Origin of the sequence: Streptomyces humicola, from assembly GCF_024436035.1 — a bacterium.
Taxonomy (GTDB): Bacteria; Actinomycetota; Actinomycetes; order Streptomycetales; family Streptomycetaceae; genus Streptantibioticus_B; species Streptantibioticus_B humicola.
This window is the reverse complement of the sequence record NZ_JANFNG010000004.1, coordinates 57,672-173,014: the sequence shown is the minus strand read 5'-3', so window position 1 is coordinate 173,014 and position 115,343 is coordinate 57,672. Positions and strand designations below refer to the sequence as shown.

Sequence of the window (115,343 nt, the reverse complement as noted above, 5' to 3'; positions counted from 1 at the left end):
GGCTCACTCCCGTCCGGCCCGTGCTGCGCCGGCACGCCGGTGATGCGCACGCCGTCCAGGTCGTACGACTCCCAGTTGGGCAGTGCCCGTACCGGACCGCGCAGCCGTTCCGCGGCGGAGCGCGTGGAGAGCACAAGCGGTGCCTCGGCCGCATACGTACGGCCCGCATGGTCCAAGTTGTCCGGGTGCTGGTCGTGCGACAGCAGCACCGCGTCGACTGCGCCCACGGCATCCGGGCCGATCGCCGGGCCGGCCGTCTTGACCAGCTTGCGCTGCCCGATGGGGTAGTCGCCGGGTGCGTCGAAGGTCGGGTCGGTCAGCAGACGCCGCCCGCCGAGCTCGATGAGCGCAGTGGGGCCGCCGAGGTAGCGAACAGTCAGCATGCCCGTATCCAAGCCGCCGGCCTCCCCGGTTATTCCGCGTTTCCCGCTGACGCCGCAACCACGGACGGCGATGTCAGCCGCGTTCGTGTATCGCGAGACCGGTGTCGGCGCTGCCTGGATCGGTCAGTCCGGCCTCGTAGGTGACGACGACGGCTTGGGCTCGGCGCGGAGGGTGAGTTTGGACAGGATCCGGGTGACGTGGGTCTTGATGGTCGCCTCACTCTGCTCACAGGTGCTCCGCATCGCCTGATCCAGCCTGATGAAGGCGGCGTGATCCCAATGCAGATCTGTGCCCAGCCTCAGCAGAAAGCTGCCCTCCTCGGCGCAGAACTCCCGCCCGGAGAACGGCTGTGGCCTCGTTCATGCCGCGATCATGCCAGCTCGGGTTCGCCGCTGTACGACGGGCTCGGCACTCCGCCTCGACGGCCGGGACGTGATCACGGCTATCGGCCGGATGAGGTCGTAGTCGCCGCCGTCGCGATGCGGGAGAGGAGGGCCCCGCCACGATCAGTCCGCGATCACGACAATCGGGTGCCCGGGCCTTCTCGGGCGCCTCGGCGGATCAAGCTACCGCGCTGACGCTGACGGGCGTGAGCTCGCGGCCATCGGTGAGTGGCAGACACCCTTGCTGACCAGACGCGTGTGCCGCTCGACCACCGGACGCGCACTCTTGGCCAACGCCTTGACCTGTGGGTTGGTGCCGGCGGCGATCTCCTTGTCGATCAGCGACAAGGTCTGCACATGTGCCGTGTACTGGGCCTTGAGCCACGCAGCGTCGTACGAACGCGTCCTGGCTGCGGCCTTGAGTGCGACAGCCTGTCGTTGTTGGCCGGCCGTCTGCCCGGAGGGCAGGGCCACGCCCAGCTTGGACGCGGTCTTGACGAGGCCCGCATCGAGGGCACGGTGGTCCCGGATGAAGACCGCGCCAACCTGCTTCACGCAAGCGCTGGTGGCGTCCGTCTGGGCTGCCTGCCCGGTCGCGATCTCCCAGAGGTTGCCCTGGTGCCCTGCGGTGAGCAGCTGGGTGTCCAGCGACGAGACCGTTGCAGATGGCCGGGGCGGCGAAGCGAGGGCCGGGGCGGTCGTTGCGCCCGTGAGGCACAGAAGCGTGGCGCACACTGCACCTGTTCCGGCGCTGGATCGGGTTGCGGACATGGGTCCTCCACAGTTCACACGTTGGTGAGCAGCGGCAAATCCCTCACCTTTTGCCTCGATAGGGACAGAACCGTACACGTCTAATCATTCACTCCTCCGATGCCGTCAAGCAACACGAGCGTTACGGGCACCGTTCAGCCAGCAAGGACCTATCGCCGTCGCGGCTGAAGCCAGGACTTCGCCACGCCGCGACCGCTTTGCCGGCCGCCGGTCAGGAAGGCTGCTGCCGAACGGGAGTTCGTCCTCGTTGATGTTGATGTCGAGCGTGGATGTCACCTGTTGATATCGGCGGCTGTTTCACCTTCCTCGGGTGAACGCCACATGAGGCAATCCGCGTGTGGACGAGATGATCTTCCGATACGCGGAAGTCGGCGGTGCAGCTGCCGTAGGTCCAGAGTGGTTCAGTTTGGCGACGAGGGGCGTCGGCCACGTGATCAAGCAGCGACCCCTGATGTCAGTGGCCCGGGCTTCGGATTGCGGCGACCCACTGCCGCAGAGATGATCGTATTGTGTCTAAGGGTCTGCCGTCCGGGGCAGGTGAGCGACCACTGGTAGAGCTGCTCAGGGCTGCCCAGCAGGCCTCACCTGCAGAACTCTCGAGGGTGCTGAACCGGTATGCCGAGGACATGGGCGTGGGCCAGGCCGTCGTCTACCTGGTCGATCTCCAGCAGAGGCGGCTGCTGCCGCTGATCGAGGGCGAGCCGGACCTGGAGGTCGACGCGTCCATAGCCGGGTGGGCGTACCGCACCGACTCGTTGCGGGTGGAGGGACAGGAGTCCGGCGGGCTGACCCTTTGGCTGCCGCTGATCGACGGCGCGGAGCGGCTTGGCGTCTTGGAAATCCAGACCGAGACCCTCGACGGGCTCAAGCTGTGGCGCTGCCAGACGATGGCGTCAGTCCTCGCCCTGGTGATCACGTCCAAACGCGCTTACAGCGACACCATCGCGCAGCGCATGCGGTCCCGTCCGATGCAACTGCACACTGAGATGGTGAGGGCTTTTCTCCCTCCGCGCTCGATCGGTACCGGCCGGGTGGTGTCAACCGCTGTTCTGGAGCCCGCGTACAACCTGGGCGGCGACGCCTTCGACCATTCCTTCACCAAGGATCTCTTGCATGCCACGATCCTCGATGGCATGGGTCACGACCTGGCGTCCGGCATCGCCACCTCGGTGGCCATGGCGGGCTGCCGCAACGCGCGGCGCAAGGGCGCAGATCTGACCGAACTCGTGGGCACCGTCGACCAGGCACTGGCGAAGTGGCTTCCGGAGCAGTTCTGCACGGGCATCTTCACCCAGCTGCACATGCCCTCCGGTGTGCTGCGCTGGTGCAACTGCGGCCACCCGCCGCCTCTGCTCATCCGTCGCGACCGCCTGCTGCACAAAGCCCTGGAGCGAGATGCCGAGCCCCCGCTGGGTTGTCTGCCCGCCGGCCTGACCGCCGCACCGCCTCAGGTGCACGAGACACACCTCGAACCGGGTGACCGGATCCTGCTCTACACCGACGGGGTCGTGGAGTCGCGCAACGAGGGCGGCGAGGAATTCGGGCTGGAACGCTTCACCGACTACATCATCCGTTCAACCGCGGCCGGGCAGACCGCCGCGGAGGTGCTCCGCCTGCTCATCCACGCCATCCTCGATCACCGGCACAGCCGACTCAGTGACGATGCCACGATCCTGATGGTTGAGTGGCAGCCGCCCGATCCCTGAGGCTCGGTGACGACTATCTGCCGGAGCCCTCCCGTTGCAGTTCGCCGCCGGCCTGATCGGCAAGGCGCTGGACCTGTTCCCGGTCCCGGCTGGCTACCGCTGGGCGGGCTGTCGCCCGCGAGCATCGCGGGTCAACCCATCGCCACGCGGCCGCAGTCCCGATGCGGACGCGTTCCTGCGATGCCCCACGCGAACTGTGTAGCTCGCCGGAAGGACAGGTGACAACGCACGGCTCGTCTCCCAACGCGTATGGGCCGATGTGCTCCCAGGGGATTCCGCGATCTCCGAGGTCTCTGGGACTTCGGGCTCCGGCCGTCGGCCATGTCCGAACGGGCTGGTTCGCCAGGAGTGGTTGGCCCCGAGAACGGGGGCACCTCTCATCCGGTGGGGAGGGCTGCAGAACGCGACGTGTCCTCTCCGGGGGTATGGACGTGTCCGGGGCTGTTGCACGCGTTCGATCATCACGGGCGGGAGTCGCGGTCCCGGCGTCGTCCTCACCTCCTCCCGAGCGCCGGTCGCCGCGCCCTGCAGAGGCGATCCCTCACGTACCTGGATAAAAATCAGGAGGACTGTTGTCAATATGCCCGATGCCGAGGTATATGCACTGATAGAGGCAGCACATTGCAAGGGCCTCGCAGCGGCCCTGTCACTGTCCGAAAGGAGTGTGACCGCGATGCTGATGCGTACAGACCCCTTCCGTGAACTCGACCGGCTGACCCAGCAGATGGTCGGCACGATGGCCCAGCCGTCGGCCATGCCCATGGACGCCTACGAGGCGGACGGCTGCTTCCTGGTCCATTTCGACCTGCCCGGCATCGACCCCGAGAGCATCGACCTGCACGTTGAGCAGAACGTGCTGACGGTGCGGGCCGAACGCCCGGCCCCGCAGGCCGCGGACCGGGAGATCCTGGTGGCCGAAAGGCCGTATGGCACCTTCAGCCGGCAGCTGTTCCTCAGCGAGACCCTCGACCTGGACAAGATCGAGGCAGGCTACGACGCCGGCGTGCTGACGGTGCGAATCCCCGTGGCCGAGGCGGCCAAGCCGCGCAAGATCGAGATCAGCAGCAACGGGCACAAGCAGCTGACCGGCTGACGGCGCCGCCGAAGGGCCCCGGGCCGCGGTCCCGTTCGTCCGGCCCGGGGCCTGTGGCTCGACGCGCACCGGCAAAGACGCGGCCGTAGCCGGTACGACAGCCGGCGACCCGGCGAAGAGACGCGCCGCCGGTCACGCACCCCGTGGATCTTCGGGTGCACGAGCTCACCTCCAGGGCCTGTACCGGCTGCGGCTCGAGCGGCCGAGGGAAGCAGAAGGGGAGTGGAGACGATGATCACCGAACATGCCATGGAGCGTGCCGAGTTCACCTGTGGCCACTGCTGGCACCGATGGACCATCGACTACGACGTTCAGCTCTCCAAGGATGACCATGGACGGGACCGGGAGTCCTTCACCCACAACGGCATCCCTACGCCCTCCCCCTACACCCCCGTGGGCGCCTGGCCCTGTCCGCAGTGCGGCCGGCGCTCGGTGGGCCGACTCGTCGAGCGCCGTCCTCTTCCGCACCCGTCAATCCAACCCGCCGCGGCCGTACCCGCCCCGTCCGACTGACGAGCACGCACTGCCCCGGGGCATCGGCACGGGCGCCACGACCCGGCACCCGTATCCGGTCGCGATCTCCGCAGGGACGTAGGCAGGAGGAAGGAGGTGGAAGCCATGGCTCGGCTGAAGCTCGATGGCCAAGATCTGCTGGTTCAGCTGTCGTGGTGGGAGAGGATCGCCGCCCAGCGGCGCGAAGTGCGGGTGCCGCTGATCGCGGTGGGAAAGGTGGCCATCCAGCCGGACTGGTGGCGCGTCCTGCGTGGTGTCCCGGAACGGGGCCTGTTCATCCCCGGCACGCTGTACCTGGGCGTGTGGCGGCACCGCGACGGGCAGGACTTCTTCGCCATGCGCCCACGCCACGGCACGGTCGCCTTCGCCGACCTGCACGAGCCATCACCGTATGCCCGCATTGCCGCCTCGCTTCCGGATGCCCAGGCGACGACGGCCGCGCTGCGAACGGCGATGAGCCGCGCCGCCGCCGCCACCGCGGCCGCATCTGCCGCCACAACTGCGGAAACGAGCGCGAGCCGGCCGCCGGACCAGACCGCGGACCACCAAGGCGGCGAGCGCCGCGCGCCCACCGCGCGGACGGTGTGGAGCCGCTTTGGGCTGGAGCTGCCGTGGCGCGAGAGATCGGGGCCCGTACGCTGGCCGCGATTCGGGCTGGCTACTTGCCTGCCCACAACCGATCACCAAGCGCAAGCACGGCCGGTACCAGGCCGCCGTTCACGTCCTTCAGCCGGACGGCACGCGGGCCCGCAAGTTCGCGTGCGGGAAGACGTGGGCGGAGTGCGACGCCAAGTGGCGTGAACTGCTCGAAAACGCGGCGAACGGCATTCCGGTCCCGACTCGTTCGGCGAAGCGCCGAGTGGCTGCCGTACTGGCTGGAGCATGTCGTTCAGCCGCGCCGGAAGTTGAGCACGTTGGGCAAGTACGAGTCGCACGCCGCGGCTCGGTTGGACGACCGGTCGGGGTAGTGAAGGCGTAAGTCGAATCTCTACCGGGCGTTCACCCGCGTGGCCAAGAGCGCGGGCTCCGGGTGACCCGTCTGCACGACGCCCGCCACGGCTGCGCCACCCTGCTGACTACCGCTGGGGTCGCTCCGCGCGTCGTGATGGAGATCCTCGGACACAGCCAGATCAGCATCACCGCGGACGTGTACACCCACGTCGTCCAGTACACCCAGCATGAGCCGATCAGCCACATGGACCGGTTGCTCAGGCGCCGCCCGCCTGCTGGTGACCGGCCCTCGTCGATGTGAGTGCAGATGTCATCTGGCACGGACAAGCCCCGGACCGATCACGGTCCGGGGCTTTTCCCTGGTCAGAGGCTGTGCCCCAGGCAGGATTCGAACCTGCGACACCCGCTTTAGGAGAGCGGTGCTCTATCCCCTGAGCTACTGAGGCGGGGCTTGGTGGAATCCTTGATGAAAATGCGCGGAACGCCTCTCGCCAAGGACCTGGCAAGCCTTGCGAGCAGCACTCTCAGGCAGCGCGGGCGCGCTGGGGTGCCCGGTGCTTGCGAGGTGCTCGCCCGACAGGTTAGCGGATGTGAGGCGGGTGAGTGAGCGGACTACGGTGAGTGATCGTCTGGTTTCTGTGTGAGAGTCCGGGTATCTCGCTACCGCTGTTCGTGGATGCGGGCGCTCGTGGCGTTCTGGGAGAGGGCGAAGCCGAGCATGACCAGCCTTTGGGCTTCGGCGCCGAAGGCGATCATGCGACGGTTCCAGAGGGAGGCGTCGAGCTGTGTGTTCGTTGATTCGGCGTCGTTGCGCCCTTGGTAGATGTCTTCCTGGATGGCGGTGCCGTCGGGGATCTGCTGGAGGTGTTCGGCGCGGTTGAAGCCGCGTTCCTCGTCGCTTTCGCCGGTGCGTCGTTCACCCGCGGCGGTGGTGGTGCCCACGAGGACGTGGTGCTGGTGATCGCCGTGACGGCAGAGGGTCTCGCCAGGTGGTACCAGCGGAAGGAGCAAGTGCCTCGCCGTTCGCATGACGAGGTCGCCCGACGACGCCGTTCAGTGACCCGACGGGATCCGGCGCTCGGTTAGGGCCCTTGGGCCCTGTGTGGAGTTCCGGCTGTCCCTATGCGCGCTGTCGCATGCGGTCCACGGTGGAGGTGAGTGGTGCGACGACGGAGGAGTGGGGCATGCGAGCACTGGTCTACCACGGTCCCGGGGAGTCCTCATGGGACACGGCGCCGGATCCCGGGATCGAGGATGCCGCCGATGCGATCGTGCGTGTTGACACGACCACGATCTGTGGCACGGACCTGCACATTCTCGAAGGGGACGTGCCCGAGGTCAGGCCGGGTACGGTGCTGGGGCATGAGGCCGTCGGCGAGGTGGTCGAGGTCGGGGGTGGCGTACGGGCGATCCGGCCCGGGGATCGCGTATTGGTCTCCTGCATCTCGGCCTGTGGCCGCTGCCGCTTCTGCCGCCAGGCGATGTACGGCCAGTGCCGCGGCGGCGGAGGGTGGGTACTCGGGCATCTGATCAACGGGACGCAGGCGGAGTACGTGCGGGTGCCGTTTGCGGAGATGTCCACGTACCCGCTGATGGGAGGGATGGGGGATGAGGCCGCGGTCCTGCTGGCCGACATCCTGCCCACCGCCTACGAGGTGGGCGTCCTCAAGGGCGGCGTACGGCCGGGTGACACGGTCGTCGTGGTCGGTGCCGGTCCCATCGGTCTCGCCGCGATCCTGACGGCGCAGCTGTACTCGCCGGGCAGGATTGTCGCGGTTGATCTGGCTCCCGCCCGGATGGAGGCGGCCAAACAGCTCGGTGCCGATGTCGTGGCGGACGCGGCCCAGGGACCGGAGCAGCTGGTCGATGATCTGACGGACGGTCTCGGGGCGGATGTGGCGATCGAGGCCGTCGGGGTGCCGGAGAGCTTCGAGCTGTGCACGCGCGTGGTGCGGCCCGGCGGGCGGGTCGCCAACATTGGTGTGCACGGCAGGTCCGCGACGCTGCACCTGGAAGATCTGTGGATCAAGGACGTGACGATCAGCACCGGTCTCGTCGACACCTACTCCACGCCGGACCTGTTGCGCATGGTGGCCGCGGGGCGCCTGCAGGTCTCCTCGCTCGTCACCCACGCCTTCGGGTTCGACCGGATCAAGGACGCCTACGACGTCTTCTCGCACCCGGCCGACACAGCGGCGCTCAAAGTCGCTCTCCACCGGGAGCCAAGCCATGAATCACTGCTGCCGCAGCCGTGAAAGGACCAGCTCATGCGTCACCGGACAGTCGCAGACCTCATGACGCACATGGTGGTGCGCGTGCACCGCACCACCCCTTTCAAGGAGATCGCCAAACTGCTCGACGAGCACGACATCACCGCGGTCCCTGTCGTGGACGCCGGCGATCAGCCGGTGGGCATCGTCTCCGAGGCCGATCTGCTGCGAAAGGAAACCGGCAGGCCCGACCCCTCCGGCCGCATCAGCCCGACGCCCCAACAGCCCCATGAGCGCGCCGCGTCCGAGGCGACGACGGCCGAGGGCCTGATGTCGAGCCCGGTGGTGTGCGCGCGGCCGGAGTGGAACGTGGTCGAGGCCGCCCGCGAGATGCAGGACCGTGGCGTCAAACGGCTGCCCGTGGTCGATGAGATGGGCAGGCTGGTGGGCATCGTCAGCCGCAGCGACCTGCTACGCGTCTTCCTGCGCCGGGACAGCGCGATCCGCGACGAGATCACCGAGGACGTCGTTGTGCGGACGCTGAGGGAGTCGCCCCTCGCGGTCCACGTCGAGGTGAAGAACGGCCAGGTCACCCTCGGCGGCAGCGTGGCCCGCCGCAGCCTGGTCCCGGTCCTGCTGCGGCTGTGCCAGAGCGTGGACGGCGTCGTATGCGTCGAGGAGCATCTGCAGTACGAGCGCGACGACCTCGACGAGAGCGGCGCACGCTCGTCCGCCGGCACTGGCGCCAGCAGGAAGTGAACTGTGATGGCTGAGAAGGCGGCGCCGGGCGGGGCGAGGGGCGTATCGCGCCTCAATCCAGGAGACATCGGCCGGCGAGTCGCCGAGCGGCGCAGGAAACTCGGTCTTAGCCGCGGGGAGACAGCCGAGCGGGCCGGGATGGCGGCCAACTACCTGCGCTATGTGGAAGAACAGCCGGCCGACTCGGACATGGGCGCACTCCTGCGACTGGCCGGGGCGTTGGATACCACCGTCTCCGAACTCCTCGGTGGCGGAGTCGATCTGCCGCCCGGCACCGGCCGGGCGGGGTATCACCCGCAGCTAGTCGAGATGGATCGCGAGGAGTGCCGCGCCAGGCTGACCACGCACGGGGTCGGGAGGGTGGCGGTGACCACCGCTGCCGGCCCTGCGATCCTGCCCGTCAACTATTCGGTCATCGACGGCGCCATCGTCTTCAGGACAGCCCCCGACGCCGCGCCCGCAGTGGCGGCAACGCGGGAAGTCGCGTTCGAGGTGGACCACGTCGACGAGGCACTCAGCCAGGGGTGGAGTGTGCTCGTCATAGGCGAGGCGGAGCAGGTCAGCGATCCCGAGTCGGTGCGGCGTCTGCACGAACAGGCCTATTCGAAGCCTTGGGCGGGCGGCGAACGCGACGTATGGATCCGTATCAACCCGTTGAAGGTCACGGGGCGGCGGATCCGCGTCGGTACCTGACCCGCGGCGTGCGAGGGGCAAGAGGGCAAAAGGGCTGGGCGATGGAAGGAGGGCTGGTGGCGATGGTGAGGCATCGGACGGTGGAGGAGGTCATGACGCGCACGCCGGTCACCGTCGCCCCCGATGTGCCGTTCAAGGTGGTTGTGGCTGTGCTCGCAGAGCACGGCGTCACCGCCGTGCCGGTGGTCGATGCGGAGCGCCGCCTGCTGGGGATCGTCTCGGAGGCCGATCTGATGGTGAAGGAGTCGCTGCGTCCTGGCCCGGACACCGCGCCCGGTGGGCTGTACTTGCGGCCGGGGGAGCGGTGGAAGGGGCGCGGCGAGACGGCGGCGGCGGTGATGTCGTCTCCAGTGTTCACGGCCCGCCCCGAAATGGCGGTACCGGAGGCGGCCCGGGTGATGGAACGCCATCACGTGAAACGGCTGCCCGTGTTGGATGACGACGGACGCCTCGTCGGCATCGTGAGCCGTGCGGACCTGCTGAGGGTCTTCCTGCGGGACGACGAGGCCATCGCGGCGGAGATTCTGCAGGGTGTCTTCATCGACGCGCTGTGGGCCGATCCGGCCATGGTGCACGTGGACGTACGCGACGGCGTGGTGACCCTCGGCGGGAGGCTGCAGCGCCGGAGCATCATCGCGGTCGCGGTGCGTCTGTGCGAAGCCGTAGACGGGGTCGTGGCCGTGCATGCGCACCTTGAGTGGGCGCACGACGACACAGGCCTGGGTGCCGGCGTGTCGGAGGGCCCCGGCTCAGCGCACGCCACGGGATCGCGCGCGACGCGGCGGCGATGACGGGGCCGTGCGGCAGTTCCGCCACTCCGTGGCCCGCCCGTCGCCGGGCGGGCTGCCGGGATGCGGCCGGTGTGCAGCGTGCTGAGGATGGTGCCATGGACGCGGGTGGTCGCTTCGACGCCTTCCGTGCCCTTGCCGGGCGGCGAGGGCGGGCCGCGGGACGGTTGCTGGGGCAGCTGGGCAGCGCCCGTGAGGGGACGACGGCCGGTCCTGAGGCATGGGCGCCCTCGATCGCCCGCGGGGTGGGGCTTCCGGCTGCGGCCGGGCTCGGTCCGGCCAGTTACTACGCGGACCTGGCCGCCCCGCACGGCCGCCGCCATGTGCGGGTCTGCGCGGGCACGGCGTGCTTCGCCGCGCGAGGCGGAAGGCACATCTCCGAGGTCGAGCAGGAGCTGGGCACGGCCTGTGGTCATGTCAGCGCCGACGGTGCGGTCTCGGTGCAGGCCGTGCGCTGTCTCGGGTACTGCTACGCCGGTCCAGCGGTGCTCGACGGCGATACGCCCTGCGTGGGCCGGGGTCTGGCCGGCCAGCTCGCGGGGCGCGAACGGCCGCAGGCTCCGCGCATTCCGGCGGCGGATGCCACCGGCGACCCGGTGCTGCTGGCGGGGATCATCGCCGACCAGGGCTGCTGGCAGGTGTGGCCGCGGGCGGTGGCGGCGATGACCGCCGACGGCGTCCAGGCGGAGGTGGCCGCATCGGGGCTGCGCGGCCGGGGCGGCGCGGGCTTCCCGGTGGCTGCGAAGTGGGCCGCGGTGCGCCGGAGTGAGGACACCGTGGTGGTCGCCAATGGCGACGAGGGTGATCCGGGTTCGTTCGCCGACCGGCTGCTGATGGAGACCGATCCGGAACGTGTGCTGGAGGGGCTGGCCCTCGCATGCTTCGCTTGCGGCGCACGTCAGGGTGTGGTGCTGGTGCGCTCGGAGTATCCACAGGCGCTTGCACGGATGCGAGACGCCGTGCGGGAGGCGTACGACCACGGGCACCTCGGCATCGGCGTCCACGACAGCCAGGTCGCGGTGGAGATCGAGGTGGTCGCGGGGGCGGGCTCCTATGTCGCGGGCGAGGAGACGGCATTGATCGCGAGCCTGGAGGGGGCCAGGGGGTGCTCCCGGCCGCGTCCGCCCTACCCCACCGACCACGGGGTGTGGGACGCGCCGACCGTCGTCAACAACGTCGAGACGCTGGCGGCGCTCCCGTGGATCATCGAGCACGGCGGCGCCGCCTACGCCCGGCGCGGGACGCCGGAGCAGACCGGAACCAAGCTCGTCTGCCTGTCCGAGCGGTTCGCCCGGCCGGGCTGTTACGAGGTCGAGTTCGGCACCTCGTTGCGGCGGATCGTCACCTACCTCGGCGGCGGTCTGCGCGACGGGGCGGATCTTGCGGTCCTGCAGGTCGGCGGTCCGCTGGGGGGTTTCCTGCCGGGGGGTGCACTCGAAGTCGCCCTGACCGACCGGGATGTGGCGGCCCGAGGCGCCGCTCTCGGCCACGCCGGGCTCGTCGCCTTCGACGAGCGGGTGGATCCGCGTGACGTCATGCGGCACGTCTGGGAGTTCGCGGCGGCGGAGAGCTGCGGCGCATGTTCGCCGTGCCGTGTGGGCTCGCGGCGCGGGCTGGAGTTCGCGACTGCAGGCGCCCCTCCCGCGGCCGGGTACGAGCGGATGCTACAGGTGTTGTCGGAGGCCAGTTTGTGTGCGTTCGGGAGGCGCATCCCGCCCGCGGTGCGCAGCCTCGCCCGCGCCTACGGAGACCGGCTCGCGGGGTGGGAGCCGTGATCAGGGTCGAGGTCGACGGCCGGGACGTCGAAGTGCCCGACGGCGCCTCCCTGCTGGACGCGGTCCGCGCAGCCGAGATCGAGTTGCCGACGCTCTGCCATGACGACCGGCTGACCCCGGCGGGCTCCTGCCGGACCTGCCTGGTCCGCACGGGCGGCACGAGCGGCGCGGTCACCGCCGCCTGCGTCACCCCTGCCACCTTCGGCGACCGGATCGAGACGGCCGGCGAAGAGCTGGAGGCGTTGCGGCGCGATGCCGTGGAGCTGATCGCCTCTGCCTTGCCGCCGCGGGCCCTCGATACGGGATCGGGCAGTGAACTCGCGGCTCTGTGCCGAAGGTTGGACATCGGCCCCGAGGTGGCGCAGGGCATCGGCGGCCGTGGCGGAGACGACTCCCATCCCTATGTGCATCTCGACCGTGACCTGTGCATCGCCTGCGGGCGGTGCGTGCGGATGTGCGCCGAGGTGCAGGGCACCTTCGCGCTCACCCTGGTGGGCCGGGGTTCCGACACCGTCGTCGCGCCCGGTACCGGCGGCCTGTGGGCCGATTCCGATTGCGTCGCCTGCGGCGGCTGCGTGACGACCTGCCCGACGGGCGCGATCAGCCAACCCGGCCTGGCACCTGGAGCAGCCGCCGCCCCTGCGCCCGGCACCTGTACGCGCACTACCTGCGGCTACTGCGGTGTCGGCTGCTCTCTTGAGGTCGTCACGCGTGACGGCGACGTCAGCGCCGTGCTGCCGGACTTGGACGGCCCGGTCAACCGTGGGCACGCGTGCGTCAAAGGCCGTTTCGCGCACGGCTTCCTCCGCTCGCCCGAGCGCCTCACTCGGCCGCTGCTGCGGCGGGGCGGACGTCTGGAGCCGGTCGGTTGGGACGAGGCGCTCGACCGTATCGCCCGCGGCCTGCGTGAGGCCATCACCGTCGGCGGACCTGACGCGGTCGGCGCCATCTCGTCGGCCCGCGCGACCAATGAGGAGAACTACCTGATCCAGAAGTTCATGCGGGTGGCCATCGGCACCAACAACATCGACAACTGCTCACGGCTGTGCCACTCGCCGTCCGCCACCGGATTGACGGCCTCCTTCGGCCTGCCCGGCGGCACCGACAGCTTCGACGACGTCGAACGTGCCGACTGCCTGCTGGTGGTCGGCGCCAACCCCGTCGAGGCGCACCCGGTGATCGGCGCACGGCTTCTCCAACGCGCGCTGCATAGCACGAAGTTGATCGTCGCCGATCCGAGGGCGGTCGGGCTCGCGCTGCACGCCGACGTCCACCTGCGGCCCCGGCCGGGCACCAACGTCGCCCTCTGCCACGGCATCGCGCATGTCCTGCTCGCCGAGCATCTGGTGGATGAGGACTTCCTGCGGCAGCGGGCAACCGGCCTGCCGGAGCTGACGGCGCTCGTCGCCGACTACTCTCCCGGCCGGGTTGCCGACCTGACCGGTGTGCCCCCCGAGGACCTGGTCGCCGCGGCGCGGCTGTACGGGCGTGCCCAGCGGCCCGCGATCGTCTACGGCCTGGGCGTGACCGAGCACCTGCACGGCACCGATGGCGTGCGCGCGCTGTCCAATCTGGCGATCCTGCGCGGCGCGGTGGGCACCGACCGCGGCTACGGGGTCAATCCGCTGCGCGGTCAGAACAACGTCCAAGGCGCCTCCGACATGGGCGCGTTGCCGGATGTGCTGCCTGGCTACGGCAAGGTGACCGATCCGGTGGCGCGGGCTCGGGCCGAGGCGGTGTGGGGCGCTCCGGTGCCGCCGCGGCCCGGGATGCGCATTCCCCAGATGTTCGCGGCAGCCCGGTCCGGCACACTGCGTGCGCTGTGGATCGTGGGAGAGGACGTCTGTGCGACAGATCCCGACGCCAACCGTGTCGCCGAGGCCATAGCGGCATGCCCGATGGTCGTCTGCCACGAGCTCTTCTTGTCGGAGACCGCACGCAGGGCCGATGTCGTCCTGCCCGTCGCCTCCTGGTTGGAGAAGGACGGGAGCTTCGTCAACTTCGACCGCCGGTTCCAGCGGGTGCGGCCCGCCGTCGACCCACCAGGCCAGGCACGCAGCGACTTCGCCGCGGTGCACGCGCTGGCCGCCGCCTTCGGCGTCGACCTCGGATGCCCGACCCCGGCCGCCGCACTGGCCGAATGCGCCCTGATCGCACCACACTTCGCCGGGCTCTCCCACCGACGCCTCGACCGCCAAGGCGCCATCCCATGGCCGTGCCCCGACCCCGACCACCCCGGCCAGGCCAAGCTCTACCGGCAACGCTTCGCCACCCCCGACGGACGCGCGCACCTCGCCGCAGCCCCTTACCTCCCGCCCGGTGAACAGCCCGACGACGACTATCCGCTGCTTCTCGTCACCGGGCGCCGCTGGGCCCACTACAACTCCGGCAGCATGACCCGGCGCACCGACAACCTCCGGCTCGACGCCACCGATCACCTCGATGTGCACCCCGACGACGCCGCCCGCCACGGCCTGCACGACGGCGACCCGGTGACCGTGGAAAGCCGCCACGGCCGCGCTCACCTCGTCACCAGGACGGGCCACGAGACAGCCCCCGGCCAGCTCTTCTGCTCCTTCCACTTCCCGGCGAGCGGAGTGAACACCCTGACCTCGGACCACGCCGATACGGCGACATCCTGCCCCGAGTACAAGGTCACGGCCGTACGGCTGATCCCCGCTTCCGCCGACACCCCTCCGAGTGCGCCAGCGCTGCGGCGTGGTCGGGCACGTAGGTCTGAACATCACGCGGCGGACGCTGGTAGCCGGAGGACGGCGGACGCGCCGGAATCCGGAGCGGGGGACGATCGATCTCGTGGTACGGAACGCTCGCCAGCAGATGGGCGATCATATTGATGCGGGCGCTGCGCTTGTCGTCGCTCTCGACGACATACCAGGGCGCCTCAGATGTGTCGGTGTGGGCGAACATCTCGTCCTTGGCCCGCGAATACGCTTCCCACCGCGTGATCGACTCCAGGTCCATGGCCGAGAGCTTCCAACGCCGGGTGGGGTCGATGAGCCTGCTGCGGAAGCGTTGCTCCTGGACGGCGTCGCTCACCGAGAACCAGTACTTGCGCAGCATGATCCCGTCGTCGATGAGCATCTGCTCGAAGATTGGGCATTGGCGCAGGAACAGGCGGTGCTCCTGCTCGGTACAAAAGCCCATGACGCGCTCGACGCCCGCCCGGTTGTACCAGCTGCGGTCGAACAGCACGATCTCTCCGGCCGCGGGTAGATGCTCGACGTACCGCTGGAAGTACCACTGCGTGCGCTCACGTTCGGTCGGAACGGGCAGTGCCACGATCCGCGCCCAGCGGGGGTTGAGCCGCTCGGCGACCCTCTTGATGGCACCGCCCTTGCCGGCCGCGTCGCGCCCCTCGAAGACCACGACGAGCCGGGCGTCCTCAGCTCGCAACCAGTCCTGCAACGTGACCAGTTGCGTCTGCAGCCGGAGCAGTTCGCGCGCGTACACCGGCCGCGACAGCGCCGACGAGCCGCCCGACATGACAGGCTCACCCGCGCGGCGGGCCGCTGCCGTACGGCGCGTACAGGTCCAGCAGCCGGGTGCGGGCGGCCATCAGGCGGTGGCCGATGACGGCCCCGACAGCGAGCGTCACCGCCTGTCCGAGCTCCGGATCCTTCGCGCACAGGGCACGCACCGCCTCGGCGTCGAATTCGTCGGCGGCCACCTCGGTCAGCGCCCGCGCACCCAGGTGCCACACGTACGGCGGGAACAGCCAGGACCAGCCAAGCAGGTCCCCCGCCTCGAGCACCTCGACGTCGGCGGCGCGGCGCCCTGGTACGTGCAGGTCGAGCGCGGCCCGGCCGGAACGCAGGACCCAGAAGCGGTCCGCCCTGGCGCCCTCTTCGAAAATGCGGACGCCGCGGGCAAAGCCCACCTCACGGCTCAGCCCCATGAGCGCCTTGTGCTTGTCGGCCGGAATGGCGCGGAACAGACCGCTGCCAAGGGTGGTGCCGGACCCGGTCATCGCTGTTGCGCCTCCTCGGTGTCTCTACCTCTGCTCCTCATGATTTCTCATGATTTCTTCGAGCGCACGGGACGGCCAAGGGTCCAATGGGGCAGGGCGGGGCCTACCCGGGCCATGGTGGCGGGTGGGGCCGGTCGGCCCGGTGCGGGGACGTATGGCCCCTGCTCCGCGCGGCACCGGACACGCCAGCCTTAACGGAATGGGTGCTCACGCTGTATGACCTGGAGGTGGGTACTGATGGTCCGTCCCGTCACCGCCGGCCTGAACGGCTCTCCCGAGAGCGTCGCCGCCGCCCACTGGGCGGCCGGTGAGGCACAGATGCGGGGTCTGCCGCTGAAGCTGGTCTACGCCTGGGAGTGGCTGCCCAAGCACCTGCCGCCGACACCGTCCGAGCCGGCAGGGGAACAACACTGGCCCGACCGCATGATGGACCAGACAGCGAAGGACATCGCATCCCGCCAACCGGACCTGCAGATCACGGTGGAGACCATCGAGAACCTGCCGGACCCGGCGCTACTCGACGTCGCGAAGGAGTCCGAGCTTCTCGCGCTCGGATCCCGAGGCCTTGGCACCGTCGCCGGATTCTTCGCAGGTTCCGTGGGACTGGCCGTCGTCGCGAAGGCGGAACGGCCCGTCGTCCTCGTCCGCGCCGTGGACGAGCCTGGGACAGGGGAGGCGTCCGGCACACCGCGTGAGGTGCTCGTCGGAGCTGATCTCGGCCACCCCTGTGAGGCCGTGATCGAATTCGCGTTCGACTTCGCCGCCGTGCACAAGGCGCCGCTGCGCGCCGTCTACGCCTGGCACTCCCCGCCGAGCTACGGCTACATACCGGATGGCATCGACTTCAGGGTCGAGGAACGGGAAGCGCTCGCGACAGTGCTGCGGCCGTTGCACAAGAAACATCCCGATGTCACCGTGCACGACCAGGTTGTCTTCGAACGTCCGGCGCAGCACCTCGTGCAGGCCGCTTCAGACGCCAGACTGCTGGTCGTCGGGCGCCGCACGCAGCGACCGATGGGCACCCGTTTGGGCCCCGTCGCACACGCGGTGATACACCACGCACCGTGCCCGGTCGCCGTCGTCCCACACGACTGACCGCCCGGGGAGCGGGCTCAGATCCGCTCAGAACCGAGGCCCGGCGACCAGCCTGGCTGGTCGGCCCGCAGCTGATGGCCGCGTTCACCGATTCGTACAGATCACCGGAACGGGCTCGCCGCTGACACGGCGGGTGTCCGCCGCATCCCGATCGGCGCTTGGGGCATATATCCCCGTTACGGGATCAACAGGCCCGAACCCGGCACTATCTCTTGGCGGTCGGCAGGCGCAGCAGATCGCCCGGCGGGACCGTCCATTCGCGGCCGCGGAACACCACCCGGATGGGCTCCTCTGCCGAGGATGGGACGCCGATGCGCAGCTGCCCGTGGCTGAGCCGGACGGTAATTCCCCAGTGCCCGCGGTAGTGAAGGGTGAACCCGAATTCGGAGAGCTCGGGAAGGGGAGCCGGGTCGAACCACAGTGCGTCCTCGCGGGTCTCCAGACCGGTCAGGCCACGCTGGACCAGGTCGACGGTGCCGGCCATGGCCCCGAGGTGGATGCCCTCTTCGGTCGTGCCGCCCTGCACGTCCGCGACGTCACCTACGAGCGCGTCCTGGCAGTACGTCCAGGCGTCCGCGCGCCGCGCCCGGGCCAGTACCCAGCCGTGGACCAGCTCGCTGAGCGTCGAGCCGTGGCTGGTGCGGCGCAGGTAGTAGTCGACGGTGTCCCGCCACTGCTCGTCGTCGAGGTCGTAGCCGAGCTGTCGGAAGAGCCCTCGGAGTTCGGCGGGCGAGAAGAGGTAACCGAGCATCAGCACATCGGCCTGTTTGGAGGCCTGGTAGCGGTTGACGGAGTCGCCTTCGGCCTCCAGGATCCGGTCGAGTCGCCGGATGTCCCCGTAGCGGGCGCGGTAGGCGTGCCAGTCCAGCTCGGCGAGGTCGCCGTAGCCGTCGAACTGGCTGATGACGCCCCGGTGGAAGGGGACGTGCAGGCGGCGGGAGACCTCCTCCCAGCGGGCGAGTTCGCCGGAGTGCAGCTCGATGCGTTCGCAGAGCTGGGCGGCGCGCGCCGGGGGCAGCATGCGGACCACGTCGAGTGCGCGGGCGAGGACCCAGGCAGCGGCCACGTTGGTGTAGGCGTTGTCGTCGATGCCCGGTTCCTCGGTGTCGGGGTAGGCGTCGTGGTACTCGTCCGGGCCGAGCACGCCGCGGATGCGGTACCGGTCAGTGCCGGGATCGTGGACGGTGGCGCCCGCCCAGAAGCGGGCGATTTGGAGCAGCATCTCTGCACCCTTGGTGTGCAGGAACTCGGTGTCCCCGCTGGCCTGGTGGTACTGCCACACGTTGTATGCGATGGCCGAGCCGACGTGGTGCTGCAACCGGGTGTGGTCCGGAAGCCAGCGGCCCGAGCGGGGGTTGAGGTGGAGCTCCTGGGTCTCCTCGCGACCGTCCGAGCCGCTCTGCCACGGGTACATCGCACCGACGTGCCCCGCGTCCTCGGCGGCGGCAAGCGCGCGGGTCAGCCTGTGGTGACGGTAGGTCAGCAGCGCTCGGGACACCTCGGGGAAGTGCAGGTTCAGGTAGGGCAGGACGAACAGCTCGTCCCAGAAGACGTGACCGCGGTAGGCCTCACCGTGCAGTCCGCGCGCCGGGACGCCGACATCGAGCTCGGCAGTGTGCGGGGAGAGCGTCTGCAGCAGGTGGAACAGGTGGAGCCGCAGGATGCGGCCGGCCTCGTCGGGGACATCGAGCGAGGCGCGCCGCCACAGGTGGTCCCAGGCGGCGACATGGCCGGCGAGCAGCGCCTCGAAGGTCGGCGCGCGGGCTACCCGCTCGAGCGCCGCCCCCAGCGGATCGCTGATCGCGGAGTCGCGGGAGGTGTGCAGCGCGACCGTCTTGTCGACGACGGCGGGGCGGCCCGGGGCGACCTCCACGGCGAGGTGGTGAGCGGCCATGGGGCCGGTCAGATGCGAGGCCACGGCGACCGGCGGCTCGGCGGCGGTACGGGCGGCCATGGCGATGCGGATGTCGGAGGCGATGGTGGCGCACCGCAGCCAGACGGTGGTGTCGTCGCGCAGGGTCCCGGTGCGGACCGGGCCCAGGTGGTGGCCGTTCAGGTCGCGGTACCGCTCGACTCCACTGTTGGTGATTCGGCCGTCGAGCGCGGATTCGACCTCCAGCGCGCCCGACCAGTCCTCGGCGGTGAAGGTCGTCCGCATCGCGGCCAGGTGCGGATCGCCCATGTGCACCAGGCGCACCTGCTCGACGCCGAGGTGACGGCCGTGCCGGTCGCGGAAGCGCAGCCGGCGGGTGAGGACGCCGCGGCGCAGGTCGAGGAGGCGGCGGTGGCTCACCAGAGCGCTGTGGTCGGGGGAGAACCAGATGGAGGCGGGCAGGGCGTCGGTGGCGGCGATGCGCAGAGGAAGCCAGGTTGGGCAGGTTGACCAGGTCCTCGTTCTCCACCGTCCGTCCGGCGACCTCGGAGGTGAGGCGGTCGTAGCAGCCCGCCACGTAGGTGCCGGGGTAGTGGGCGGGTCCGGTGACAGACTCGGGCGCGGCACCCCGGGTGGCGAAGTAGCCGTTGCCGAGGGTGCACAGGGATTCACGCAGTCGCTCCTGGCGGGGGTCGTACCCCTCGTACACCCAGGTCCAGTCGGGCGGGCCGATCGGGGGCGTGGTCTCCATCGCTCAGCGCCCCCGTCCCGCGAGCGGCTCGACGAGGTCGGCGCCGACCGTGCACAGTGCCCGGGCGAGGGCCTTGCGGGCTGCCTGCGAGGGAGCGATGACCGACGCCGGATGAGGCGCGCGGCGGGCCTCATGAGCTCCATGGCATCGTGGGTCCGCGCTTCCGGCAATGCGACGACAAGCAGTTGTGGCACCCGACGGCTACGGCGGGCCGGCGCCGATCGGCGGAGCACCGGTGGAGGCGGCCGCTCGGGGACCAGGCTCAGGATCGCGGCCCGGCGACCGGGGGCTCGAAGCGTTGTCGCCGTGTGGCGGTGAGCCGGCATTCGACGTCGACGACGCCTTCCACGGCGCGGGTGAGCCGGGCGGCGATGGGGATGAGCGAGGCGTCCGGGATAAGGCCGCGCAGGGTGACCGCACCCTCGTCCACCGTCACCTCCACGGGTGGCGAGGCGTTCGGGAAGAGCAGCCCGATCACGTCGCGGCGCACCTCGTCCCCGATGTCCTGGTCGGTGCGGAGGAAGACCTTCAGCAGGTCGCTGCGGCTGACGACGCCCGCCAGGTGCCCCTCGGCGTCGATCACCGGCAGCCGCTTGACGCGGCCGTGGGCCATGATGCGCGCGGCCTGGGCGAGGGTGGCGTCCGCGTGCACGGTGAGCGCAGGGGTGGACATCAGCTCCTCGGCGGTGGTCGCCCCGGCCTTGGCGAGGTCGGCGAGGCGGCTCAGCTGTTCGATGCGGGAGGGGTCGCTGTCGCGGAACTCCTCCTTCGGCAGCAGGTCGGCCTCGGAGACGACGCCGATGACACGGCCCTCGCCTGCGAGCACGGGCAGGGCGCTGACCTTCCACTGCTCCATCGTCCGGACGATCTCCTTGAACGAGGCGCTGCGGCCCACGGCGACGACGGTGTGCGTCATGACGTCGGAGACGATGTGCGGGCTGTGCGGCATGACGTGCCTCATCTCAGTGAATCCGGCGAAAACGGTTGTGCGCGACCGCGGGACAGACGCGGTCACATGACCAGAGTCCGTCTCTCATACTTGATCGCCCATGGGCCGTTCGGCCTCCCGTGGGTCCGAACCGGCCCTCGGCTGCTGTGTCAGTGGACTGCTGTGCGGCGGCGCAGCCAGCGGTGAAGTTCGTCGGCGCCCCACACGGTGACCGGGTACGGCAGGAGGAGCGCCAGATCGTGGGCGGGCAGAGCGGATGTTCCGAGGAGCGCTTGCATGGGCGGGGCGTAGACGAAGAAGGCGGCGAGAACGAGTTCGGCGGCGATGGCGGCCAGCAGATACGGGTTGCTGAAGACGCCGATCGAGCGGAGGGAGGCGCGCTGGGTGCGCACGGCGAAGGCGGTGCCGATCTGGCCGGCGATCATGCCGAGGAAGCTCATGGTGGTGGCCTGCAGGTAGGCGTGGTGCAGAGGGGCGCCGGGGCCCGTGGGAGCGCCGGGGTGCCAGCCGGCCCGGGTCAGGACGTAGAAGAAGCCGCCCATCTGCAGCGCCGCGACGATCAGCCCGAGGAACAGCCATGCGCGCACCAGCATGGGCGCGCGGATGACGGGTTCGTTGTGCGGACGTGGCGACTGCTCCATGGTGCCGGATTCGGTCGGCTCCCGGCCGAGAGCCAGTGAGGGCAGCGTCTCGGTGCCGACGTCGAAGGCGAGCAGTTGCAGCACGGTCAGCGGCAGCGGGACCGCGCCTCCGGCGAGCGCGAAGACCAGGAACGGCACGACCTCGGGGGTGGCGTGGGCGAAGATGTAGATGATGAACTTGCGGACGTTGTCGTAGACCTGACGGCCCGCCTCGATCGCGGCGACGATGGTGGCGAAGCTGTCGTCGGTGAGCACCATGGTCGCCGCCTCCCGCGCGACATCGGTGCCCGAGCGGCCCATCGCGATCCCGATGTCGGCGCTGCGCAGAGCGGGGGCATCGTTGACACCGTCCCCGGTCATGGCGACGACGTGCCCCTCGGCGCGCAGTGCCTCGGCGATGTGCAGCTTCGCCTCGGGGGAGGAGCGGGCGAAGACGATCTCGCGGCCGTCGGCCAGGAATGCGTCGAGCTGTTTCTCGTGCAGGTGGCCGAGGGCTTGTGCGTTGATCACCGTGGGGTCCTCGCCGCCGACGCCGACCTGGCGGGCGATGGCCGCCGAGGTGAGGGGGTGGTCGCCGGTGATGACGATGATGCGGATGCCTGCAGAGTGGCAGCGGGCGACGGCCTCGGCTGCGTCCGGGCGCGGCGGGTCGAGCAGGGTGACCAGGCCGAGGAAGCACAGTTCGCGCTCGGCGTCGTCGCGGGCGGGCGGCTCCTGGCCTGGTGGCAGGGCGCGGCGGGCAAGTGCGAGCACCCGCAGTCCATGGCCGGCGAACTGCTCGACCTGCGAAGTGATGCGGGCCCGCTCAGCCTCGCTGAGCGCGATCCGTTCGCCGTCCGGCGTCAGGACGCCGTCGCAGCGTGGCAGGACAGATTCCGGGGCGCCCTTGGTGTGCAGCCAGTCGCAGGCCGTGTCGGCGTCCAGGGTGGACATCAGCTTTCGCGTGGGATCGAACTCGTACTGGTGGCGCCGCCGTCGCTCCCGGGCGGTCGGGTCGACGTCCGCGCCGAGCAGACGGGCGGCGAAGAGTAGCGCGATCTCGGTGGGATCACCGACGGCTCGCTCCGCAGGACCGCCGTCCCCCGGTTCGCCGGATTCAAGGAACGCGTTGGTACAGGCCACCGCACACTCCGTCAGAGCGGTAATCGAGGCGTCCGGCTCCCGAACGTGCGCATTCGGGCCGAGGTCGACCACCGCGCTGCTGGTCCAGGCGGTCATGGGGCGCATGCGGTTCTCGGTGAGCGTCCCCGTCTTGTCGGTGCAGATGACGTCGGTCGATCCCAACGTTTCCACGGCGCTGAGGCGTTTGACCAGCGCTCCCCTGCGGGCCAGTGCGCTCACTGCTACCGCCAGAGCGAGGGTGATGACAGGTAGCAGTCCCTCGGGGACATTGCCGGCGAGCAGGCCGACGGCGAAGACGACGCTGTTTCTGATCGACAGGCCGGCGCCGAACATGGCCACGGGGACGAAGGCGATCGCCATGCCGATGGCGATGCAGGCGATCAGCCACGCGACGCGACGGACCTGCGCCTCCAGTGGGCTCGGCCGTTCTTTCACGCGTTCGGACAGGGCGGCGATCCGTCCCAGCTGGGTGTGCATGCCCGTGGCGAACACAACGCCTTGGGCTTCGCCGCCGGTGCAGTTGCTGCCGCTGAAGACGAGATCCGGAGCATCCAGGCGGTGGGCCGCGAGGTCGGTCAGCTCCGCTGAGCGCAGCACCGGCACCGACTCACCGGTGAGCGTCGACATGTCCACGTCGACGGCACCGGACAGCAGCCGGATGTCGGCCGCGATGCGGTCTCCCTCTTCGAGCACGACGATGTCACCCGGGACGAGCGCGGTGGCCTCGATGAGGGCAGGTTCGCCGTCGCGCAGCACTGTGGCGTGTTGGGGCAGATACTGAGCCAGCGTCTCGACGGCTCGTTCGGCCTCCATTTCCTGTACGAAGGCGAACAGCGCGTTGAGCAGGATCACCAGCAGTACGGCGATGGCGACCGTTTGGCTGCCAACGGCGAAGGACAGCGCTGCCGCGACCCACAGCAGCATGGCGAGGGGATGCGTCACCTGCCGCGCCAGTTCCTGGGGCCATTGGCGCCCACCGCGCCTTCGCAGTTCATTCGGCCCGTACTGGACGAGCCGCCGTGCGGCCTCCCGTGTCGACAGTCCGTGGCGTGAGGCGTGCAGATGACGCAGCAGCAGATCCGGTGGCTCCTCCGGGGTCGGCTCCATGAAGGTCTGGACCCGCGTCGCCGTCTCCTTGCTCCCCTCGGACATCGCTCACCCCATCGTGATCTACGGATCCACGCTAAGCCCACGCAGACGAGGACGCCGCGACGCGCGGTCCAAAGGGGTGGTGAGGCCTGCACCGCGCACAAGCGACGGGGAGGACAATCCGGGTGCGGTTGTCTCGTACGGCGTTGATGGCGCCCTCGTTGAGGACTGGACCGCATTCCCCCGAGCGGGGACCTTCGGCCCCTCCACCGCTGAGCCGCCCGCGCGTGAGCGTGGAGATGACAGGGCCTGAGGACGCACACAGCGGCGGGGATCGCGCAGTGCCGGAGATGTGGGAGGACGGCATGAACCGCTCGGCCACCAAGCAGGTTCCTCAGGTCCAGGTGAGGGTTCAAGGCGACGTCCCGCCGGAGTTGGTGGAGGCCGTGCGGACCAAGGTGCTGGACGTTGTCGCCGGGCCGATGGGCTCGTGCTGTTCGCAAGGACGAGACTGGCCCAGGGGCGGGACCCGGCAGTGCGGCGGTCGGCGATGGCTCAGGCCGCTGTGGATGTCAACGGCCGCTCGGCGCGGGCGCGCGTGGCTGCAGGGTCGGTGCCGGAGGCAGTCAACCTGCTGTGTGACCGACTGGAGCACCGGCTTGCGCGGCTGAGCCGGGGCTGGGCGGCCCGGCGAGCGGCATGCCGCAGGCGGCCGCGCACGAGTGGTGCCGTGGCAGTGAACCCGCGCACCGCCCCGACTTCCACCGCTACGACGGGCACTACGGCCTGATCACACCGCCGACTAGTGCCGAAGGAAGGAGAGGGAAGATGGTCGTCGCCGGCGACTGGTACAACGAGCTCGGCTCCCACATGCGGCTCACCACGGACCCGTTCGGGGGCGTCACCGGGACCTACGTCTCGGCCACGGGGCACTCGGCCGGCCCGTACGCCCTGGTGGGGCGCTACGAAACGACCACACGACCCGGCTACGGCACCGTCCTGGGCTGGACGGTGGCCTGGCACAACGACCGCAGCGACGCCGAGTCCGTCACCAGTTGGAACGGCCTGTACCTCGACGACGGGAGCAACGAGCGGATCTACGCCACCTGGCTGCTCACCATGGTGGCAGCCGAGACCAACGCCTGGGAATGCACCACTGTCGGACAGGACACCTTCACACGCCAGGTGCCCGAGCTCGATCAGGCCAGCCTCCACATGCGGCTGGGCAAGCTGGCCGAACCCGCCTCCCACCCCACGGGCGTCACCATCACCCATGCCCGCTGACCACACCCGGCGCCCAAAGAGCGCAACACCGGCAACGATCAAACAACCACAACCACTTGGAGGCCTCCGGTGACCGTCATGGAGATCTTCGGCGACGTCCTGACCCGAACACTGGGTGTGGCCCCGGCAACGGTGACCGCCAGGTCACCGTTGGGCATGTCACGCTCAGCGGCACCGTGGAGCGTAAGAGCCTCGTTCCGCTCGCGATACGCCCGTGCGAGACCGTGGACGGCACCGTCGACGTCACCAACCGCATGGAGTACGAGATCGACGACACGGTGCGCCAAGCGGCGATACGGCGATGAGAGCAGCGAGGCCCCTGGCCCGGGGTACCGACCTCCCCGGGCCAGGGGACTCGAACAAAGACGGCGGGGAGGACAACCCGCTTGTTGGGGTATTAGCTTGCGCGGTGCGCGGATTGCTGCTCCGCTGCTCCGCGTCTGCGCTCCGTCCTCCTCGTCACTTTCAGTAGGCCCCACCGCCCGGCAGCCGTACAGGGCCTAATGGGTACGTCGATGGGCCATCCGACCCTCTTGGGGTATGCAGCCAGAGCATGCGCCACGTGGCCGTGGGCTCCGGTCAGGTCATGCCTGTACAGACCTGTGCGGTACGACGACGACCGGGCATTGGGCGTGGTGCATGACGCCTTGGCTGACCGAGCCGAGCAGCAGTCCGGGGAACCCTCCCATCCCGCGGGTGCCCACCACCAGGGCGATCGCATCGGCGCCCGCCTCGCTGAGCACGTGCACGGGATGCCCGCGTACCAGCTCATGCCGCACGTGCACCTCGGGGTACTTCTCCTGCCAGCCCGCGGTGGCCTCCGCCAGCACTCGCCGCCACTCCTGCTCGGTGTCGGCATCGGGTTCCGTGTCTCGGTAGGCCGGTCGCCACGCCGCCAGGGCCAGCAGGTGGGCGTCGCGGAAGGCGGCTTCCTCGAAGGCGAACTCCACTGCCGGCCTCGAGACCTCGGAGCCATCGACCCCCACCACGACCAGATGGGACGGTCCGCGCGCGGCGCGCTCGCTTCCCCTGACCACGACCACCGGGCACGAGGCCTGCGCCATCAGGGGCATCCCCACCGCGCCGCGGGTGAACACATCCCGCGCCGTGCCCAGCTGCCGGGAGCCGACGACCACCATCGTGGCGCCGTGTGCCCGCTTGGCCAGCACCTCGGCCGGCCGTCCATCGGCGCGCTCAGCCACCACCACAAGATCTGGGTGTCGGCGCAGCACCGAGTGACGCAGGGCCTCGAGTTCCCGGACACAGGCGGTGCGCACCGCCGCGTGCCACGGCGACCAGAGTCTGTCCAGCTCGGCTGTGCGGTACCCGTGAGGGGGTTCCTCGATGGCGTGGACCATGTGGAGCGGCAGATGCCGGAGCGCGGCCTCATCCGCGGCCCAGGCCAGCGCCCCGAGAGCCCCTTCTGCGGTCGGCGTGAAGTCCACGCCGACGACCACAGCCGCGTGCTCGGCTGACGTTTCCATGCGCTTTTCACCTCCTGCTCAGGGCGCTGCTCGAGCGCCGCCCCACCTGGCTGACGGATAGGTGGGGTGCCACGCAGCTAGGGCGCCTGCAGCGGACTGCACACAGCGTCGTCGCGGGCCAGCCGTTCCATCGCCTCCCGGTACTCCCGCCGGTCGCAACGCCCGCCATAAGCCTGCCGACGAGCAACTGCTCGGCCTGCTCGGATCGCCGCTCCCATCGCGCACCGCCCTCGGGCGACCTGGCAGATTTGTCCTCGGGCCGACGCACGGCACCGCGACGAGACGCGGGCTGTGCGGGATGCATGTTCAACAGTCCCCGCGTGCACATCTGCAGCACGACAACCAAGATGATCAGGAAAGCCATGGCGACCGCCTCCCGCCGGAAACGGGTATGACAGCAGCTTCCCCCTTGTCGGCCTCCTGGGTACACGGGCCACAGGTCCCTACGTCGAAGACGGGTGTCCTGCGCGTGTGCGGCCCTGCGAAGGCGATGCCGCTATGACAGGAACGATGACTTCCCAGGGCCAGGGGATGCCGTGGCGTGAACTCACTGCTGCCACCGGCCTTCCTGGGGTCAACGTGTGTCGTGGAGCTGGTCGAGGCCGACCATAATTACCTCTCCTCGTGCTTCGGCGGCGCGAAGTTCAGGGGTGAATCCGGCGCCGCTGTAGACGGGCAGGGCGTGGCTTAAGTCCTCACCTCTGGCGGCGAGGAGGGTCAGGACGCGGCGGAGCCGCTTCAGGTACTCGACGCCCATCACCTCGTCCCAGCGTGCCTGAACGACAACCCACGCCCCCTTCGCCTGGATGAAGACCGCCGCCGAGATCCTCGAACGCCTCGCCTCGTCTCGTGAACGGATTCCCGGCGCAGGACATTAGATGGCGGTGACGTGGTCGACCACGCCGACGACATCGCCGATCTCCCCTATCTCCTCGAGCAGTTGGGGAATCAGGCTCCGGTCCAGCCGCCCCTCGACGTCGACCACTCCGTTGGTGACGTGTACGCCGACGGCACCGCGGTCGAGCCGGAACTCGTGCTCGATGATGCGGGATTCGATCTCCTCGCGGATCTTCGCATCGTCGCGTATGAGGGCTTGCAGCAATGCGATCCGGCGTACGACACCGACCAGCCGGCCCTTGTGGTCGGTCACCGGCAGCCGCTTGAGGCGGGAACGGGCGGCCAGCCAGGCGGCATCGGCGACCGGCGTACCGGGGTGGACGCTGATCGCGGGTGCAGTCATCAGGGTGGACGCCGTCTCGCCCTGGGCCTTGTCGTAGAGCCGGTGTTCGCGGAGCCTGCCGATCGGGCCCGAATGCTGCTCGGTGGCCTCCACAGCGGCCTTCGCCAGCAGGTCGGACTCCGATACGACACCGAGGACGTGGTCGTCGGCGTCGACGACCGGGGCGGAGCTGAGGTGGAGACGCGAGAGGGTCCGGGCGATGTCGAGGAACGGCATCGTGTCCGGGACCGAGACCGCCGGTACATCCATCACCTCCCGAACCGGCTGCTGCGCGGCCGACGGGCCCTCCGGCCTCGGATGCTCCAGTGGCGCCGACTGGGGCTCGGGCTCGCCGAAGGTCTGCGGCCTTTCTGCGGCCCGCGCCGCCGACGTCGCGGCGACTGCGCCGAGGTAGCGCATCAGCATGTCCTGGCGCTGCTGTTCGTCCGGCCGCCACGTGCGGCCCGGCAGGGTACGGCGCGCTTCTGATCCGGCGGCGTGGTGCTCGCGCTCGCTCACGGTGCCTCCTCGTTAGCTTCTCCGCCCGTTCACGTGCGTCGCTGGCGGTGACCGCAGTCGGTCATTGCCAGTGATGCCAGTCTTCCGCCGCTGCGCACGGGGACGGCAAGGTGCGCAATGGCCCAGGTATGGGACGGATGGCCCATACCCCGGCGGGCGGCGCAGACAGCGCAATAGCAGGCGACAGGCTCAGGCCCGTGTGGACACTGGAAGAGGGGCCGAGCAGGAGGAGGGCTCTCATGGCGGGGTTCCGGGATTTCCTGATGCGGTTCCGCCCGGCCGGCACCCCCGGGGCGGCCACCGGTGTGCCCGCGGACCGCTCGGCCGAGATCGCCGCCGAACTCCAGCCGTCCCTGTCGCTGCTGGACGACGCCGAGTCGCAGGCCCGGTCGATACGGGACGCGGCAGCACAGGACGCCGAACGCATCCGGCATACCGCGGACCGGCAGGCCGCGCAGATCCTGGCACAGGCAAGGGAGCGTGCCGCGCAGGTCAGGGGGGATGCCGTGGCCCGGGTGCGCGACGCTGCCGAGGCCGAGGCAGCCGAGCTCCTCGCCTTCGGGGAACGCGAAGCCGACCAGCTGTGCCGCCGGGCCAGGGAACGGATGCCCGAACTCGTCGAGCGGGTGGTGGCGGACATAGTCCAAGGACTCGGCGAGGGGGGAGCTTGAGTGGGCGCGGGATGGGTGGCCGGCGTGACGCGGGCGCGGGCCATGCACTCCTCCCGGTGCGTGGGCGCTTCCGGCGCCCGGGAGGTGGCGGCGGCCGTGACGCTCGGCGAGGCGGTGCGCTACCTGGCCGCGGGTCCTTACCGGCGCCACCTGGCGACGGAGGCCACCCTTGCCGAGGCGCAGCGGGTGGTCGCGGCGGCCCTGCTGTGGCATCTGCGGGTGCTCGCGGGCTGGCAGCCGCGAGCCGGCGTGAGCGCGGTGCGGCTCCTTGCCGCCGGGTTCGAGATTGCCAACGTCGAAAGCCATCTGCGGTCGCTGGAAGATCCGGCGGGGGCAGCGCCGGAGCCCTACCGGCTCGGAGCTTTGGCGACGGCCTGGCCTCGGCTGGCCAGGACGGGAACACCGGCCGACGTGCGAGCCGTGCTGGCTGCCTCGGCCTGGGGCGACCCGGGAGGCGACTCCCCCGCCGCGGTGGCCACCGGGATGCGGATCGCGGCTGCCGAGCGCACTGCCGCCGCTGTGCCGTGGGCGGAGGGCTGGGCCTCGGGCCGTGCCGCTTTGCTCGTCGCCCGCGAGAGGTATCTGGCTGACCGCCCCATGACATCGCCGACCGCTCGGCGCGCCGCCCGCATCCTCGGCGCTGGGGCCGTCGGCGCCCCGTCCTTCGCGGAGTTCCGCCAGCGCCTGCCGCGCGTGGCGCGATGGGTGATGGACGGTGTCGACGACGCGCGCAACCTGTGGCGGGCCGAAACACGTTGGTGGACGCGGCTCGAGCAGGATGGCTTCGACCTGCTGAGGGGCTCCCGCTTCGATGCCTCCGCGGTCATCGGGGCCATCGCGGTGATGTCGGCCGACGCGTGGCGGGTGCGGGCCGCTCTGGAGCTGGCCGCACGCGGCGGGCAGCCGCTGGAGGCGTTTGATGCCCTGGTCTGAGTTCTGGCCCCATTCCTGGTCGGCGGTGACGCCAGTGCCCATGCAGCGGATCGCGATCGTCGCACCTTGCGCGGCGCTGCGCGAGACGCTGGTCCGCGTCGCCGATGCGGGCTGTGTGGAGATCGACTGGATCGACGAGGCCGGGCACCGTACGCGGGGAGCGGCGGTGCAGCGGCTCCAGCGCCTCCAACGGCGGCGCACGGCGCCGGTCGACGCCGTGCTGTGCGTCGGTGCGCCCGACCTCGACGCGCTGGAGCGTGACGGCCGCGCCGATCTGCTCACCGGCGAGGCACAGTTGGAGGAGTGCCTAGCGGGCGCGGTGCGGCGAGGGGCGGCTGCCGCGCTCGCGGGATGGTGCCCCGCCGCCGAGCTTGCGCGGCTGGTCGGGAGCCTTTCCGACTGCGGTGGCGTGGTCGTGCCGTTGCGCAAGCCCCGCGGCGTCGATCCACCGACCCTGCTGCGTAACAGGGGAACGATGCGGCGCTCGCTGACGCCGCTGGTGACCACGTACGGGACCGTGCCGTACGCGGACGTCGACCCCACGTGGCCTGCCGGGCTCGTCTACGTGGTGATGTTCGGTGTGATGTTCGGCGACGTCGGGCATGGTGCGCTGCTGCTCTGTGCCGCGCTCCTGCTCTACCTGCGCCGTCCCCGGCGGCTGGCGCCGCTGCACACGATCTGGCCCTTCATTGCAGGTGCGGGGGTGGCGAGCACTGTGGCGGGTGTGGCGTACGGCGAGTTTTTCGGCCCGACCGGTGTGGTGCCGGTGCTGTGGCTCAATCCGCTGGAGCAGCCGGAGCGGCTGCTGGCGTACGCCGTGGCGTTCGGGGGCGTGCTGCTCGCGTTCGCCTACGGGGCGGGGATCGTCAACCGGTGGCGGGAAGGCGGTCCGTCGAATGCTCTGTACGCCTCCTCCGGGCTGGCCGGCTCCGCACTCCTGCTCGGACTCGCGGTCGTCGGCGGCGGGGTGTATCTGCATCATCTCTGGTTCGCCGTTGCGGGCGCCGTGGTCGTGGCCGTGGGTCTGGTTCTTGCCGGTACCGGAATCTTCGCCGCCTCGACCGGCGGGTTCGGCGGGGCGGTCCAGACGGGGATCCAACTCTTCGACGCGGTGGTGCGTATCGGTTCGAACGTCGTCTCCTTCGCACGGCTCGCGGCCTTCGGGCTCACACACGCCGCACTCGGCGCGATCGTGTGGCGCGGTACGGAGGCGCTCGTCCACCGGGGGCCGGGCGCGCTGGTCGCGGGCCTGCTCGTCTTCGCGGTCGGCAATCTACTCGCCTTCGCGCTGGAGGCGCTGGTGGCTGGGGTTCAGGCGCTGCGCCTTGAGTTCTACGAGTTGTTCTCCCGGCTCTTCGAGGCCCAAGGCCGTCCGTTCCGCCCCTGGCACGTGCCCGTTCAACGCACGCCCGTTCAACGCACGGAGGTGGCGCCTTGATCACCTGGCTCATCGCACTTCCCGCCGTCGCCGCCGCCCACTTCGCGCTCCGACCGCTGCTGCGGCGTCTGGTCCGGCGGCGTGACCGGGCGGCGCTGAGGTGGCTCCTCGGAGGCAACGTGCTGCTGCTCGGCGGTGCGCTGGCGCTGCTCGTCGTGGCGCTCAGCGGCGGCGCCGCCCGGGCGGCTCCCGAGGCGGCGGCTCACCCTGCCGGCTATGGCTCGGCCGCCTTGATCGGCGCCGCCGTCGCGGTGGCCGGATCGACGATCGGGGCGGGAATCGCCGTGGCCTACACCGGAGCGGCCGCGCTCGCCATGATGAGCGAGCGGCCCGAGCTCTTCGGCCGGGCCATGGTGATCGTCGGACTCGCCGAAGGCATCGCCATCTACGGTCTTGTGGTCGCGGTCCTCCTCATCGGGAAGTCCTGACCATGGGTTCGGCGGCGGCGATCGGGGAGCAGGTCAGGGTGACCGGTCTCGCCCTGGCCGGGGTGACCGTGCTGGTGGCCGAGGACCCGCACGCCGTACGCGAAGCATGGCGCGCCTTGTCCGACGAGGTCACCTTGGTCATCGTCACCCCTGCCGCGGCCGACGCCCTCGGCCCTGGCATCGTCGAGTCCACCCGCCCGCTCACGGCGGTGATGCCGCCATGACCACGCCGCAGGCCGGACAGGCCGACGCACTCGCGCCGGTTCGCACCGCACTGCTGCGCGCCGCGCGGACGGACGCCGATGCGCTGTTGGCGCAAGCCCGCGCCGACGCAGCCCAGACCCTCGACGCCGTCCGCGCCGAGGCACAGGCAATCCTCGACGAGGCCCGCCGCCAGGGCGAGGCCGACGGCGCGGCTGCGGCGAGGCAGCTGCGCATGCACGCCCACCGTGCTGCCAGGGCTCGCCAACTCGCCGCGCGCAGCGAGGTCTACGCCGAGCTGCGCCGCCAGGTCACCGAAGGTGTGAGGGAGTTGCGGCACGCTGAGGAGTATCCCGCCATCCGCGACCGGCTCGCCGCGCGCGCCCGACGGCTCCTCGGCCCGGACGCGTCCGTCGAGGAGCACCCCGGCGGGGGAGTGGTAGCCGTAGCTCCCGGCCGTCGCGTCGATCTCACCCTGGACGCCCTGGCCACCCGTGGACTGGAACGATGCGACGCGGAGGCGCTGTGGGCACTGTGAACCCCGTGAAGGGTGAGCCCTGCCGCATCCTGCGGGTTGCCGGACCGCTGATCGAGATGGAGTACACCGGCGGTACCGCCATGTACGACCTGGTCTCGCTCGGCGACGCCGCGCTGCCCGGGGAGGTGGTGGCGATCAGCGGCGACGTGGTCACCGTCCAGGCGTACGAGTACACCGGCGGCCTGGCCCCCGGGCACCGCGCCCGTCCGCGGGGCGCCCCGCTGTCGGCCCGGCTCGGGCCCGGACTGCTCGGCGGGATCTTCGACGGCCTACTGCGTCCGCTCTCCGCCGCCGGAGAGTGGCTGGTCCCGGGCGCGAACCGCCCACAGGACCGTGGTCGCACATGGACGTTCACGCCCCGCGTCACCGAAGGGCAGCAGGTGACGCAAGGCGCCGTACTCGGCGAGGTGCGTACGGCAGGCCCGGTGCCGGTACGGATCCTCGTACCGCCGGGCCGCTCCGGGCCGGTGGAGCGGATCGCGCCCGAAGGGAGCTACCCAAGCGGCGCCGTGGTGGCCGTCGTGGCGGACGCCGAGGTGAGGATGGTGTGCGACTGGCCGATCCGCACGCCCCGCCCGGTCCTGGAGCGCGTCGAGGCGCGCGAGGCCCTGAACACCGGCCAGCGCGCGATCGATCTGCTCTTCCCCGTCGCCCGGGGCAGCACCGTCGCCGTTCCCGGCGGCTTCGGCACCGGCAAGACCGTACTGCTGCAACAGATCGCCAAGTGGTGCGACGCCGACGTCATCGTCTACATCGGCTGCGGCGAACGCGGCAACGAAATGGCCGACGTCATCGCGGAGTTGTCCGCGCTGGAGGACCCGAGGACCGGGGGCCGGCTCGCCGACCGTACGGTCACCATCGCCAACACCTCCAACATGCCGATGATGGCCCGGGAGGCGAGCATCTACACCGGCGCCACGGTGGCCGAGTACTTCCGCGACATGGGACTCGACGTCGTGGCCATCGCCGACTCCACCTCCCGGTGGGCCGAGGCGCTGCGCGAATTCGCCTCCCGTACCGGTGAGTTGCCCGCCGAGGAGGGCTATCCGGCGGGCCTCGCGTCGGCGATCGCCGCTTTCTACGAGCGGGCGGCGGCGGTGACGACGCTCGGCGGCGCCCGGGGCTCGGTGACCGTGATCGGCGCGGTCTCCCCGCCGGGCGGGGACATGACCGAGCCCGTCACCGCGCACACCGAACGCTTCGTGCGCTGTCTGTGGACGCTCGACCGGGACCTCGCCTACGCCCGTCACTACCCCGCGATCTCGTGGTCAGGCTCCTTCTCACGCGACACCGATGCAGTCGGCGCGGGCCACGCGCAGGCCGGCGACCCGGACTGGGTCCGGCGGCGCACCAGGACGGCGGCGCTGCTGGCGGAGGCGGACCGGCTCGCCGACCTTGTGGACCTGGTCGGCATCACCGCACTCCCCGACCGCGAACGGATCGGCGTTCTCGGCGGCCGGCTGATCCGCGAGGGCCTGCTGCAGCAGAGCGCATTGTCGGAGCGGGACGCCTTCTGCGGTCCTGAGAAGACCACGGCGCTCGCCGAGGCCGTACTGGACGTGGTGGACCGCTGCCGCCGTCTGGTCGACTCCGGTGTGCCCGCAGCCACCGTCGAGGAGGCCGATTTCACGCCGCTGCTGCGCGCCCGCGAGGAGAGCGGTCCGCACGACGCCGCGGGCGTTGCGGCGCGGCGGGACGCGGTGCTCGCCCGGCTGGGGGAGCTGTCGTGACGACGGGGACGACATGGACGTCCGGGATGGCGTGGAGTGAGGTCGAGTACACGGCGGTACGCGAACTGCGCGGCCCGCTCGCCGTCGTCGAGGGCGTGACCGGGGTCGGCTGGGACGAGTTCGTACGCATCACCCTCCACTCCGGTGAACAGCGGCACGGCCTGGTCCTCGAAGTCAATCGCGACCTCGCTGTCGTGCAGGTGCTGGAGGACACCGCGGGCATGGACCCGGCAGGCGTGCGGATGGCCTTCGCGGGTACACCGTTGCGCATCCCCGTCGGGACGGGCTGGCTGGGCCGGGTCTGCAACGGGCGCGGCGAGCCGGTCGACGGCGGGCCTCCCGTCTTCGGGGCCACGAGTGCGGCTGTCGGCGGTGTGCCGATCAACCCCGCGCGCAGACAGCCGCCCGCCGATCCGGTCCTCACCGGAGTCGGCGCCGTCGACGCGCTCACCACGCTGGTGCGCGGCCAGAAGCTGCCGGTCTTCTCCGTCGCGGGGCTGCCCCACCTGGAGCTCGCCACCCAGATCGCGGCCCAGTCCACCGCCGCGGGTCAGGCGTTCAGCGTTGTCTTCGCCGGCATGGGCCTCACCCACGCCGATGCCTCCTTCGTCCGCGACGCCCTGGAGGAACGGTCCGCTGCCAGCGAACTGGTTCTGCTGCTCAACACCGCCGACGACCCCGTGATCGAACGGATCCTGACACCACGTCTGGCGCTCACCGTCGCCGAACACCTCGCCTTTGACGCCGGCAGGCACGTCCTCGTCGTCATGACCGACATGACCACCTACGCCGAGGCGCTGCGCGAAGTCTCCGCGGCCCGTGGCGAGATCCCGGCCCGTCGCGCCTACCCCGGCTACCTCTACAGCGACCTGGCCTCCCTCTACGAGCGGTGCGGACGCATCGATGGGCGGCCGGGCTCGGTCACCGTGGTGCCGGTGCTCACCATGCCCGCGGGCGACATCACCCACCCCGTCCCCGACCTGACCGGCTACATCACCGAAGGCCAGATCGTACTCTCCCGCGACGTGCACGCACGCGGTGTCTACCCGCCCGTGGACGCCCTGGCCTCGCTCTCCCGGCTGATGCGTTTCGGCGCCGGTCCGGGGCGCACCCGCGATGACCATCTCGACGTGGCCGCACAGCTGCTCGCCGCCCTCGCCCGGGCACGGCAGGTGCGTGAGCTCGCCGAGCTGGTCGGCCAGGCGGCACTGAGCCGGGCTGACCGCCGCTATCTGGAGCTCGGTGACGCCTTCCTGTACCGCTTCATGGACCAACGACCCGAAGAGACACGGACGTTGGACGACACCCTGGAACGCGGGTGGCAGGTGCTGCTCACCCTGGAGCGCAGTGAGCTCACCATGCTCCCGGACGCGCTGATCGACGCCCACGAGAAGGGGGCGGGCGGATGAGCATCCCTCCCGGGCGCGCCGGGCGCCTGCGTCTGCGCCACAGCATCGACGTCGCGACACGCGGCGCCGATCTGCTCGACCAGAAGCTACGCATCCTGCGTACTGAGCACGAACGCCGCCTGCGTGCCGAGGAGGCAGCAGGCCGCGACTGGCAGACACGCCTCGGGGACGCCGAAACCTGGCTTCTGCGAGGGGTGCTGTTGGGAGGCGAGCAGGCCCTGGAGGCCGCGAGCGTGGTGGAGCCCGCGGACGTCACCGTCGAATGGGCGACGTCCATGGGCGTGCGGCACCCCTCTGGCGCCACCTGCACACCGGCGGTGCGCGCCCCCACCGAACCGGCTCCCGGCAACACCGCCCTGCTCCACGCCGAGGCCGCCTACCGCGACGCGCTGCTCGCCGCCGCCGACTACGCCGCCGCCCGCGCCGCCACCCGCATCATCGGCGCCGAAGTCCTCGCCACCCGCCGACGGGTCCGCGCACTGCGCCGCCACTGGATCCCCCGCCTCACCGAACAGCTCGCCGCCACGGAACTCGCCCTGGAGCAGACCGAGCACGAGGACGCGGTCCGCCGCCGCTGGGCCGCCGAAGCGCACACCCGTGAGCGCCTTCCGCCTGACCGGTGACGTGCCCGTGATCGTGGGCGATGCCAAGCAGGGCCAGGTGCCGCGTCTGCTCGAACGCGGTGGCACCGCGGTCAGCCACTGGCCCTCTGCCGGCGAAGTCTCGGACCGGGGCCTTGCCTCCCCGCTTGCGCGGCCGAAGGCGTACTCGGGGATGCTGTCAGTAGCGGTGATCGCGCCGATGCGGGTCCGGTGGGCCACATCCTCCCTGGCGCCGGGGTCCGTGGCATCGCGGCCCTCGGCATCATGGACGAGCTCGAGCAGCAACTGCACGTGCCACGCGAAGGGGACGCCAGATGTGCTCTTTCACCGCGGGCGGCGTCGCTGAAAGCATCTTGCACGGCGTCGGGTATGCCCTTCTCCGCGATGGGGTAGCGCCTGGTGGGCCGACGGTGGACTGCGGGGTACAGCTCGGCGAGGTTGTCCTCGGGGCGTGCGGGGCCGGCCCGTTGCACCGTCGCGAGCGGCTCCGGGTCCGCGGGGTCGAGCAGCAGCGAGGCGGCCAGCTCCCAGCCGCGCGCCCGGCGGCGACGGGCAAGCGGCGCGCAAGTTGAACAGGGCCGCGCCGTAGCCGAGGCCGAGGTGGAGGGCACGGGTTGGCGGGGTCGGAGTGCCGCACGGCGCGCTGAAGGTCCGCGCGCAGCTGAGCGGGAAGCGGCGCAGCTGGTGCTTGCCGTGGCGGGCGTCGTGAAGGCCGACACAGGGCTCACCGGTCGTGCCCGGCAGCCCCTGGGCGGTGCGGCATGCGCACTCGTGTGATCACGAGGAGCCGTCTCCTTGGCGGGTGCCCGAGATGTGTTCGATGTGCTGGACGTGGGCATCCGGACCTGGGTAGACGAGGGTGACGCGCCCCGTGTCGGCCCAGCGCACGTCATAGGGCGGTGTCCCGTCCGCGTGGTGAAGCCCCACGATCTCGCCCTCGCGCCGCAGTGTGCCGGTGGTGGGGCTCTCGACGATCACCAGGTCTCCGACTTCAGCTTTCATGGTGGCCCCTTCCGCCGCTTTCGGTCTCTTTTGAGCAAACGCCCATCACGATTGCTGCGCCAGGGCCGAAGGACCCCTGCCAGGAGGTTTGCGCCCAACAGAGTGAAGTGGAGCGCGCCGGTGCGAGCAAACGGCCGCTGCGGTGGTACATCACATCCGCACACACCGTGATCGCCTGAGTGACAAGTTGAAGCCCCTGCCCCGTACCCTTCGGAAGCGGCCCGATTCGAAATGCATGCGATGACGCTTGCGCAGCTACCCGTCACGCTCCCGGTGTCGACGTTTCCGCCGCTGGCGGTCGGGTTCTTCGGCTTGGGCACCGGCTACCTCATCTGGGGGCCGGAGGAGCTGTTCGGCTATCCGCGCCGTTCGCCGGGCGTGGACAAAACCACCGGTCTATGGGGCATCTGGATGCCCGGATTCATGCAGTTCCTTACCGGGGTCTACCTGTTCATCGGGCTGGCCTGGTTCCACACCTTCCGCGAACCGCCTCTCTACATGGCGGCGCTGGCGTTCACCGCCTACGGCGTGCACTGGTTCGCCATCGGCGGTGGCCGCTACCTCGGCAGCGACCCCCGACCCAACGGATTCATGGCGATCGCCTTCGTCCTGATCTCCATCCTCGGCATCGTGGTCTTCTTCCGCGCTGGTGACTGGCCGGTCGGCACCCTCTTTTGCGGGCTGACTGCGATCTACGTCAGCGACGTCTTCGCCAGCTTCCGGCTCGGCGTGCGCACCCACACCCGCTCCGACGGCACCGAGATGGAGGTGAGCCTCGGCGAGCGAGCTCTGGGCCTGTTCCACCTCCTCACCGGCCTGTGGCTGATGTACCTCACCTGGGCCGCCGCCCTGAAGCTCGCCTCCCACGTCAACCTGCCCCTCTGACCGACGGCGTCGGTTCCTCACCGGCTAGCGTCGATCGGCCCTGGCCGGGGACGTTCGGCCCCTGCCCCGCGGGCGATCGTCGTCGGACGCTTGGTGGCGAGGACGTGGGTCCTATGCGCAGGGGAGGAGGCTCGCCATGGCGGAGCAGACGATCATCCGCAAGGCATCGCACCCGCGCGTGGCGCCGAATCTCGGCGACTACGAGCGCGAATGCGCGCGGTTCGACTGGGCCCGGGCCCGTGAGCAGCTGTCCGGCCTGCCGGGCGGCAAGGGGCTGAACATCGCTTACGAGGCGGTCGACCGGCACGTGGCGCACGGTCGGGGCGGCCATGTGGCGCTGCGCTGTATCGGGCGTGACGATAGGGTCCGCTCCGTCACCTTCGCCGAGCTGGCCCGTCGTACCAACCGGTTCGCGAGCGTGCTGCGGCGGCTCGGAGTCGGGGCGGAGGAGCGGGTGTTCACCTTGCTCGGCCGCTGTCCCGAGCTGTACACCACCGTCCTGGGCACGCTGAAGAACACCGGCGTGGTCTGCCCGCTCTTCTCGGCCTTCGGGCCCGGACCCGTCGAGCAGCGGCTGCGGCTCGGTGACGCGCGCGTGCTGGTGACCACGGAGGCGCTGTATCGGCGGAAGGTCGCCGCGAGCCGCGACCGGCTGCCGTGCCTGGAGCACGTACTGATCGTCGGCCGCCGCGACGCTGACCTCCCGGGCACTCTCGGCTATGAGGAGGCGATGGAGGCGGCGCCCGACGAGTTCACCATTGCGCCCACCGGTCCGGAGCAGATGGCGCTGCTGCACTTCACCAGCGGCACGACAGGCACGCCCAAGGGCGCGGTGCACGTCCACGAGGCCGTCGTCGCCCACCACGCCACCGCCGGCTACGCGCTCGACCTGCACCCGGATGACGTGTACTGGTGCACGGCCGACCCCGGCTGGGTCACCGGCACCTCGTACGGCATCATCGCGCCGCTCACCCACGGGATCACCGTGATCGTTGACGAAGGTGACTTCGATGCCCGCCGCTGGTACCGGATCCTCGCGGACGAGCATGTCACCGTCTGGTACACCGCCCCGACGGCGGTACGGATGCTGATGCGCGCAACTCCGCGTGAAGGCCCGTACGACCTGCCTCGCTCCTACGATCTGTCGGCACTGCGGTTCATCGCCTCGGTCGGCGAACCGCTCAACCCGGAGGCTGTGCTGTGGGGGGAGGAGGTGCTGGGACTGCCGATCCATGACAACTGGTGGCAGACCGAGACAGGCAGCATCATGATCGCGAACTTCGCCGCATGCGACATTCGGCCGGGCTCGATGGGCCGGCCGCTGCCCGGCGTCGAGGCGGCCGTACTGGAACGCGGCGAGAACGGTCGCGCCGCGGTCACCGACGGCCGCGTCACGGTCATCGAACGGCCGGACACCGAGGGAGAGTTGGCGCTGCGCCCTGGATGGCCGTCGATGTTCCGTGGTTATCTGCATGACAAGGTGCGCTACGACGCGTGCTTCGCCGGCCGTTGGTATCTCACCGGTGACCTGGTGCGCCGCGACGCCGACGGCTGGTTCTGGTTCGTCGGGCGCGCCGATGACGTCATCAAGTCGGCCGGGCACCTGATCGGTCCGTTCGAGGTCGAGAGCGCCCTGATGGAGCATCCTGCGGTGGCGGAAGCCGGTGTGATCGGCAAGCCTGACGAGGTGGCGGGTGCGATCGTCAAGGCCTTCGTCTCGCTCAAGCCCGGCCACGAGCCGAGCGACGCGCTGGGACGTGAGCTGCTGGCCTTCGCCCGGCGCAGGCTCGGCCCTGCCGTCGCACCCCGGGAGATCGCCTTCGACCAGAACCTGCCCAGGACCCGCAGCGGAAAGGTGATGCGTCGGCTGCTGCGGGCCCGCGAGCTCGGCCTGCCGGAAGGGGACATCTCCGCGCTGGAGACCGTCGAGAGCGCAGAAAGCGGGGGAGTGCCGTGAGCCCGCACCGTACGCGCACCGACGGGCATGCCCCGGCGCTCCGGCACCGTGGCGAACTGCTCTACGGCATGCTGCGCATCCGGCGGTTCGAGGAGCGTTGCGTGGAGCTGTACAGCGCGTCCGTGATCCGCGGCTTCGTGCACCTGTACATCGGCGAGGAAGCGGTCGCCGTGGGCGTCAACCAGGCGCTCACCGAGGACGACGCAGTGGTGGCCACCTACCGCGAGCACGGACACGCGCTGGCCCGCGGCATCCCGGCCGAGGCGGTGATGGCCGAGATGTACGGCAAGGCCAGCGGCTGCAGCCGCGGCCGCGGCGGCTCCATGCACATGTTCGACGCCTCCCGCCGCTTCTACGGCGGCAGCGCCATCGTCGGCGGTGGCCTGCCGCTCGCCGCCGGCCTCGCGCTCGCCGACCGCATGCGCGGACAGCCCCGCGTGACCTGCTGCTTCTTCGGCGACGGCGCCTTCGCCGAAGGCGAGTTCCACGAGACGGCCAACCTCGCGGCGCTGTGGCGACTGCCGCTGCTGCTGGTCTGCGAGAACAACCTCTACGCGATGGGCACCGCGCTGAAGCGGGAGCACGCCCAGACCGACCTCGCCCTACGCGCCGCCTCCTACGGCATGGCCTCCTGGCCCGTGGACGGCATGGACGTACTCGCCGTCGAACATGCGGCCCGGCAGGCCGCCGAGAGCATCCGGGCCGGTGCCGGCCCGCACTTCCTGGAGCTGCGCACCTACCGCTACCGCGCCCACTCGATGTACGACCCGGACCGCTACCGCACCAAGGAGGAGATCGCGGAATGGAAGGCCCGCGACCCCATCGACGCCCTGGCCCGGCAGCTGCGCGACGACGGGGAAGTCGACGACGAGGCGCTCGCCGCACTGGAGCGGCGGGCCGCGAACGAGGTGGCAGGCGCCGTCCGGGCTGCCGAGCGCGCGCCCGAGGAGCCGGCGGACGAGCTGCTGCGCTTCGTCACCAGCCCGGTCACCCCGACGAGGGCGGCGAGATGACCACGACAGCGACGACCGCGAAAAAACCGCGTGCCTCCTCCGCCACTGCCACGACGACGTACCGCGAGGCGATGCGGCAGGCGATGAGCGAGGCGATGCGCGCCGACGAGCGGGTCTTCCTCATGGGCGAGGACGTCGGCCGGTACGGGGGAGCCTTCGGCGTCAGCCTGGGCATGCTGGAGGAGTTCGGCCCGGAGCGGATCCGTGACACGCCGTTGTCGGAGTCGGCGTTCACCGGCGCGGGGATCGGCGCCGCGCTCGCTGGCATGCGCCCGATCGTCGAGATCATGACGGTCAACTTCAGCCTGCTCGCGCTCGACCAGATCCTCAATAACGCCGCCACGCTGTTGCACATGTCCGGCGGCCAGCTCCCAGTCCCTCTAGTGATCCGGATGACCACGGGCGCGGGCCGCCAGCTCGCCGCCCAGCACTCACACAGCCTGGAGGGCTGGTACGCCCATATCCCGGGCATCCGCGTCCTCGCCCCTGCCACGATCGAGGACGCCCGCCACATGCTGGCGCCCGCGCTGGCCGACCCCGATCCGGTCATCATCTTCGAGCACGGCTCGCTCTACAACCTCTCGGGACCGTCCGCCGAGGACGCGGGCCCGGCAGACCTGACCTCGGCCGCGGTACGACGCGAGGGCCGCGACATCTCGCTGATCACATACGGAGGCTGCCTGCCCAAGGCACTCGACGCGGCAGAGCAGTTGGCGGAGGCCGGGATCTCCGCCGAGGTGCTCGACCTGCGCACGCTGCGCCCCCTCCACCAGGATGCGATCACCGCGACCGTGGCACGTACCCACCGTGCGGTCGTCGTCGACGAGGCCTGGCGCACCGGCAGCCTCGCTGCCGAGATCTCGGCCCGCATCATGGAGAACGCCTTCTACGAACTCGACGCGCCGGTGGAACGAGTGTGCAGCGCCGAAGTGCCCATCCCGTATGCCCATCACATGGAGCAAGCGGCGCTGCCGCAGGTCGAGGACATCGTCGCCGCAGTGCACCGGGCGGTGGACTGACGTGCCCGAATTCACGATGCCGTCGCTCGGCGCCGACATGGAGGAGGGCACCCTCCTGGAATGGCTGGTGCACCCCGGCGACACCGTGCACAAGGGCGATGTCGTCGCCGTCGTCGAGACCGCGAAGTCCACCATCGAGGTCGAGTGCTTCGGCTCCGGCACCGTGGAACGGCTGCTCGTCGAAGCCGGTACGACGGTTGCCGTCGGTACGCCGCTCGCACAGATCGGCGCTGCAGCCCCCCCGCAGGCCGCCCCGGTCGCACCGCCTGTCGCCGGCGCGGTCGACGAGGTGCACTCGCCCCTGGTACGACGGCTGGCCGCGGCGGAGGGCGTGGACCTGACCACCGTCCACGGCACAGGACCCGGCGGAACGATCACCCGCGCCGATGTGGACCACGCCGCGGCGGACAAGGCCCGGACCCGGCCGCGCGCCACCCCCCTCGCCCGTCGGCTCGCCGACGTGCTCGGCGTCGACCTGCGCCGGGTGACGGGCAGTGGCGCGGGCGGCACCGTACGCGCCGACGACATCCGCAAGGTGGCAGGGCACGCCGAACCCAAGGCCGGCCCCAAAGCCGAGCCCAGGAAGGCCGAAGCGAGGAAGGCCGCGGCCGCCCGCACCGCCGCCGACCGGTCCGCGGCCATGCGCAGGGCCATCGGCGATCTGATGAGCCGCTCCAAACGGGAGATCCCGCACTACTACCTCTCCACCACCATCGACCTCGCAGCGGCCGACACGTGGATGCGCGACCACAACCGCCGCGCCCCGGTAGCCGAACGCCTTGTCCCCGCTGCTCTGTTGCTGAAGGCGGCCGCTCTCGCCCTCCACGACGTACCGCAGCTCAACGGCTTCTGGACCGACGACCACTTCGTCCCCGCCACCGCCGTCCACCTCGGCGTCGCCGTCGCCCTCCGCGGCGTAGGCCTCGTCGCACCCGCCCTCCACGACGCCGACACGCTCGAACTACCCGACCTCATGCGGCGTTTGAAGGACGTGACGATTCGGGCCCGCAGTGGACGGCTGCGCGGTTCCGAGACCGCCGACCCGACCATTACCGTGACCAGCCTCGGGGACCAGGGTGTGGAAGCGGTGTTCGGCGTCATCTACCCACCCCAGGTGGCGCTCGTCGGCTTCGGCAAGGTCGTGATGCGTCCCACCGCCGTCGACGGGCTCCTCGGCGTGCGGCCCACCGTAACGGCCACCTTGTCGGCCGATCATCGGGCGAGCGACGGCGCCGTCGGAGCCCGCTACCTCGCCACCGTCGACCGCCTCCTGCAGCAACCGGAGCAGCTATGACCCGCGAAGAAGCACTCGGCATCGTCAAGGAGGCCATCACAAGCATCGTCCCCGACGCGGACTTCGACTCCCTCGCCCCCGACGAGAGGTTCCGCGATACCCTGGAACTCGACTCCCTCGACTTCCTGGGCTTTGTCGAAACGCTGAGCGACCGCACCGGCTGCCGCATCGACGAGGACGACTACCCGTCCCTGACCACACTGGCGGACGTCGCCGACTTCCTCACAGATCGTTGCTGGCGTACGAGAGATTGAATCAACGACGCATTGCGTGGCGGATTGTGCTTTTGAACCGCGGAAAACGCGGCCTCAAGGCGCTCCATGAGACGACCTGGCAGCTGGTGGCGATCCAGGCCCAGTCGTCGTAGCACGGGCCCCGCGTGCCCCACTCGGCCGAGCGGCGGCTCCAGCCTTCCGGCTCGACCAGTTCGAGGGCCTGGTTGGCGCGCAGCCGCTTGTGCCCGGACGTGGTGAGCTGGAAGTCGCATTCCACGGCGAAGACGTAGCCGATCCCACGCGCCTCAGCATCGACGTCGCTACGTGGTGCGTGCTTCATTCGTAAGCGTGGTCTTGCGGAACGCGTCGATCCCCCGGTTCATCCGGGCGTCGGCAAGGCACCCTCGCGATGGCCGCCTACGCCCTGCCGACAGGTAACTACTCCGCGGACGATGCCGCGCACCCCGCCCAGCACCGCCCGACGACGTCACACGCAACCTCGTTGGCGGCCACGGGCGCGAATCTGATGGACCCGCTGCACCGGCTGACGGTCCTGGAGACGTCGTTGCGGACCACCGCCGAAGCGCTTCGCAAACCCTCGCCATACGGCGCAGCCGCGGCACCCACGCCGGGCGCGCCAGGTGTGGGCAGCCGACCCGCCTCCGTGTGACAGACCTTGCAAACCGAGATCCAGCTCGCCTGCCCGGACATCACCCGCACTTTTGCCGACCCCATCAGCCGTCAACGCGGATTAGTCCTCCTGGAGTGGATCCGCCAGGCCGAGCAGGACGCCCCGAAGCCGACGCGGGTTCGCGGGGCTCCATCATCAGAATCTCGACACCCTTGTGGATATTGGGTCAGCGTCTGCCGGCCGGCTCACGGGTGAAATATGCTGAATATCCCAATGGTGGGTCACAGACCTTCGGTCACAAACCTTCAGGCGGGGCTGCGGACCTCGGGCTACCCTTCGTTGCGCGCGATCGATGGCGCGGGCTGCGCCGCGGTGGGCATTGACAAAATGTTGAAGTGGGGGGTTCGCTGCTGGTCGGCACATGACGTCCATGAAGGAGGAGCACCGTGCGGATACGCATCCTGTGGCCGGCCGGGCACGCCACCGCCACGCTGACCGAGACCCCGACGTCCAAGGCCCTGTGGGAGGCGCTCCCCATCGCCTCCTCGGCCAACACCTGGGGTGAGGAGGTCTACTTCTCCACCCCCATCAGCCCCGACCGCGAGCCCGACGCCCAGCAAGTGGTCGCGCCGGGGACGGTCGCGTTCTGGACGGACGGCGACAGCCTGGCCCTGCCCTACGGGCCCACGCCGATCTCCCGCGGTGACGAGTGCCGTCTGGCGAGCCCCTGCAACATCCTCGGCGCGCTCGATGGCGACCCCGAGGTGCTGCGGACCGTGCGCGGCGGCGACCCCGTCACCGTCGATCGCATCGACGAGGGCTGACCCGGCGTCCGCTGCGGGCGGGCCGGACCACGTGGCCGAACCCCCGGGGCGCGATGGGCGGGCCGGGGCGCAGCGGTGCGGAGTCTGATCGGGAGATCGGGAGATCAGCCCTGCCTGCCGGTCCTGCGGCGACGACGCATGGCCGCGAATCCGGTGCCGGGTACGATCGTCGCAAGTTTGCCGCCCGCGACGATCTCGGGCCACGCCAACTGCTCGGCGTGGCCGCTGAGTCCGCCGACTCGGCGGCGCCGCCGCGCGCAGACCGTCCCCGCTCGCCGGCGAAGTGACACATCACCCGGATGGCGGCTCGCGGAGGCTGCACCGCCGCCGCGGGCCGCCGCCCGGTCACCCGCGCCCGTCACCCCTACTCCGTCACTCGTACTCCGTCACCCGTGCTCCGGCATCCGCGCGATGACGGATGCGGTGTGTTCTCGCACCTGCTGCGGGGTCAGATAGCCGTCCCCGTCGACGTAGTCGAGCTCGCCCAGCGGCGGCGGCCGCCCCTTCAGGAAGCCGATGCGGACGAAGTCGTCGCCGGCCGTGGCGTTGAGCGCCCAGGCGGCGAGCACCCGTGACTTGGCGACATTGGTGCGCATCGCCGAGACGTGGTAGCCGCGTGCCACGGCCTGGGCGGAGATGCCGTGCAGCTCCACGCCGAGCGGTTTGGAGACCGCGTCGCGGCCGCCGAGATCCACCACGAGGCCGAGATCCTTGTGCATGTAGGGGGAGAGCGGTTCGCCCCGCATCGAGGCGATGATGTTGTCGGCGGCCTTCTTGCCCTGGCGGTGCGCATGCTGCGCGGTGGGCGGGCAGACGGCGCCGTCCCCTTTTTCCAGGTCCGGCACGGCCGCGGCGTCGCCGAGCGCGAAGACACCGTCGAAGCCCGGCAGCGTCAGCTGAGCGGTGACGGCGAGCCGCCCGCGTACCGTTTCCGCGCCGAGCGTCCCGACCAGCGGGCTCGCGGCGACGCCCGCGGTCCAGATCAGGGTGCGGGAGGGGATCACCCGGCCGTCGGTGAAGGTGACCTTGTCGGGGCCCGCCTCGGCGACCGAGACGCCGAGGGAGATCTCGATGCCGCGCCGCTGCAGGCACTCCATCGCGCTGCGCCCGAGTTTGTCGCCGAGCTCCGGCATCAGCTTGGGCGCGATGTCGATCAGATGCCACTTGATCAGCGTGGGGTCGAGGCTCGTGTAGCGCTTGACCGCATTGGTGGTGAGCCGCTGCAGGCAGGCGGCGGTCTCGGTACCTGCGTATCCGCCACCGACCACGACGAACTGCAGCCGCGAGGCCCGCTCGCTCTCGTCCTGGCTCGCATCGGCCAGGTCGAGCTGTGCGATGACGTGATCCCGTATGTATGCGGCCTCGGCGAGGGTCTTCATCCCGCACCCGTGTTCCTTCAGACCGGGGATGTCGAAGGTGCGGGTGACACTCCCGGGTGCCAGGACGATGTAGTCGTAGGGTTCGTCGACGATCTCGCCGGTGATGCTGCGGACGACGCAGATCTTGGCCTTGGCGTCCACGCCGATCGCGCCACCGGGGATGACCTTGGTGCGGTGCTTGCCGCGGCGCAGCGAGATGGCCACCGACTGCGGGGTGAGCACCCCGGCCGCGACGTGGGGGAGCAGGGGGAGATAGAGCTGGTAGGCGTACGGCGTGACCAGCGCGATGTCTGCTTCACCCGGTGGGAGCCTGCGCTCCAGACGGCGTACGCATGCGACACCGGCGAAACCGGCGCCGACAACGAGAATCCTGGGTCGTGCCACGGTGTCCGTCCCTTCTCGGGTGCCCTGCCCCTACCCCAATCGTCGGGGGACGTCACGTGGTACGCACGACGAGCTCGCGTCCGGGTGGTGCCGTCGCGCCGCTTGCTGCGTGACGTACGTCACGCCGCGCCGTGAAATTCCGGGGAAGCGTTCCCCGTTTAACCGTACGATGAGCGATACGGGGAATCTCTCCCCGCATTCATACAGGCCTCGCACAAACTCGCACGGAAGGGAGCCCGCAGCCATGACCGCGACCATGGTCACGCACCGCAAGCACCGGCTGCGGGCGGACGCGTCCCGCAACCGCGAGCGCATCGTCGCCGCCGCGCGTGAAGCGCTCGTCGAGCACGGTCCCGACATCCCGCTCGACGAGATCGCCCGGCGTGCGGGCGTCGGCAACGCGACGCTCTACCGGAACTTCGCCGACCGCCGCGATCTGCTCCGCACCATCGTCCTGTCGGTGATGGAGCGCACCACGCAACAGGCGCAGGCGGCGCTCGCCGAGGAGCCGGACGGCTTCGCGGCGCTGCAACGCTTCGTGCACCGTGCCGCGGACGAGCGCATCGGCGCGCTCTGCCCGCTGCTCTCCGGGGCGTTCGAGGCCGACGACCCCGAACTCCTCGCCGTACGCGACCACTTGACGCGGGCGGCCGGGGCCGTCGTGGCGGCGGCGCATCGCTCCGGGCGGCTGCGGGCCGACGTGGCGCTCGGCGACGTGATGGTGATGATCTCCCAGCTCACCCGGCCACTGCCCGGCACGGGATGTTTCGACATCGACCAGTTCGTCCACCGTCATCTGCAGCTATTCCTCGACGGGCTGCGGGCGCCGGGGCGGTCCGCACTGCCGGGGACCCCCACCACGCTCGAGGACCTGCAACGGAAGTCCTGATCAGTCCCAACCTTCACTTCGGTCCCGGCCTTCACTTGGCCTCAGCCTTCACTTCGGCCCCGACCTTCACTTCAGACCCTGATCCTGACCTACTTCAGACCTGACCCGCACTTCACTCCTGCTCCCTCACCCCTCTCGCCCCCTCCTGAGTTGCTCCTGAACCCCCTTCGGCCCGGTCTTGTCTCCTTCCCGGCCCTTGATTCCGGCGGAATTTCCGCTTGTTTCCGCATAACCCTGCATATCCACGTATCGACTTCTCGCACACCTAGGTGGTCACTCCCATGCCTGCGACCGACAATCCGCAGCTCGACCCGAAGCGCTGGAAGGCGCTTGCTTTCATCGCCATAGCCCAGTTGATGGTCGTGCTCGACGCGACCATCGTGAACATCGCCCTGCCGTCGGCCCAAAGAGACCTCGGCATATCCGACGGCAACCGGCAGTGGGTGATCACCGCCTACACGCTGGCCTTCGGCGGACTGCTGCTCTTCGGCGGCCGCATCGCCGACATGGTGGGCCGCAAGCGCACCTTCATTACCGGCCTGCTGGGCTTCGCCGGTGCCTCCGCGCTCGGCGGTGCCGCCGTCAACACCGGGATGCTGCTCGGCGCGCGGGCGCTGCAGGGCGCGTTCGGCGCCCTGCTCGCACCGGCCGCGCTCTCCCTCCTGGCCGTGACCTTCACCGAGGCCAGGGAACGCGCCAAGGCGTTCGGCATCTACGGTGCGATCGCGGGCGGTGGCGGTGCCATCGGCCTCATCCTCGGCGGCGTGCTCACCGAGTACCTCAACTGGCGCTGGGCCCTGTACGTCAACGTCATCTTCGCCGTCGTCGCGGTGGCCGGTGCCATCACCGTCATCCGTGAGCCCGCGGAAGGCCGTAACCGCGGCCGCCTCGACATCCCCGGCGTGGTGCTCGCCACCGCCGGACTCGTCTCCCTTGTCTACGGCTTCACCCGGGCCGAGTCCGACGGCTGGGGCGCGCAGGTGACCATCGGCCTGTTCGTGGCCGCTGCCGTACTGCTCGCGGCCTTCGCGCTCGTCGAGTCCAAGGTCAAGGCGCCCCTGCTGCCGCTGCGCGTCGTGACCGAGCGGAACCGCGGCGGCGTCTACGCCTCGCTCGGCCTCGCCGTCATCGGCATGTTCGGGCTCTTCCTCTTCCTCACCTACTACCTGCAGGTGGTCAAGGGCTACAGCCCGGTCGTCAGCGGTGTGGCGTTCCTGCCGATGGTCGCGGGCATGATCACCGGCTCGACGCAGATCGGTGCCCGGCTCATGACGCGGGTGCGGCCGCGGCTGCTGATGGGCCCTGGCTTCGTCGTGGCGGCGCTTGGCATGCTGATGCTCACGCAGCTCAAGGTCGACAGCAGCTACGTCGCGCTGATCCTGCCCGCCCAGATCCTGCTGGGCCTCGGCATGGGTACGGCGTTCATGCCGGCGATGAGCCTGTCGACCCACGGCGTCCAGCCGCGTGACGCCGGTGTGGCCTCCGCGATGGTCAACACCTCGCAGCAGGTGGGCGGTTCGATCGGCACCGCGCTGCTGAACACCATCGCCGCTAGCGCCACTACCGGGTGGGCCGCTGCGCGCCTGGCGGGGGCACGGTCCGCCGCCGAGCTGCAGCAGCTCAAGCTGCAGGCGATGGTGCACGGCTACTCCGTCGCCATCTGGTGGGCGGTCGGCATCCTCGCGGTCGCCGCGGTGATCGCGACGGTGTTCATCAACACCGGGCACCAGGGCGGCACGACCGTCGCCTCCGGCTCCGGCCAGGACGAGATCGAGGAGATCGCCGTCCCGGTGATCGCGCACTGAGCCACGCACTCAGCCACACGCCGAGCGTCACCGTCCCGGCTCGTCGGGTCCCGCCTCGTCACGGGGGAGGCGGGACCCGACGTCATTTTTGAAGCTTCAAGCGGCCTACTCTGGAGATATGAGGGAACCGCGGTGGCTCGATGCGGAGCAGCAGCAGACCTGGCGTGCCTACATGGCCGCCAGCCAGCTGCTCTCCGACCACATCGACCGCCAGCTGCAACGCGACGCCGGCATGCCGCACGTCTACTACATGCTGCTCGTCTGGCTGTCGGAGTCGCCGAACCGCCGGATGCGGATGACCGACCTCGCCGAACGCTCCAAGATCACCCGCAGCCGGCTCTCGCACGCGATCTCCCGGCTGGAGAAGGACGGCTGGCTGCGCCGTGAGGAGTGCCCCACGGACCGTCGCGGCCAGGTTGCGGTCCTCACCGACGAGGGCTTCGCCGCATTGGAGAAGGCTGCGCCCGGACACGTGGAGGCGGTGCGCAGCGCGGTCTTCGACCGGCTCGACGATGATCAGGTGCGGGCGCTCGGCGAGATCATGCGTACGGTCGCCGAGGGGCTCGCCCCCAGGACGGGCGCCGGAGCCGACGTACCGTGGCTGCGGTGAGGCCGTACCGGCTGCCGTAGAACGCGGCGTACGCACGCGAGTTGAGCGCACGAGAGCCGGCGGCACGGTGATCGCCGGACGCACCGCTGGGTGATCGCCGCGTGATCGCCGGGTGATTGCCGGCCGGCGAGGCAACCGTTTCCCGCGAAGCCTGCGTCTTCGCTGCACAGAGAGGCAGACAGGCGGCAGAGCGAACCGGCCCGCCAGCATACTGCAAGATCATAAAAATCCGCGGTCGACTTGGGAATTCTGTCCGGATTCCAGTCGTTGTTTCTTCCAGAGTGGGCACGCTGAGTCCACCGACCGATTACCGATACATGATGACGCGACCGAACCACGCAGAGGGAGCACGCATGGCAACCCGTGCCGTAGCCCGCCGTCAGACCGACGGGCCCAGCAGTGTTCGCGGCAACGGCGCCGAGGTGACCGACCGCGATCTGGTCGGCATGTACCTTGACGAGATCGCGCGCACACCGCTCCTCGACGCGGCGCAGGAGGTCGAGCTTTCCAGGGACATCGAGGCCGGGGTCTTCGCCGAGCATCTGCTCGAAGAGGGAGAGACGGCCGCTGGGGCGAGCGAGACCGAGCTGCGGGCCATCGTCGAGCGCGGCGCCCGCGCGAAGGACGTCTTCATCCGCTCGAACCTGCGCCTCGTCGTCGCGGTCGCTCGCCGTTACCCGCGCAGTGGCCTGCCGCTTCTGGACCTGATCCAGGAGGGCAACGCCGGCCTGGTCAGGGCGGTGGAGAAGTTCGACTATGCCAAGGGCTTCAAGTTCTCCACCTACGCGACCTGGTGGATCCGCCAGGCCATCACCCGTTCCATAGCCGACCAGTCGCGCACCATCCGGCTGCCCGTCCACCTCGTCGAGGAGCTCGGACGGATCCGCCGGGTGCAGCGCGAGTTCAACCGTGAGCACGGGCGCGATCCGGAGCCCGCGGAGATCGCGGCCGAGCTCGATGCCTCGCCCGAGCGCATCGCCGACGTCCTTGACTGGGCTCGTGACCCGGTGAGCCTCAACATGTCGGTGGACGACGAGGGCGAGACCCAGTTCGGCGATCTCGTCGAGGACACCTCGGCGGCGTCGCCCGAGGACTCGGTGCTGGTCATGCTGCGGCGCGAGGAACTGGAGGAGCTGATCGGCCGCCTCGACGGGCGCACCGCCTCCATCATCCGCGCCCGTTACGGGATGGAGGACGGACGGGAGCGCACGCTGACCGAGGTCGGCAAGCAGCATGGTCTCACCCGGGAGCGCATCCGCCAGATCGAGAAGCACGCGCTGGCGGACCTGAAGAAGATGGCCCGTGACACGGGTCTGGCGTACGAGGCCGCTTAGCAGGCAATTGCAGGACCGACAGACCGACAGACCGAGAGGGAGAGCCCCGGCGCATCGCTCGCGCCGGGGCTTGTTTCATGCCCGTTTCTCTTTGTTTTCTTCCGCTCTCACCGTAGTATAGCGACGGAACAACAAACTCGGGCATGAACGGACTCGCTCAGACATCATGTACGCCCCGGAGCGCCAGCAAGAGATCCTGCGACGGGCCCGCGACCGCGGGCGTGTCGACGTCCCCTCGCTCGCCGAGGAGTTCGACGTCACGGCCGAGACCGTCCGCCGCGACCTCAAGGCGCTCGACCGGGCCGGGCTGATCCGCAGGGTCCACGGCGGGGCCATCCCCGCCGGCCGCCTCGACTTCGAGCCGGACCTGGAGACCCGCGACACGGTGGCGGCCGCCGAGAAGGACCGCATCGCACGCGCCGCCCTCTCCGAGCTCCCCACCGAGGGCTCGGTGATCATCGATGCGGGCACCACCTCCGCCCGGCTCGCCGCAGCGCTCCCGCTCGACACCCGGCTCACCGTCGTCACCCACGCCCTGCCGATCGCGGCCCGCCTCGCCGAATACCCAGACCTCACCCTCCACCTCGTCGGCGGCAGGCTGCGCCACCGCACGCGTGCCGCCGTCGATGCGTGGGCGCTGCGTGCATACGGCGAGATCAGCGCGGACGTCCTTTTCCTCGCCGCCAACGGCTTCTCACCCGAGCACGGCCTGACCACCCCCGACCTCGCTGAGGCAGCGGTGAAGCGGGCCATGATCTCCGCCGCGCGCCGGGTGGTCCTCCTCGCGGACTCCGCCAAGTACGGACAGCAGCACTTCGCCCGCTTCGGTGAGCTGTCCGGCGTCGATCTGCTCATCACGGACGGGGGGCTCGCGCCCGAGTGCGTCCGCGCCATCGAGGCGCACGGCACGGAGGTGGTGTGCGCGTGATCGTCACCGTCACCCCCAACCCCAGCCTGGACCGCACTTACGAGATCCCGGCACTGGAGCGCGGCGCGGTTGTACGGGCCGCCGGTGACCGTGTGGACCCCGGAGGCAAGGGCGTCAACGTCTCGCGCGCGGTCGCCGCCGCGGGGCACCGCACCGTCGCCGTGCTCCCGCTCGGGGGCCCGGTCGGCGCGCTGCTCGCCGAGCTCCTCGCCGCGCACGGCATCGAGGTCGAGGGGGTGCCGGTGGCCGGTCCGACCCGCGCCAACATGTCCCTCGTCGAACCCGACGGCACCCTCACCAAGGTGAATGCGCCGGGCCCCGAGCTGACCCCGGCCGAATCGGAGGCGCTGCTCGAAGCGGTGCGGGCGCGCTCGGTCGGCGCCGACTGGATCGCGTGCTGCGGCAGCCTCCCTCGCGGACTGCCCCCCGAGTGGTACGCCGAGCTCGTCGCCCGTACGCACCGGGCCGGCGCCCGGATAGCGCTCGACACCTCGGGGCCTTCGCTGCTCGCCGCACTGCGTGAGGGCCCCGACGTCGTCAAGCCCAACGCCGAGGAGCTCGCGGAGGCCGTCGGACGCCCGCTCGCCACCGTCGGCGATGCCGTCAAGGCGGCCGAGGAGCTGCGCACCATGGGTGCCGGGGCGGTCCTCGCCAGCCTCGGCGCCGACGGGCAACTGCTCGTCGACGCCACCGGCACCTATTACGCCAGCGCCGAGGTCGCCACCGTCCGCAGCAATGTGGGTGCCGGCGACGCGTCGCTCGCCGGTTTCCTCACCGCAGGCGGCACGGGCGAGGCGGCGCTCGCCTCGGCGGTGGCGCACGGCGCGGCCACCGTCCAGCTACCCGGCAGCGTGATGCCGACCCCCGCGGACCTCGACCCGGCCGCGGTGATCACGACCCTCGATGTACCGAACGACCGTCCCCTCAAAGAGCCGGTTTGGACCGGCGCTTCGCCCGCCAGCAAGGGAGCCGCGTGATGAGCGAGTTCACCACCTTGATCACCGCGGACCTGGTCGACCTAGACCTGGCCGCCGACACCAAGGAAGCGGCGGCGCGGTCGCTTGCCGAGCGCATGGTCGAGGCGGGCCGGGTCACCGACCTCGACGGCTTCCTCGCCGACGTCGCCGCCCGGGAGGCGCAGATGCCCACCGGCCTCGACGGCGGCATAGGCATACCCCACTGCCGCAGCGCGCACGTCACCGCGCCGACTCTGGCCTTCGGGCGCAGCGCGCAGGGCATCGACTTCGGCGCCGCCGACGGCCCGGCCGACCTGGTCTTCCTGATCGCCGCTCCGGCGGGCGCGGACGACGACCACCTGTCGATCCTGTCGACCCTCGCGCGGCATCTGATGGACCCGGAGTTCACCGGCGCGCTGCGGGCGGCGCAGGACGCGGCCGGCGCGGCCGCCCTCATCCGCGGCGACGCGCCGCAGGCGGAGGAGGGCGCGCAGGCCGCGGCGGAGGCGGAGGCAGGGCCGGAGGCAGAGGCGGAGGCGGAGGCCACGGCCGAGCCCGGACCCGGACCGGGACCCGAGCCGGCGCCGGCCTTCCGTGTCGTGGCGGTCACCTCCTGCCCGACGGGCATCGCCCACACCTACATGGCCGCCGAATCCCTGCAGCGGGCCGCCGCCGCGCAGGGTGTCGAACTGGTCGTGGAGACCCAGGGCTCGGCCGGCTACGACAAGCTTCCGCGCGCCGCCATCGCCGCTGCCGACGCGGTGATCCTCGCGCACGACGTCGAGGTGCGTGACAAGGAGCGCTTCGCGGGCAAGCCCGTGGTCGACGTCGGTGTGAAGGCGGCCATCAACCGCCCGCAGGAGCTGATCGACGAGGCCCGCGGCAAGGCGGAGCGCGGTGAGGTCGCCGACAAGGCCGCTGCCCCGTCGTCCCCCATGGACCGTGCGGCCGACGAGCCGACCGACCACTTCGGCACCAAACTGCGCAAGTGGCTGATGACCGGCGTCAGTTACATGGTCCCGTTCGTCGCCGCGGGTGGTCTGCTCATCGCCATCGCCTTTGCCCTCGGCGGCTACGAGGTCAAGTCGGCGCCGTCGGTCATGCAGCACTTCATATGGACCGAGACCGGCAGCTGGGCGGCGCTGCTCTTCCAGATCGGTGGCGTCGCCTTCGGATTCCTGGTGCCGGTCCTCGCCGGATACATCGCCTACGGGATGGCCGACAGGCCGGGGCTGGTCCCCGGTTTCGTCGGCGGTGCGATCGCACTCACCATCAACGCGGGCTTCCTCGGCGGCCTCGTCGCCGGTCTCATCGCGGGCGCGGTGGTGATGGGGATCCAACGGTTCCGTATCCCGGCCGTGCTGCGCGGCATCATGCCGGTGGTGGTGATCCCGCTGATCTCCTCGGCGATCGTCGGATTCCTCATGTTTGTGGTCATCGGCAAGCCCATCGCATCCGCGCAGAAGGGCATGACCGACTGGCTGAACGGCCTCACCGGGACCAACGCCATCATCCTCGGGATCATCCTCGGCTTGATGATGTGCTTCGACCTGGGCGGACCGGTCAACAAGGTTGCGTACGCCTTCGCGACGGGCGGTATCGCCGTCGCCGACCCGACCCCGGGCAGCCTGAAGATCATGGCCGCGGTGATGGCCGCCGGCATGGTCCCGCCGATCGGGATGGCTTTGGCCACGACGGTGCGCGGCAGGCTGTTCACCAAGGCGGAACGGGAGAACGGCAAGGCAGCCTGGGTGCTCGGCGCCTCGTTCATCACCGAGGGCGCGATTCCCTTCGCTGCGGCCGATCCGCTGCGGGTGATCCCGTCCGCGATGGCCGGCGGTGCGGTCACCGGCGCGCTGTCGATGGCCTTCGAGTGCACCCTGCGCGCCCCGCACGGCGGCATCTTCGTCGTCCCGCTCATCGGGAATCCGCTGCTCTACCTGATCGCCATCGTGGCAGGTGCGGCGGTGACCTGCGCGCTGGTCGTGGTGCTCAAGAGCGCGCGCAAGGCGCCGCAGCCCGAGCCATCCGCCGCGGAAGCGGCCGACCCGGAGCCGAAGGTCGCCGTGGCCGCGTGAGGCGTGACGCCTGACGCCTGACGCACGAGGCGTGAGGCGTGAGGCGTGACGCGTGACCGGGCGGCCGGGGGCGTTGCCTACCCTTGGAGGTATGAGCAGCGCCCCCGACTCCGTTCCCGGTGAACCACGGCCGAAGCCGCGCCCGAAGCCTTCGGCCGGATTGATCTTCGACGACCCGTTCGACCGCCCGTCGTCCGACGACACGGACGAGGCCTGGGGCGATCGGCCGCCCGCTCAGAGCAGCGTTGCTGACCTGGCACGTTTCCTCGATGAAAAGCCTCCGCACCACATCTGAGCCGCACAGTCCCGGCTGAAAGAACGATCCGGCTTATGGCCATCCGGCGCCGCCCGGTTCCTTGGTGTCTCCGTAGCTTCGTGGATCTCGCCGCACATCACCGGCTTCCACAGACGGACCAGTCACCTGCTACAGAGGTGCCGATCGCCGCAGGCAGCGCCGCAGCGGCAGCCGTCCTCGGCGGCGCCGGCTACGTCGTGGTGCGCCGCAAGGCGGGCACCAGCTCTGACACCGGCCCTGAACGAGCAGAGGGCGGGCCTCCCGACAGCAGGCCCGCCGTGGCTCGTCAACGGGCAGATCCGGGCAGGGCTCAGTGCCCGTCGCTGGGGCCGCGCTGGTCGACCAGGGTGGTGCCGGGGCCGCGCTGGTGGACCAGTGCGTCGCGGATCTCGCGGAGCAGCGCGATCTCCTCGGCCTCCGCCTCGGCCGCGGCCTGCTGCCCGGCCTCCTGATTCTGCTTTGCGGCGCGCCGCGCCAGGAAGCGGGCCATCGGCGCGACCATGAGGAAGTAGACGACGGCCGCGGTGATCAGGAAGTTGAGCGCGGAGCTCAGCACCGACCCCCACAAGATGTACACGCCGTGGGTGACCTTGCCGCCGGAGATCGTGCAGGGGCCCTTGAGGCAGGACGTGTAGTTGACCAGGTTCTGGGTGCCGAACGCACCGACCACCGGACTGATCACGCCGTTGACCACGGAGTTCACGATGCTGGTGAACGCCGCACCGACGACGACCGCAACGGCCAGGTCGACGACGTTGCCACGCATCAGGAACTGCCTGAAGCCGCTCAACAGGCTCCCGTTCTCCGGCTTCTTCTCACTTACCGCATCGCTCACCGGTGGTTCCTCTCGTTCCGCACGGCTTCGCAACCTACGGCACAGCGGGGCAGGGCTTCCAGTCGATCGCTGGGCGTGGCGTGCGTGCCGCAGAACGGTCAGGTGCGCATGGATACGAGATGCGGAACGGCTGTGGCCAGCGCAGCGGCCGTACCCGCCAAGCCGGCCGTCAACCATCGTCGCCTGCGCCGCAGCATCCGACGGAGACGGCCGCCTGTGCCGTCTGCCCGGATCGGCGGGAAGAGCGGGACTCCGCAGCCGGCGGCGGGCGGTGCGAGCGGTGCCGGCTGCGCGGGGCTGGCCTGCTGGGACATGACGATCTCCACTCCGGGTTCGGTCCGGGGACTGACCGCTCCACCATCCCGCGTCCCGCGCCACCGCGCGTGAGCCTGTGGACAACGCACGCGTTGTGGAAAACCACGTCACCCCAGCGGGTGACCCCGCGCCCGCCGCAGGCGCCTCACCCCAGGTCGAGCCCGGTGTCCAGACCGCCGAGCGCACGCGTGCACAGGCAGTCGCGCTCGTCCGTCTCGGGCAGCCGCCCGACGACGTCGAAGAGCACCGTCCGCAGCCGGTCGACGTTGGCCGCGAAGACCGTCAGTACCTCCTCGTGCGAGACGCCCTCACCTGCGACCACGCCCGCGTCGAGATCGGTGACCAGGGTCAGCGACGTGTAGCAGAGCTCCAGCTCACGGGCGAGCACCGCCTCCGGATGCCCCGTCATACCGACGACCGACCAGCCCTGCGCCTCGTGCCAGCGGGACTCCGCGCGGGTCGAGAAACGCGGACCTTCGATGACCACGAGCGTCCCGTGGTCCACCGGCTCCCAACCGCTCGCCCGTGCCGTCTCCACGGCCACGCGCCGACCGACCGAGCAGTACGGGTCGGCGAACGCGACGTGCACGACGTTCGGCACCTGGCCGTCCGCCCGCGCCTCGCCGTCGTAGTACGTCTGCTCACGCGCCTTCGTACGGTCGACGATCTGATCGGGGATGAGCAGCGTGCCAGGCCCGTACTCGGGCCGCAGCCCGCCCACCGCGCAGGGGCCGAGGACCTGCCGGACGCCGACGGAGCGCAGCGCCCACAGATTGGCGCGGTAGTTGATGCGATGCGGCGGCAGGTGGTGTTTGCGGCCGTGCCGCGGGAGGAAGGCGACGCGACGCCCGGCCACCTCGCCGATGAACAGAGAGTCGCTCGGCGGTCCGTAGGGCGTCTCGACTGTGATTTCCGTCACGTCGTCGAGAAACGAATACAAACCGGACCCGCCGATGACCCCTATGTCGGCCTGGTGGCCGCCGCTGTGAACCATGCGGCCACCCTACCGACGTACGCCGCGCCGGTTCAGGCAGCGGGCGTGCTGGCGGTGGAGGAGCCGCTGGTCGAGGAGGAGCCCGCACCGGATCCGGCGGTCGAGGTGGAGCTCGATCCGTTGCCCGACGCCTTGCTCTCCGAACCGCTGCCGCCGCTATCGCCGCCGTTGCTGCTGCTCTTCGCCGCCGTGCTGCTGCCCGACGACCCGTTGCGGCTGTCGGTCCGGTAGAAGCCGGAGCCCTTGAAGACGACGCCGACCGCAGAGAAGACCTTGCGCAGGCGGCCGTTGCAGCTCGGGCACACGGTGAGCGCCTCGTCGGTGAACTTCTGCACCGCTTCGAGGCCCTCGCCGCACTCGGTGCACTGGTACTGGTAGGTCGGCACTTGCTCCTCCTGGCACTCTCACTCAATGAGTGCTAACGACGCTCAATAGTGCAGCATTCCGCCGCTTCAGTCCACTGAGACCAGCATCCGGTCAGGGTGGGCATCACCACGTACCGCGACCACGCTCGCCCGCCGTGGCGCCAGATACCCGCGCAGCGCCACCATGGCCACCAGTGCCAGGGACGTCCCCGCCAGCGGCACCAGGAAGCCGGCGCTCGGGCCGACGGCGTCGGCCAGCTGCCCCGACACCGTCGCCGCGCCCGCCTGGCCCAGCGCCACCGCGCCGGTCATCCATGTGAACGCCTCGGTGCGCGCCGAGGCCGGGACGAGCGTTTCGACCAGCGTGTAGCCAGTGATCAGGCAGGGTGCGATGCACAGCCCCACCACCAGCCCGAGCGCGCCGAGCAGCGGCACGTCGTGCACCGCCCACAGCGTGGAGCAGGCCATCGTGAGCAGCGGATACGCCACGAGCAGCCGCCGCCGTGGCGCCGCTCGCCAGGCGATCGCGCCGCAGACCACGCCCGCGAGCATGTTTCCGGCCGCGAACACCCCGTACAGCGCCCCGTTGATGCCGGGCTGGCCGATCGCGTTGGTGAAGGCGGTCAGCGAGACCTGCATGCCGCCGAAGACCGAGCCGATGCCGAGGAAGGCAGCCGCCAGCACGCGCACGCCCGGGACGGTCAGGGCCGAGGCGTGCGGCTCGCGGTGTGCGGCCGCCGCGTGGCGGCTCGGCACCGGCGCGGTGCTGCGCTGCGCCGCGAAGAACAGGCCGCCCAGCAGCGTCAGCGCGGACTCGGCGAGCAGCCCGGCGGACGGGTGGACGGAGGTGCACAGCGCGGTGGCGAGCACCGGGCCGATGACGAAGGTGAGCTCGTCCGTCACGGATTCGAACGCCGCGGCGGTCGCCATCAGCGGCGACTTCTCGAGGCGGGCCGCCCAGCGGGCCCGCACCATCGGGCCGACCTGCGGCAGCGACGCGCCGACGGGCACCGCGGCGGCGAAGAGCGCCCACAGCGGGGCGTGAGCCAGCGCGAGGGCGGTCAGCAGTGCGCCGGAAGCGGCGTGCACCAGGACGCCGGGTACCAGGACGGCGCCCTGTCCGAAACGGTCCGCCAGCTTGCCGCTCTGCGGGCCGAACAGCGCCACCGAGACCCCGGTGACGGCGGCGACGGCGCCCGCGGTGCCGTACGAGCCCGTGGTGTGCTCGACGAGCAGCACGATGCCGATCGTGAGCATGGCGAACGGCTGGCGCGCCGCGAAACCGGGAAGCAGGAACGTCCATGCGCCGGGCGTGCGCAGCAGCTGCCGGTAGCCGACGGATTGCGTGTGCGTGGTGGTGCTCGTGACCGTGGATCCCACGGCCGGGCCTTTCTGCCGCCTGGTAGCGCGCCATCGACCCGTGCCCGGTGTGACGCGCCGAGAGCTGTCCTCTCGCGCCGAACCGCGGTAGATACCGAGGTCCGCACCAAGGGGTGGCAGGGGGACCGCGGCCGCCGTGCGGTCGCGCCAGCTCTGCATCAGGCAGAGTTGGGGGTGTACAACGCCCCATATGTTACCGGTACGTGCTTCCAGCTTTTACACAGGTACGAACCAGTACACGGCCAGTACACAGGTACGGACCGGTACACAGGTAAGGGCCGGACGGACCGGGCCCGGTCGGCTGCCTTGCCATTCGGGTGTTTTCGGGTGTTATCGGTGCGTATGGTCGTCGTGCTCGCCCAGCCAGCCGGCGAGCTTGCCGCCGCTGCCCACCGCCCGCAGCCGCCGCTCGGTCGCATCCCGCACCGGATCCGTCGCCACCACCAGCAACTCGTCGCCGCGCATCAGCACCGTTGCCGGACCGGGCACGAAGCTCTTCCCTTCCCGTACGACCAGGGTGACCGCAGCGCCCTTCGGCAGCCGCAGCTCGCCGATCTCGACGCCGTGCATCCGCGACCGCGGAGGTATCGACACCGACAGCAGATGCCCGCTCAGCCTTTCCAGCGGCGCCGATTCGATCCCCAGGTCTGCCGCGCCCTCCGGGTCGCCGAGGGAGAGCCGCCTGGCCAGCCACGGCAGTGTGGGCCCCTGGAGCAGGGTGAAGACGATCACCAGCACGAAGACGATGTTGAACACCCGGCGGCTCTCGGTGACTTGGGCGACCATCGGAATCGTCGCCAGCACGATGGGCACCGCACCGCGCAGCCCCGCCCAGGACAGCAGGACCTGCTCCCGCCATGGCGTGCGGAACGGCGTCATCGTCGCCACCACCGACATTGGCCTGGCCACCACCGTCAGCGCCGCCCCGATGATCAGCGCGGGTATGAGGTCGTCCCCCAGCTCACGCGGGTTCACCAGCAGCCCGAGCAGGACGAACATGCCGATCTGCGCCAGCCATGCCAGCCCTTCCGCGAAGCCTCGGGTGGCCGGCCGGTGCGGCAGCGCCGCGTTCCCCAGGACCACCGCCGCGAGGTAGACGGCGAGGAAGCCGCTGCCGTGGGCGATCGCCCCGCCGGCGTACGCCAGCACGGCGAGCGCCATCACCGCTATCGGGTACAGGCCCGAGGCGGGCAGCGCCACCTGCTTGAGCGCGAGGGCACCGAGTTTGCCGACCGCGATCCCGACCGCCGCGCCGATCGCCAGCTCCAGGATGATCTTCCCGATCAGGACGTACCAGTGCTCCACGGGCCCGGCGGCGCTGAAGGCGACGACGAGGATGACGACGGGCGCGTCGTTGAAACCCGACTCCGCCTCCAGCACCCCCGTGAGCCGGGCGGGCAGCGGAACCTTCCGCAGTACGGAGAAGACGGCTGCGGCGTCGGTCGAGGAGACGACGGCGCCGATGATCAGAGCCTGCCGCCACTCCAGGCCGACGAGATAGTGTGCCGCGGCGGCGGTGATGCCGACGCTGAGGGCGACCCCCGCGGTCGCCAGCACGGCCGCCGCCGGCACGGCCGGCTTGACCTGGTTCCACTTGGTGCCGATGCCGCCCTCGGCGAGGATCACCACCAGCGCCGCGTACCCCAACACCTGCGTCAACTGCGCGTCGTTGAAGTGGACGCCTATGCCGTCCTGTCCGATCGCGACGCCTATGCCCAGATAGAGCAGCAGGCTGGGAAGCCCGCTGCGTGACGACATGCGTACTGCCGCCACGGCGACGAGCAGCACGAGGGCCGAGACGAGCAGGACTTCGTTCAGGTGTGCGACAGACAGGGCCGGACCTTCCGTAGCTGGGCCGGTGGACGGCCCACATGTGAACTGATCTGAACTGACGTACGGCGCGAACAGCGTGACCAGGCGGTGCAGTTGCTTCGGCCGACTCCGTCGTCGGGTCACCGCGAGTTGGTTGCCTTGCCTAACATTTTACCGGTACTTGGCATTCCGGGGGACCGGGTGCGGAGCGCAAGGGGAAGCCCCATAAGGTTGCTGCCAGCACTCCGGTCCACCCTGCCCCGCGAAGGACAGCGATGCCCGCCAGTACCCCCGCCACGCCGGCGAAGAAGAAGGGCCGTCGTACGCGCCTCGTCGTGATCACGGTCGTGTTCCTGCTCGTGGCGAGCATCGGCTACGGGTCGTACTGGGGCGTAAGTACGGTCCGCGGTTCCTTCCCGCAGACCACCGGCACGCTGAAGCTGCCCGGCCTCGGCGGCCAGGCCGAGGTCGACCGCGACAACCAGGGCATCCCGCAGATCTACGCCGACAACACGGCGGACCTCTTCCGCGCCCAGGGCTATGTCCAGGCGCAGGACCGCTTCTACCAGATGGACATCAGCCGCCACTTCACGGCCGGCACGCTCTCCGAGATGTTCGGGTCGGGGCAGGTGGAGAACGACGCGTTCCTGCGCACCCTCGGGCTGCGCCGCGTCGCCCAGCAGGAGTGGGACAGCAAGCTGTCGGAGTCGACCAAGGCGGTCCTGCAGGCGTACTCCGACGGTGTGAACGCCTATCTGCAGACCCACCACGGGGCCGCGCTCTCCGTCGAGTACACCTCGCTCGGCCTGGACAACGACTACACCCCCCAGCCGTGGACACCGGTGGACTCGCTCTCCTGGCTGAAGTCGTTCGCCTGGACCGAGCGCAGCAACATGCAGGACGAGCTGGACCGCGCCCTGATGACCGCCAGGCTCACGCCGGACCAGATCGCGCAGCTCTATCCGCCCTACCCGTACTCAAGCAGCCAGCCGGTCGTCTCCGGCGGCACGGTCTCGGCGGACGGACAGACCTACACCCCGCCCTCCGGGTCCGCCTCCGCCTCGGCCACCGCGACGCAGCCGTCGACCGCCCTGAACTACGCGAGCAGTCAGCTGGCCGCCGTAGCCAAGACCATCAGCGGCATGCCCGGCCCGCTCGGTCCGGCCGGCAGCGGAGTCGGCTCCAACGCATGGGTGGTCTCGGGCTCGTACACCACCACGGGGAAGCCGCTGCTGGCCAACGATCCCCACCTGGGCCCGCAGATGCCCTCCGTCTGGTATCAGATGGGGCTGCACTGCCGCACGGTGAGCGCCTCCTGCCCGTACGACGTCACCGGCTTCACCGCCCCCGGCATGCCCGGTGTCCTCATCGGCCACAACCAGTCCGTCTCCTGGGGAATGACCGAGATGGGCGCGGACACCAGCGACCTGTATCTGGAGAAGGTCACCGACGGCACCTACCTCTACGACGGCAAGCAACTTCCGCTCACCACCCGCCAGGAGACCATCGACGTCGCGGGCGGCCGGTCCCGCACGATCACCGTACGGACGACGAACAACGGCCCGCTCGTCTCCGACGTCAGCGACCAGTACACCAAGGTCGGCCAGGAGGCGCCGGTGAGCGATCCGGCGCCTGACCGGAGGAACGGCTACGCGGTCGCCCTTCGCTGGACCGCGCTCACCCCCGGCAGGACGATGGACGCCGTGCTCGGGATCGACCGGGCCACCGACGTCACCCAACTTCAAGACGCCGCACGCGACTTCGCCGCCCCCGCGCAGAACCTCGTGTACGCCGACACCAGCGGCAACATCGGCTACCAGGCGCTCGGCCAGATCCCCGTCCGCAAGGGCGACGGGATGTATCCCGCTCCCGGGTGGGACGCGGCGTACCGCTGGACCGGCGACATCCCGTTCTCCGCCCTGCCGTGGGAGAAGAACCCCAAGCAGGGCTACATCGTCACCGCCAACCAGGCCGTCACCGACAAGAACTACCCGTACCAGCTGAGCTCCGACTGGGGATACGGCGCGCGCAGCCAGCGCATCACCGACCTCATCCAATCGAAGATCGCAGGCGGCGGCAAGATCTCCATGGACGACATGCAGTCCATGCAGATGGACAACAGCAGTGAGATCGCCGAGCTGCTCGTGCCCTATCTGCTCAAGATCAACGTCACGGATCCCTACGTCCGCCAGGCTCAGCAGCTGCTGGAGGGCTGGGACTTCACACAGAGCGACGACTCGGCGTCCGCCGCGTACTTCAACGCGGTCTGGCGCAACCTGCTGCAGCTCGCGTTCGGCAACAAGCTGCCCAAGGAGCTGCGGCCGCGCGGCCAGTGCCTGCGCGTCCAGCCGGTGGATTCCACCGGCCCGGTCGACAACCTCAACGGCGGGTCGAACCTCGTCACCGAGTGCGGCGAGGCCAACCCGACCGACGCCCAGCCCGACGGCAGCGACCGCTGGTTCGAGGTGGTGCGCAACCTCCTCCCCGACGCCAACAGCCCCTGGTGGAACACCTCGACGCTGCCCACCTCCAAGCCCACCGACCGCGACCAGCTGCTGCTCAAGGCGCTCACCGACGCCCGCTTCGAGCTCACCGCCAAGCTCGGCAAGGACATCAGCACCTGGACCTGGGGCCGGCTGCACGAGCTGGAGCTGCGCAACTCCGCCCTCGGTGACACCGGCTCGTCGCTCACCAAGGTGCTGCTCAACCGCGGGCCGTACCAGATGAGCGGCGGCGCGGCGGCGGTCGACGCCACCGGCTGGAGCGCGGCCGCCGGATACGACACCGTCTGGGTGCCTTCGTTCCGGATGGTGGTCAACCTCGCCGACTTCGACAAGTCGCGGTGGATCAACCTCACCGGTGCGTCCGGCCACGCGTACAGCGCGCACTACTCGGACCAGACCAGCATGTGGGCCGCCGGGCAGATGCTGCCGTGGGCCTACAGCCGGGGTGATGTGAGCGGGGCGACGAAGGACAAGCTGACGCTCACGCCGTGATCGTCACCGGGACGTCACGGGGCGGCGAACCGCCGCACGCCCGCCGGGGTGATCACCGCACGCACGGGGTGGTCGTGGGGCTCCACCGGGACCCGCGCGACCACCTCGTTCGCGTAGAGCAGCACCACGAGCGCCGGCCGCGCCCCGGCCTTCGCGAGGCGTTCGAGTACACGGTCGTACGAGCCGCCGCCGCGTCCCAGCCGCATCCCGCGCGCGTCCACCGCGAGGCCGGGGAGCAGGACGACGTCCGCCGCCACCACCGCCTCGGGGCCGAGGCGCGGACCGTCCGGCTCCAGCAGACCGCGCCCGGCGGGCGCGAGCGAGTCCGGCCCTTCGTAGACCGCCCAGTCCAGATCGTTGTCGGGCAGGAGGACGGGCAGCAGGACGCGTGTGCCGCGTGTGTGCAGCACGTCGAGCAGATCCCGGGTCCCGGGCTCCGCGCCGACCGACACATAGGCGGCGACCGCCGAGGCCGAGGCCAGCTCCGGCAGCTCGAGCGCGTGCCGGGCCAGCGCCCGCGCCGCCGCCGAGCGCTCATCTGCCGGCAACCCGCGCCTCACCCGCAGGAGTTCCGCTCGCAACGTGCCCTTGGTGTCCTGGTCGTCCACGCTGTCTGCCCTTCCCGCCCCGTCGGCACCTCCCGGCACCTCCCGGCACCTCCCAGCACCTCATAAGTCGTACATACTGATATACGGCTGTACGGGATGATTTCACCTTCCGCACACGCACAGCGGCTATCGTGCCGAGCATGACTCATGTACGCCGTCGGATCAGCAAGGCCGTCATCCCCGCCGCGGGCCTGGGAACCCGGTTCCTGCCCGCCACCAAGGCCACGCCCAAGGAGATGCTGCCGGTCGTCGACAAGCCGGCGATCCAGTATGTGGTCGAGGAGGCCGTCGCGGCAGGCCTCACCGACGTGCTCATGGTCACCGGACGCAACAAGCGCCCGCTGGAGGATCACTTCGACCGCAACTACGAGCTCGAAGAGGCTCTCACCCGCCGGGGCGACGAATCCCGGCTTGCCCGCGTGCAGGAGTCCAGCGACCTCGCCACCATGCACTACGTCCGCCAGCGGGATCCTCGCGGCCTCGGCCACGCCGTGCTCTGCGCGCAGCCGCACGTCGGGGAGGAACCGTTCGCGGTCCTCCTCGGCGACGATCTGATCGACCCGCGCGATCCGCTGCTGACCCGCATGATCGAGGTCCAGGAACGTTTCGGCGGCAGCGTGATCGCCCTCATGGAGGTCGACCCGGACCACATCCACCTCTACGGCTGCGCCGCCGTCCAGCCCATAGCGAGCCCGATGGCGGACGGCGGCGACGACGTCGTGCGCGTCACCGACCTCGTCGAGAAGCCGGCCGCCGCGGACGCGCCCTCCTCCTACGCCGTGATCGGCCGCTACGTGCTCGACGCCGGGATCTTCGACGTGCTCAAGCAGACCCCGCCCGGCCGCGGCGGCGAGATCCAGCTCACCGACGCCCTCCGCGACCTCGCCCAGCAGGGCGCCCACGGCGGCCCGGTGCACGGGGTCCTCTTCCACGGACGCCGTTACGACACCGGCGACCGCGGTGATTATCTTCGTGCGATCGTACGACTGGCATGCGAACGTGAGGACCTGGGACCCGACTTCCGGTCCTGGCTTCGCCGTTACGTCACGGAGGACATGCAAGAGTGAGCACCACCCCCGATCATGCCGAGCGCGACCGCATCTGGACGGTCGACGAGCACCTCGACGACATCCTGCGCAACCTCACCCCGCTCGACCCGGCGGACCTGCCCATCCTCGACGCCCATGGGTGCGTGCTCGCCGAGGACGTCACCGTCCCCGTCGCCCTGCCGCCGTTCGACAACAGCTCCATGGACGGCTACGCCGTCCGCACCGCCGACGTCGCAGGCGCCACCGGGGACGCGCCGCGCGTCCTGACGGTGATCGGCGACGTCCACGCCGGCCTCGGCGAGCTGCCCACCGTCCGCCCCGGCGAAGCCGCCCGCATCATGACCGGCGCCCCGCTCCCGCCCGGCGCCGACGCCGTCGTCCCCGTCGAATGGACCGACGCCGGCAGCGGCGCGGGCCCCGCCATCGCGATGCGCGCCCATAGCGCCGACCCCTCCGGCGCCACCGGTGAGGTCCGCGTCCACCGTCCTGTCGAGCCCGGCGGCCACGTGCGCGCCCGCGGCAGCGACGTCACCGAAGGAGAGCTCGCGCTCGCCGCTGGAACGCTGCTCGGCCCCCCGCAGATCGGCCTGCTCGCCGCCGTCGGACGCGCCCGGGTCCGGGTGCGCCCGCGCCCCCGCGTCGTCGTGATCTCCACCGGCAGCGAACTCGTCCCGCCCGGTGAGCAGCTCACCCCCGGCCGCATCCACGACTCCAACAGCTATGCGCTCGTCGCCGCCGCCCGCGACGCCGGTGCCGACGCCCGCCGCGTCGACGCGGTCGCCGACGAGGTGGCCTCCCTGCGCGCCGTCGTCGCCCAGCAGCTCAGCGGCGCGGACATCGTCGTCACCAGCGGCGGCGTCAGCGTCGGCGCGTACGATGTCGTCAAGGAGGCGCTCGGCGGCGAGGACGGCATGCAGTTCCGCAAGCTCGCGATGCAGCCGGGCAAACCCCAGGGGTTCGGCCTCATCGGGCCCGGGCGCACACCGCTGTTCGGCCTGCCCGGCAACCCGGTCAGCTCCTACGTCTCCTTCGAGCTCTTCGTACGGCCCGCGATCCGCGCCCTGATGGGCATCGAACCGGCGCGGCGCGAGACCGTAAGGGCTCGGTGCACCGGCGAGATCACCCATTCGCCCAAGGGGCGGCGCCAGTTCCTGCGCGGCCGCTACGACCCCGAGGGCGGCACTGTCGCCCCTGTCGGCGGCTCCGGCTCCCACCTGGTGAAGGCGCTCGCGCACGCCGACGCCCTGATCGTCGTCCCCGAGGACGTCACGGACGTCACACCCGGCACGGACGTCGAGGTCATCCTGCTCACCTAGGTGTCCGTGCCTGCCGGTACGGTGTCTGCCCAAAGGCGGTGTCTGCCTGAAGAAGCTGACCGGGAGAACCATGAGCAGCCCACCGGAGCCGCAGCGGAACCTGACCCACCTCGACGAGGCGGGCGCGGCACGCATGGTCGACGTCTCTGCCAAGGACGTCACCGCGCGCACCGCCACCGCCTCGGGACGCGTGCTCGTCTCCCCGCGCGTCGTAGAGCTGTTGCGGGGCGGGGGCGTCCCCAAGGGCGATGCCCTCGCCACCGCCCGCATCGCCGGGATCATGGGTGCCAAACGGACCCCCGACCTCGTCCCGCTGTGCCACCCGCTCGCCGTCTCCGGCGTCGCGGTCGACCTCGCCGTCACGGACGACGCGGTCGAGATCACCGCCACCGTCAAGACCACCGACCGTACCGGCGTGGAGATGGAGGCGCTCACGGCCGTCTCCGTCGCCGCCCTCACCGTCGTCGACATGGTCAAGGCGGTCGACAAGGCCGCCGTCATCACCGATGTCAGGGTCGAGACGAAGACCGGCGGCAAGTCCGGAGACTGGTCGCGCCCGGCGGACGACGCCGGGCAGGAAGGCGGCAGCGCATGACGACCTATCGCGCTCTCGCCGTCACCGCCTCCAACCGTGCGGCGGCCGGCGTCTACGAGGACCGCGGCGGCCCGCTCCTCGTCGAGGCCCTGCGCGAACTCGGCTTCGCGGTCGACGGACCGCGCGTCGTGCCCGACGGCGACCCCGTCGAGCAAGCCCTGCGTGAGGCAGTCGCCGCCTTCTACGACGTCGTCCTCACCACCGGCGGCACCGGGATCTCGCCCACCGACCGCACCCCTGAGGCCACCCGCCGCGTCATCGACTACGAGATCCCCGGCCTCGCCGAGGCGATCCGGGCCGCAGGCCGCGACAAGGTGCCGACGGCCGCGCTCTCACGTGGCATCGCGGGTGTCGCCGGGAGCACCCTGGTGGTGAACCTCCCCGGGTCGACCGGTGGCGTGCGGGACGGGCTCGCCGTCCTCCGCCCGATCCTGACGCACGCCGTCGACCAGATCCGCGGTGGTGACCACCCCGACTCAGGGAGACCCAGCTGAACGAATCCTGGCCTGCTGTACTGGTGGACGGCGAGATCACACTGCGCCCGATAAGGATGCGCGACCAGCGCGCCTGGCGTGAAGTCAACCGCCGTAACCGGGACTGGCTGCGCCCTTGGGAGGCCACCGTCCCCCCGGCGCCGCCGGGCCGCCTCGTCCAGCGGCCGACGTACCGCCAGATGGTCCGGCACCTGCGGCGCGAGGCGGGCGCCGGCCGGATGATGCCGTTCGTCATCGAGTACCAGGGGCGCCTTGTCGGCCAGTTGACGGTGGCCGGCATCACGTGGGGGTCGATGTGCTCGGCGCACATCGGCTACTGGGTGGACGAGGCCGTGGCGGGACGCGGTGTCGTGCCGACCGCCGTCGCGCTCGCCGTCGACCACTGCTTCCGCACGGTCGGACTCCACCGGATCGAGGTGTGCATCCGGCCGGAGAACGCGCCGAGCCTTCGCGTCGTGGAAAAGCTGGGGTTCAGGGAGGAAGGGCTGCGTCCTCGGTACCTTCACATTGATGGGGCGTGGCGTGACCATTGTGTGTTCGCGCTCACTGCCGATGAGGTGCCGGAGGGATTGCTCTCCCGCTGGCACAGGGCGAAGCCGGGCGCAGCCCAGAAATGAAATATCTGTTCGAAATACTGCATTTGCTGTCGGCTGATCGCAACAATCGCAAGAAAAGTTCGGCATATCAGCCAGATCGTGCGACACACCGCGCGAAATTGCTGAACAGCCCCTACCCGTACGCCTACCGTGGTCAGCGTGAGCAGCAGCGGCCTCATCTATGCAGTCATCGTGGGGGCCTGGGCTGCCTACTTGGTGCCGATGTGGCTCCGTAGGCAGGACGAGCTGAACGAGGCGCGTCCGACGGAACGCTTCAGCACCGCCATCCGGCTGCTGTCCGGACGAGCGGGAATGGAGCGCCGATACGCCAAGGCGCGCGCGGACAATCCTGATGACACCTCCGGCGACGACATGCCGGAAGAGAAGCCCGGCACATCCGCCGATTCGGTGGACGTCCGAGGCCTGGCCATGACCGCGACCGAGGCGGGCAAGAAGGCCGCCCCGAAGTCCCAGCCTCAGCCCCAATCTCAGCCCCAATCTCAGCCCCAGCCTCAGCCCCAGTCTCAGTCCCACCTTCAGCCCCACGCGCGGACCTCCACGGCACGCGCCAAGCTGCTCGCCCGCCGTCGCCGCACCACCACCGTCCTCTTCCTCGCCTTCACCGCCGGCGCCGTCGCTGCTGCGCTCGGAGGCCTCGCCTACCTGTGGGCCCCCGCCGTCCCCGGCATCCTGCTCAGCCTCTACATCCGCCACCTGCGCAGGCAGGAGCGCCGCCGCTTCGAGCAGGCGATGGACCAGCGCCGGGCCGCGGAGGCCGCTCGACGTTCCCGAGAGCGGCCACGCCCTGACGAGGCGGGGACGGCCACTCCCGAACCGGCCGCCCCCGCCGCAGCCCCGGCCCCCTCGCCCCGTACCGCCGACCGCCGTGCGCTCGTCGAGCAGACCGATCACGCGGAATGGGTCGACCAGCAGCACGAGAACGGCACCCCGGACGACGGCTGGGAGCCGGTCCCGGTCCCGCTGCCGACGTACGTCACCGCCCCGGTCGCCCCGCGCACCCCGGGTGCGCTCGACATGAGCACCCCGGACACCTGGAGCTCCGCCCGCTCCAGCGCCGCCGCGGCGTCCGCCGCTCCCACCGACGGCGCCGAGCGCAAGCGCCAGACCCCTGCGTCGTCCCGCCGCAGCACGCCGCTCTTCGACCAGTACGCCGACCCGGACCGCCCCCGCGCCGCCAACGAGTGACCGCCGGCGACCGGCAGCACCCGGGCCGGCGGGCCAGTCCCTGGTCACGACCACTCCGGCCGGGATGCTAGAGTTTTCCTCGTTGCAAGGGCCTGTAGCGCAGTCCGGTAGCGCACCTCGTTCGCATCGAGGGGGTCAGGGGTTCAAATCCCCTCAGGTCCACCTCATACCTCATATCGACCCCGCCAGACATCTGGCGGGGTTTTTGCATACCGGACCACTGCGGGGCGGTATTGGTGACGGCACCGCCCCGATGGTACGGGATCAGGCGTGTACCGCAGCCGCAGTAGACCGAAAAACCGTCCGGGGGAGGACGGAGTCGCTGGTCACGCCGGGAGATGGTGGATATACCTGCCAGCTGCACGAACCGCGGGGTCCGCCTGGGCGGGGCCGCGATCGAGTCTTGAGGAAGAATGGCGTACGAACGGTCGCCGGTTTTCGGGCGTCATGTCGTGAATTCGGCCGGTACGCGCGGAGGCGGCGCATACTGCCTCCTCGGCGACCGCCCTGAAGTGGGCGTCCCCGTCCGCAAGGTCGCGATGACCGCGACCGGCCTGACCACCAGAGTCCGGCACAAGGGCACCTACAAAACCCTTCTGGACGGCGTCAGCCTGAGCCTGGAGTCGAATTCGCTGGTGGCGGTGGTGGGCCCGTCAGGGTCGGGCAAGTCGACGCTGCTGCGGGCGCTGACCGGCTATCAGCCGGCGGACGAGGGCGAGGTGCTCTGCGGCGGGCGGAATCTGTACGAACACTTCGCCGAACTGCGCCGGCGCATCGGTCTGGTGCCGCAGGACGACATCCTGCACACCCAGCTGACGGTGCGCACGGCGCTGCGCTACGCGGCCAGGCTGCGCTTCCCGCGTGACACCTCGCAGGCGGAACGGGACCGGCGGGTGGAGGAGGTGCTGGACGAGCTGGGGCTTGCGCACCGGGCGGACAACCGCGTCACCGCGCTGTCGGGCGGCCAGCGCAAGCGAGTGTCGGTGGCGTTGGAGCTACTGACCAAGCCGTCGCTGCTGTTTCTCGACGAGCCGACCTCGGGCCTCGACCCGGGGCTCGACCGGCAGGTGATGCAGATGCTGCGTGATCTTGCCGACGACGGGCGCACGGTGGTGGTCTCCACGCACAGCGTGGCCAATCTGGGGCTGTGCGACCGGCTGCTGGTGCTGGCGCCGGGCGGGCGGGCGGCGTACTTCGGGCCGCCCGGGGAGGCGCTGGCGTTCTTCGGCCGTACCCACTGGGCCGATGTCTTCGAGGACTTCGACCGGCACCCCGAGCGCGAGGCCGAGCCCGAGCCCGTGGTGGCGCGTCGCGACGTGCCCACGCTGGCCGCGCCCGCGGTCTCGGTGATGCAGCGGCCGCCGGCTCCTCAGCGCTGGGGCTCGCAGCTGCTGACGCTGGTGCGGCGCAACTGCTCGGTGATCGCGGCGGATCGCGGGCATGTGTGGCTGATGGTCGCGCTGCCCGTCCTCCTGGGGGTGCTGAGCATGGCAGTGCCCGCGCAGTACGGGTTCCTGCCGGCGAGTCAGGCCGGCGTCGATCTCGCCGCCTGTGCACCGAACTTCAATGCCGACGCGCAGTGCGTGCTGCTGGTCCTGGCTATCGGGGCCTGCCTGACGGGAACGGCCAACTCCGTGCGCGAGCTGGTCCAGGAGCGGGTGATCTACCAACGCGAGCGCGCCACCGGCCTGTCCCGGTCCGCGTACGTCGTCTCGAAGATCGTCGTCCTGGGCGCGATCACGGCCGTGCAGGGGCTCGTCGTTGCGGGGATCGGGCTGTGGGGACGCCGGCTGCCGGGGCACGGGTTGGTGATCTCCTCGTCCGTGGCCGAGTTGGTCGCGGTCGTGGTGGTGCTCGCGGTCACCTCGATGATGCTCGGGCTGATCATCTCCGCGCTCGTGCGCACCGCGGAGAAGACGATGCCGCTGCTGGTGCTGGCCACGCTGGTCCAGGTGATGTGCAGCGGGGCGGTCTTCCCGCTGTTCAACCAGGCGGGTCTGGCCCAGCTGTCGTGGCTCTCGCCGTCGCGCTGGGCCGTCGCCGCTCAGGCCGCCACCATCGATCTCTCCCGCATCGGGCCGCCGGCCGAGGCCGGCCGGCCGGGCCTGGTGGATCCGCTGTGGACGCACACGGCGGCCCAGTGGGGGCTGGACGTCGGTGTGCTCGTGGCGCTCGGTGTGGCCGGCGTCGCCGTTGTCACCGTGCTGTTGCGGCGCCATGAGCCGGTGGTCATGCGCAGGCGGTGACCGCCGCGGTGAGTGCGGAGGCGAGGTCGGCGCGCAGGTCGTCGGGTGATTCGAGGCCGACGGACAGGCGCAGCACGGCCGCCTGCGGTTTGGCGTCGGGGGCGACCGGCCGGTGGGTGAGGGAGGCCGGGTGCTGGATGAGGGTGTCGACGCCTCCCAGGGAGACCGCGTGGGTGATGAGGCGGCAGGCGCCCGCGACCTTTGCGGCGGCGTCGTAGCCGTCGGCCATCTCGAAGGCGAGTACGGCGCCCGGGCCGGACATTTGACGGCCTATCAGTTGCAGCGGGTCGCACTCGGGCAGTTCCGGGTAGTGCACGGCGCTCACCGCGGGCTGGGCCTGCAGCCAGGCGGCGAGCTTGCCCGCCGTGTCGCTCGCCGCCCGCATCCGCACCGGCAGCGTCTGCAGGCCGCGGTGGAGGAGGTAGGCGGCGAGCGGGTGCAGGATGCCGCCGGTCACCGCGCGGACCTGGCGGAGCCTCGACGCCCAGGTGGCGTCGGTGGCGACGGCACCGGCGAGTACGTCGCCGTGCCCGCCGATGAACTTCGTCGCGCTGTGCAGCACCAGCGTCGCTCCCCAGCGGACGGGCTGCTGCAGTACGGGGGTGGCGAAGGTGTTGTCGACGAGCACCGGTACGTCGCCGGCCTGGCGGGCGACGTCGGCGAGGTCGATCAGGTCGAGTGTGGGGTTGCCGGGGGTCTCGACGATCACCAGTCCGGTGTCCGGGCGCAGCGCGTCGGCGATCGTGCCGGGCTGGGCCCAGGTGACGGTGGTGCCGAGCAGTCCGGTCGCGAGCAGGTGGTCCGAGCCGCCGTACAGCGGCCGTACGGCGACAACGTGGCGCTTGCCCTCGGCCGCCGCGGCGAGCAGACAGGCGGTGAGTGCGGCCATGCCCGAGGAGAAGGCGACGGCCTGCTCGCACTCTTCCAGCTCCGCGAGCGCCTCTTCGAACCGGCCCACGGTCGGGTTCCACAGCCGCTGGTAGACGTGGCTGCCGCCGGCTGTGGGGAGCCCTCCGGTGGCGAGGGCCTCGTACGAGTCGCCGCCGGTGGTGACGTCCGGCAGCGGATAGGTGGTGGACAGGTCGAGGGGTGGCACGTGCACGCCCAGTCGTACGAGGTCGTCGCGGCCGGCGTGGACGGCACGGGTGTCGGCGCTGCTCATGGCACTCCCGGTGGGTCGGGCAGGGGCGCGGGGCGCGGGTCTCGCGTTCGCGTGGGCTGCCAATGTCGACGCCAAGGATGAACTTTGCGAGTGCCATTGGAAAGCAGGCCGAACGGTATTCGGAAGATGCCCGTAATGGCTTGCTGATGCTCGGCAATCGGGGCGATGCTGTGGGCTGTGCCGAAGATTCCACAGCCGCCCCTGGACGAGGTCGACCGGTCGATCGTCCGGGTGCTCGCACAGAATGCCCGGATTGCGAATAATGCCCTGGCGGACGAGGTGGGCGTGGCCGCGTCGACGTGCCTGGCGCGGGTGCGGTCGCTGCGCGACCGCGGCGTGATCCGCGGCTTCCAGGCCGACGTCGATCTGTCGGCACTGGGGATGCCGCTTCAGGCGATGATCTCGGTGCGGTTGCGCGCGCACACCCGGGAGCAGAACGAGAGCTTCCGCAGTGTGGCGCCGGGGCTGCCGGGAGTGCTCGAGGTCTTTCACATGGCCGGCTCGGACGACTATCTGCTGCATGTCGCCGTTGCCGACTCCGATGCGCTGCGCGATTTCGTCGTGGACCATTTGACGACCCACCCCGCCGTGGGCCAGACCCAGACCAATCTGATCTTCGAACGGATGGCGGGCAGCCGCTTCCCCGAGCCCGGACGGTGACGCGCCCGCGGGCGCACCGTGGTGGAATTCGTCACGGTCCGTGAGGCTCTTGGGCGCTTAGGATCGGATGACGCGCGCCACGTGCGGGAACCGTGCGGGGGGATGCGTGCGTATTTACAGACGCGTGCCTCTTTCATCCCGAGGTGCGATGCGGGGGCGTACGACGGAGACGGAAGGGGTCCCCGTGGATCTTCTCGATCTGCTGCTGATCCTGGCAGCGCTCGGCTACGCCGCGTCGGGTTACCGGCGCGGTCTCGTGGCCGGGTGCATTTCGCTTGCCGGGTTCCTCGGCGGCGCGGTCATCGGTGTCTGGCTGCTGCCGTATGTGCTGCGTCCCTTCACCGCCGGGACCTCCACCGCCGCCGTCGTCGCGCTGCTCTCCGTGCTCGTTCCCGCCTGCATCGGACATGCGCTGGCGAGCGGGCTCGCCTGGAAGGTGCGGCAGGGGCTGAACTGGGGGCCGGTGCGCTGGGTGGACGGGCTCGGTGGCGCCGCGGCGGCCGTCGTCGCGCTGCTCGCGGTGGCGTGGCTGATGGCGAGCGTGCTCGTCACGGCGCCGATCCCCGCGCTGAGCAGCCAGATCCGCAACTCGGCGGTGCTCGGCGCCGTCGACAGGGCGTTGCCCGCGCAGACGCCTGCCTGGTTCAGCCGGGCGGACGACGCCCTGTCGGGGGCGGGCTTCCCGCAGGTGTTCAACCCGTTCGAGAACGAGCCGATCACCAGCGTGCCCGCGCCCTCGGGTGACTCGGTGACGCCGGTGGCCACCGCGGCGGCGAAGAGCAGCGTGGTGAAGATCGAGGGCGTCGCGTATGTGAACGGCGGCGAGCGCGGCCAGGAGGGCAGCGGTTTCGTCTACGCGAGCCAGCACGTCATGACCAACGCCCACGTGGTGGCGGGCGTCCGCAATCCGACGGTGCAGGTCGGCGGGGTCGGGGCGCCGTACCCTGCCAAGGTGGTGCTCTTCGACCCCGAGACGGATGTCGCCGTCCTCGACGTGCCGGACCTGTCCACGCCCTCGCTGAAGTTCGCCGGCGTCGCGCAGCGCGGGAACCCCGCGGTCGTCGCCGGGTATCCGCAGGACGGCGGCCTCGATCTGCGCGCGGCCACCGTCGCCAACCGGATCACCGCCAGGGGCCAGGACATCTACGGGGACAACACCACGACCCGGGACGTCTACCAGATACGGTCCGACGTCCGGCCCGGCAACTCCGGCGGCCCGCTGCTCACCACCGACGGCAGGGTCTACGGGGTGGTCTTCGCGCGCTCCACCGCCGACGCGTCCACCGGGTACGTGCTCACTGCCGACCAAGTGGCCTCCGACGCGGCGCAAGGCGCCTATGCGACACAGCCGGTGGACACCGGCGACCGGGCGGCGCTGTGAGCCGCGCTGTGACGAGCCTGGTCAATGACGCTGTGGATGCGCTAGTTATGGAGGTTGCGGAGGCCGCGACAGAACGTCCCTGTGAAGGTGCTGTGGAGATCCAGTGGTAAAAGATATCTGATAATCACAGTATCGTCACTCTTGCTCGGCCGCGCCCGGCCGTCTGAGCCCCGACCCACCCTGCAGGAGAGGCCTGTCACCAGTGCGGCTGTACCGAACCAGCACCCCTGACCGCCCCGACCGACGTTTCGGCGTATGGCCGTTGCTGCTCCTGCTGCTCGCCTGGGCGGTGACGCGTGCCCTGCTCATCCTCGCACTGCACGGCGACTGGAAGTTCCCGGGCACCGACGTCTCGCCCGACGTCTGGCGCATATACCGGGGCTGGTACGAAGTGCTGCGCTCGGGCAGCTTCCCGATCAACGACGTCACCTGGCAGTACCCGCCGGTGGCCGCCGCGGCGATGCTCGCCCCTGCTCTGCTGCCGTTCTTCTCCTACGCCGGCGCGTTCTACGTGCTCGCCTGCGCCTGTGACTTCATCGTCCTCGTCCTGCTGCTGCGCGCGGGCCGGACGAACGGAGGAGGGCTCGCCGGCGCCTGGCTGTGGGTCGTCGGCATGGCGGTACTCGGTCCGATCGTGCTCGCCCGGTACGACGTGATGGTGACCGCGGTCGCGGTGGGCACGCTGCTGGCCGCGGTGCGCCATCCCCGGGTTGCGGGCGTGCTCGCGGCGATCGGCGCGCTGTTCAAGGTCTGGCCGGTGCTTGCGCTGATCGGCGTCGCGCGCGGCCGTGCGACGCGGCGCGCCTGGACGACCGCGGCCGTGGCCGGGGCCGTGATCTGCGGGCTCTTCCTCGCCTTCACCCGTGGCGCGTTCGGCTTCCTCACCGAGCAGAAGGACCGCGGGATAGAGATCGAGTCGGCGGCCGCGCTGCCGTTCCACCTCGCCCGGTACGCAGGCCTGTGGCACGGCACGGACCGGCTCAACTACGGCTCGTTCGAGTTCCTCGGCCCGTATGTGCACACCGTGGCCACGTTGTCGATCGCGGTCACCGCGCTCGCCTTCGCCTGGCTGGTGTGGTGGCGCATCAAGGCCCGGGTCTTCACCACGGCCGTGCTCTTCGACGCCGCCTTCACCGCGGTGCTCCTCTTCATCACCACCAGCCGGGTGATCAGCCCCCAGTACATGATCTGGCTACTGGGCCTTGGCGGCCTGTGCCTGGCGACCCGCTCGACGGTCCAGCGCTTTCCCGTGCTGCTGGCGCTCGTCGCGTGCGTCTTCACCGTGCTGGAGTTCCCGATCGGCTTCGGCCACGTCATCAACAGCGACGGGCCCGGCCTGGTGCTGATGCTCTCCCGCAACGGCCTGCTCGTGGCCGCGTCCTTCTCGGCCTGCCGTAGCCTGTGGCGCTCGTCGGTTCCCACGAGCAGCGCCGCGGTCCCGCACGCCCGCACACGGGAGGACGAACCGGCCCTGTCCGGCTGATGCCCGTCACGAAGTGCTCCGCTCCAGGGCCCGGCCCATCATTTGCCCAAAGCCGGGTCGCGCGGCGTGGCGATGCCGCTACGGTGAGTCGGGGGTGACGTAGCACAGGAGGACGGCAATGGAGTACGTGGGACCCGGGGGCGACGGCCATGGGCGCGTGCACGACGCGACGCCCGCCGAGCACCTGGACGCGCTGGTCGCACGGGCGCAGAACGGGTTCGAGCTCGACGACGCGATCACCTCCCGCCTGGGCTACGCGGTCGCCTGGTCGTCCGAGCTGCAGTCGTTCTGGGGCGCCGGCGACCCGCAGCGCCCTCCCGAGCGCAGCACCTACCGCCACGTCTTCCTGCTTGCCGACGGCGGCAGCGAGACGGTATGGGAGCTGGAGTACACCAAGCCGGACGAGCCCGGACAGTGGTACGAGATCTATACCGACGCCGACGCGCTCGAACAGGCTCAGCGCCGGGTCAACGAGCTGATCGCGGGTCCCGGATTCTCCGACCCCGAGTTCGAACCCTGGCCCGCGGAGCTGGACTTGGAATGCATCATCGGCAACGGGCAGACGGAGTGGCCGCGCCGGTACGTCGAGGACGGCGAGGGCTCGGCCGACCACGCCCGCCGGGTGCTGCGCAGGGCCGAAAACCACGACATCCCTGATGAGTTGACGCAGCGTCGGCTGCGCGGCGCCCGCGCGCACGACATCCGGATCCTGCCGCACCGCCCCACCCACCCCAGCGGGCGCGGCGTGTGGTGGCGGATGTACGAGCACGCCTTCCTGCTGGAGAACGGCGACGAGGTCGTGCTGTGGGAGCTGGAGCACAACATGACGCCCGGCCGCCGGCTGGTCTGCGAGGTGTACGCGGACGAGGAGGCGGCGGAGCGGGCCGCGCAGCGGCACTCGCAGCCGCACCGCTGAGCTGCCGCCCACCCGGTCAGTCGGGCCGCCCCTCGTCGAGGCCGTGTGCGTGCTGCTGCAGCCATGCGTCGAGCTCGGCGCGGACCCTGCGGTCCATGGCCATCGACAGCTCGGCCTCGACAACGGTCTTCGCCAGCGGGTGCAGCCGGTCGAGCCGCTCCGCGAGCCGCGTGGCCTCCCCCTGTTCCAAAGCGGCGTCCGCGGCGACGGCATCGACGACATGGGTACGAATCAGCGTCGTGAACAGATCGGCGAGCGCGTCGACATGTGCGCGGACCTCACGCCCCGCGGCGAGCACCGCCGAGAGCGGCACACCCTCCCGTACCAGCGCCGCCGAGGCGTCGAGCAGCCGGCGGCTGACGTGCACGACGTGTTCGCCGTCCGCTTCGATCGCGATGTAGCCGATGTCGAGGGCCTCGGCGAGATTCTCCGCGCTGACCTCGGAGCCGAAGGAGTCGGCCAGCTCCTCCGCCGTGAGGCGCACGGGTGCCTCCTCGGACCACGGGGTGGAGATCGCGCTCTCCAGGCCGAGCACCTCGCCGACGTCGCGCCCGTTCTCCCAGGCGGCGATCAGGTCGGCGATGCCCCCGAGAGTGTGCCCGCGTTCCAGCAGGGCCGCGATGGTCCGGAGCCGGGCGAGATGGGACTCGGAGTACCAGGCGATGCGGCCTTCGCGGCGCGGCGGTGGCAGCAATTTGCGCTCGCGGTAGAAGCGCAGCGTGCGCACGCTGATCCCGGCCTCCTTGGCGAGCTCGGCCGTCCGGTATTCGCCTCGCGCGTGGTGCTGCGCCGCGTCGGTTTGCCTCTGCTCCGCCAGATCTGCCAGGTCCGCCACGTCGGCCAGCTTACGTCCCGGCCCTCGGGGACCGGGATCGGTGCCGCCGCCCCCCTACCGCTGGTAACGCCCGTGGTCTACCCTCCGGACTATGCCAGTGATTGCTGGCGCGATTGAGTGGTCATGGCGGACCGGTGGATCGGGAGGCGACGGCATGGGCAGCGCAGTCAGCAGGGAGCGCGGCGGGGAGGCACAACCGGAGCAACCGGAGCACGTGCGGGTGGCGGTGATCGGCACGGGCTTCGGCGGGCTCGGCATGGGCGTCCAGCTCAGGCGCGAGGGGATCACCGACTTCGTGATCCTGGAACGGGCGGACGCCGTCGGCGGCACCTGGCGGGACAACAGCTACCCCGGCTGCTGCTGCGACGTGCCCTCGCACCTGTACTCGTTCTCCTTCGCCCCCAACGCCGAATGGCCCCGCACCTTCTCCGGCCAGCCGCACATCCGCTCCTACCTGGAGCAGGTCACCGACACCTTCCGGCTGCGGCCGCACATCCGGTTCAACTCCGAGGTGCGCAGCGCCCGGTGGGACGCCGAGGCGGCGCACTGGTCGCTCACCACGGCACAGGGCGACCTCACCGCCGACGTGGTGATCTCGGCGGCGGGACCGCTCTCGGACCCGCAGATCCCCGACATCCCGGGGCTCGACGACTTCCCGGGGCGCGTCTTCCACTCCGGGCGCTGGGACCACGACTACGACCTGAAGGGCAAGCGCGTCGCGGTGGTCGGCACCGGCGCCTCCGCCATCCAGATCATCCCGTCGATCCAGCCCGAGGTGAAGCGGCTGACCGTGCTGCAGCGCACCCCGCCGTGGGTGATGCCGCGCATGGACCGCGGCATCAACGCCGTCGAGCGCTGGCTGCACGGCAGGATCCCCGCCACCCACAAGGCGCGCCGCGGGCTGCTCTGGCTGATCCGGGAGTTCCAGGTCGGTGCGTTCGTCAAGCGGCCGCAGATGATGAAGGCCGCCGAACAGCTCGCCAAGTCCCATTTGCACAAGGCGATCAAGGACCCCGAGCTGCGGGCCAAACTCACCCCCGACTACACCATCGGCTGCAAGCGCATCCTGCTCTCCAACGACTACTATCCGGCGCTCGCCCAGCCCAACACCGAGCTCGTCTCCTCGGCGCTGAAGGAGGTACGCGGCTCGACGATCGTGGCCGCGGACGGCATCGAGCGCGAGGTCGACGCGATCATCTTCGGCACCGGCTTCCACGTCACCGACATGCCGATCGGCGACCGCATCCACGGCGCCGACGGGCGGAGCCTCGCCGAGCACTGGAAGGACGGCATGGCCGCGCTGCGCGGCAGCACCATCGACGGCTTCCCCAACCTGCTGCTGATCATCGGGCCCAACACCGGCCTCGGCAACAGCTCCATGATCCTCATGATCGAGTCCGGGGCGAACTACGCCATCGACTACCTGCGCGCCCTCGACCGGCTCGGCGCCGCCGCGCTCGACGCGCGGCCGCAGGCGGTGCAGGCATGGAACGACGAGGTGCAGCGCCGCATGCAGCGCACCGTGTGGAAGACGGGCGGCTGCCACAGCTGGTACCTGGACGCCAATGGCCGGAACACGACGTTGTGGCCGGGCACGACGGGTGAGTTCCGCCGGGCCACCCGGCGCGTGGACCTCAATGAGTACGACGTCCTGCGCGTTCCGGCGCGCGCTCCCCAGACCGAGGAGGTGGCGGCGTGAGTCCCACGGGAATGAGCCGCTATGAACCGCCCGTCCCGCGCCGGACGACGTATGTCACATCGGCCGACGGCATCCGCATCCACGTCGAGGAGCACGGCCCGCAGGACGCGCCGACCGTGGTGCTCAGTCACGGCTGGACCTGCTCGACGCTGTTCTGGGCCCCGGTGATCCGCGGGCTCGCCGACGACCTGCGTGTCATCGCCTACGACCAGCGCGGCCACGGCCGCAGCACGACACCGGCCAATTCGTACGGCTACACCACCGACGCTCTCGCCGACGACCTGTGCGTGGTGCTTGACGCCGAGGTGCCCGCGAGCGGGCGGGCCGTGCTCGCCGGCCACTCGATGGGCGGCATGACGCTGATGGCGGCAGCCGCCCGCCCCGCGCTGCAGGAGCGGGCCGCCGCCGCGCTGCTGTGCAGCACGGGCGGTTCGGGGCTGGTCGACGAATCGCGGCTGCTGCCGCCGTGGGTGAAGTCCCAGCGGATCCAGGCCGGGTTCGACCGCTTCCTGCTGCACTCGCGGATGCCGCTAGGCCCGGTGAATCCGCTGGGGAACGCGGCCCTGAAGTACGGGATCATGGGCGCCGGTTCGACGAAGGAGCAGGTGCGTGCGGCTGCCCGCATCGTGCACGCGTGCAAGCCGGCGCCGCGCGCCGGATGGGGCCGGGTGCTGGAGACGCTCGACCTCGATGCGGGCATCGACGCGCTCACCATGCCCACCGCCGTCATCGTCGGCACCGCCGACAAACTCACCCCGCCGGTCCACGCCCATCGCATGGCGGCGCGACTGCCCAACTGCACGGGGCTGACCGAGCTGGCGGGCCTCGGGCACATGACCCCGCTGGAGGACCCCGACGCGCTCGTGGACGTCATCCGCGGCCTGGTACGCGATCATCTCGGCGACGAGCGGACACAGGAGAGCAGGACGGTATGAGCAACAAGTCACTGGGCGCGTTGGACGGGCAGGTCGTGGTGGTCACCGGCGCCGCCCGCGGGGTCGGGGCGCTGCTCGCCCGCAAACTCGCAGCGCACGGCGCCCGCCTTGCGCTCGTGGGCCTGGAGCCTGCCGAACTCGCCGAGGTCGCCGAGGAGGTGGGCGGCGCCTCCTGGGAGGCGGACGTGACCGACCGGGAGGCGATGGCGCGGATCGCGGGCGAGATCAGCGAGCGGTACGGGCGGATCGACGTCGTCGTCGCCAACGCAGGCATCGCCACCGGCGGTCCCTTCCTCGCCTCCGACGCCGCCGCCTTCGACCGGGTCATCGAGGTGAACCTGCTGGGCAGCGTGGCGACCGCACGCGCCTTCCTGCCCGCACTCGTCGCCTCGCGCGGCTACTACCTGCAGATCGCCTCGCTCGCCGCGATCACCCCGGCGCCGATGATGGCCGCGTACTGCGCGAGCAAGGCAGGCGTCGAGGCGTTCGCGCACAGCCTGCGCGCCGAGGTCGGCTACCAGGGCGTGAAGGTCGGTGTCGGCTACCTGAGTTGGACCGACACCGACATGGTGCGCGGTGCCGACCAGGACGATGTGCTGCGCGAGCTGCGCGCCAGGCTGCCCTGGCCGGCCAACCGCACCTATCCGCTCGCGCCCGCCGTCGACCGCATCGTCGCCGGCATCGCGCGCCGCGCCCCGCACGTCTACGCGCAGTGGTGGCTGCGCGGCATGCAGTCCGTGCGCGGCTATCTGCCGTCGGTCATCGGCACGGTGGGGCAGCGGGAGATGCGGCGCGCAGAGCCGCGACTGCGCGAGACGGCGGATGTGCGGCGCGGCCTCGTGGGGGCCGGCGGGCAGGCCGACGAGGCGGCTCGTAAAGCGCCCAAACCATCCTGACCTGGGCGTTCGTTGCTCGATGACGCGCGGTGACGATTCAAGATGCGCTGTCCGGAAGGCCGTGTTTGTCTGATGGAGGCCCATTCCCCGACACCCTCTGAGGAGTGATCATGGGCAGGCAGGACGACTTCCAGTACAACGACGACGCGCAGTCCGACTACGAGCTGTCGGACGAGGAGCTGCGTCAGCGCGCCCGCGACCAGCGCAGGCGGAGCCAGGAGCCGCAGGGGGTCCCCCCGCGGAGCAGGGAGAGGTCAGCCCAGGGGGAGGACGTGGAAGAGCCGGGTGCGTTCCCCGACGATCAGGAGCTGCCGTCGGACGACATGGACGACCGCTTCTGACGCGAGCGACGCCAATGGGCGTCGTACCGCCGCGACATCGCCGCGACATCGCCGCGAACGACCGTGACTCACGCGGTGGCCGCTCGGCGCGTACGCAGCCGAGGTGACGAAGGGCGCATCCCCCCACGGGTGCGCCCTTCGTTCGTGTCGGTTCCGCCCTGCCGGAACCGACCTGATTCCGTCCTGCACTCCGTCCTGCTTGCTGGTCCGGAATCAGCCCGGGTGCGCCAGATCCACTCCAAGGCCATTCCAAGCGGGGAGGCTTGAATGCGAGCGGGGGATCCGACGCCTATAGGACTATGCCGGACGGTCATGACTGCCCGCTGACCCGCGGCTGACTCGGCTCTGAATCCGCATGTCACAGGCGTGATCGCAGCCCTGCTCGGACGCCCGCGGAGCCCCGGACGGGACTTCTTCCGCCATGGGTGGCGCAAAACACAGGGTTTTCACCGCATCCACACAAGGCAGGATGGATCCGGATGCGGACTCATCCGGTGGGGACTCATATGACAGACGCTGTGTACTTCGGGCTGCTCGGGCCGCTGGAGATCCGGTACGCCGGGCGGACGGTGCCGCTCCAGGCCGGGCGCCAACGCGCCGTGCTCGCATTGATGCTGCTCCAGCCCGGCCACGAGGTCACCGCTCAGAGCTTCATCAAGTATCTGTGGGACGGCGAGCCTCCGGCCGGGGCCCGCAACACCGTGCAGGCGTACGTCGCCCGGCTGCGCCGCACGCTGCGCGAGTCCACCGGCAGCGACACGGCGATCCGCACCGGATCCACCGGGTACGCGCTCGCCGCAGCCGACGAGGCCGTCGACCTCACCCGCTTCCGCAGCCTCGCCTCCGCCGCGGAGCGGCACCTGGCACGTGGTCAGCTCGCGGCCGCATCCCATCAATTGCGCGATGCCCTCGGGCTGTGGCGCGGATCGGCACTGCAGGACGTCCTCTGCGACCTGCTGCAGCGCGACGAAGCGCCCGCGCTGGAGGAGGAACGGCTGCACGTCGTCGAGCGGCTCTGCGACATCGACCTCACCCGTGGCGGACCCGGAAGCCCCGCCGCCGCGCTGTCGCTGTTGCGGCCCGTCATCGCCGAACGGCCGCTGCACGAACGGCCCTGGTGCCAGCTGATCGCCGCCTTGTACCGGTGCGGGCGGCGCGCCGAGGCGCTCTCGGCCTACCACGACGTCGCCCGGCTGCTCTACGCCGAGCTCGGCGTGGAGCCGGGCCCCGACCTGCGCGCCGTGCACCGCAGCGTGCTCGACGACGTGGACGTCGAGTGGCCGCCGCGCCGCGAACGCGCGACGGTGTGCGGCGCGGCCCCGGTGCACGACGCCTGGAGCGAGCCGCGCCAACTGCCCGGCGGCCCCCCGGAGGTGGCGGGCCGCGACGCCGAGGCCGACCGGGCCGTCAGGCGGCTGACCACGCCACCGGCCGCCGGGACGGTGCCCATCGTCGTGGTCACCGGCGCCCCCGGCAGCGGCAAGACCGCACTGGCCGTACGCGTCGCCCGCAGCCTGGCCGACCGCTTCCCCGACGGCCAGCTCTTCCTCCCGCTCGCCGACCCGTGCGGCGCCCCCCGTTCCCCCGGCGCGCTGCTCACCGATGCTCTCTACGCCACCGGACAGACCGACGGCGCGCAACCGCCGTGTCCCGCCGCCCAGTCGGCGAGGCTGCGCGCCCGTCTCGCCGGACGGCGGGTGCTGCTCGTCCTTGACGACGCCACCGACGCCGAGCAGGTGATGCCGCTGCTGCCCGGCGAACCCGGCTGCGCCGTCCTGGTTACCGCGCGCACCGAACTTCCGGCGCTCACCGCGTTCCACGGCGCGCACCGCCTCGTCCTCGACGCGCTCAGCCCTCAGGCATCGCTGGCGCTCCTCGGCCAGATCATCGGCGCCGAGCGCATCGCGGCCGAACCGCACGCGGCCGCCGAACTCGCCGCGCTCTGCGGCCACCTGCCGCTCGCGCTGTGCGTCGCAGCCGCCAATCTGGCGGGCCGGCGCTTCACCTCTGTCGGCTCCTACGCAGCCGAACTGCGCACCGGCGACCGCCTGGCGTTGCTCTCCCTGTGCGGCGGTGGCGCGGTGAAGGGCACGTTCGACCGCTCCTACCGGGCGCTGCCCGCCCCCGCCCAGCGGCTGTTCCGGCTGCTCGGCTCCACCCCGCTGCCCGAGGTGACCACCAAGGACGCCGCGGTGCTCGCCGGCCTGGCCGAGCGGGAGGCCGAGGAGCACCTGCAGCGCCTCACCGCGGCGCACCTGGCGAGCGAGCACGCGCCCGGTAGCGTGCGGCTGCCCGGCCTGCTGCGGCTGTACGCGGCCGAGCGCGCCCGCGCCGAGGAGGCGCCGTCCGACCTGAACGCCGCCCGCGCCCGCCTGCTGCGCCGGCAGCTGGTCCCGTTGGTCGGCTGAGGCTGAGGCTGACGGCGCACAGCGCTCGAGATCAGCTGCGCGGCGGCAGCACCGGCCGGGAGCGGTCGGGGCGGTCGCTGAGATCGGGCGGGGTGGCTGCCGGGTGGCTCTCCAGCAGGTCGAGCGCGACCCGTACGGCGGCGGCGAGCACCGAGTTGCGTCCCTCGGCCCAGTCGAGCGGGGTGCGCAGCGCCTCGATGTCCGGTTCGATCCCCGAGTTCTCCACCTGCCACCCGTAGGCGTCGAACCAGGCCGCGTTCATGGGCACGGTGATGACCGTCCCGTCGCCGAGCCGGTGGCGACCCGTCATGCCGACCACCCCGCCCCAGGTGCGGGTGCCGACGACAGGGCCGAGGCCGAGCAGCCGGAAGGCGGCGGTGATCATGTCCCCGTCGGACGATGTCGCCTCGTCGGCGACGGCGACGATCGGCCCGCGCGGTGCGTTGCTGGTGTAGCTGACCGGCTGCGCGCCGCGCGTCACGTCCCACCCCAGGATGGAGCGGGTCAGCTTCTCCATCACCAGCTCGCTGATGTTGCCACCCGCGTTGCCGCGCACGTCCACGATCAGCGCAGGCAGTGACACCTCCGACCGCAGATCGCGGTTGAACTGCGCCCAGCCGGAACCGCCCATGTCGGGGATGTGCAGATAGCCGCACCGGCCGCCGCTCAACTCCCGTACCACGGCGCGCCGCCGGGCCACCCAGTCCTGGTAACGGAGCGGCCGCTCGTCGATGAGCGGCTGGACGGCGACGCGGCGCGGATGCCCGTTGCCCACGGCCGCGCCCGCCGGCTTGGTGAAGGTGAGCTCGACCGTTGTCCCGCCCGCCCCCGCGAGCAGCGGATACGGCCCCGCCACCGGATCGACGGGACGGCCGTCGACATGGGTGAGCACCGCACCATCCCGGATCCCGGTGCCGGCGAGCGGGGAACGCGCCTTGGGGTCGGAGGACTCGCCCGGCAGGATCCGGCTCACCACCCAGGAACCGTCCTTGTGGTGGCAGAAGTTGACGCCGAGCAGCCCGATCGGGCGCTGGTAGTGCGGCGGGCCCTCGTTGCGCCGCGCCGCCGTGCAGTACGCGTGCGAGGTACCGAGCTCGCCGAGCACCTCACGCAGTAGATCGGCGAACTCCTCGGGGGACGCCACCCGTTCGACCATCGGACGGTACTGGTCCATGATCGCGTCCCAGTCGATCCCGCACATGTCCGGGGACCAGAAGTAGTCGCGGATGATCCGCCCGGCCTCCGCATACGCCTGCCGCCACTCGGCCGCAGGGTCGACCTCGTGCAGGATCCGCCGCAGGTCGAGGATGACCGTCGTGTCGTCGTCACCCCGCTCGTAGGCCGGCACCACCGCGAGATCGCCGTCGTCGTAGACGACGAGACGGCTGCCGTCCCCGCTGACCACGTACCAGTCCATGTGGTGGACGAGCTCGGTCCGCCGCGACTTCGCCAGGTTGAAGAATTCGAGAGAGGGGCGCGGGGAGGGGTCGGTCGGGTTGGCGAACGTCTCGCCGAGCGCACCGGAGATCGGCCAGCGCAACCAGACGAGACCGCCGCGCACGGCGGAGAGCGAGGAGTACTTCGACGCCGCTACGGGGAAGGGGGTCACCCGGCTCGCCAGCCCCTCCGCCTCGACCACCACCGGGCCGCCCGCCCCGTCGAGCGGATCGAGACCGCCGGTGGCCGGGCGGCCCTCGACGGGCAGCGCGAAGGGCGAAGGAGTCGCGGAGTTGAGCGGCACCAGGTGCGGGCGGCAGCCGAGCGGGAAGGACAGATCGCCGGTGTGCACGTCGTAGACGGGGTCGAAGCCGCGCCAGGAGAGGAACGCGAGATAGCGCCCGTCGCGGGTGAAGACCGGCTGCTCGTCCTCGAACCGGCCGTTGGTGACGTCGATGACGGTGGAGTCGGAGAGCCTGGCGATCCTGATCTGGCGCAGGGACCTGCCGATCACCGGGTGCGACCAGCCGAGCCATGCCGAGTCGGGGGAGAAGCACAGATCGCGCACCGGACCGTTGTCGGAGCGGACGAGCTCGGTGACACCGCCCGCGGCCTCCTCCGCGGACTCCTCGCCGCCCTCGCCGAGCCCGGTGGTCACCAGCAGCAGCCGGCCGTCGTGGGAGGCGACGGCGAGCGTCGTACCGTCGGGGGACGACGCCATCTCGTGCACACGGCCGAGCTCGCCGCCGGCGAGCCGGCGCTCCCCGGCGTCGACGGGCGTGTGCGAGAGCGTGCCGGGCCCCGCCGCCGCCCAGCCGAGCCGGCCCGGGTCGGGCCGCCCCGGTGTCGTTCCCAGCCGTGCCGCACCGGGCGGGCGCTCTCCGGCGGCGCGGCTCGTGGCACGCGTGTCCGTGCCGCCCGTGTCCCGGGAGCCGCCCTCGCTCGGGGCGCTGCGCTCCGGGGTGCGTACGGGAGCAGCCTCACGCGCGCCCACCGGCTCGGGCGCCGGAACGGCCCCCGAGGCCGCAGGGGGCACGCCGGGGAACGTTTCGTCCGCGCCGGCCCACACGTCCTCGTCACCCGTCTCCCGTACCGGGAAGCGGGGCGCCGTCGCCCGGCCCGGCAGCGTGGCGAGCTCGATCGCGTCCTCTCCCTCGGCGTCCGTGACGAACGCGACGTGGCCGGTGTCGCCCAGCATCACCGGCAGCCGCACCCGCGCGCCGGGCTGGTCGGTGATCGTACGGGCCGGGCCGTCCCGGTGCGTCAGCCAGTACAGGCTGCCGCGAACGCACACCGCACTCGCCCGGCCGGTCGTGTCGCACGCCAGGCCGGTGAGGTTGGACGCGGCCGGGACCTGGTAGGGGCGGCGCCCGTTGCGCGGGCCTCCGAGCCGTACGTCCAGACGGCGCGGCGTCGCTGCCGGATCCGTCAGGTCCTCGGCGAGCCACAGCTCGCCCGCGCACTGGTAGATCACCCGGGTGCCGTCGGTCGACGCGTGCCGTGCGTAGAACTCCGCGTGATCGGTGTGACGCCGCAGCTGCGAGCCGTCCCTGCGACACGAGTACAGATTCCCCACGCCCTCGTGGTCGGAGAGGAACGCGATCCGCTCACCCACGAACATCGGGCAGTCCAGGTGGCCCTTCAGCTCCGGCAGCAGCCGTGTGCCCTGCAGCCACAGCCGGCCCGTCGCTCCGCCCCGGTAGCGCTTCCAGGCGGCGGGCTCGTGCGGCGGGGTCCCGTTGAGCAGCAGCGTCAGGTGCTCCCCGCCGATGTCGGCGACGGCGATGTAGGAGGCGGGGCCCCACGGCAGCCGCCCGCCGGGCGACCCGTCGGTCGGGACGGCATAGGGGTGCGAGTAGTGCGAGAGCGGCTGGCCGTGCGAGGAGACGGCGAGGATCCGCCCGTCCGGCGTCCAGGAGCACACCCGGGCGTCCGGGCTGCCCCAGTACGTCAGACGCCGCGCCGGGCCGCCGCCCACCGGGGCGAGGTGGATCTCCGGGTCGAGGCTGCGCCAGCTGGTGTAAGCGATGACGGTACCGTCCGGTGAGAAGCGTGGATGCCCCAGGCGCGTACGGTCGGCGGTGACCCGCCAGGCCCGTCCCGGGACCGTACCGGGGGCTGCGAGTGGTGCAAGCCACAGATCGTCCTCGGCGACGAAGCAGAGCAGGTCGCCATGGATGTGGGGGAATCGCAGATATGCGCCGTCCGTCACAACGTCCACGTCATCTGTCACGTTTTCCATGGTTCTGGCCTGATTTGCTGGGGGCAACTTTTAGCGGGGCCGGAGCGGGCCCGGGGCGGGGCACGGGGCGGCCCCGTGCACCATGGAGGGGTTGGCGACTCGGCGGGGAGCAGGGACGGACAGTGATAGAGGTCCACGGAACGGTGGCGGACGGCTTCGAGCCGGTCCGCGACGCGTTCGTAGGAGGCTTCAAGGAGCGCGGTGAGGTGGGCGCCGCGGTGACGCTCCACCGGGAGGGGCGCAGGGTCGTCGATCTGTGGGCCGGAGCCGCCCACGCCGGCGCCCCCGACGAGGGTCCCGCGTGGGCCGAGGACACCGCGCAGATCATCCGCTCCGCGGGCAAGGGGCCGGCCGCGGCCTGCCTTCTCCTGCTCCACCAGCGCGGCCAGCTCGACCTCGACGCGCCTGTCGCCTCGTACTGGCCCGAGTTCAAGGCGGCGGGCAAGGAGCGCGTCCTCGTCCGCGATCTGCTCACCCACCGCGCGGGGGTGCCGGCGCTCGACACCCCGCTCACCGTGGAGCAGGCGCTCGACGGCAGCTCGGGACCGCGTGCGGTGGCCGCGCAGGCCCCCCAGTGGCAGCCGGGCACCGACCACGGCTACCACGCACAGACCTTCAGCTGGCTGCTGGGCGCGCTGGTGCAGCGCGCCACGGGACGCACGCTCGGCGCCTGGTTCGACCAGGAGATCGCGCGCCCCCGCGGGCTCGACCTGTGGATCGGCCTGCCCCACGACCGCCGGCCGCGGGTCGGCCGTGTCGCCGCCGTCGAGGCCCCCGAACCGCCCTCCGCGAAGGGGCTGCGTGCCCGCCCCAAGCCCTCCGTGGTCGCCGCCTACGCCGACCCGCGGTCGCTGACGCGGCGCGCGTTCGGCGCGATACTGCCGCCCGTCGACGAGAACGACCCCGCCTACCAGTCAGCCGAGTTGCCCGCATCCAACGCCGTCGCCACCGCGCGCGGCCTCGCCGGCTTCTACGCCGCGCTCATCGACGGCCTGTTCGCCCCGGCGACGCTCACCACGGCCCGCACCCCTGAGTCCGAGGGCCCGGACCGCGTGCTGGTGGTCAACACCCGTTTCGGCCACGGTTTCATGCTGCACGGCCCGTCCTGCCCGCTGCTCACCCCGGCCTCCTTCGGCCACCCGGGCCGCGGCGGCTCCCTCGGCTTCGCCGACCCCGAAGCAGGCATCGCCTTCGGTTACGTCACCAACGGCCTCCAGCAGTCGGTGACCGCCGACCCCCGCGCCCAGGCCCTGGTACGGGCGGTGCGCAGCTGTCTGTCGTGACGTGCTTGCCGATGGGTGTGCGATTCGTCCATCGCACACCCGCGATGTAACGGAAACGTCCGCTACACGCGGCGTTCATGGCCGGATAGCGTCCCCTCCCAACGTGGCCCGAACGGCTCGGGAGGCCCTGATGATCGAAACACACGCAACACACGGCGTGGGCGGCTCGTTTGGCGTGGAGACCCGGTCGATCGACTGGGTACCGGACGAGGAACGCCACGGACGCGTCTGGCACCAGGGCCCGTTGTGGTTCCTGGGCAACTTCCAGTACTTCACTGTCGCCGTCGGTTTCGTCGGGCCCTCGCTGGGCCTGCCGTTGGGGCCGACAGTGCTGGCCGGCGTACTCGGCATCGTCGTCGGCACGCTCTTCATGGCGTTCCATGCCTCGCAGGGCCCCGTCCTCGGACTGCCCCAGATGATCCAGTCACGTGCGCAGTTCGGCTACCGCGGCGTGATCGTGGTGCTGGTGGCGACGCTCTTCACCTATCTGGGCTTCAACGTCGCCGACCAGGTGCTGCTCTCCCAAGGCCTGAACGGCGTGTTCGGCTGGAGCCGGCCCTCCGTGGCGGTCGGTGCGACCGTGCTCGCCGTGCTGCTCGCGGTCTACGGGCACGACTGGCTGCACCGCGTCTTCCGGTGGCTGCTGTACATCTCGCTGCCGCTGATGCTGCTGCTCACGGGCGGGGTGCTCACCGGACACGCCGGCGGCCAACCCTCCCACCAGCACCTCGCGTTCACCTGGGCCGCATTCTTCGCCCAGTTCTCCGCGGCGGCCGCCTACAACATCACCTATGCGCCGTACGTGTCGGACTACTCGCGGTACCTGCCGCGGGCCACCTCGGCCAGGTCCCTGATCGCGTCCGTCTTCTTCGGGGCATCCGGCTCCGCCGTGTGGCTCATCGCGCTCGGCGCGTGGCTGGCCATACGCCTGGGGGTGAGCGACGGCCTGGTCGGACTGCGCCAGGCGGGCGACCACGTCATCCCCGGGCTCGGCGCGGCCACCGCCGTCCTGTCCGTGCTGAGCCTCGTCGCCACCATGGGCATGAACGCGTACGGCGGCATGCTCACCGTGCTGACGGGCGTCGACTCGATCCGCACGATCAAACCGACGCGCGCCGCGCGCATCGTCACCATTCTCGTGCTGGCGGCGGTCTGGTATGCGATCGCCTCGCTGATCTCCGAAAACGCCGTCGCGGCGGTCTTCACCGCACTGACGCTCATGCTCTACCTGCTCGTTCCGTGGACGGCGACCAACCTTGTCGACTTCTTCTTCCTCCGGCGCGGCCACTACGCGGTCACCGACCTGTTCACCCCGACCGGCATCTACGGCGCCTGGTCATGGCGCGGCCTCACCGCCTATGCGGCCGGCTTCGCCGCCGAGATCCCGTTCATGGTCCTGCCCAACCTGGGCAGTTGGTCCTACACCGGAGCGGTCGCCCACGACCTCGCCGGAACCGACATCGCCTGGCTGGTCGGCCTGTTCGTCACCTCGATGGTCTATGTGCTGATCTCCCGCACACGCGACAGGGCCCGGGAAGAGGACGCGATCGCCCGCAGCGAGCAGCGCCTGGCGGGGGTGTGAGGGCACTTGGGCGGCGAATAAGCGATGGTCCGTCGGGCGGGGGCGACCCTACGCTGATCACCTCCGACGGGAGCCGACGCAAAGGGGCAGTCGATGGGGCGGTTCGACGGGTACGGGGTGCTGGTCACCGGTGCGGGTCAGGGGATCGGCGAGGCGGCCGCACGGCGGTTCGCGGGTGAGGGCGGCAGCGTCCTGGTCACTGACATCGTGCCCGAGCGCGCCGACCGCGTCGCCGAGGCCATCATCACGTCGGGCGGGACGGCCGAGCCGTACGCATGCGATGTCGCCGACCAGGCCGCAGTCGACGGGGCGGTCGCCTTCGCCGTCGAGCGCTTCGGCTCGCTCGACGTCCTCGTCAACAACGCCTACTCCTGCGCCGCGGATCCGGAACGTTTCGAGGAATTCGAAGACACCGCGTGGTACCGGGACTTCGAGGTGACCGTCCACGGCACGATGCGCTGCTCGCGCGCCGCGCTCCCGCATCTGGCCGCCGCGGACGGCCGCGGCGCGATCGTGAACGTCGGCTCGGTCAACTCCGAGGCGTACCACGGCTGCACCGCCTACAGCGCCGCGAAGGCGGCCCTGGTGGGGTTCACGCGGACGCTCGCTGTCCAGGCCGCCCCGCGCGGCGTGCGCGTCAACCTCGTCCAGCCCGGCACCACCCACACGGCTGGCTGGGACCAGCGCGGCCAGTCCCACGTCCTCGCGCACCTCGCCCGCCACTACCCGTTGGGCCGCGTCGGCACCCCCGAGGACATGGCCGCGGCGATCACCTTCCTCGCCTCCCGCGACGCCTCCTGGATCACGGGCGTGACCCTGCCCGTCGACGGCGGCCTGCTGGTGAGCAACCTCGGGATGAACCAGGCCTTCGACGAGGACGCGGTCGGCTGATATCACCCAGTGGTTCAGATCAGTCCGAGCTTCAGCATCAGCGCCCGGTCGAGCTCTGTGAGTCCGTCCCCATCGAGAGCGCCCTTGAATTCGCCGAGCCGAATGGGGGCAACCGAGTAGATCTGGTCGCTGAGGATACGTGACTTGGCGCCGTTGAATTGGGCCACGAGTGGTGTCACCCGGCGGCTGCCTTGAGGATCGCTGCGACGATGGGTCCGGCGAACTGGTAACCCTCGCCGCTGTTGGGGACGGTGGCCGCGGCGGCCACGTCGCCGTCGTAGGCCACGAACCAGCTGTTGGGCTTGGTCTGTCCGTCGACCTCGGCGGTTCCGGTCTTCGCACCGACGTCACCGCTGAGCCCGGTCATGGCCGGGGCCGCGGTGCCGGACTGCGCGGTCAGCTGCATCATGGAGCGGACCTCGGCGGCCACGGTGGCGGGCAGCGGCCGTGCGGCCTGGGCGAAGGTACGGCCGTCGACCGACGGCGGGACGATGAAGGGCTGGTGGAAGGAGCCCGCCTTGACGGTGGAGACCACCGATGCCATGTCCAGCGGGCTCATCAGGTCCCGGCCCTGGCCGATGTACGACATGGCCTTCAGCGACCCGGTGGCCGCGGGGATGCTGCCGTCGTAGCTGGGAGCGCCGACGTTCCAGTTGAGCCCGATCCCGAACACGTCGCGGGCCTCGTTGGCCACGGCGTCGTCCGGCAGGAAGTTCGCGGTGGAGATGAAGGCGGTGTTGCAGGAGTCCGCGAAGTCCAGGGCCATGTTCGGGTTGTTGAGCGAGAAGTTGTCGACGTTGTGGAAGGTCTGGCTGCCGTACTGGAGGTACTTGGGGCAGGGCAGCGGCTTGTCGGGGGCGACCTTCCCGGTCTCCAGCGCTGCCGAGGCGGTGATCAGTTTGAAGGTCGAGCCGGGCGCGTACGTGCCCATCATCGCCTTGTCGTATCCGACGGCCGGCTGGTTGGCGATGGCGAGGATCGCGCCGGTGCTCGGCTGGATGACCACCGTCGAGGCGTCCGGCCCCTTGGTCTTGACGGCCTGCTCGGCCGCGGCCTGGATGCGGGCGTCGATCGTGGTGGGCAGCGCCTTGCCGGACGTGCCATGGGAGAGGACATGCAGTACTTGTCCCGGTTGCCCGTTCGCGCCCTTGACGCGGATCTCAGTGCCGGGCGTGCCGCCGGTCTTGGTGCCGTAGGCCTGCTGCAGTTGGCTGAGAATCGAGCCGAGCGAGGGGTACTGGGAGGCCGTCAGCACCGTCCCGTTGCGGTCGACGACGGTGAGGGGAGGCGTGACCGACTGATCCGTCTCCAGGCTCTCGCCCTGCGTCAGCGTCGGATACAGCACGGACGGCGCCCACTTGATCACCGGGCGGCCCGACGCGTCGCGGGTCACCGTCAGCGACGAGTCGTATGCCCAGCTGGACGGCTGGCCGTTGTAGTCGAACCGGGCGCGCACCGAGAACGGCACGCTCGTGCCCATCGCGGGCCTGCGGCTCAGGCTGAGCGACGTGGCGTGGAACTGCTGACGGAACGCGGCGAGCTGGTCGGCGGCCTGCGTTGCGTCATCGGTGAGGCCGGCCGCCTTCGCGGTGTCGCCCGACGCCCACGCGGCGAGGAAGTCGCGCGAGGTGGCGGCGACATCGGCGGCCGACGGGGGAGTGCTGACCGTGGGCGACGGCTGAGGCGCGGCGTGCGCCACCGAAGCACCGGCCGACGTCCCCTGGAACAGGGTGTAACCGCCGTACCCGGCCGCGCCGACCACCACCGCGCACACACCGCCGATGACGGCACCCTTGGTACGTCCTTGCATGCGTCCTTCCCTCCCCGGACCGTCCGACACGCACCGATCCTCGAGGGGCGTGACGCGCTCGGAACTCTATGACACAGATGTGGTCATCCGGTCAAGGAACCACAACTGGCGGCAAACGCTCTGGTGCCGAAGCAGACACATATCACGTCCCGTCAGGTGCAGTGCACCCGATCCGGTCAGATCCACGTATCCAACCACATGCGGGCGCGCCAGGCGTCCAGCGGGATTGTCATACCGGTATACAGCGGGTAGAAGTAGATGAAATTCCAGATGATCAGCAGAACGAGCGTGCCCGCGCCGACCGCGCCCCACATCCGGCGTCTTTCGGTCGCTCCCCGCGGGCCCAGCATCGCCCCGACCATCATCGCCACCGCCAGGCACAGGAACGGTACGAACACCACCGCGTAGAAGAGGAAGATCGTGCGCGACTGGTAGTGGAACCACGGCAGGTACCCGGCCGCGACACCGCACAGGATCGCCCCCGCCCGCCAGTCGCGGCCCAGCGCCCACCGGTAGAGCAGGTAGAGCAGCGCGAAGCACGCCGCCCACCACAGCAGCGGTGTTCCGATGGCCAGTACTTCGCGGGCGCAGCCGCCTGCCGCCGTGCAGCCGCTCTGGCCGGGCTTCGGCGATTCGTAGTAGTACGAGACCGGGCGGCCCAGCACCAGCCAGCTCCACGGGTTGGACTGGTAGGTGTGCGGCTGCGTGAGGTGCACATTGAACTGGTACACCTCGTACTGGTAGTGCCACAGGCTGCGCAGCGGCCCCGGGATCCACGACCACGTGCCGCCGCGGCCGTCAGCCCAGTGCCGGAAGTAGCCGTTCCCGGTGACGAACCAGCCGGTCCAGGAGAGCAGATACGTCGCCAGGGCGACGGGCACGAGCGAGAGGAAGGCCGGGCCCGCGTCGCGCCGCAGCATCGCCCGGTACGGACGGGATGCCCCGGCGAGGCGCCGTGCCCCCGCGTCCCAGAGCACGGCCATGATCCCGAAGGCGACGACATAGAACGCGCCGTTCCACTTCGATGCGCAGGCCAGGCCCAGCAGCACCCCGGCCGCGATTCGCCACGGGCGCAGGCCGAGCCGGGTCAGCGCCCCGGCCTCGGCGTCCGGACGGTCGCCGTCCGGCAGGGCGGCGGCGAGCCGGGCGCGCGCCTTGTCACGATCGATCAGCAGCGCGCCGAAGGCGGCAAGCACCCAGAACATCACGATCAGATCGAGGAGCGCGGTGCGGCTCATCACGAATTCGAGCCCGTCGACCGCCATCAGCCCGCCGGCGAGGCAGCCGAGCGCGGTGGAACGGAACAGCCGCCGCCCGATCCGGCAGAGCATGAGCACCGCGAGCGTGCCGAGCAGCGCGGTCATGAACCGCCAGCCGAACGGGTTGAGCCCGAAGACCCACTCGCCGAACCCGATGACCCACTTCCCCACCGGCGGGTGCACCACGTAGGAGGGGTCCGGGCTGACCGGGATGTGCTGCGGCGTCGCGAGGATCTGCGCATTGGCGTTGTCCGGCCAGGTCGCCTCGTAGCCGAAGTGCCACAGCGCCCAGGCGTCCTTGGCGTAGTACGTCTCGTCGAATATCACCGCGCGGGGGCTGCCCAGCTGCCAGAACCGCAGTGCACCGGCGACCAGCGCGACGAGCAGCGGGCCGCCCCACCCCGACCAGCGGGCGAGGCGCCGGACCGCGGCCGGGCCCAGGCCCAGCGTCTGCCACACCCGGGCCCCGCCCGGCTCCCGGAACGGGGGGACCAGACGGTCGCTGACGGGGGTGCGGGGGTGCTCGACATGGCCGAAACGGCGCAGGCGCCGCTGCCACGCCGTCGGGTGCGCCGCGCGGGACGCGCCCGACGCGGTCGCCCCGGAGGCGGCGGCCCCGGGCTCGGTCGCGGTGTCACTGGTCACCGGGACATCGTAGGGATAGGTCGGCCGGGTGTGCGCCCCCTTGTGGATGGTCGGGCCCGGGGGCCCGCCCACGGAGTCGGCTGATGCCATGGTCGGGAGAGACTGGAGCGGTGACAGGACTCCTCGTACTCGCCGGAACGCCCATCGGAACGCCGGACGACGCCCCTCCGCGTCTGACCGCCGAGCTCGCCTCGGCCGATGTGATCGCCGCGGAGGACACCCGCCGCCTGCGGCGCCTCACCTCCGCGCTCGGTGTGACGCCGGCCGGGCGCATCGTGTCCTACTTCGAGGGGAACGAGAGCGCCCGCACCCCCGAGCTCGTGGACGCACTGGAGTCGGGCGACCGCGTGCTGCTGGTCACGGACGCCGGGATGCCGTCCGTCTCCGACCCCGGCTACCGGCTGGTGGCCGCGTGTGTCGAGCGCGGCATCCGGGTCACGGCCGTGCCGGGCCCGTCGGCTGTGCTGACCGCGCTGGCCCTGTCCGGCCTGCCCGTGGACCGGTTCTGCTTCGAGGGATTTCTGCCGCGCAAGGCGGGGGAGCGGGCCGCACGCCTGCGCGAGGTGGCGGACGAGCGCCGCACGCTCGTCTACTTCGAGGCACCGCACCGCCTGGACGACACCCTCGCCGCGATGGCGGAGATCTTCGGCGGCGAGCGCCGGGCGGCGGTCTGCCGTGAGCTGACCAAGACGTATGAGGAGGTCAAGCGCGGCCCGCTGAAGGATCTTGCAGCCTGGGCGGCCGAGGGAGTGCGTGGCGAGATCACCGTGGTGGTGGAGGGGGCGCCGCGCGCTGCCGCGGAGCAGCCGGATCCGGCCGAGCTCGCACGCAGGGTCGCGGTACGGGAGTCCGCGGGCGAGCCGCGGAAGGCGGCGATCGCCGTGGTCGCGGCGGACGCGGGAGTCCCCAAGCGGGACGTTTTCGACGCCGTCGTGGCGGCGAAATCTTCCCGCCGTTCCGGATGAGGCGAGTGCTGTTCCCACCTGCCCGTCCGTTACCGCACACACGCGGGTGCGCATCAGGGCCGGAACGTCCTAACGTGGGTGGTAAGTCCCGCACTGGGCATCCTGCCCCGGTGGGCATCAGGAGTTGCCATGAGCGAGACCGTCGGCACCCCGTACCCGCACGGTTCTTCCAACGAGACGGTGCATGAGGCGTACTCGTTCGCGTGCATGGGCTGCGGGCACGTGTGGGAGCAGTCCTACGAAATAGGGCACCACACTGACGAGGCCGGGCACACCTCCGTCACGTACTACGTGCACCAGCAGCCCGTCCCCTCGCCGCTCACCCGGCCCACGTGCATGAACTGCGGCGGGCACCACGTGCGGATCATGCGCTCCGGCCGTGTCTCCGGCGCGGTCCGGGAGCACCCCATGGGCAGTGCGATGTCCGAGCAGGGCGGGACGACCGGTTCGTGGGCGGACCCGTTCAACGTGCTCGGCGGCCTGGCCTGGGACACCGGCTGGGAGCACGAGGGGGAGGAACGGGAGGAACGGGAGGAGAAGGCCGCGGAGGACGAGGCGGAGCGGCCGCGCACCCGTCGTCCCCACCGCAACTGGGTCGCGGTGCTGCTCGCGCTGTTCCGGCGCGACCGTGACCAGGGGCGGCCCGCCTGAGGGGGTCCGGGGACGGCTCGTAGACTCCGGGCCATGGCGGAGAAGGCCGAGAAGACGGAGAAGGCGGAGAAGGACGCGGCTCCGCCGCTGCCCGAGCCGTTGCGGGTGGCGGTCGCCGACTCGCACACCCACCTCGACATGCAGCAGGGCACGGTCGACGAGGCACTGGCCAAGGCTGCGTCGGTGGGTGTGACGACCGTGGTCCAGGTCGGATGCGATCTCGCCGGGTCGCGGTGGGCGGCCGGCACCGCGGCCTCGTACGACGGCGTCCACGCCACCGTCGCCCTGCACCCCAACGAAGCCCCCCGCATCGTCCACGGAGATCCTGACGGCTGGTCGCGGCAGGGCGCGCGTGAGCCCGGCGGCATGGCGGCGCTCGACGCCGCGCTTGACGAGATCGCCGTGCTCGCCGAGCTGCCGCAGGTCCGCGGGGTCGGCGAGACCGGGCTCGACTACTTCCGTACCGGCCCGGAGGGCGTGGACGCGCAGACGTACTCGTTCCGCCGCCATATCGACATCGCCAAGCGGACCGGCAAGGCTCTGGTGATCCACGACCGCGACGCCCACGCCGACGTGCTGCGCGTCCTGGCCGAGGAGGGCGCGCCGGACACCGTGGTTTTCCACTGCTACTCCGGCGACGCCGGGATGGCGAAGGTGTGCGCCGAGGCCGGGTATTTCATGTCCTTCGCCGGCAATGTCACCTTCAAGAACGCCCAGCCGCTGCGTGACGCCGTCGCCGTCGCACCGCTCGACCTGCTGCTCGTCGAGACCGATGCCCCGTTTCTGACTCCGGCGCCCTATCGCGGGCGCCCCAATGCGCCCTATCTCGTCCCGATCACGGTACGGGCGATGGCGGCCGCCAAGGGCGTCGACGAGGACACCCTCGCCGCTGCCGTGGCGGCCAACACGGCCAAGGCCTTCGCGTACGGGCAGGTCTCACCCGCCCCATAAGCTGGGGGAGTGAGCACCACCCCATCGAGCGACACCGATCACGGCCATCTCCTCGGTCCCGCCGACATCCGGGAGCTGGCCGCCGCACTCGGCGTCCGCCCGACCAAGCAACTCGGCCAGAACTTCGTCATCGACGCCAACACCGTGCGCCGCATCGTGCGCACCGCAGGGGTGCGCCCCGAGGACGTCGTGGTCGAGATCGGGCCGGGCCTCGGCTCGCTGACGCTGGCACTGCTCGAAGCGGCGGACCGGCTGGTCGCAGTGGAGATCGACCCGGTGCTCGCCCAGGCCCTGCCGACGACCGTGCAGGCGCGCCTGCCCGGCCGCTTCGACCGCTTCTCGCTCGTCCACCGCGACGCCATGCAGGTCGACGAGCTGCCGGGCCCCGCACCGACCGCGCTCGTCGCCAACCTTCCGTACAACGTCGCCGTCCCGGTGCTGCTCCACATGCTGGCGACGTTCCCGACGATCCAACGGACCCTGGTGATGGTCCAGTCCGAGGTCGCCGACCGGCTGGCGGCCCGGCCCGGTTCGAAGGTGTACGGCGTCCCCTCGGTCAAGGCGGCCTGGTACGCGGAGGTCAAGCGGGCGGGGGCCATCGGCCGCAACGTCTTCTGGCCCGCGCCCAACGTCGATTCCGGGCTCGTCTCGCTCGTACGCCGTGCGCAGCCGCCGAAGACCAGCGCGCGCCGCGAGGAGGTCTTCGCGGTGGTCGACGCGGCGTTCGCGCAGCGCCGCAAGACGCTGCGCGCCGCCCTCGCGGGATGGGCCGGCTCCGCCGCGGCGGCGGAGGCCGCGCTGACCGCGGCCGGGGTCTCGCCTCAGGCGCGCGGAGAGGCGCTGACCGTCGAGGAGTTCGCCGCCATCGCCGAACACAAGCCCGGCATCGAGCTCTCCCGAGGAGACCAGTGACCCCCGCCCCCGTCACCGTCCGCGTACCGGCCAAGGTCAACGTCCAGCTCGTCGTCGGAGGCCTGCGCCCCGACGGCTTCCACGACCTGGCCAACGTCTTCCTCGCCGTCGGCCTCCACGACGAGGTCACCGCGACCCCGGCCGACCGGCTGCGGATCACCGCATCGGGACCCGACGCCCACCAGGTGCCGCTCGACGAGACCAACCTCGCCGCGCGCGCAGCCCTCGCGCTGGCGGCGCGGCACGGCATCGAACCCCGCGTCCACCTGCACATCAGCAAGGACATCCCGGTCGCAGGCGGCATGGCGGGCGGCAGCGCGGACGGCGCGGCCGCGCTCGTCGCCTGCGACGCACTGTGGGGAACGGGCGCCACACGCGCCGAACTCCTGGCGATCTGCGCCGAATTGGGCAGCGACGTGCCGTTCAGCCTCGTCGGCGGGGCGGCGCTCGGGCGCGGCAGGGGAGAGCGGCTCGAACCGGTCGAGGTGACCGGGACCTTCCACTGGGTCTTCGCCGTCGCCGACGGTGGCCTGTCCACCCCGGAGGTCTACCGCGAGTGCGACCGGCTCCGTGAGGCGTCCGGCGGCGGCCACACCGCCGCCGACCTCCCCGAACCGCAGCCCACGCCCGCGCTGCTCGAAGCGCTGCGCACGGGCGACGCCGCCGCCCTCGCCTGCGCTCTCGCCAACGATCTGCAGGCCGCCGCGGTGAGTCTGCGCCCCTCGCTCGCCGACACGCTGCGGGCCGGCACGGAGGGCGGCGCGCTCGCTGCCCTCGTCTCGGGCTCGGGCCCGACCTGTGCCTTCCTCGCCAAGGATCCGGAGGCGGCGGAATCCGTCGCCGAGGCCCTGCTCTCCTCGGGCACCTGCCGCAAGGTGCGGGTCACCTCGGGCCCGGTGCCGGGCGCCACCGTCTTTCCTGACGGCAGTCCTGACCGAACGCTGCCCTGAATAAACGACCGGCAGCGCCGACTACGCTGGAAGGCTCATCCGCCCCCGCACGTATGGAGAGCAATGGCCGTCAACCTGGTCAACGTCGAGGCCATCGACAAGGTGTACGGGACACGTACGCTGCTCGACGGCGTCTCGCTCGGCGTATCGGAGGGCGACCGCATCGGTGTCGTCGGCCGCAACGGCGACGGCAAGACCACCCTCGTCCGCATCCTCGCCAAGCTGGAGGAGCCGGACGGCGGCCGCGTCACCCACGTGTCCGACCTGCGCCTCGGCGTCCTCACCCAGGCGGACTCGCTCGACCCCGCCGCCACCATCAGGCACGAGGTCGTCGGCGACCTTGCCGACCACGAGTGGGCGGGGGACGCCAAGATCCGTGACGTGCTCACCGGTCTCTTCGGCGGCCTTGACCTGTCCGGCTTCCCGCAGGGCCTGGACACCATCATCGGACCGCTCTCGGGCGGCGAGCGGCGGCGCATCGCGCTCGCCAAGCTGCTCATCGCCGAGCAGGACCTGATCGTCCTCGACGAGCCGACCAACCACCTCGACGTCGAGGGAATCGCCTGGCTCGCCGCCCACCTGCAGGCGCGCCGTGCGGCGCTGGTCTGCGTCACCCACGACCGCTGGTTCCTCGACCAGGTCTGCACCCGCATGTGGGACGTGCAGCGCGGCGCCGTCCACGAGTACGAGGGCGGCTACTCCGACTACGTCTTCGCCCGCGCCGAACGCGAGCGCCGCGCCGCGAGCGAGGAGGCCAAGCGCCAGAACCTCGCCCGCAAGGAGCTCGCCTGGCTGCGCCGCGGCGCCCCGGCCCGGACCAGCAAGCCGCGCTTCCGCATCGAGGCGGCGAATGAGCTGATCGCCGATGTGCCGCCGCCGCGCGACTCCGCGGAGCTGATGCGGTTCGCCAATTCACGGCTCGGCAAGACCGTCTTCGACCTGGAGGGCGTGACCGTCACCGCCGGACCGAAGATGCTGCTCAAGCACCTGACCTGGCAGCTGGGACCCGGCGACCGCATCGGCCTGGTCGGCGTCAACGGCGCCGGCAAGACGTCGCTGCTGCGCACGCTCGCCGACGCCGCGTACTCGGGCGGCGAGCAGCAGCCCGTGGGCGGCCGGGTGGTGGTCGGCAAGACCGTCAAGCTCGCCTACCTCTCGCAGGAGGTGCGTGAACTCGACCCGACGTGGCGGGTGCTGGAGGCGGTCGAGCGGGTGCGCCAGCGGGTCGACCTCGGCAAGGGGCGGGAGATGACCGCCTCGCAGCTGTGCGAACGCTTCGGCTTCGTGAAGGAGAAGCAGTGGACGCCGGTTGGTGACCTCTCCGGAGGCGAGTGCCGCCGCCTGCAGATCCTGCGGCTGCTCATGGACGAACCGAACGTGCTCTTCCTCGACGAGCCGACCAACGACCTCGACATCGAGACGCTCACGCAACTGGAGGACGTGCTCGACGGCTGGCCGGGATCGCTCGTCGTCATCAGCCACGACCGGTATTTCATCGAGCGCACCACCGACCGGGTCTTCGCGCTGCTCGGCGACGCAACGCTGCGGATGCTGCCGCGCGGCATCGATGAGTACCTCGAACGCCGCCGCGCGGCCATCGAGGCCTCCGCCGCCGCGGCGCCGGCGGCACCGCCCAAGGCCCGGTCGTCCGCGGCCGAATCCCGTGCGGTGAAGAAGGAACTCCAGCGCATCGAACGCCAACTGGACCGCATCGCCGAGAAGGAGGCGGCACTGCACGCCGCGATCGCGGAGAACGCGACGGACTTCGAGCGGGTGGCGGAGCTCGACGCGGAGCTGCGCGGGCTGCGCGACGAGCGGGACGAACTCGAAATGCGCTGGCTGGAGATCGCGGACGACGCGTAACGGTTGAGCGGCAGACGGCCCGGCCCGCAGTCCTGTCGGCGCCCGGTGGTACAAAGAATCCGCTCACAACATCTGGCACCAACGGGGGAACCACCGATGTCGCAGCCACCGCCGCCGCCACCGGGCCAGAACTCTTACAACAGCCCCGGCAACAGCCCGTACGGGAACTCGTACAACCCGTACGCACAGCAGCAGCCCCCGCAGGGGTGGCCGGTGCAGCAGCCCGCGTACCCGGCGCCCTACTCGCCCGTCGCGCCGGCCCGAGGGCTGTCGGGCGGCAGGATCGCCGCGGTGGTCGCAGCGGTGGTCGCAGCGGTGGTCGCAGCGGTGCTCGTGGTGGCAGGCGGCGTGTGGCTCGTGGCCTTCCGCGGCGGCTCGCACAACCAGGCCCAGGGCGGCGGCGGTTCGGGCGGTGGAATCGACGCACAGCACCACTCCCAGGGAAGGCTCGTCTGGGACAAGCCCTCCCCGTCGGTGCCGTCGAGCGCCGGGCTCAAGCCCGACCCGGGCGTGTGGTTCTCCGGGGACGACGTCGTCAAGACCACGCTCAGCGGCGTCACCGCCTACAACATCGACAACGGCCACGAGGACTGGACGATCGCCGCCCCCTCCGGCACCACCTGTGCGGTGTCGCACGAGGCGGTGAACGACAAGATCGCAGTGCAGTACGGCACGCGGTGCGAGAACGTCATGCTCATCGACCTCTCGGCGCACCGCCGGCTGTGGACCAAGCCCCTCCCGTCCCGCAACGGCGACGGCAGCCCGGTCGAGTACGACTACACCCAGATCGGCATCAGCGGCGATGTCGTCGCCCTCGCGTGGGAGGGCGACTCCGTCGCCTACCAGATCGGCACGGATAAGATGCTGTGGCAGCTCCAGGACGGCGCCCAGTGCACCGACAAGGGCTTTGCTGGCGGCACACAGCTCATCGACGTCATCCAGTGCGGCTTCGACGGGCCGTACCACGTGGCCAAGCTCGACCCCATGTCCGGCAAGGCGCTGTGGACCTGGGACGCCCCGGCCGGCACCTCGGTGACCAATGTGCTGTCGGTCGACCCGGTGGTGGTCGGCATCGCCGCCGGATCGGATCTGATCACGGATGCCCTCGCCATCGACGCGAGCGGCAGGACGCGTTCCCAGTTCGCTCTCGACAAGAGCAAGGTCCACATCGACTGCCCGGCCAACGATCTGATGCCCTGCAACGACGTCGTCGTCGACAGCGGCACCGCCTACATCGCCACCGCCTCCGCCCAGGGGAACGCGGCGCAGGGCACCTACGGCCAGGTCAACGAGGTCGAGGCGATCGATCTGTCGAACGGGCAGCCTAAGTGGGTCAGCAGGGGCGACAAGGAACGGGCCCTGGAGGTCTTCGCGGAGAGCGGGAACAATCTGCTCGCGTACATGCCCGTCAGCTTTCAGAGCCCGGGGGCGATCTACCGCATCGACACCTCGACCGGTGCGGTCACGCGCTACGTCCAGTTCTCCTCGTCCACGCAGAGCGGGGAGAACAAGGCCTACGGCGTCGGCACCGGGATGGGTCTGTACTGGTACCGGGAGCACTTCTTCATGGCGCCGCAGCAGATCTACGCGGGGGGCAGCACGGGCACCACGCCGGTGTTGATCGCGGCGTTCCATTGAGCCCGTCCGGCAGAACCCCGGAGCCGGGCCGCTGGGCCGAGCGGGCGATCCCCGTCGCGATGGCCGCCCTCTTCTTCGGCCTGTACTGCGCGCTGTCGATCCGCAGGCATCAGCAGCTGCGGTCGGCCGGATACGACCTGGGGATCTTCGAGCAGGCGGTGCGTGCCTACGCGCATCCGCACGCGCCCGTGGCCCCGTTGAAAGGGCCTGGATACAACCTGCTGGGTGATCATTTCCATCCAGTGCTGATGCTGCTCGCCCGCGTGTACCGGGTCTTTCCCAGCCCGCTCACCCTGCTCGTGGCGCAGGCCGCCCTCATCGCGTCGGCGATCCTCCCGCTCTCCCGATGGGCCTGTCAAGAGATCGGGCCGGCTGCGGCGGTCGTGACCGGGTTCGGTGTCGGGGCGTCGTGGGGGCTTGTGCAAGCCGTGCACTTCGACTTCCACGAAGTGTGCTTCGCCGTCCGTCCCGCTGCTGGCCTTCGCGGCGGAGGCGGCGGCCCGGCGGCGGTGGCGGGCAGCGGTGTGCTGGGCGCTGCCGCTGCTGTTCGCCGCGGGCGGCGGCCGACGCCGTCGCCTGGGCGGAAGCCCACGGCTACCACGGCGTGGCGTACGACGACGGGATCACGTTGCTGAGAAGGGGCTGACCGGGTTTGAGTACGGACGGGGCGGAGGAGCTGCACCATGCTCCTCCGCCCCGCGAGTGGTGCGGTGGTCACCCCAGAGGCGGGTGCCGGGCCCCCACAGCACCGGCACATCTCCGCTGTCTCCCTGGGGCTCCACCGCCCGCGGCTCTCCTTGGCACACCCCCTGCCCTGCGCGGGAGCCGCAGTCCGGAAGATCAGAAGGCGTAGAGCGGGCCGCCTTGGGCGCGCATCACGCACTCGTTCGGGAAACTGCGTGCGTAGTCGACGCGTTCGCCCTGCCATGCCCCCTGCACGGTGACGACGACCGGGGCGTAGATCATGGCGCAGAACGACTGCGGCTGTGCCGGGAGCGCGGCCAGATCGCCGTCGGCGGCGCTGAGTTCGGCGCACGCTTCCTGCGGCGCCGGATGGCTCCCGCCCGGTGAGGGCGTACAGGTCAGTGTCACCGCGCGCTCCACGCCCACCGTCTGGGCGGATTCGCCGGGCGACAGGGTGAGGACCAGGGCGGACGGGGTGTCAGCCGCGGCCGTCCGTGCTGCGTCCGTCGCGCCGGCGGTATCGGCGGCGTACGCCGTGCCGCCCAACGGCAGTGCGACGGCCGCGGCGAGCATGGCGCCGCACACAGCCACCAGTCCTGCTCTGCTCCGCATATCGATCATCTCCTCGCTGAGATGTTCCGGATAACGGACGCGAGTCTGTCGATAATCTTCACGGTTTGCACATCGACCGATCCAAATCCGTCACATGTGGTGACCCTGTGGTGGCGCATCGTGTACCGGTTCGTGTCCGGTATGCGCTTCAACCACCGTCCCTGCCTGGGGAGTTGCATGAGGCGGAGGGCGGCGCGAGTGACTACACAGGGCGCACGGACGGATACGAGCCGTCCCCGAGTCGGCTGGAAACAGATCAGTAATCGCTCGGAAACGCCGGAGGGGAGGCTCGTCGAGGATCCTTCTTGTGGGTAATGGGCACACGACGACGAGTAAGCGTGTACCTTCCGGGCGAGGCCCGGTCCCGCAGTAGGTGGGGTGCGCACGGGACACTGGGCAGACGGACGCTACGACTGCTGTCGCAGCATCGGGTACGGCATTGGCATCACATCACGTGCGTGGAAACGCGCCGCACCGGGGAGTCTCACTACCGCCCGGGACTCCCGGGCCCTGCGGGAATGAGGGGGCAAGCCACATGGGCGTCAGGCTGGTGGTGGTCGACGACCACCGTCTGCTCGCGGAGGCACTCGCCTCGGCGCTGAAGCTGCGCGGCCACCGCGTCCTCGCGGCCGGCGCGCCGTGCGCGAGCGCGGCGGAGCTGGTGATCTCGCGCATGCCCGAGGTGTGCCTGCTGGGGACGACGCAACCCGCGGAGCCGGGTGTGTTCGATCCCGTGGTGAGAATCAAGCGGGAGCGTCCCACGGTTTCGGTCGTCGTGCTCGGCCCCGTACCGAGTCCGCGCGGCATCGCGGCGGCGTTCGCCGCCGGTGCCTCCGGCTACGTGCGTCACGACGAACGCATCGAGGGCGTGGAGCGCGCGATGGCGAAGGCACGCGCCGGAGAGGTCGCGGTGGCACCGGCGCTGCTGCAGGGCGCCTTCACCGAGCTGCTCCACCCGGTCGCCGAGCCGGACGACGAGGCCGGGCGCCTGCTGCAGATGCTCACCCCGCGCGAGGTGGAGGTGCTGGTACGGGTGGCGGACGGCGAGGACACCCGGCTGATCGCCGCGCGGATGGGGATCGCGTCGAGCACGGCACGTACCCATGTGCAGCGGGTACTGATGAAGCTGGGCGTCGGATCGCGCCTGGAGGCGGCGGCGCTCGCGGCCCGTACGGGGCTGCTGGAGCGCGCAGTCGCCGAACGCAACGGGCGGCGGCCCGGCTCGGCGGACTGATCACCAGTCCGCCGCACCGGGCCCCGGCGTGACGACTTCGTCTGCTGTTTCCGCTACTTCTGCTGTTCGTCGGGGGACGGCGGAGGCGGCGTCGGGCTCAGCCGGAGCCAGAGCAGGAAGAGCAGGCCGAGGGCGAGCATGCCGATACCCGTCCACAGGTTGATGTTGATGCCTTGTGCCTTCTTGATGTCGGCGCTCGACGCGGTGATGCCGGCGACGGTGACGATGACGCCGTAGACCACGAACAGGCCGCCGATGATGCGGCGTATGTCGAAGAGCCGTGCCGCGGTTGCGGACTTGGCCTCCAGCTCCTCGACCTCGTGCTGGTACTCACTCATGGGACATTGCTCCTATGCACCTGTGCCGGGGCGTCAGAACGAGAAGGGGAGGTAAAGCGCGGCGGCGAGCACCAGGGCGCCGGTGCCCAGCAACGCGGGCTTGCGGTACCAGGCCTCGTCGCCCGCTGCCGGAGGCTCCTCCATGCCCGGCGAACGCGTCCCGTACACCAGCCCGGCCAGCTCCTCCACCGGCTTGGGCTTGGTCACCAGGCTCACCGCGACCATGACCACGGCTCCGGCGACGAAGCCGACGATCGCGGAGACGAAGTTGGCGCCCTGGTCGCTGGGGATCGCGACGATGTGGTCCTTGTAGATCCAGAAGTAGTTGATCATCGCGGCGACGGTGCCCGCCAGCAGGCCCCAGAACCCGGCCTTTGCCGTGGTCCGCTTCCAGAACATGCCGATGATGAACACGACGAACAGCGGGACGTTGAAAAACGAGAACAACGTCTGCAGGTACGCCATGATGTTGCTGAAGCTGGAGGCGAGGAACGCGGTTCCGATGCTGATCAGCACGCCGATGACGGTGATGACCCGGCCGAACTTCAGGTAGTAGGCATCGGATTCGCCGCGCTTGACGTACTGCGACCAGATGTCGTTGGTGAAGACGGTGTTGAACGAGGAGACGTTGGCGGCCATGCCCGCCATGAACGCCGCCAGCAGGCCGGTCACCGCGATGCCCAGCACCCCGTTGGGCAGCAGGTCCTGCATGAGCAGCGGGATCGCGTCGTTATAGGTGAGGTTGGAGCCGGGGGTGCCGATCTTGGGCACGATCGCCGCGGCGATCAGTCCGGGGATCAGCACGCCGAAGACGATGAAGACCTTCGGGAACGCGGCGATCAGCGGGGTGCGGCGGGCCGCCGAGAGGTTCTTGGCGGACAGCGCGCGCTGCACCTCGGCGAAGTTGGTGGTCCAGTAGCCGAAGCTGAGCACGAAGCCGAGGCCGAGGACGATGGTGAGCCAGTTGGCGCCGAGCGGGTTGCTCGCGCCGATGCCCGTACCGCCCCAGGCGGTCATGAAGTTGTGCCCGTGGGAGTGGGTGAGCGTCGTGGTCAGTCCGTGCCACCCGCCGACGCGCTTGAGGCCGACGATGACGAGCGGTATGAGCGCCGCGAGGATCACGAAGAACTGCAGTACCTCGTTGTAGATCGCGGAGGAGAGCCCGCCTACGGTGATGTAGACGAGGACGAAGAGTCCCGCGACGAGGATCGCCACCCAGGTCGGCCAGCCCAGCAGCGCCTGCACGACGATCGCCATCGCGTAGAGGTTGACGCCGGCGATCAGAACCGCGGAGAAGGCGAACAGGATCGAGCTGAGCAAGTGGGCGCTCTTGTCGAAACGGCGCAGCAGGAACTCCGGGACCGAGCGCACCTTGGAGCCGTAGTAGAACGGCATCATCACCAGGCCGAGGAAGACCATCGCCGGGATCGCACCGACCCAGTACCAGTGGACGGTGTACACACCGTACTGGGCGCCGTTGGCCGCCATGCCCAGGATCTCGGTGGCGCCGAGGTTGGCGGCGATGAAGGCCAGGCCGGTGACCCACGCGGGCAGTGACCGGCCGGAGAGGAAGAAGTCGAGGCTGGTCCTGACACTGCGCTTGGCAGCGAAGCCGATGCCGAGGACCACGGCGAAGTAGATCACCAGGATCGCGTAGTCAAGACCATTGGTCGGTAGCCGAAGCCCGTCGGCCAAGTCGTACATGGGTCACTCGCTTCGTTGCGATTACACGAACGGAACCGCTCGAACGTAGCTCCCAAAGTTTCGAAAAAGAACAGGCTCTGTGAAGTTCTTTGTTGGATCGTGATCGAAGCGCGGAGGATTTGTCATAGTTAAGCGTTTACTAGTTGATGACAGGTTGGTCGCACATGGGCGCATTGACGTCGGTGGTGTGTTGTGATTGATTGTGTTCGGTTATGTTTGAGGTGGAGCGTGTGAGGAGCCTGCAGAGTGAAGAAGACGACGATGAGGCTCGCCGACGGCCGTGAGCTGGTGCACTACGACTCCCGGGACGACGTCGTGCGCGACGCGGTCGACCCTCGTCCGCTGGAGCCCACCGCCACCGCCTCCGAGATCCGCTACGACGCGCTGCTCGACGAGTGGATCGCCGTCGCCTCGCACCGCCAGGGCCGCACCTATCACCCGCCGGCAGACGAATGCCCTCTGTGTCCCTCGCGCGACGGGCGCCACTCCGAGATCCCAGCCGACGACTACGACGTCGTCGTCTTCGAGAACCGGTTCCCCTCGCTCACCGGCGGCCCGGGACCGCTCACCGCCGAGGACGGCCATGGCCTGCTCGCCCACCGTCCCGGGGCCGGACGCTGTGAGGTCGTGTGCTTCACCTCAGACCACGACGCGTCCTTCGCCGACCTCACCCCGGAGCAGGCCCGCCTCGTGCTGGAGGCATGGACCGACCGCACCGCCGAGCTCTCCCAGCTCCCCGGCGTCGAGCAGGTCTTCTGCTTCGAGAACCGCGGCCGCGAGATCGGCGTCACCCTCAGTCACCCGCATGGCCAGATCTACGGCTACCCCTTCGTCACCCCGCGCACCGAGCGCATGCTGCGCGCCCTCGACCGCCATCGCGAACGCATCGCAGGCGGGAATCTCTTCGACGACGTGCTCGCCGCCGAACGCGCTGCCGGCAGCCGGATCGTCATCGAGGCCGACCACTGGACCGCCTTCGTCCCGCACGCCGCCCACTGGCCCTACGAGGTGCACCTGTACCCCAACCACCGCGTGCCGGACCTGCTCGCGCTCGACGACGCAGCGCGCGCCGAATTCCCCGTCGTCTACCTCGAACTGCTGCGCCGCTTCGACCGGATCTTCGGCAAGGACGAGCCGCCGACCCCGTACATCGCCGCGTGGCACCAGGCGCCCGTAAGCCACCCCTCACGCCGTGACTTCGCCCTCCATCTGGAACTTTTCACCATTCGCCGCACGTCGGGCAAGCTGAAGTTCCTCGCGGGTTCCGAGTCCGGCATGAACGTGTTCATCAACGATGTGCCCCCGGAGGCGGCCGCCGCACGGCTGCGCGAGATCGCCACACCCGGCTACGAGCGAAAGGCGCGACACCAGTGAGCAGCACGGGCAAGAAGGTCCTGGTAACCGGCGGTGCCGGTTACGTTGGCAGTGTCGTCGCAGCGCACCTGCTCGACGCCGGACACCAGGTCACGATCCTCGACGACGTGACCACCGGGCACAGCCAGGGCGTCCCCGCGGGCGCCGACTTCGTCCAGGGCCGCATCCAGGACGCGGTCCGTGTGCTCGACCCGTCCTACGACGCCGTCCTGCACTTCGCCGCCAGCTCACAGGTGGGCGAGTCCGTCGTCAACCCCGAGAAGTACTGGCGCAACAATGTCGGCGGCACGACCGACCTGCTCACCGCCATGCGCGACGTGGGCGTGCGCACTCTCGTCTTCTCCTCCACGGCCGCCGTCTACGGCGAACCCCGCACCGTGCCCATCACCGAGGACGCCCCCGCGTCGCCCACCAACCCGTACGGCGCGAGCAAGCTGGCCGTCGACCACATGATCACCGGCGAGTGCGCGGCGCACGGCCTGGCCGCTGTCTCCCTGCGCTACTTCAACGTCGCCGGCTCGTACGGCCCGTACGGCGAACGGCACGACCCCGAAACCCACCTGATTCCGCTGGTGCTCCAGGTAGCTCTCGGCAAGCGTGAGTCGATCTCCGTCTACGGCGACGACTACCCAACCCCCGACGGCACCTGCGTGCGCGACTACATCCATGTCGCCGATCTTGCAGAGGCCCACCTCCTCGCTCTCGCCCATGCCCGCACCGGTGAGCATCTGATCTGCAACCTCGGCAACGGCAACGGCTTCTCGGTCCGTGAGGTGATCGAGACCGTCCGCCGCGTCACCGGCCACCCGATCCCCGAGACCGTGGCGCCGCGGCGCGGCGGCGACCCTGCCGTCCTCGTCGCCTCCGCCGAACGCGCCCGCACCCGCCTCGGCTGGAAACCCGCCCGCACCGACCTCACCTCCATCGTCCGCGACGCCTGGGATTTCGAGCTGCGTAAGGAGAACGGACAGTGACCGTCGACGCGTTCCAGGCGGCCTATGAGTTCACCCCCGAGGGTGAGTGGGCGGCTCCGGGCAGAGTGAACCTCATCGGTGAACACACCGATTACAACGACGGGTTCGTAATGCCCTTCGCGCTCCCGCTCACCACCCGCGCTGCCGTCGCGCGCCGCGACGACGGAGTGCTCCGCCTGCACTCCTCCGCCGACCCGTCCGACACCGTGTGGCTGCGCATCGACGACCTGGAGCCCGGGGGGGTCGACGGCTGGGCCTCCTACCCGGCGGGCGTGATCTGGGCCCTGCACGCCGCGGGCCACGACGCCGTCCGCGGCGCCGACATCCACTACGACAGCACCGTCCCCGTAGGCGCGGGGCTCTCCTCCTCCGCCGCGCTCGAAGTCGTCACCGCGCTCGCGCTGCGCGACCTGTACGAGCTGCCGCTGCAGCCCTGGCAGTTGGCGCGGCTGTGCCAGCGCGCCGAGAACGTCTTCGTCGGCGCCCCCACCGGGATCATGGACCAGACCGCATCGGCCTGCTGCACCGAGGGCCACGCGCTCTTCCTCGACACCCGGGACCTCAGCCACCGTCAGATCCCCTTCGACCTCGCCGCCCGGGGGTTGTCCCTGCTCGTCGTCGACACCGGCGTCAAGCACGCCCACAGCGACGGTGAGTACGGCCGGCGCCGCCGCGGCTGCGAGGAGGGCGCCGCGGCACTGGGCGTCGACGCGCTGCGCGACGTCCCCTACGAGGGGCTGGACGCCGCGCTGGCCGAGGTGAAGGACGAGAGCGTCCGGCGGCTGGTGCGGCACATCGTGACGGAGAACCGCCGCGTCGAGAGGGTCGTCGCACTGCTGGAGGCAGGTGACGCGCGGGGCATCGGCCCTCTGCTCACCGAGGGACACGCATCGCTGCGTGACGACTTCCGCGTCTCCTGCCCCGAGTTGGACCTGGTCGTCGACACGGCGAGCGACGCCGGAGCGCTCGGGGCGCGGATGACCGGGGGCGGATTCGGCGGCTCGGCGATCGTTCTCGTGGAGGACGGGCTCTGCGAGAAGGTCGAGGAGGCGATCGCCGCGGCGTTCGACGACGCGAAGCTGCGGTCCCCGCGCATCTTCCCGGCGACGCCCTCCACGGGAGCGACGCGCGTGCGGTGAGCGCGCACAGCCGGTGCGCACATTCGCACCTCACCCCGACCCCACTGCCGGTATTGTCGTGAGGAGTACGGCTGGGGGAGTGTGATCACATGGCCCGGATCCGTGTTCTCGTCGTCGACGACCATCGAATCTTCGCTGAATCGCTCGCCGCCGCGCTCGCGGCGGAATCCGATGTGGAGGTGTCGGCGGTCGGCAGTGCACCGGCCGCCCACCGCTGTCTGGAGCGGGCGGTCTCCGACGGCCGCCGCTTCGACGTGATGCTGGTCGACGCGGATCTCGGCACCGCGGTCAGGGTGCCGGCCCCCCGTCGGCCCGAGCAGACCGGCGGCGCGCCCGACGACGCGGGCGCCACCACGGTCCCCGACGGCATCACCCTCATCGAGAAGGCCCGCACCGACCACCCCGCGCTGCGCACCGTCGTGCTCGCCGAGCGTGACGATCCGCGCCGGGCCGCTCGCGCCCTGCAGGCGGGCGCGTCCGGATGGGTCGCCAAGGACAGTTCCCTCTCCCGCCTGCTCGCCGTCGTCCGCGGCGTGCTGCGCGACGAGACGCATCTGCCGCCTGCCCTGTTGACGGGGGTACTGCGTGAGTTGACGGCCGCGCGCCGCCACCGCACCGAGAGCGAACGCCTCGTGGAGTCGCTGACACCCCGTGAACAGGAGGTGCTGCGCTGCATGGTGGCGGGCCTTGGCCGTAAGGCCGTCGCCGAGCGGCTCTTCCTCTCCCCCCATACGGTCCGCACCCACATGCAGAACGTCTTGGGGAAGCTGGGGGTGCACTCGACGCTCGCCGCCGTCGCACTCGCCCGCCGCGCCGGCGTCGGCCCCATCGACCTCGGCGTCCCGGCCGGCGCGGGCAGCTCACCTTCGTAGCACCGTCACCCCGGCACGTTGCCGCGTCAGCCCGGCTCGTTGTCGAAGGGTGCCGTCAACTGCCTTAGCAGCCCCGCGAGTTCGCCTCGCTGTGCAGCCGACAACTCACCCAGGATCGCCCGCTCCTGGTCGAGCAGGCCGGCGAGCGCCTGGTCGGCGCGGTCCTGCCCCTCCCGCGTCAGGCGGACCAGCACCCCGCGTCGGTCGTTGGGGTCGGGCAGCCGTTCGACGAGCCCCTTCTTGGCGAGCCGGTCGATGCGGTTGGTCATGGTGCCGGAGGTCACGAGCGTCTGGGTGAGCAGCTGTCCCGGCGAGAGCTGGTACGGCGATCCGGCGCGGCGCAGGGAGGTGAGCACGTCGAACTCCCATGGCTCCAGGCTGTGCTCGGCGAAGGCGAGCCGGCGCGCGCGGTCCAGGTGCCGCGCGAGCCTGCTGACCCGGCTGAGCACCTCGAGCGGCTCCACGTCGAGGTCAGGGCGCTCTCGGCGCCATGCAGCAACCAGCCGATCGACCTCGTCCTCCATGCCGATCAGTGTAGTGGTTGTGTCGACGTGAAGTCTCTTGACTTCAAGAAAACTCTCTTGATATCAATAAGCTTGATATCAAGAGATTGGAAACCGGATTGTATGGGCAATGTCGTCGCCGAGAGACCTTCGACTAGGCCTTTCGGTACCGGCCACGCCACCTCACAAGAGCCATAAGGGGCCCGCCATGCACCAGGCGACCTGGGATCCACACCAGTACCTCCGGCACTCCGGCCACCGCACGCGGCCGTTCCGCGACCTCCTCGCCCGCATACCCGAACTCCCGGGTACCCCGCCGAAGATCGCCGACCTCGGCTGCGGGCCGGGCAACGTCACCGTCCAGCTCGCCGACCGCTGGCCGGACGCCGACATCACCGGCCTCGACAGCTCCGCCGAGATGCTCGCGAGCGCCGAGCAGTACGCGGGCCGGACCCCGTCGGGCGGCACTGTCCGCTTCCGCCATACCGACGCCGCCGTCTGGATCCCCGATCAGGCCTACGACCTCATCGTCTCCAACGCCGCTCTGCAGTGGGTCCCCAACCACCCCGACATGATCCCCCACTGGGTCGGATCCCTCGCCCCGGGCGGCACCTTCGCCCTCCAGGTCCCCGGCAACTTCGACGCCCCCAGCCACGCCCTGCTCGCCGAGCTCTGCGACGCACCCCAGTGGCACGACCGTCTCAAGGGGCACGGCCGCCGCTACGTCCACATCCTCGAACCCGCCGGATATCTCGAGCTCTTCGACTCGCTCGGATGCACCGTCGACGCATGGGAGACCACCTACGTCCAGCTCCTCCACGGCGAGGACCCGGTGCTGGAGTGGACCAAGGGCACAGCGCTGCGTCCCGTCCTCACCGCACTCGCAGACGACCCTCCCGCCCGGGAGGAGTTCCTCGCCCAGTACCGCGACCTACTGCGCAAGGCCTACCCGTCCGGTCCGCGCGGCACGGCCTTCCCGTTCCGCCGGATCTTCGCAGTGGCCACGAAAAGGAGCTGAACCCCGATGATCAGTGCACTCGACCACGTCCAGCTCGCCGCGCCGCCCGGCACCGAGGACGAGTTGCGTGCGTACTACGGTGACGTGCTCGGGATGACGGAGATCCCCAAACCCCCGCTGCTCGCCGCGCGCGGCGGCTGCTGGTTCGCCTCGGGCGCCGCCCGGCTGCACATCGGCGTCGAGGAGGGGTTCCGGCCCGCCAGGAAGGCGCACCCGGGCATCAGGGTCGACGGGATCGACGCCTTTGCCGCTCGCCTGGAGGAGCGCGGCGCGAAGGTCGTCTGGGACGACAACCTCCCCGGGCACCGCCGCTTCTACTGCGAGGACCCGTTCGGCAACCGCCTGGAGTTCCTGGAGCCCGTCGGCGCCGGCTGAGCCACCCCGGCCACTGACGCCACCCCCGGCCTGGAGCTCACGCCTTGCGGTGCCCTATCAGCCGCGGCTTGGGCTCCAGGCCGGACAGGCCGTTCCACGCCAGATTCACCAGATGTGCGGCCACGTCGGCCTTCTTCGGCTTGCGGACGTCCAGCCACCACTGGCCGGTCAGCGCCACCATCCCGACCAGCGCCTGCGCGTACATCGGTGCCAGCTTCGGCTCGAAGCCGCGCTGCTTGAACTCGAGCCCGAGGATGTCCTCGACCTGTGTGGCGATGTCACTGATCAGCGATGCGAACGTGCCCGTCGACTGGGCCACCGGCGAATCGCGCACCAGGATGCGGAAGCCGTCCGTCGACTGCTCGATGTAGTCGAGCAGCGCGAAGGCCGCCTGTTCGAGCAGCTCCCGCGGGTGGCCGCCGGTGA

The 115,343-nt window shown here is 70.7% G+C and carries 101 protein-coding genes, 2 tRNA genes and 5 pseudogenes (2 of these 108 cut by a window edge); 75 read left to right on the top strand and 33 right to left on the bottom strand.

The window, feature by feature from the left end; genetic code table 11:
* Positions 1-383 carry the start of an MBL fold metallo-hydrolase gene (locus tag NGB36_RS08545; RefSeq protein ID WP_255919539.1) on the bottom strand. It extends 403 nt beyond the left edge of the window, so only the first 383 of its 786 coding nucleotides appear in the window; the start codon lies at positions 381-383; its stop codon lies beyond the left edge, outside the window.
* A gap of 567 nt (positions 384-950) precedes the next feature.
* On the bottom strand, positions 951-1,538 hold the full coding sequence (locus tag NGB36_RS08540) for a DUF4142 domain-containing protein (protein ID WP_255919538.1): 588 nt from the start codon (positions 1,536-1,538) through the stop codon (positions 951-953).
* Between the two features lie 602 nt (positions 1,539-2,140).
* Between NGB36_RS08540 and NGB36_RS08535 the strand changes: the two genes are divergently transcribed.
* From NGB36_RS08535 to NGB36_RS08515, 5 genes and pseudogenes are all read left to right on the top strand, one after another.
* The gene (locus NGB36_RS08535; protein WP_308288817.1) at positions 2,141-3,244 is read left to right on the top strand and encodes a PP2C family protein-serine/threonine phosphatase; all 1,104 of its coding nucleotides are present in this window, start codon (positions 2,141-2,143) and stop codon (positions 3,242-3,244) included.
* A 673-nt stretch (positions 3,245-3,917) separates the two neighbouring features.
* A complete protein-coding gene (locus NGB36_RS08530) occupies positions 3,918-4,337 on the top strand; it encodes an Hsp20/alpha crystallin family protein (protein WP_255919537.1) in 420 nt (139 codons plus the stop codon).
* Positions 4,338-4,568: 231 nt separating this feature from the next.
* Positions 4,569-4,850, top strand: a complete 282-nt coding sequence (locus NGB36_RS08525) for a hypothetical protein (RefSeq protein ID WP_255919536.1) — start codon at positions 4,569-4,571, stop codon at positions 4,848-4,850.
* Between the two features lie 105 nt (positions 4,851-4,955).
* On the top strand, positions 4,956-5,651 hold the full coding sequence (locus tag NGB36_RS08520) for a hypothetical protein (RefSeq protein ID WP_255919656.1): 696 nt from the start codon (positions 4,956-4,958) through the stop codon (positions 5,649-5,651).
* Between the two features lies 1 nt (position 5,652).
* A pseudogene (locus NGB36_RS08515) lies at positions 5,653-6,102 on the top strand (tyrosine-type recombinase/integrase).
* Positions 6,103-6,174: 72 nt separating this feature from the next.
* Here NGB36_RS08515 and NGB36_RS08510 read toward each other — a convergent pair.
* A tRNA-Arg gene (locus NGB36_RS08510) sits at positions 6,175-6,247 on the bottom strand.
* A gap of 214 nt (positions 6,248-6,461) precedes the next feature.
* The gene (locus tag NGB36_RS08505) at positions 6,462-6,743 is read right to left on the bottom strand and encodes a hypothetical protein (RefSeq protein ID WP_255919535.1); all 282 of its coding nucleotides are present in this window, start codon (positions 6,741-6,743) and stop codon (positions 6,462-6,464) included.
* Between the two features lie 242 nt (positions 6,744-6,985).
* Between NGB36_RS08505 and NGB36_RS08500 the strand changes: the two genes are divergently transcribed.
* The 6 genes and pseudogenes from NGB36_RS08500 to fdhF all read left to right on the top strand — a co-directional run.
* Positions 6,986-8,056: an alcohol dehydrogenase catalytic domain-containing protein gene (locus NGB36_RS08500; protein ID WP_255919534.1), complete on the top strand. Its 1,071-nt coding sequence runs from the start codon at positions 6,986-6,988 to the stop codon at positions 8,054-8,056.
* Between the two features lie 12 nt (positions 8,057-8,068).
* Positions 8,069-8,770, top strand: coding sequence for a CBS domain-containing protein (locus tag NGB36_RS08495; RefSeq protein ID WP_255919533.1), 702 nt, complete (start codon positions 8,069-8,071; stop codon positions 8,768-8,770).
* A gap of 6 nt (positions 8,771-8,776) precedes the next feature.
* Positions 8,777-9,463: a helix-turn-helix domain-containing protein gene (locus NGB36_RS08490; RefSeq protein WP_255919532.1), complete on the top strand. Its 687-nt coding sequence runs from the start codon at positions 8,777-8,779 to the stop codon at positions 9,461-9,463.
* 92 nt (positions 9,464-9,555) lie between these two features.
* Positions 9,556-10,254, top strand: a complete 699-nt coding sequence (locus tag NGB36_RS08485) for a CBS domain-containing protein (protein ID WP_255919531.1) — start codon at positions 9,556-9,558, stop codon at positions 10,252-10,254.
* A 95-nt stretch (positions 10,255-10,349) separates the two neighbouring features.
* A complete protein-coding gene (locus NGB36_RS08480) occupies positions 10,350-12,026 on the top strand; it encodes an NAD(P)H-dependent oxidoreductase subunit E (RefSeq protein ID WP_255919530.1) in 1,677 nt (558 codons plus the stop codon).
* A pseudogene (fdhF, locus tag NGB36_RS08475) lies at positions 11,942-14,635 on the top strand (formate dehydrogenase subunit alpha); the annotation flags it as partial. The gene NGB36_RS08480 and the pseudogene fdhF, both read left to right, overlap by 85 nt.
* A gap of 46 nt (positions 14,636-14,681) precedes the next feature.
* On the opposite strand, the gene ppk2 reads toward fdhF, so the two are convergent.
* Both ppk2 and NGB36_RS08465 read right to left on the bottom strand, forming a co-directional pair.
* Positions 14,682-15,530, bottom strand: a complete 849-nt coding sequence (gene ppk2 / locus NGB36_RS08470) for a polyphosphate kinase 2 (protein WP_255919529.1) — start codon at positions 15,528-15,530, stop codon at positions 14,682-14,684.
* Between the two features lie 7 nt (positions 15,531-15,537).
* A complete protein-coding gene (locus NGB36_RS08465; protein ID WP_255919528.1) occupies positions 15,538-16,014 on the bottom strand; it encodes a cyclic nucleotide-binding domain-containing protein in 477 nt (158 codons plus the stop codon).
* Between the two features lie 237 nt (positions 16,015-16,251).
* Between NGB36_RS08465 and NGB36_RS08460 the strand changes: the two genes are divergently transcribed.
* Positions 16,252-17,109: a universal stress protein gene (locus NGB36_RS08460; RefSeq protein WP_255919527.1), complete on the top strand. Its 858-nt coding sequence runs from the start codon at positions 16,252-16,254 to the stop codon at positions 17,107-17,109.
* A gap of 205 nt (positions 17,110-17,314) precedes the next feature.
* Here NGB36_RS08460 and NGB36_RS08455 read toward each other — a convergent pair.
* The 3 genes and pseudogenes from NGB36_RS08455 to NGB36_RS08445 all read right to left on the bottom strand — a co-directional run bounded on the left by NGB36_RS08455 (position 17,315) and on the right by NGB36_RS08445 (position 23,597).
* Positions 17,315-19,733, bottom strand: a pseudogene (locus tag NGB36_RS08455) (glycoside hydrolase family 65 protein).
* A gap of 262 nt (positions 19,734-19,995) precedes the next feature.
* Complete coding sequence (locus NGB36_RS08450) at positions 19,996-20,682, bottom strand: CBS domain-containing protein (protein ID WP_255919526.1); 687 nt, start codon at positions 20,680-20,682, stop codon at positions 19,996-19,998.
* A 149-nt stretch (positions 20,683-20,831) separates the two neighbouring features.
* Positions 20,832-23,597: a cation-translocating P-type ATPase gene (locus NGB36_RS08445; RefSeq protein WP_255919525.1), complete on the bottom strand. Its 2,766-nt coding sequence runs from the start codon at positions 23,595-23,597 to the stop codon at positions 20,832-20,834.
* 636 nt (positions 23,598-24,233) lie between these two features.
* Here NGB36_RS08445 and NGB36_RS08440 point away from each other — a divergent pair.
* Both NGB36_RS08440 and NGB36_RS08435 read left to right on the top strand, forming a co-directional pair.
* A complete protein-coding gene (locus NGB36_RS08440; protein WP_255919524.1) occupies positions 24,234-24,818 on the top strand; it encodes an avidin/streptavidin family protein in 585 nt (194 codons plus the stop codon).
* A gap of 176 nt (positions 24,819-24,994) precedes the next feature.
* Positions 24,995-25,123, top strand: a complete 129-nt coding sequence (locus NGB36_RS08435; protein WP_255919523.1) for a hypothetical protein — start codon at positions 24,995-24,997, stop codon at positions 25,121-25,123.
* A 279-nt stretch (positions 25,124-25,402) separates the two neighbouring features.
* Here NGB36_RS08435 and NGB36_RS08430 read toward each other — a convergent pair whose 3' ends face one another.
* From NGB36_RS08430 to NGB36_RS08420, 3 genes are all read right to left on the bottom strand, one after another.
* The gene (locus tag NGB36_RS08430; protein ID WP_255919522.1) at positions 25,403-26,302 is read right to left on the bottom strand and encodes a universal stress protein; all 900 of its coding nucleotides are present in this window, start codon (positions 26,300-26,302) and stop codon (positions 25,403-25,405) included.
* A gap of 574 nt (positions 26,303-26,876) precedes the next feature.
* Positions 26,877-27,059: a hypothetical protein gene (locus NGB36_RS08425; RefSeq protein ID WP_255919521.1), complete on the bottom strand. Its 183-nt coding sequence runs from the start codon at positions 27,057-27,059 to the stop codon at positions 26,877-26,879.
* Positions 27,060-27,176: 117 nt separating this feature from the next.
* Positions 27,177-28,040: a CBS domain-containing protein gene (locus NGB36_RS08420; RefSeq protein ID WP_255919520.1), complete on the bottom strand. Its 864-nt coding sequence runs from the start codon at positions 28,038-28,040 to the stop codon at positions 27,177-27,179.
* A 239-nt stretch (positions 28,041-28,279) separates the two neighbouring features.
* On the opposite strand from NGB36_RS08420, the gene NGB36_RS08415 reads away from it, so the two are divergent.
* The 9 genes from NGB36_RS08415 to NGB36_RS08375 are packed head-to-tail and all read left to right on the top strand — an operon-like array spanning position 28,280 to position 36,011.
* On the top strand, positions 28,280-28,711 hold the full coding sequence (locus NGB36_RS08415) for a hypothetical protein (protein WP_255919519.1): 432 nt from the start codon (positions 28,280-28,282) through the stop codon (positions 28,709-28,711).
* Positions 28,712-29,644 (top strand): V-type ATPase subunit, encoded by a 933-nt coding sequence (locus NGB36_RS08410; protein ID WP_255919518.1) that lies wholly within the window; start codon positions 28,712-28,714, stop codon positions 29,642-29,644. It abuts the gene before it with no gap.
* Between the two features lie 40 nt (positions 29,645-29,684).
* On the top strand, positions 29,685-31,082 hold the full coding sequence (locus NGB36_RS08405; RefSeq protein ID WP_255919517.1) for a V-type ATPase 116kDa subunit family protein: 1,398 nt from the start codon (positions 29,685-29,687) through the stop codon (positions 31,080-31,082).
* A complete protein-coding gene (locus NGB36_RS08400) occupies positions 31,079-31,510 on the top strand; it encodes an ATP synthase subunit C (protein ID WP_255919516.1) in 432 nt (143 codons plus the stop codon). The genes NGB36_RS08405 and NGB36_RS08400 overlap by 4 nt, the downstream gene beginning before the upstream one ends.
* A gap of 2 nt (positions 31,511-31,512) precedes the next feature.
* Positions 31,513-31,734 (top strand): V-type ATP synthase subunit F, encoded by a 222-nt coding sequence (locus NGB36_RS08395; RefSeq protein WP_255919515.1) that lies wholly within the window; start codon positions 31,513-31,515, stop codon positions 31,732-31,734.
* Entirely contained in the window at positions 31,731-32,249 is a 519-nt protein-coding gene (locus tag NGB36_RS08390) for a F0F1 ATP synthase subunit B family protein (protein WP_255919514.1), read from the top strand. Before NGB36_RS08395 ends, NGB36_RS08390 begins: the two co-directional genes overlap by 4 nt.
* Positions 32,250-32,254: 5 nt before the next feature.
* Entirely contained in the window at positions 32,255-33,979 is a 1,725-nt protein-coding gene (locus NGB36_RS08385) for a V-type ATP synthase subunit A (protein ID WP_255919513.1), read from the top strand.
* Positions 33,976-35,388 (top strand): V-type ATP synthase subunit B, encoded by a 1,413-nt coding sequence (locus NGB36_RS08380; protein ID WP_255919512.1) that lies wholly within the window; start codon positions 33,976-33,978, stop codon positions 35,386-35,388. The genes NGB36_RS08385 and NGB36_RS08380 overlap by 4 nt, the downstream gene beginning before the upstream one ends.
* Complete coding sequence (locus NGB36_RS08375) at positions 35,385-36,011, top strand: V-type ATP synthase subunit D (protein WP_255919511.1); 627 nt, start codon at positions 35,385-35,387, stop codon at positions 36,009-36,011. The genes NGB36_RS08380 and NGB36_RS08375 overlap by 4 nt, the downstream gene beginning before the upstream one ends.
* A gap of 792 nt (positions 36,012-36,803) precedes the next feature.
* Here the strand turns inward: NGB36_RS08375 and NGB36_RS08370 are convergent.
* A pseudogene (locus NGB36_RS08370) lies at positions 36,804-36,992 on the bottom strand (DUF1918 domain-containing protein); the annotation flags it as partial.
* Positions 36,993-37,232: 240 nt separating this feature from the next.
* On the opposite strand from NGB36_RS08370, the gene NGB36_RS08365 reads away from it, so the two are divergent.
* The 6 genes from NGB36_RS08365 (at position 37,233) to NGB36_RS08340 (ending at position 43,414) form a co-directional block, all read left to right on the top strand.
* Complete coding sequence (locus NGB36_RS08365) at positions 37,233-37,877, top strand: hypothetical protein (protein WP_255919509.1); 645 nt, start codon at positions 37,233-37,235, stop codon at positions 37,875-37,877.
* A 136-nt stretch (positions 37,878-38,013) separates the two neighbouring features.
* Positions 38,014-39,834: an acetate--CoA ligase gene (acsA, locus tag NGB36_RS08360; protein WP_255919508.1), complete on the top strand. Its 1,821-nt coding sequence runs from the start codon at positions 38,014-38,016 to the stop codon at positions 39,832-39,834.
* A 68-nt stretch (positions 39,835-39,902) separates the two neighbouring features.
* The gene (gene pdhA / locus NGB36_RS08355; RefSeq protein WP_255919646.1) at positions 39,903-40,847 is read left to right on the top strand and encodes a pyruvate dehydrogenase (acetyl-transferring) E1 component subunit alpha; all 945 of its coding nucleotides are present in this window, start codon (positions 39,903-39,905) and stop codon (positions 40,845-40,847) included.
* Positions 40,844-41,866, top strand: coding sequence for an alpha-ketoacid dehydrogenase subunit beta (locus NGB36_RS08350; RefSeq protein WP_255919507.1), 1,023 nt, complete (start codon positions 40,844-40,846; stop codon positions 41,864-41,866). The genes pdhA and NGB36_RS08350 overlap by 4 nt, the downstream gene beginning before the upstream one ends.
* A 1-nt stretch (position 41,867) precedes the next feature.
* Positions 41,868-43,160 (top strand): dihydrolipoamide acetyltransferase family protein, encoded by a 1,293-nt coding sequence (locus NGB36_RS08345; RefSeq protein ID WP_255919506.1) that lies wholly within the window; start codon positions 41,868-41,870, stop codon positions 43,158-43,160.
* Positions 43,157-43,414 (top strand): acyl carrier protein, encoded by a 258-nt coding sequence (locus NGB36_RS08340; protein ID WP_255919505.1) that lies wholly within the window; start codon positions 43,157-43,159, stop codon positions 43,412-43,414. Before NGB36_RS08345 ends, NGB36_RS08340 begins: the two co-directional genes overlap by 4 nt.
* Position 43,415: 1 nt before the next feature.
* On the opposite strand, the gene NGB36_RS08335 is transcribed toward NGB36_RS08340, so the two are convergent.
* Positions 43,416-43,715 (bottom strand): hypothetical protein, encoded by a 300-nt coding sequence (locus tag NGB36_RS08335; RefSeq protein ID WP_255919504.1) that lies wholly within the window; start codon positions 43,713-43,715, stop codon positions 43,416-43,418.
* 69 nt (positions 43,716-43,784) lie between these two features.
* On the opposite strand from NGB36_RS08335, the gene NGB36_RS08330 reads away from it, so the two are divergent.
* Both NGB36_RS08330 and NGB36_RS08325 read left to right on the top strand, forming a co-directional pair.
* Positions 43,785-44,045 (top strand): hypothetical protein, encoded by a 261-nt coding sequence (locus tag NGB36_RS08330; protein ID WP_255919503.1) that lies wholly within the window; start codon positions 43,785-43,787, stop codon positions 44,043-44,045.
* 407 nt (positions 44,046-44,452) lie between these two features.
* Positions 44,453-44,830 carry a cyclophilin-like fold protein gene (locus NGB36_RS08325; protein WP_255919502.1) on the top strand — a complete coding sequence of 126 codons (378 nt, stop codon included), beginning with the start codon at positions 44,453-44,455 and terminating at the stop codon, positions 44,828-44,830.
* Between the two features lie 104 nt (positions 44,831-44,934).
* Here the strand turns inward: NGB36_RS08325 and NGB36_RS08320 are convergent, their stop codons facing one another.
* Together NGB36_RS08320 and NGB36_RS08315 are read right to left on the bottom strand one after the other, a co-directional pair.
* Positions 44,935-45,192, bottom strand: coding sequence for a hypothetical protein (locus tag NGB36_RS08320; protein WP_255919501.1), 258 nt, complete (start codon positions 45,190-45,192; stop codon positions 44,935-44,937).
* A 24-nt stretch (positions 45,193-45,216) separates the two neighbouring features.
* A complete protein-coding gene (locus NGB36_RS08315) occupies positions 45,217-46,593 on the bottom strand; it encodes an NAD(P)/FAD-dependent oxidoreductase (RefSeq protein WP_255919500.1) in 1,377 nt (458 codons plus the stop codon).
* Positions 46,594-46,837: 244 nt separating this feature from the next.
* Here NGB36_RS08315 and NGB36_RS08310 point away from each other — a divergent pair, with 244 nt between their 5' ends.
* From NGB36_RS08310 to NGB36_RS08270, 8 genes are all read left to right on the top strand, one after another.
* Positions 46,838-47,482: a TetR/AcrR family transcriptional regulator gene (locus NGB36_RS08310; protein ID WP_255919499.1), complete on the top strand. Its 645-nt coding sequence runs from the start codon at positions 46,838-46,840 to the stop codon at positions 47,480-47,482.
* 281 nt (positions 47,483-47,763) lie between these two features.
* On the top strand, positions 47,764-49,287 hold the full coding sequence (locus NGB36_RS08305; RefSeq protein ID WP_255919498.1) for an MFS transporter: 1,524 nt from the start codon (positions 47,764-47,766) through the stop codon (positions 49,285-49,287).
* A 118-nt stretch (positions 49,288-49,405) separates the two neighbouring features.
* Positions 49,406-49,897 (top strand): MarR family winged helix-turn-helix transcriptional regulator, encoded by a 492-nt coding sequence (locus NGB36_RS08300; RefSeq protein ID WP_255919497.1) that lies wholly within the window; start codon positions 49,406-49,408, stop codon positions 49,895-49,897.
* Between the two features lie 353 nt (positions 49,898-50,250).
* Positions 50,251-51,231 (top strand): sigma-70 family RNA polymerase sigma factor, encoded by a 981-nt coding sequence (locus tag NGB36_RS08295; protein WP_255919496.1) that lies wholly within the window; start codon positions 50,251-50,253, stop codon positions 51,229-51,231.
* A gap of 166 nt (positions 51,232-51,397) precedes the next feature.
* Positions 51,398-52,159 (top strand): DeoR/GlpR family DNA-binding transcription regulator, encoded by a 762-nt coding sequence (locus NGB36_RS08285; RefSeq protein ID WP_269469937.1) that lies wholly within the window; start codon positions 51,398-51,400, stop codon positions 52,157-52,159.
* The gene (gene pfkB, locus NGB36_RS08280) at positions 52,156-53,136 is read left to right on the top strand and encodes a 1-phosphofructokinase (protein WP_255919495.1); all 981 of its coding nucleotides are present in this window, start codon (positions 52,156-52,158) and stop codon (positions 53,134-53,136) included. Before NGB36_RS08285 ends, pfkB begins: the two co-directional genes overlap by 4 nt.
* Positions 53,136-55,193: a PTS fructose transporter subunit IIABC gene (locus tag NGB36_RS08275; RefSeq protein WP_255919494.1), complete on the top strand. Its 2,058-nt coding sequence runs from the start codon at positions 53,136-53,138 to the stop codon at positions 55,191-55,193. Before pfkB ends, NGB36_RS08275 begins: the two co-directional genes overlap by 1 nt.
* Before the next feature lie 91 nt (positions 55,194-55,284).
* Positions 55,285-55,488 (top strand): hypothetical protein, encoded by a 204-nt coding sequence (locus tag NGB36_RS08270; protein ID WP_255919493.1) that lies wholly within the window; start codon positions 55,285-55,287, stop codon positions 55,486-55,488.
* Between the two features lie 310 nt (positions 55,489-55,798).
* Here the strand turns inward: NGB36_RS08270 and mscL are convergent, their stop codons facing one another.
* The 5 genes from mscL to NGB36_RS08245 all read right to left on the bottom strand — a co-directional run bounded on the left by mscL (position 55,799) and on the right by NGB36_RS08245 (position 61,210).
* Positions 55,799-56,323 (bottom strand): large conductance mechanosensitive channel protein MscL, encoded by a 525-nt coding sequence (gene mscL, locus NGB36_RS08265; RefSeq protein ID WP_308288816.1) that lies wholly within the window; start codon positions 56,321-56,323, stop codon positions 55,799-55,801.
* Positions 56,324-56,783: 460 nt separating this feature from the next.
* Positions 56,784-57,632: an S-methyl-5'-thioadenosine phosphorylase gene (locus tag NGB36_RS08260; protein WP_255919492.1), complete on the bottom strand. Its 849-nt coding sequence runs from the start codon at positions 57,630-57,632 to the stop codon at positions 56,784-56,786.
* A 32-nt stretch (positions 57,633-57,664) separates the two neighbouring features.
* Positions 57,665-58,018: an FmdB family zinc ribbon protein gene (locus NGB36_RS08255; protein WP_255919491.1), complete on the bottom strand. Its 354-nt coding sequence runs from the start codon at positions 58,016-58,018 to the stop codon at positions 57,665-57,667.
* A 66-nt stretch (positions 58,019-58,084) separates the two neighbouring features.
* The gene (locus tag NGB36_RS08250; protein ID WP_255919490.1) at positions 58,085-59,377 is read right to left on the bottom strand and encodes an MFS transporter; all 1,293 of its coding nucleotides are present in this window, start codon (positions 59,375-59,377) and stop codon (positions 58,085-58,087) included.
* A 330-nt stretch (positions 59,378-59,707) separates the two neighbouring features.
* On the bottom strand, positions 59,708-61,210 hold the full coding sequence (locus NGB36_RS08245; RefSeq protein WP_255919643.1) for a potassium/proton antiporter: 1,503 nt from the start codon (positions 61,208-61,210) through the stop codon (positions 59,708-59,710).
* A gap of 254 nt (positions 61,211-61,464) precedes the next feature.
* Here NGB36_RS08245 and NGB36_RS08240 point away from each other — a divergent pair, with 254 nt between their 5' ends.
* The gene (locus tag NGB36_RS08240) at positions 61,465-64,185 is read left to right on the top strand and encodes a penicillin acylase family protein (RefSeq protein ID WP_255919489.1); all 2,721 of its coding nucleotides are present in this window, start codon (positions 61,465-61,467) and stop codon (positions 64,183-64,185) included.
* A gap of 14 nt (positions 64,186-64,199) precedes the next feature.
* Here the strand turns inward: NGB36_RS08240 and NGB36_RS08235 are convergent, their stop codons facing one another.
* Complete coding sequence (locus NGB36_RS08235) at positions 64,200-64,793, bottom strand: 5-formyltetrahydrofolate cyclo-ligase (protein ID WP_255919488.1); 594 nt, start codon at positions 64,791-64,793, stop codon at positions 64,200-64,202.
* A gap of 140 nt (positions 64,794-64,933) precedes the next feature.
* Here NGB36_RS08235 and galU point away from each other — a divergent pair, with 140 nt between their 5' ends.
* The 8 genes from galU (at position 64,934) to NGB36_RS08195 (ending at position 72,295) form a co-directional block, all read left to right on the top strand.
* On the top strand, positions 64,934-65,860 hold the full coding sequence (galU, locus tag NGB36_RS08230; RefSeq protein ID WP_255919487.1) for a UTP--glucose-1-phosphate uridylyltransferase GalU: 927 nt from the start codon (positions 64,934-64,936) through the stop codon (positions 65,858-65,860).
* Entirely contained in the window at positions 65,857-67,158 is a 1,302-nt protein-coding gene (gene glp, locus NGB36_RS08225; RefSeq protein ID WP_255919486.1) for a molybdotransferase-like divisome protein Glp, read from the top strand. The genes galU and glp overlap by 4 nt, the downstream gene beginning before the upstream one ends.
* 70 nt (positions 67,159-67,228) lie before the next feature.
* Positions 67,229-67,753: a cyclic pyranopterin monophosphate synthase MoaC gene (moaC, locus tag NGB36_RS08220; protein ID WP_255919485.1), complete on the top strand. Its 525-nt coding sequence runs from the start codon at positions 67,229-67,231 to the stop codon at positions 67,751-67,753.
* Positions 67,750-68,247: a MogA/MoaB family molybdenum cofactor biosynthesis protein gene (locus tag NGB36_RS08215; protein WP_255919484.1), complete on the top strand. Its 498-nt coding sequence runs from the start codon at positions 67,750-67,752 to the stop codon at positions 68,245-68,247. Before moaC ends, NGB36_RS08215 begins: the two co-directional genes overlap by 4 nt.
* A 56-nt stretch (positions 68,248-68,303) precedes the next feature.
* The gene (locus NGB36_RS08210; RefSeq protein WP_372509392.1) at positions 68,304-68,864 is read left to right on the top strand and encodes a GNAT family N-acetyltransferase; all 561 of its coding nucleotides are present in this window, start codon (positions 68,304-68,306) and stop codon (positions 68,862-68,864) included.
* A gap of 138 nt (positions 68,865-69,002) precedes the next feature.
* Positions 69,003-70,049, top strand: a complete 1,047-nt coding sequence (gene sepX / locus NGB36_RS08205) for a divisome protein SepX/GlpR (RefSeq protein WP_255919483.1) — start codon at positions 69,003-69,005, stop codon at positions 70,047-70,049.
* Between the two features lie 88 nt (positions 70,050-70,137).
* A tRNA-Ala gene (locus tag NGB36_RS08200) sits at positions 70,138-70,211 on the top strand.
* 350 nt (positions 70,212-70,561) lie between these two features.
* A complete protein-coding gene (locus NGB36_RS08195) occupies positions 70,562-72,295 on the top strand; it encodes an ATP-binding cassette domain-containing protein (protein ID WP_255919482.1) in 1,734 nt (577 codons plus the stop codon).
* Here the strand turns inward: NGB36_RS08195 and NGB36_RS08190 are convergent.
* Positions 72,279-73,457: a trans-sulfuration enzyme family protein gene (locus tag NGB36_RS08190; protein WP_255919481.1), complete on the bottom strand. Its 1,179-nt coding sequence runs from the start codon at positions 73,455-73,457 to the stop codon at positions 72,279-72,281. The two genes, NGB36_RS08195 and NGB36_RS08190, sit on opposite strands and share 17 nt — an antisense overlap.
* Positions 73,458-73,634: 177 nt before the next feature.
* On the opposite strand from NGB36_RS08190, the gene NGB36_RS08185 reads away from it, so the two are divergent.
* The 4 genes from NGB36_RS08185 to NGB36_RS08170 all read left to right on the top strand — a co-directional run bounded on the left by NGB36_RS08185 (position 73,635) and on the right by NGB36_RS08170 (position 77,897).
* Complete coding sequence (locus NGB36_RS08185; RefSeq protein ID WP_255919480.1) at positions 73,635-74,117, top strand: Lrp/AsnC family transcriptional regulator; 483 nt, start codon at positions 73,635-73,637, stop codon at positions 74,115-74,117.
* A 184-nt stretch (positions 74,118-74,301) separates the two neighbouring features.
* Positions 74,302-75,498, top strand: coding sequence for a MarP family serine protease (locus tag NGB36_RS08180; RefSeq protein ID WP_255919479.1), 1,197 nt, complete (start codon positions 74,302-74,304; stop codon positions 75,496-75,498).
* A gap of 202 nt (positions 75,499-75,700) precedes the next feature.
* Positions 75,701-76,981 (top strand): glycosyltransferase 87 family protein, encoded by a 1,281-nt coding sequence (locus NGB36_RS08175; protein ID WP_255919478.1) that lies wholly within the window; start codon positions 75,701-75,703, stop codon positions 76,979-76,981.
* A 118-nt stretch (positions 76,982-77,099) separates the two neighbouring features.
* Positions 77,100-77,897 (top strand): DUF6227 family protein, encoded by a 798-nt coding sequence (locus tag NGB36_RS08170; protein ID WP_255919477.1) that lies wholly within the window; start codon positions 77,100-77,102, stop codon positions 77,895-77,897.
* A gap of 16 nt (positions 77,898-77,913) precedes the next feature.
* On the opposite strand, the gene NGB36_RS08165 is transcribed toward NGB36_RS08170, so the two are convergent.
* On the bottom strand, positions 77,914-78,723 hold the full coding sequence (locus NGB36_RS08165; protein ID WP_255919641.1) for a MerR family transcriptional regulator: 810 nt from the start codon (positions 78,721-78,723) through the stop codon (positions 77,914-77,916).
* A gap of 163 nt (positions 78,724-78,886) precedes the next feature.
* Between NGB36_RS08165 and NGB36_RS08160 the strand changes: the two genes are divergently transcribed.
* From NGB36_RS08160 to NGB36_RS08140, 5 genes are all read left to right on the top strand, one after another.
* The gene (locus tag NGB36_RS08160; RefSeq protein WP_255919476.1) at positions 78,887-80,431 is read left to right on the top strand and encodes a flavin-containing monooxygenase; all 1,545 of its coding nucleotides are present in this window, start codon (positions 78,887-78,889) and stop codon (positions 80,429-80,431) included.
* Positions 80,432-80,442: 11 nt separating this feature from the next.
* Positions 80,443-81,366, top strand: coding sequence for an alpha/beta fold hydrolase (locus NGB36_RS08155; RefSeq protein ID WP_255919640.1), 924 nt, complete (start codon positions 80,443-80,445; stop codon positions 81,364-81,366).
* Positions 81,363-82,262 carry an SDR family oxidoreductase gene (locus tag NGB36_RS08150; RefSeq protein ID WP_255919475.1) on the top strand — a complete coding sequence of 300 codons (900 nt, stop codon included), beginning with the start codon at positions 81,363-81,365 and terminating at the stop codon, positions 82,260-82,262. Before NGB36_RS08155 ends, NGB36_RS08150 begins: the two co-directional genes overlap by 4 nt.
* 110 nt (positions 82,263-82,372) lie before the next feature.
* A complete protein-coding gene (locus NGB36_RS08145; RefSeq protein ID WP_255919474.1) occupies positions 82,373-82,603 on the top strand; it encodes a hypothetical protein in 231 nt (76 codons plus the stop codon).
* A gap of 506 nt (positions 82,604-83,109) precedes the next feature.
* Positions 83,110-85,011, top strand: a complete 1,902-nt coding sequence (locus NGB36_RS08140; protein WP_255919473.1) for an AfsR/SARP family transcriptional regulator — start codon at positions 83,110-83,112, stop codon at positions 85,009-85,011.
* 31 nt (positions 85,012-85,042) lie between these two features.
* On the opposite strand, the gene NGB36_RS08135 is transcribed toward NGB36_RS08140, so the two are convergent.
* Entirely contained in the window at positions 85,043-88,660 is a 3,618-nt protein-coding gene (locus NGB36_RS08135) for a S41 family peptidase (RefSeq protein ID WP_255919639.1), read from the bottom strand.
* Positions 88,661-88,812: 152 nt separating this feature from the next.
* Between NGB36_RS08135 and NGB36_RS08130 the strand changes: the two genes are divergently transcribed.
* The 3 genes from NGB36_RS08130 to NGB36_RS08120 all read left to right on the top strand — a co-directional run bounded on the left by NGB36_RS08130 (position 88,813) and on the right by NGB36_RS08120 (position 92,446).
* Complete coding sequence (locus NGB36_RS08130) at positions 88,813-89,973, top strand: serine hydrolase domain-containing protein (RefSeq protein ID WP_255919472.1); 1,161 nt, start codon at positions 88,813-88,815, stop codon at positions 89,971-89,973.
* 130 nt (positions 89,974-90,103) lie between these two features.
* On the top strand, positions 90,104-91,555 hold the full coding sequence (locus NGB36_RS08125; RefSeq protein WP_255919471.1) for a purine-cytosine permease family protein: 1,452 nt from the start codon (positions 90,104-90,106) through the stop codon (positions 91,553-91,555).
* A gap of 93 nt (positions 91,556-91,648) precedes the next feature.
* On the top strand, positions 91,649-92,446 hold the full coding sequence (locus NGB36_RS08120) for an SDR family NAD(P)-dependent oxidoreductase (RefSeq protein WP_255919470.1): 798 nt from the start codon (positions 91,649-91,651) through the stop codon (positions 92,444-92,446).
* A 14-nt stretch (positions 92,447-92,460) separates the two neighbouring features.
* Here NGB36_RS08120 and NGB36_RS08115 read toward each other — a convergent pair whose 3' ends face one another.
* From NGB36_RS08115 to NGB36_RS08105, 3 genes are all read right to left on the bottom strand, one after another.
* Positions 92,461-92,613 (bottom strand): type II toxin-antitoxin system PemK/MazF family toxin, encoded by a 153-nt coding sequence (locus NGB36_RS08115; protein ID WP_255919469.1) that lies wholly within the window; start codon positions 92,611-92,613, stop codon positions 92,461-92,463.
* Positions 92,614-92,621: 8 nt separating this feature from the next.
* The gene (locus NGB36_RS08110; RefSeq protein ID WP_255919468.1) at positions 92,622-94,256 is read right to left on the bottom strand and encodes a penicillin-binding transpeptidase domain-containing protein; all 1,635 of its coding nucleotides are present in this window, start codon (positions 94,254-94,256) and stop codon (positions 92,622-92,624) included.
* Positions 94,257-94,432: 176 nt separating this feature from the next.
* Positions 94,433-96,160, bottom strand: a complete 1,728-nt coding sequence (locus NGB36_RS08105; RefSeq protein ID WP_255919467.1) for a dolichyl-phosphate-mannose--protein mannosyltransferase — start codon at positions 96,158-96,160, stop codon at positions 94,433-94,435.
* Between the two features lie 110 nt (positions 96,161-96,270).
* On the opposite strand from NGB36_RS08105, the gene rsmI reads away from it, so the two are divergent.
* The 8 genes and pseudogenes from rsmI to NGB36_RS08065 all read left to right on the top strand — a co-directional run.
* The gene (gene rsmI, locus NGB36_RS08100) at positions 96,271-97,125 is read left to right on the top strand and encodes a 16S rRNA (cytidine(1402)-2'-O)-methyltransferase (RefSeq protein ID WP_255919466.1); all 855 of its coding nucleotides are present in this window, start codon (positions 96,271-96,273) and stop codon (positions 97,123-97,125) included.
* Between the two features lie 129 nt (positions 97,126-97,254).
* Positions 97,255-97,776: a hypothetical protein gene (locus tag NGB36_RS08095; protein WP_255919465.1), complete on the top strand. Its 522-nt coding sequence runs from the start codon at positions 97,255-97,257 to the stop codon at positions 97,774-97,776.
* A 33-nt stretch (positions 97,777-97,809) separates the two neighbouring features.
* Positions 97,810-98,727, top strand: a complete 918-nt coding sequence (locus NGB36_RS08090; protein WP_255919464.1) for a TatD family hydrolase — start codon at positions 97,810-97,812, stop codon at positions 98,725-98,727.
* A 9-nt stretch (positions 98,728-98,736) separates the two neighbouring features.
* On the top strand, positions 98,737-99,639 hold the full coding sequence (rsmA, locus tag NGB36_RS08085; RefSeq protein ID WP_255919463.1) for a 16S rRNA (adenine(1518)-N(6)/adenine(1519)-N(6))-dimethyltransferase RsmA: 903 nt from the start codon (positions 98,737-98,739) through the stop codon (positions 99,637-99,639).
* Positions 99,636-100,589, top strand: coding sequence for a 4-(cytidine 5'-diphospho)-2-C-methyl-D-erythritol kinase (locus NGB36_RS08080; RefSeq protein ID WP_255919462.1), 954 nt, complete (start codon positions 99,636-99,638; stop codon positions 100,587-100,589). The genes rsmA and NGB36_RS08080 overlap by 4 nt, the downstream gene beginning before the upstream one ends.
* 63 nt (positions 100,590-100,652) lie before the next feature.
* Positions 100,653-102,452, top strand: a complete 1,800-nt coding sequence (locus NGB36_RS08075) for an ABC-F family ATP-binding cassette domain-containing protein (protein ID WP_255919461.1) — start codon at positions 100,653-100,655, stop codon at positions 102,450-102,452.
* A 96-nt stretch (positions 102,453-102,548) separates the two neighbouring features.
* A complete protein-coding gene (locus NGB36_RS08070) occupies positions 102,549-104,090 on the top strand; it encodes a PQQ-binding-like beta-propeller repeat protein (RefSeq protein ID WP_255919460.1) in 1,542 nt (513 codons plus the stop codon).
* Positions 104,091-104,188: 98 nt separating this feature from the next.
* Positions 104,189-104,636 (top strand): annotated as a pseudogene (locus NGB36_RS08065) (DUF2079 domain-containing protein); the annotation flags it as partial.
* A 294-nt stretch (positions 104,637-104,930) separates the two neighbouring features.
* Here NGB36_RS08065 and NGB36_RS08060 read toward each other — a convergent pair.
* Positions 104,931-105,386, bottom strand: coding sequence for a subtilase-type protease inhibitor (locus tag NGB36_RS08060; protein ID WP_255919458.1), 456 nt, complete (start codon positions 105,384-105,386; stop codon positions 104,931-104,933).
* A gap of 535 nt (positions 105,387-105,921) precedes the next feature.
* Between NGB36_RS08060 and NGB36_RS08055 the strand changes: the two genes are divergently transcribed.
* Positions 105,922-106,620, top strand: a complete 699-nt coding sequence (locus NGB36_RS08055; protein ID WP_255919457.1) for a helix-turn-helix transcriptional regulator — start codon at positions 105,922-105,924, stop codon at positions 106,618-106,620.
* A 53-nt stretch (positions 106,621-106,673) separates the two neighbouring features.
* On the opposite strand, the gene NGB36_RS08050 is transcribed toward NGB36_RS08055, so the two are convergent.
* Both NGB36_RS08050 and NGB36_RS08045 read right to left on the bottom strand, forming a co-directional pair.
* Positions 106,674-106,958, bottom strand: a complete 285-nt coding sequence (locus tag NGB36_RS08050) for a hypothetical protein (RefSeq protein ID WP_255919456.1) — start codon at positions 106,956-106,958, stop codon at positions 106,674-106,676.
* Between the two features lie 33 nt (positions 106,959-106,991).
* Positions 106,992-108,662, bottom strand: a complete 1,671-nt coding sequence (locus NGB36_RS08045) for a sodium:solute symporter family protein (protein WP_255919455.1) — start codon at positions 108,660-108,662, stop codon at positions 106,992-106,994.
* 246 nt (positions 108,663-108,908) lie between these two features.
* On the opposite strand from NGB36_RS08045, the gene galT reads away from it, so the two are divergent.
* The 4 genes from galT (at position 108,909) to NGB36_RS08025 (ending at position 113,021) form a co-directional block, all read left to right on the top strand.
* Positions 108,909-110,036, top strand: a complete 1,128-nt coding sequence (galT, locus tag NGB36_RS08040) for a galactose-1-phosphate uridylyltransferase (protein ID WP_255919454.1) — start codon at positions 108,909-108,911, stop codon at positions 110,034-110,036.
* The gene (gene galE / locus NGB36_RS08035) at positions 110,033-111,010 is read left to right on the top strand and encodes a UDP-glucose 4-epimerase GalE (RefSeq protein WP_255919453.1); all 978 of its coding nucleotides are present in this window, start codon (positions 110,033-110,035) and stop codon (positions 111,008-111,010) included. Before galT ends, galE begins: the two co-directional genes overlap by 4 nt.
* On the top strand, positions 111,007-112,149 hold the full coding sequence (gene galK, locus NGB36_RS08030; protein ID WP_255919452.1) for a galactokinase: 1,143 nt from the start codon (positions 111,007-111,009) through the stop codon (positions 112,147-112,149). The genes galE and galK overlap by 4 nt, the downstream gene beginning before the upstream one ends.
* Positions 112,150-112,238: 89 nt before the next feature.
* Positions 112,239-113,021: a response regulator transcription factor gene (locus tag NGB36_RS08025; RefSeq protein ID WP_255919451.1), complete on the top strand. Its 783-nt coding sequence runs from the start codon at positions 112,239-112,241 to the stop codon at positions 113,019-113,021.
* Between the two features lie 26 nt (positions 113,022-113,047).
* On the opposite strand, the gene NGB36_RS08020 is transcribed toward NGB36_RS08025, so the two are convergent.
* Positions 113,048-113,545 carry a MarR family winged helix-turn-helix transcriptional regulator gene (locus tag NGB36_RS08020; protein ID WP_255919450.1) on the bottom strand — a complete coding sequence of 166 codons (498 nt, stop codon included), beginning with the start codon at positions 113,543-113,545 and terminating at the stop codon, positions 113,048-113,050.
* 187 nt (positions 113,546-113,732) lie between these two features.
* Between NGB36_RS08020 and NGB36_RS08015 the strand changes: the two genes are divergently transcribed.
* The gene (locus NGB36_RS08015; RefSeq protein ID WP_255919449.1) at positions 113,733-114,542 is read left to right on the top strand and encodes a trans-aconitate 2-methyltransferase; all 810 of its coding nucleotides are present in this window, start codon (positions 113,733-113,735) and stop codon (positions 114,540-114,542) included.
* Between the two features lie 6 nt (positions 114,543-114,548).
* Positions 114,549-114,917, top strand: coding sequence for a VOC family protein (locus tag NGB36_RS08010; protein ID WP_255919448.1), 369 nt, complete (start codon positions 114,549-114,551; stop codon positions 114,915-114,917).
* A 37-nt stretch (positions 114,918-114,954) separates the two neighbouring features.
* Here the strand turns inward: NGB36_RS08010 and NGB36_RS08005 are convergent, their stop codons facing one another.
* Positions 114,955-115,343, bottom strand: partial view of a TetR/AcrR family transcriptional regulator gene (locus tag NGB36_RS08005; RefSeq protein WP_255919447.1) — the 3' portion only. The gene runs 343 nt beyond the window's last position; only the last 389 of its 732 coding nucleotides appear in the window; its start codon lies off the right edge, out of view; the stop codon is at positions 114,955-114,957.

Coding starts and splice junctions, on each gene's coding strand:
- NGB36_RS08050 (WP_255919456.1), bottom strand. CDS start 106,958: ATGAGTGAGTACCAGCACGAGGTCGAGGAGCTGGAGGCCAAGTCCGCA.
- NGB36_RS08110 (WP_255919468.1), bottom strand. CDS start 94,256: ATGCAAGGACGTACCAAGGGTGCCGTCATCGGCGGTGTGTGCGCGGTG.
- NGB36_RS08425 (WP_255919521.1), bottom strand. CDS start 27,059: ATGGGCGTCGAGTACCTGAAGCGGCTCCGCCGCGTCCTGACCCTCCTC.
- NGB36_RS08170 (WP_255919477.1), top strand. CDS start 77,100: ATGGAGTACGTGGGACCCGGGGGCGACGGCCATGGGCGCGTGCACGAC.
- NGB36_RS08500 (WP_255919534.1), top strand. CDS start 6,986: ATGCGAGCACTGGTCTACCACGGTCCCGGGGAGTCCTCATGGGACACG.
- NGB36_RS08375 (WP_255919511.1), top strand. CDS start 35,385: ATGAGCATCCCTCCCGGGCGCGCCGGGCGCCTGCGTCTGCGCCACAGC.
- NGB36_RS08295 (WP_255919496.1), top strand. CDS start 50,251: ATGGCAACCCGTGCCGTAGCCCGCCGTCAGACCGACGGGCCCAGCAGT.
- acsA (WP_255919508.1), top strand. CDS start 38,014: ATGGCGGAGCAGACGATCATCCGCAAGGCATCGCACCCGCGCGTGGCG.
- NGB36_RS08300 (WP_255919497.1), top strand. CDS start 49,406: ATGAGGGAACCGCGGTGGCTCGATGCGGAGCAGCAGCAGACCTGGCGT.
- NGB36_RS08095 (WP_255919465.1), top strand. CDS start 97,255: ATGAGCGAGACCGTCGGCACCCCGTACCCGCACGGTTCTTCCAACGAG.
- NGB36_RS08465 (WP_255919528.1), bottom strand. CDS start 16,014: ATGACCGGGTCCGGCACCACCCTTGGCAGCGGTCTGTTCCGCGCCATT.
- NGB36_RS08285 (WP_269469937.1), top strand. CDS start 51,398: ATGTACGCCCCGGAGCGCCAGCAAGAGATCCTGCGACGGGCCCGCGAC.
- NGB36_RS08310 (WP_255919499.1), top strand. CDS start 46,838: ATGACCGCGACCATGGTCACGCACCGCAAGCACCGGCTGCGGGCGGAC.
- NGB36_RS08055 (WP_255919457.1), top strand. CDS start 105,922: ATGGGCGTCAGGCTGGTGGTGGTCGACGACCACCGTCTGCTCGCGGAG.
- NGB36_RS08430 (WP_255919522.1), bottom strand. CDS start 26,302: ATGGAAACGTCAGCCGAGCACGCGGCTGTGGTCGTCGGCGTGGACTTC.
- NGB36_RS08125 (WP_255919471.1), top strand. CDS start 90,104: ATGATCGAAACACACGCAACACACGGCGTGGGCGGCTCGTTTGGCGTG.
- NGB36_RS08210 (WP_372509392.1), top strand. CDS start 68,304: ATGCGCGACCAGCGCGCCTGGCGTGAAGTCAACCGCCGTAACCGGGAC.
- NGB36_RS08445 (WP_255919525.1), bottom strand. CDS start 23,597: ATGTCCGAGGGGAGCAAGGAGACGGCGACGCGGGTCCAGACCTTCATG.
- NGB36_RS08010 (WP_255919448.1), top strand. CDS start 114,549: ATGATCAGTGCACTCGACCACGTCCAGCTCGCCGCGCCGCCCGGCACC.
- NGB36_RS08305 (WP_255919498.1), top strand. CDS start 47,764: ATGCCTGCGACCGACAATCCGCAGCTCGACCCGAAGCGCTGGAAGGCG.
- NGB36_RS08485 (WP_255919531.1), top strand. CDS start 9,556: ATGACGCGCACGCCGGTCACCGTCGCCCCCGATGTGCCGTTCAAGGTG.
- NGB36_RS08155 (WP_255919640.1), top strand. CDS start 80,443: ATGAGCCGCTATGAACCGCCCGTCCCGCGCCGGACGACGTATGTCACA.
- NGB36_RS08440 (WP_255919524.1), top strand. CDS start 24,234: ATGCCGCAGGCGGCCGCGCACGAGTGGTGCCGTGGCAGTGAACCCGCG.
- NGB36_RS08395 (WP_255919515.1), top strand. CDS start 31,513: ATGGGTTCGGCGGCGGCGATCGGGGAGCAGGTCAGGGTGACCGGTCTC.
- NGB36_RS08490 (WP_255919532.1), top strand. CDS start 8,777: ATGGCTGAGAAGGCGGCGCCGGGCGGGGCGAGGGGCGTATCGCGCCTC.
- NGB36_RS08405 (WP_255919517.1), top strand. CDS start 29,685: ATGCAGCGGATCGCGATCGTCGCACCTTGCGCGGCGCTGCGCGAGACG.
- NGB36_RS08145 (WP_255919474.1), top strand. CDS start 82,373: ATGGGCAGGCAGGACGACTTCCAGTACAACGACGACGCGCAGTCCGAC.
- NGB36_RS08150 (WP_255919475.1), top strand. CDS start 81,363: ATGAGCAACAAGTCACTGGGCGCGTTGGACGGGCAGGTCGTGGTGGTC.
- NGB36_RS08415 (WP_255919519.1), top strand. CDS start 28,280: ATGGCGGGGTTCCGGGATTTCCTGATGCGGTTCCGCCCGGCCGGCACC.
- pdhA (WP_255919646.1), top strand. CDS start 39,903: ATGCTGCGCATCCGGCGGTTCGAGGAGCGTTGCGTGGAGCTGTACAGC.
- NGB36_RS08020 (WP_255919450.1), bottom strand. CDS start 113,545: ATGGAGGACGAGGTCGATCGGCTGGTTGCTGCATGGCGCCGAGAGCGC.
- galU (WP_255919487.1), top strand. CDS start 64,934: ATGACTCATGTACGCCGTCGGATCAGCAAGGCCGTCATCCCCGCCGCG.
- NGB36_RS08160 (WP_255919476.1), top strand. CDS start 78,887: ATGGGCAGCGCAGTCAGCAGGGAGCGCGGCGGGGAGGCACAACCGGAG.
- NGB36_RS08260 (WP_255919492.1), bottom strand. CDS start 57,632: ATGGTTCACAGCGGCGGCCACCAGGCCGACATAGGGGTCATCGGCGGG.
- NGB36_RS08060 (WP_255919458.1), bottom strand. CDS start 105,386: ATGCGGAGCAGAGCAGGACTGGTGGCTGTGTGCGGCGCCATGCTCGCC.
- NGB36_RS08495 (WP_255919533.1), top strand. CDS start 8,069: ATGCGTCACCGGACAGTCGCAGACCTCATGACGCACATGGTGGTGCGC.
- NGB36_RS08015 (WP_255919449.1), top strand. CDS start 113,733: ATGCACCAGGCGACCTGGGATCCACACCAGTACCTCCGGCACTCCGGC.
- NGB36_RS08090 (WP_255919464.1), top strand. CDS start 97,810: ATGGCGGAGAAGGCCGAGAAGACGGAGAAGGCGGAGAAGGACGCGGCT.
- NGB36_RS08120 (WP_255919470.1), top strand. CDS start 91,649: ATGGGGCGGTTCGACGGGTACGGGGTGCTGGTCACCGGTGCGGGTCAG.
- NGB36_RS08390 (WP_255919514.1), top strand. CDS start 31,731: ATGACCACGCCGCAGGCCGGACAGGCCGACGCACTCGCGCCGGTTCGC.
- NGB36_RS08275 (WP_255919494.1), top strand. CDS start 53,136: ATGAGCGAGTTCACCACCTTGATCACCGCGGACCTGGTCGACCTAGAC.
- NGB36_RS08540 (WP_255919538.1), bottom strand. CDS start 1,538: ATGTCCGCAACCCGATCCAGCGCCGGAACAGGTGCAGTGTGCGCCACG.
- NGB36_RS08340 (WP_255919505.1), top strand. CDS start 43,157: ATGACCCGCGAAGAAGCACTCGGCATCGTCAAGGAGGCCATCACAAGC.
- NGB36_RS08335 (WP_255919504.1), bottom strand. CDS start 43,715: ATGAAGCACGCACCACGTAGCGACGTCGATGCTGAGGCGCGTGGGATC.
- NGB36_RS08140 (WP_255919473.1), top strand. CDS start 83,110: ATGACAGACGCTGTGTACTTCGGGCTGCTCGGGCCGCTGGAGATCCGG.
- NGB36_RS08240 (WP_255919489.1), top strand. CDS start 61,465: ATGCCCGCCAGTACCCCCGCCACGCCGGCGAAGAAGAAGGGCCGTCGT.
- NGB36_RS08045 (WP_255919455.1), bottom strand. CDS start 108,662: ATGTACGACTTGGCCGACGGGCTTCGGCTACCGACCAATGGTCTTGAC.
- NGB36_RS08520 (WP_255919656.1), top strand. CDS start 4,956: ATGGCTCGGCTGAAGCTCGATGGCCAAGATCTGCTGGTTCAGCTGTCG.
- NGB36_RS08365 (WP_255919509.1), top strand. CDS start 37,233: ATGACGCTTGCGCAGCTACCCGTCACGCTCCCGGTGTCGACGTTTCCG.
- NGB36_RS08530 (WP_255919537.1), top strand. CDS start 3,918: ATGCTGATGCGTACAGACCCCTTCCGTGAACTCGACCGGCTGACCCAG.
- NGB36_RS08025 (WP_255919451.1), top strand. CDS start 112,239: ATGGCCCGGATCCGTGTTCTCGTCGTCGACGACCATCGAATCTTCGCT.
- NGB36_RS08330 (WP_255919503.1), top strand. CDS start 43,785: ATGGCCGCCTACGCCCTGCCGACAGGTAACTACTCCGCGGACGATGCC.
- moaC (WP_255919485.1), top strand. CDS start 67,229: ATGAGCAGCCCACCGGAGCCGCAGCGGAACCTGACCCACCTCGACGAG.
- NGB36_RS08190 (WP_255919481.1), bottom strand. CDS start 73,457: ATGAGCAGCGCCGACACCCGTGCCGTCCACGCCGGCCGCGACGACCTC.
- ppk2 (WP_255919529.1), bottom strand. CDS start 15,530: ATGTCGGGCGGCTCGTCGGCGCTGTCGCGGCCGGTGTACGCGCGCGAA.
- NGB36_RS08075 (WP_255919461.1), top strand. CDS start 100,653: ATGGCCGTCAACCTGGTCAACGTCGAGGCCATCGACAAGGTGTACGGG.
- NGB36_RS08270 (WP_255919493.1), top strand. CDS start 55,285: ATGAGCAGCGCCCCCGACTCCGTTCCCGGTGAACCACGGCCGAAGCCG.
- NGB36_RS08070 (WP_255919460.1), top strand. CDS start 102,549: ATGTCGCAGCCACCGCCGCCGCCACCGGGCCAGAACTCTTACAACAGC.
- NGB36_RS08480 (WP_255919530.1), top strand. CDS start 10,350: ATGGACGCGGGTGGTCGCTTCGACGCCTTCCGTGCCCTTGCCGGGCGG.
- NGB36_RS08215 (WP_255919484.1), top strand. CDS start 67,750: ATGACGACCTATCGCGCTCTCGCCGTCACCGCCTCCAACCGTGCGGCG.
- NGB36_RS08460 (WP_255919527.1), top strand. CDS start 16,252: ATGGTCCGTCCCGTCACCGCCGGCCTGAACGGCTCTCCCGAGAGCGTC.
- NGB36_RS08450 (WP_255919526.1), bottom strand. CDS start 20,682: ATGCCGCACAGCCCGCACATCGTCTCCGACGTCATGACGCACACCGTC.
- NGB36_RS08350 (WP_255919507.1), top strand. CDS start 40,844: ATGACCACGACAGCGACGACCGCGAAAAAACCGCGTGCCTCCTCCGCC.
- NGB36_RS08525 (WP_255919536.1), top strand. CDS start 4,569: ATGATCACCGAACATGCCATGGAGCGTGCCGAGTTCACCTGTGGCCAC.